Source organism: Gordonia jinhuaensis (assembly GCF_014639795.1).
Classification (GTDB): Bacteria; Actinomycetota; Actinomycetes; order Mycobacteriales; family Mycobacteriaceae; genus Gordonia_B; species Gordonia_B jinhuaensis.
Window position 1 is genome coordinate 1 of record NZ_BMGC01000017.1, and the last position, 83,720, is coordinate 83,720.

The following is an 83,720-nucleotide window of genomic DNA, read 5'->3' on the forward strand; positions in this document are numbered from 1 at the left end:
GACCGCCTCGGCAGATTGACCCCCATTGAATTCGAGACCATCATCAACCACGAGGCCCCTCAGGCCGCGTGACTAACCCTGTCACCTATCCGTGCACCAGGCCCTGGTGTCGATGTCGGGGATGCTCAATCCGACCGCGCGCTGCCCCCTGCAGTCGTTGGCGAGCATCGATCCGATCACCTACGCGATCTCACAGGCGGGTCTGGTCTGCGGGATCACCATGCAGACTTTGTTGCGGCTGGCGGCACTCGACGCCGGTGGTTACAACCTCGACGACATGTGGGGCCCGCAACCGAATCAGCAGTCTTTCGACAACGATCCGACTGTGGCGCTCCTTCAGGGCAAGCTCAAGGGGCTGCACATGTGGGTGTATTCGGGCAACGGGGTGTGGGCCAACCATCAGCCCGAGGGTCAGAACACGCTCGACTACTACAAGACCGGTCTGGACTCGACGTCGATCGAGTTGCTGGCCAAGGCGTAGTCGGCGAACTTCGCCGGCATTGCTCCACTGGGCGGTGTCAGCCTACGGACGTCGTTCCCCGGCGCAGGCACTCACGCCTGGGGCTACTGGCAGGACCAGATCTGGTACATCGCCAGCACCGGCTGGTTCCAGAACGGCTGACCGCTCGCGGCCGATCAGCTCTCGAGCGATGCGACCAGCGTGACCGGCACCCCGGTGAGTGCCTTGGACACCGGACAGGTCTCCTTGGCGGCCTGGGCTGCCTTCTGGAAGCCGGCCTCATCGAGGCCGTCCACCTCACCGACGACCGTGAGGACGATCTTGGTGAGACGGAATCCGGGGTTGTCGGGTCCGAGGGTCACGTCGGCGCTGACCTCGAGACTCTGCGGGGTTCCGCCCGCCTCGGCGATGAGTGCCGACAGCTGCATCGCGTAGCACGACGAATGTGCCGCGGCGATCAGTTCTTCCGGGCTGGTGACACCGCCGGCATCCTCTGCGGCACGTTTGGGAAACGAGACGTCGAAGGTTGCGACTTTCGAGCTGTTGAGTTCCACCTGACCCGAGCCGTCTTCGAGTCCACCGTTCCAGGCCGTCCGCGCAGTACGTGTAGGCATGTCCGATTTTACCTTTCGATTGTGCCGCAACAGTTTCCGGACACAACGTTACGTCAGGTCGCGCGGGCGGGGCCAGATCAGCGGTGCGGCACGACCAGTGGCAGGAAGACGTCGTCGACGATGCCGGTGAGTGTCTGGTCGTCGAGGTCGCCGCTGATGAGGAATTCATAGCGCAGCAGGTCGAAGGGAAGCGACCGGATACGCGCGGCGGGGAGGTCGGTGATCTCGCCTCGTTCACGCGCACGTTCGAGGAGGGTGTCGCCGAATTCGAGCCCCACGATGCCCAGTTGGCGCAGCGGGCTCGCCGACGGCGCGGCTGCGACGTCGGCGAGGACGCCGAGGGTCACCTCGCGGCCGATGGCGGTCAACGCGGTGCGCACCGCCCGCAACGCAGCGAGCATGTCCCCGCGTAGGGAACCGGTATCCGACAGTGGGACGCTGCGGGTGCCGCGATGGATCATCGCGGCGATCACCATCTCGGGTTTGGTGGGCCAACGGCGGTAGAGCACCGATTTCGACGTCTCTGCCCGGCGCGCCACCGCTTCGAATGTTGTTCCCGCGTAACCGTTTTCCTCGACCTCTTCGACGGCGGCATCAAGGATCGCTGTGGCGAGTTCACTTCCGCGTCGCCGCGTCGCCATGATTCCTCCATAAGAGACGTTGCGTATCTAGTGGTGTCAGCCTAGCATCGGCCTAGATAAGAAACGCAACGTATCTAAAAGAGGTGTGTCATGACTGTTCTGGCTGAGGCCAAGCGCGCACTGCTGGTGGTCGCGGCACTGGCCGCGACGTTGTCGGTGTTGCTCATCGCGTTCGCGCTGCCCGCGGTGAAATCGGGCCCGCATCGTCTCCCGGTGGCGCTGGTCGCGAGCGCGTCGGACGCGTCGCAGATCCGCGAGCATGTGGAGTCGGCGACACCCGGGGCCATCTCCTTTCGCACCGCTCGATCGCAGGAGCAGGCACAGACGATGATCGACCATCGCGACGTCGACGGTGCGATCGTGGTCGAACCCGCCGGTGTCACAACGCTCGTCGGATCTGCGGCCGGGGTGTCGGTGGCCACTGCCGTCGAGGGTGTGGGCTCTGCGGTGGCGGCCGGTCGGCCGCATCAGGTGCTGAATGTGCGACCGTTCCCGTCGGGTGATCCGCGCGGCGTCGGCCTGTCGGCGGGTGCCCTGCCGCTGGCTCTCGGTGGCTGGATCGGTGCCCTGGTCATCATGGCCGCGGTGCGCAGGCCGTCGCATGTGGTGGCCGCGGTGGTGGGCTTCTCGGTGGTCGGCGCGATCGCGTTGACGGTGGTGATGCGCTATGTGATCGGCACCTATGACACCGGTCTGGTGGCGGTGACATTGGCTGCGGTACTGGCTTTCGCGGCGACTGCCTTCGGGGTGATCGGGTTGCGAAGCCTGCTGGGTGTACCCGGACTCGTGATCGCGGCGCTGGCGTTGATCGTGGTCGGTAATCCGCTGTCGGGGCTGTCGAGCGCGCCGGAGCTGCTGCCGTCGCCGTGGGGGACGATCGGTCAGCTGCTTCCCCCCGGTGCGACCGGTTCATTGTTGCGCAACGTCGAATTCTTCAACGGACATGCGATCACCCAGCCCGTGGTGGTGCTGTGCGCATGGCTGCTGGTCGGACTGGCGCTCTACGCCCTTGCCCTGCGTCGCACGGTAGCCCTGCGTCGCACGGCCTCAGCGCCCGCCCCGGTCGCCGGGGGCGGTCGTCACGAGGCGCCGGAAAGTGACGGAGTGCCAGAGACGATGGGGGCGCCCGAGACGATGGAGGTGCGAGAGACGATGGGGGCGTGAGAGTCGTCAGCGTCTGACGGCGGACGGTGGGGCGCTGCGAGCGGCGGTGCGCTCGGTCAGGAGGTCGTAGATCGGGCGTGAACGCAGTGCCATGGCGACCAGAAGTGCTGTGGCGCAGCCGCCGATCATCGGCGGCAGCTGGTTGGTGGTGCCGGTGAGCTCGATCGCCAGAACCAGTCCGGTGACCGGCGCCTGGACGGTCGCGGTGAAGAATGCGCCCATCCCGATCAGGGCGAGCGCGCCGGCGTCGGGTGCCGAATGGGGTGCGAGATGGTGGGAGATCAGTCCGACGATGAGTCCGATGTCGGCACCCAGCACGAGCATCGGCGCGAACAGGCCGCCGGGGGTCAGTGCCGCATACGACGCCACCCCGAGCAGGAAACGGAAGGCGAGGATGCCCAGGACGGCGAGGATCGTCCCCTGGCCCAGCAATGCCTTCTGGGTGAGATTGTCACCGGCGCCGGCGAGCTCGGGTGCACTCCACACCGTGATGCCGACGACGATGCCGACGCATGCCGCACGCAGCTCGGCAGGCCACCGACTCGTGTCGGCGGTGTGCAGGCCGACCATGATCGCCTTGTTGTAGAGCACGCCGAGCAGCCCGGCCACGACACCCACGATCAACACCCAGCCGGCGTTGATCATATGCGGCTCGTGCAGATCCTCCATGTGAAAGTCCGTGTGGGAGTGGAAGAACGGATACGACGCAGCGAAACCGGATGCCGAGGCGATGAGTGTGGCCACGGTGGTGCGCGGGTCGAATCGTTTGACGAGTTCCTCGAGCACGAACACGCCACCGGCGATGGGTGCGTTGAACGCGGTCGCCAGACCTGCCGCCGCGCCGCCGGCGGCGAGCACCTGCATGTCGGCGCGGCTGCGGCGCGTGATGCGAGCGACGAGAACGGCGATCGAGCCACCCATCTGCACCGACGGCCCCTCGCGACCCAGGGCCAGTCCGCTGCCGATCGCCAGCAGGCCGCCGGCGTATTTGACCGGGAGGATGCGCATCCGGCTCGGTTCGGTGCGACCGGCGACGAGCGCCTCCACCCGCGGGATGCCGCTTCCCTCGGCGTGCGGCTCGATGCGCCGGACCATGGCAGCGGCGATCGCCGCGCAGCTCGCGCACACCACCACGACGATCAGCAATCCCCACCAGGTGCCGTGCGCCCATGAGGCCAGCGAATTGCGCCAGTCCGCGGCGTCGTCGAGCAGGAGTCGGAAGGTCGCCGCGACCAGACCGGTCAGGCCGCCGACGATCGCTGCGGCGAGCACGAAACCGATCAGACTCTCGGCACCCTCGCCGCTGTTGTCGACAGGATGGGAGGTGGGTTTCTGCCAGCCGGTGAACGTGCTGCGCAGCCAGGTGCGCAGCTGTTCGGAAGAAATCCCCACCGACTATCTGTATCGCGCGGGTCGGCGGGTACGCCAACCGGCCCCGAGAAACGAGGAAGCCCTGACCCGGGTTTCCCCTGGTCAGGGCTTCTGCTGTGTCTCAACCAACACATCTTGTGGACGGATCCGGGCTTCGCCCTTCTCCTCCAGTCGGGGTGGCGGGATTCGAACCCACGACCTCTTCGTCCCGAACGAAGCGCGCTACCAAGCTGCGCCACACCCCGTGATCGCTCTCGCGGAGAGCAACCTGCGATAGCTTACCCCCGCCCATGCGCCAGAAATAAATCGGCTGGTCAGGGCGGGTTCTGCGGTCAGCTGGGGGTTTCGGCGGCCAGCGGGGGAACCGAGGCGGCCTCGTCGAAATCGGCGTCGCCGTGGGACACCGGGGTAAGTGTCAGCAGGGTGGCCTCGGGTCGGCAGCAGAAGCGGTATGGCGCGAACGGGGAGGTGCCCAGTCCGGCCGACACGTGCAGCTTCATCCGCGAGCCCCAGTTGGAGACACCCTTGACCCGCGACCGGTCGATGTTGCAGTTGGTCACCAGTGCGCCGAACAGCGGCACGCACAACTGGCCGCCATGGGTGTGGCCGGCCATCACCAGGTCGTAGCCGTCGTCGGCGAAGCGATCCAGGACACGCGGCTCGGGCGAGTGGGTGAGCCCCAGACGCAGATGGGCCAGCGGGTTGGGGCGACCGGCGACGGTCTCGTAGCGATCACGCTCGATGTGCGGGTCGTCGACACCGGCCGCGGCCACGCGGACGCCGTTGACCTCGATCTCGCGGGTGGTGTGGGTGGCGTCGAGCCAGCCGCGCTCGGTGAACGCCGCACGCAGATCCTGCCAGGGCAGCGGGTCGCCGAAGATGCGCTCGTGGTCGGGATCGAAGTAGTCGAACGGGTTACGCGGACGCGGACCGAAGTAGTCGTTGCCGCCGAACACGAACAGGCCGGGACGCGACAGCAGCCCGCCGAGGGACTGCACCACCGCGGGTACGGCCGCCGGATGGGCGAGGTTGTCGCCGGTGTTGACCACGAGATCGGGTTCGAGCGCCTCGAGCTCGGAGACCCAGGCCTGCTTGAGGCGCTGGTTGGGCATCATGTGCAGGTCACTGATGTGCAGCACGCGCAACGGTGTGGCACCTGGTTCCAGGACCGACATGGTGGTGTGGCGCAACGTGAATGCGTTGCGTTCGATCATCGTCGCGTACGTGAGACCGCCGATGGCCGCGCCCACGGCACCGGCTGCCACGCGTACGGGTACCGGCACCGAATGGTGGCCGGACGACGGTTCGGTGAATTCACGGAGAGCGCGCAGAGAACGAAGCACGTCCCCAGGATACGCACGATCAGAGGACAACTCGCCGCTCACCGACCAGACGTCAGTTCCCCGGGATCACGATCGGTCCCACCCCGGGTATCTGGATCGTGGTCGGCGGTGAGGTCCCGCCACCGGGCAGCAGGTTGGGCAGCGTGGGTGGCGTGGGTGCGGTGCTACGAGGCGCGGTCGACCCGTCGCTGACGTTCAGCGTGATCGTCGCGCCGGGGATCGCCGAGGTCGACGGCGATGTCGACACCACGGTGCCCGCGGCCGCCGAACCCTGCACCGTGTTGGTCTCCACCTTGAACCCGGCAGCCCGGATCTTGGCTGTCGCGTCGTCGACGGTCATCCCGTTGACGTCGGGTACTTGCGCGTTCGCGCCGCCGTTGACGTAGCGCGGCGTCGTCGGGGGCAGTGCGGTGGGCCCGAAGGAGTTCGCCACCGGGAGTACACCGGCGTACCACGCGCGAGCAGGTTCGAGGCCGCCGTAGAGGTTGCCCTCACCGCACTGACGCAGCGGAGAGGTGCAGATACCCGACGGCGTGGTGGAGTCGCCGTAGATGTAGGAGGCGCCGGCGAGGTTGTTGGTGAAGGCCAGGAACGCCGACGAGCGGTGCGTCTCGGTGGTTCCCGTCTTCGCCGAGAGCGGCAGGTTCCATCCGACGGCTCCGGCCGAGCCGGCCGAGGTGCCGCCCGCCTGGTCGTCCTTGCTCAGTGCATTGGCCAAGGTGTCGGCCAGGGCCGGATCGATGACCTGCTCGCACTTGGGCGAGTTCACCGGCACCGTGGCACCCACCACCGGCTTGCCGTCGGGACCGTTGACGATGTTGCCGAACCGATCTCGCTTGGGCTGGGTGATGGAGATGATCGGATTGGGAGGGCACCACATGCCGTGCGAGGACAGCGTCGCGGCCACATTCGACAGCTCCAGGGCGTTGACGGCGGTCGGGCCGAGGGTGAAGGAGCCGAGGTTGTACTTCTTGAAGTAGTCGGCCAGGCTCATGTCGCCGTCACCGGCCGTGCCGGCCTTGGCGTAGGAGCGCATACCCAGGCGAACCGCCATGTCGACGGCGGCGGGCACCCCGGTCTGCTGGATGAGCTTGACGAATGCGGTGTTCGGCGAGGTGGCCAGCGCCTGCGTCACCGACATCGCCGGGGCGTAGTTGCCCGCATTCTTCACGCAGTAGTAATCGGGCGGGCAGCCATAGGCGCCGTCGGAGGAACCCATCCCCTTGACCGCGAGTGTCGGGGGAACCTGCAGGGTCGCCGAGATGCCCATGCCCTTCTCCATCGCCGCGGCGGTGGTGAAGATCTTGAAGATCGAGCCGGCGCCGTCACCGACCATCGAGAACGGTTCGGGCTGAACGGTTTCGTCGTTGCCCTGATTCAGCCCGTAATTGCGGCTGGACACCATGGCCAGCAGGTCGTGGCTGGGGTGGTCCTTGGAGTAGGGCCGCAGGATGTTGATGACATTGGCGATGCCGTCGAGATGCGGGCCGGCGACGCTCTGCGCGGCCTTCTGCACACTGTTCTGCACGCGCGGATCCAGGGTGGTGCGGATGGTGTAGCCACCGCGCGAGATCTGGTCGGAACTCAGCCCGGCGTCGGACAGGTACTGCAGTGCATAGTCGCAGAAGTAGCCCGCGCCCTTGGCGGCGATACACCCCTGCGGCAGGGTCTGCGGTTCGGGGATCACCCCGAGCGGGGCGTTCTTGGCGGCGGTGAGCTCGGCGGTGCGTGCGGGAAAGTTCTCGATCATCTTGTCGAGCACGGTGTTGCGGCGCGCGATCACGGCCTGGGAATTGGTGTAGGGGTCCAGCGCCGAACTCGACTGGACCATGCCCGCGAGCATCGCGGCCTCGCCGACGGTCAGATCCTTGGCGTGCTTGTTGAAGTAGGTGCGTGCAGCGGCCTCGACGCCGTAGGCGCCGTTGCCGAACGGCACGATGTTCAGATACCGGCTGACGATGACCTTCTTGGCCTCTTGTTTGGCCTGCGCATGGGAGAGGTTCTCGTCGCGTTGGGCCTGGTCCTCGAGGGATTTCTCCATCGTCAGCGCCATCCGCACCTCGCGGAGTTTGCGGGCGGGGGTGTCGGCGACGGCGGCCTGACGATCCGCCTCGGTCCTGGCCAGCACGAGCAGCTGATAGTTCTTGATGTACTGCTGGTCGAGGGTCGACGCGCCCTGCTGGACCTCACCTGACGACGAGTTCTTCAGAGCCGCGCGGATCGTGCCCTTCCAGTCGACGCCGTCGTGTTGCAGGAACCGTCGGTCCTCGATGGAGATGATCGCCCGGATCATGTCGGGGGCGATGTCGTCGTAGCCGACGGGGAACCGCCGCTGGTCGTAGATGTAGGCGATCGGGTCGCCGGTGGCGTCGGTCATGGTGGTGACCGCGGGGACCGTGCCGTCGAGCAACTCCGACGAGACGTTCTCGACGGTGCTCGCGGCGCGGTTGGAGACCACGCCGAAGCCACCGGCCAACGGGAACAACAGACCTGCCACCAATACACCCGCAAGCACCAAGCACACGACCAGTCCGGCCACTGCTCGGGCAGGTGAGCGGCCCCGGGATTTCGACACCCCGACAGGATACGGGTTCGGTGCGTGGGGATTACCGCCAATCCGACGCGTGGCGGCGTTCTCCGACGTCTGATTCAGCCGATTTCCGCAGGTTGTCGGGTGTGCCACCTGTCACCGCGAGTGTGGGAAGTGAGCCGCGTGGCGAGTGGTCCGACCTTGGCGAGGGCGGGGTGTCGGTTTGTGGTTTGTACGTCGGTGCCAAATTCTTCGGCTCCGGACTTGACTGTGAATGTGAGACCTACATAGATTGAAAGTCAGATTGTGACTCGCGTTACATATCTGGATTTTTGTGTCAGACAGCGCTCTGAACTGGTGTATCAGCGGAGATAGGGGTAGCGACCATGACTCTTTCGATCGCGACAGGTGCGTCGCAGCCGTTCGACAACGAAGCCCGGCTGCAGTGGGTGGCGCAGGCTCGCTGTCGCGGAACCGACCCCGACGAGTTGTTCGTCCGCGGGGCGGCGCAGCGCAAGGCCGCGACGATCTGTCGCCACTGCCCGGTTCAGCTCGAATGCGGGGCCGATGCGCTCGACAATCGTGTGGAGTTCGGCGTGTGGGGCGGGATGACCGAGCGTCAGCGCCGCGCACTCCTTCGTCAGCACCCCGAGGTGACCTCCTGGGGTGAGTTCTTCGAGTTGCAGCGTCGGCGTCAGAGCGCTGTGTAGTCAGTCGGGCCCGGTGATCGGTTGTGGTGAGCCCTGATCCTGCGGGGTTCGGTCGGTCGCGAGTCGCGCTCAGCCGCGACCGACGATCTCCTCGGCGACGGCCCGCAGCGCCGGCATGTCGGCCACCTCGAACGGCAGCGCCGGCACGCCGACCACCGGCACCCGCGGATGTGTGCGCGTGAAGCTCTGCAGCACCCGCAGTTCGCGCCGACCGGTGGTGGTGCGTTCGGCGTGGATCGCCAGAACGCCGCGGGTCAGCTCATCCTCGACCACGTCGAGAGCGGCACGCGCGACATCGTCGGACACCGTGGTGAGGTTCGGGTGGGTGCGGTTGAGGATGAGGCCGGCCAGCGGCATGTTCTCCTCGGCCAGCCGATCGACGAAGAAGGCCGCCTCGCGCATCGCATCGCGTTCGCCCGAGGCGACGACCGTGAACAGCGTGCCGGGTTGTTTGAGCAGTTCGTAGGTCCGTCGGGCGCGTTCCTCGAAGTTGCCGAACATCGAGTCCAGTGACTGCACGAACACCGACACATCGCGCAGGGTGTCACCGCCGATGATGGTCGACACCCCACGCATGGCCAGGCCCATCGCGCCGGTGAGCACGCGTCCCACGCCACGGCCACCACCCATCAGCATGCGCATGAGCCGGCCGCCCATGAACGAGCCGAGCCGGCCGGGAGCGTCGAGGAAGTCCAGTGCGTTGCGTGAGGGCGGGGTGTCGACAACCACGAGGTCCCACTCGTCACGTTCGAGTAGCTGTCCGAGCTTCTCCATCGCCATGTACTCCTGCGTTCCGGAGAAGGATGTGGCGACGGTCTGATAGAAGCTGTTGTTCATGATCGCCTCGGCGCGATCGGGGGTGGAGTACTGCGTGACCATCTCGTCGAAGGTGCGACGCATGTCGAGCATCATCGCGTGGAGGCTGCCGCTGCCCTCGATCTGTACGGGCTGCGGATCGTTGGTCAGCGAGTCCATCCCCAGCGACTGAGCCAGCCGGCGAGCGGGGTCGATGGTGAGGACCACCACCTTGCGGCCCTGTTCGGCAGCGTAGAGCGCCATCGCCGCCGCCGTGGTCGTCTTGCCGACACCACCTGCGCCACAACAGATCACCACGCGCGTCTCGGGGTCGGTGAGGATCGATCCCATCTTCAAATCGGTCGGCATCTACACACCAGCCTTTCCGAGGAGTCCGGCGAGTTCGTAGAGCGAGGCCAGGTCGACGCCCTCGTCGAAGTCGGGCAGTTCGATGGTCGCAGGGCCGTCTTCGCCTGCGCGCGTGCTGATCTCGTCGAGCGATGCGCGCGCCACCTGCTGCGCCTGCAGGCGGGTCGCATGTTCGATGGTCTCGGCCATCAGACCCTCCAGATCGCTGTCGGAGAGGTGAATCCCGGCCTCCTGCAAGCTGTTGCGGATGCGCACGGCGTCGATGTCACCCTCGGCGATGTCGTCGATGGAGTCGGCGGGCAGGTGGGTGGGTGACACCCGGTTGATGAACAGGTTGCCGATCCGCAGATCCTTGCCGCGCAGCTCGTCGACGGCCTCGATGGTCTCCTGGATCGGCATCGCCTCCAGCAGTGTCACCAGGTGCACCACCGTCTCGTCGGAGTGCAGCAGTCGCACCACCCCCTCGGACTGGTTGCGGATCGGACCGGTCTTGGTCAGATTCGCCATCGCCTTGGTGACGTCGAGGAAATTGCCGATGCGTCCGGTGGGCGGCGAGTCGACCACCACCGCGTCGTAGACACGCGCGCCGGTGGCGCGGTCGGTGCGGATGATCGTCTCCTTGATCTTTCCGGTCAGCAGCACGTCACGCAGTCCGGGGGCGACCGTGGTGACGAAGTCGATGGCGCCGATGCGTCGCATCGCCCGGCCGGCGAAGCCGAGGTTGTAGAACATGTCGAGGTATTCCAGCAGCGCATGCTCGATGTCGATGGCCAGCGCCCACACCTGGCCGCCGCCCTCGGCGGTGGCGATCTTCACCTCTTCGGGAGGAAGCGGTGGGATGTCGAAGAGCTGCGCGATGCCCTGTCGGCCCTCGCATTCGACCAGCAGCACCTTCTTGCCGTCGGCGGCGAGTTCGAGTGCCAGCGCCGCGGCGATCGTCGTCTTTCCGGTGCCGCCCTTGCCCGACACGAAGTGCAGGCGAGCCGCGGCCGACGCCGCCGACCACCGCTGGCCATCATCGGTCACCGAGTTGCTCACCGGTCAACCATATCTGTGGGCTGGTCCCGATAGGCTGACGCCATGAGCGAGACAACCGCGTGGGAGTACGCCACGGTGCCCCTGCTGACACATGCGACCAAACAGATCCTCGACACCTGGGGAGCCGACGGCTGGGAACTGGTCACGGTTCTGCCGGGCCCGACCGGTGAACAGCATGTCGCCTACCTCAAACGACCGAAGGGATGATCACGAGATGACCTGGTCAGAGCGTCTGAAGGAACTCGGAATCGAACTGCCGGCCGTGGCCGCGCCGGTGGCGTCCTATGTCCCCGCGGTGCAGACGGGCAACCTCGTCTACACCTCGGGCCAGCTGCCGTTCCATCAGGGCGGACTCGCCGTGGCCGGCAAGGTCTGTGAGGGCGCCGAGGGTGTGGTGAAGCCCGATGTGGCCACCAAGGCCGCACGTCAGTGCATCCTCAACGCGCTGGCCGCGGTGGACTCGCTGGTGGGGATCGACTCGATCAAGCGCATCGTCAAGGTGACCGGCTTCGTCGCCTCGGCTGTCGGTTTCACCGGTCAGCCGCAGGTGATCAACGGTGCCTCGGATCTGCTCGACGAGATCTTCGGTGAGGCCGGCAAGCATGCGAGGTCGGCGGTCGGTGTGGCCGAGCTGCCGCTGGGCGCCCCCGTCGAGGTGGAACTGATCGTCGAGATCTGAGTCGTCGCGTGGCGATCGCCACGTAGGGTGGCGCCATGAGTCGCGTCACGGTGATCGGTGCGGGCAACGTCGGAACGATCGCGGGGATGTCGCTGGCTGCATCCGGGCGGTTCGACGAGGTGGTTCTCGTCGACAACGCCGGCGGTCGGGCCGCCGGGATCGCCCTGGACATCACGCATTCGGGTCCGTTGCTCGGGTTCTCCACACGAGTGCGCGGTGAACGCACCGTCGCCGAGGCCGGTGCCTCGGAGTATGTGATCATCACGGCCGGTCGCGCTCGTACGCCCGGGATGGGCCGCGCCGACCTGGTGGGTGTCAACGCCGCGATCGTCGGCGATCTGGCCGCACAGGTGGCGCAGGTGTCGCCGGGCGCGGTGATCGTGGTGGTCACCAACCCGGTCGACGAGATGACCCAGCACGTCCAGGCCGTCACCGGCTTCCCCACCGAACGCGTGATCGGGATGGCCGGATTGCTCGACTCGGCGCGGTTCCGGGCGTTGACCGCCCTCGAGGCCAAGGTGACCAACGAGGAGGTGTCGGCGATCGCCCTCGGCAGCCACGGCGACGAGATGGTTCTCCCGTTGTCGCAGGCCACGATCGACGGCCGCCCGATCCTCGACGTCCTCGACGCCGACACGGTCGACGGTCTCGTCGACCGGGCGCGCAACTCCGGCGGCGAGGTGGTCGGACTGCTCGGCAACGGCAGCGCCTTCGTCGCGCCGGGCACCTCGGCGGCGCGGATGGTGCTCGACATGGCCGGCGGCTTCGGGCGCAGTGCTGTTGCGGGCGAGACGATCTCGGCAACCGTAGCGCCGAGCGGCCAGTACGGGATCGACGGCGGCTATGTGGGGTTGCCGGTGCGACTCGGTCCCACCGGGGTCGCCGAGATCGTGGAACTCGACCTCAGCGATGACGAGCTCACCCAATTGCGTTCGGCCGCAGCGGCGATCGCCGAACGTGTGTCGGCGATGTGAGCGCGCCGACCGCGTGAGTCGCCGCTGCGTGGTGCGTCGGCGTCAGCGGTTCTCCTGCTCCTGGGCCAGATAGGTCAATTGCGCCTTCACTGACATTCGCGCGGCCGGCCAGAGTTTCTTGTCGACGTCGGCATAGGCACGTTTGACCACCTTCATCGGTTTCGCCGCGGCCGCAGAGGTTTTCATCTCCGCGAGAATCTCGCGGATCTGGTCCAGACGACCTTCGCGGTGGCTCTTGTAGTACCGGGCCACCGGGGTCAGATCGTCGTGGTCGGTGCCGTGACCGGGCAGGAGTGCGGCATCGCTGCCCTCCACGATCAGCCGGTTCAGCGAGTTCATGTAATCGCGCAGTCCGCCGTCGGCTGGATCGAGCACGGTGGTGCCGGCGCCGAGGATGGTGTCACCGGTGAGCACCGCACGGTCGCCGTCGTGGTCGACCAGCAGGCTCACCGAGTCGGCGGTGTGACCGGGGGTGTGCAGCACCGTGATCCGCAGTCCGGCAGCCTCGATCACCTCGCGGTCGTCGAGCGGCGGCGCGTCGACGCAGAACTTCGACGACCACGCGCGCACAGGTGCGCCGGTGCGTTTGCGGAATCCCTTGATGCCGCCGGTGTGGTCGTGATGGCGATGGGTGATCAGCAGCAGTTCGACTCGACCGAGTGCCGCCACGCGGTCCAGATGATCCTTCTTGCCCTTGGGCCCGGGATCGACCACCACGATCTCGTCATGTCCGGGGGCGCGCAGCACCCAGGTGTTGGTGCCGTCGAGTTCCATCGTCCCGGGGTTGTCGCACAACATCACCGACGCGAACGGGGTCACCTCACGGAGCACCCCGTACGCCGGATGGGTGGGAGGTTCGGACGAGGTCGGCGAATCGGTCATGCTCACACGCTAGCGATCGAGGACCGATCCTGGTGTGAGACGGTGCGGGTGATGGCGTCGATGACGCGTTGCACGGCCAGTCCGCGACGCACGTCGAGCTCGTGGGGTCGGCCGGTGGCGACGGCGGCGAGGAATTCGTGGAGCAGCACCGAGAAGCATTCGGGGGAAGTGGTGCGTCGCTCGCTCAGCGACACCAGGCCGCCGGGACCGGCCACCTCGAACCGGGTCACGGTCGGGATCACCGGCACGCGCAGGGACAACGACATGGTCGAGGTGCGGGCGGTGTCGGGACCGGCGGCGTGACCGACCATGACGGTCCACAGGTCGGACTCGGCGTCGTGGCGCGCACCGACAATCCCGGTGATCGGGCCGAGGACCCGGTCGAGCAGATCGATGACATGGGGACCGACGTCGAACAGTGCGCCCGTCTCGGCGCGCCAGGCCGATGCGGCGTAGCGGCCACCCAGCAGCGATCCCGACAACCATGTGCCCGACCCGCTGCGGACGTCGGCGACATCGGCGGCGGCCACGAATGCGCGGGTCTCGGGCGCGAATCGGCGGGTGAAGCAGACGATCGAGGTGACCCCGGCCGCCTCGATCTTGTCGACGAGGGCCGTTGCGGCGGTCAGCGAGTCGGCGATCGGCTTGTCGAGGATCAGGTGTTTTCCGGCTGCCGCTGCTCTGCCGGCCAGCCGCGCCTGGACCGACGGGGGTACGGCGAAGGCGATCGCGTCGTTGCCGGCGAGGAGCTCGTCGAAGTCGGCCACGCGCGGGACATCGATACCCGCGGCCGAGGCGGGATCGCGCGACCAGACGCCGGTCAGTTCGACCCCTGGATGTGCGGTCATCGCCGGGATGTGGGTCTCACGCGCCCACGGCCCGGTGCCGACCAGACCGATGCGCATCGCCGGGGATGCCACGGTGTTCCGTGCGCTCGGATCAGCGAGCGCGGCGTGCCAGGCGCTCGGAGTCGGCGATGAGAACGCTCTTGCCCTCGAGTCGGATCCAGCCGCGCTGGGCGAAATCTGCCAGCGCCTTGTTCACGGTCTCGCGGGAGGCGCCGACGAGCTGGGCGATCTCCTCCTGCGTGAGGTCGTGGGTGACGCGCAGCGCACCATTCTCCTGGGTGCCGAAACGCTGGGCGAGCTGCAACAACTGCTTGGCGACACGACCGGGCACGTCGGTGAAGATCAGGTCGGCCAGGTTGTTGTTGGTGCGACGCAGGCGGCGGGCGAGCACGCGCAGCAGCTGCTCGGCGATCTCGGGTCGGTCGGCGATCCACTTGCGCAGCGCATCGCGGTCCATCGACACGGCGCGGACCTCGGTCACCGTGGTCGCCGAGGAGGTGCGCGGACCCGGGTCGAAGATCGACAGCTCGCCGAACATATCCGACGGTCCCATGATCGTCAGCAGGTTCTCGCGGCCGTCGGGTGAGTGCCGTCCGAGCTTCACCTTGCCGGACAAGATGATGTAGAGCCGATCGCCCGGTTCACCCTCGTGGAAGATCACGTGGCCACGGGGGAAGTCCACGGGCTGCAACTCCTTGGTGAGCGCCGCCACCGCGCTCGGCTCCACGCCCTGGAAAATGCCCGCGCGAGCCAATACCTCTTCCACCTGCGCCCCTTTCTAAGGGTCACGATGCCGCGCCGGGGCACTGTGCCCGGTGCGACGACACATGTCGCTTTTGGTCAACTTCGCGATCAGTCTACGGTTCGAAGTGCGCTTAATGTGATGTAGTACCGGGTTGCGCCGAGGAAACGTGTCGTGATCCGGACCCGTCGGGCGGCCGGTGTAGAGGGCTGGTCGGGGTTGTGGTGGTGAAAATACCCCCCGGACCTGCAGAAAAAGCGGAGCGCGCTCCGGTTCAGCTCGCCCGGCGTCGGGACAACTCGTCGGGCCCGGAATCGGTCGCATTTCCGGCGACGGGATCCTTGACGAGGCCGATGTTCGCCTCGGTGTCGACATTCTGAGTCTGTTCGGACCCGTGAGTCTGATCGGCCTCGTGGGGGAGTTCGACCTCGTGGTTCAGTTCGACCTCGTGGTTCAGTTCGCTGTCGAGCATCGCGGCGACGTCGCCGTGGTCGAGGCCCTGACTGTCGAGCCGGCCCTGGACGCGTTCCATCGCGAGGGCGAACAGCATCAGTACCGCCGGAAAGACGATTGCTGCGAGTCCGGTCATGGGGATGAGTAAACACAACAGAGGTCTCGGAATTGCAACGGGTGGTGACTCTCGACCTCCCGGATCGGGCACTCCGGAAGCGCTGCGTACCCTTGTTCGAGTGAGCGCGCAGCAATCCACCCGCGCCCCGGCTCGGCGAAAGACCGCAGCGCAGCGGGGTACCGAGACGCCGACCGGGCTCGTTCGCCGCGCACGTCGGATGTATCGCAAGCTGCAGGTCGCCTTCCCCCATGTCTATTGCGAACTCGACTTCACCAACCCTCTCGAGTTGTCGGTCGCCACGATCCTGTCGGCGCAGAGCACCGACAAGCGTGTGAACCTGGTCACACCGGCGTTGTTTGCGAAGTATCGGACAGCCGCCGACTACGCCGGGGCCGATCGCACCGAACTCGAGGAGATGATCCGCAGCACCGGCTTCTACCGGAACAAGGCGAACTCTCTGATCGGTCTCGGCCGCGAACTCGTCGAGCGGTTCGACGGACAGGTGCCCCACACTCTCGCCGAACTGGTGACCCTTCCCGGATTCGGTCGCAAGACCGCGAACGTGGTGCTCGGCAACGCCTTCGGCATCCCCGGCATCACGGTCGACACTCACTTCCAGCGACTCGTGCACCGGTGGCGGTGGACCGAGGAGACCGATCCGGTGAAGATCGAGAAGGCTGTCGGCGAACTCTTTCCCCGCAAGGACTGGACGGAGTTGTCCCACCGGGTGATCTTCCACGGTCGGCGCGTGTGCCACGCCCGGCGCCCCGCATGCGGGGTGTGCGTCCTCGTCGACGACTGCCCGTCGGCCGGACTCGGGCCGATGGACAAGGAAACGGCCGCAGCGCTGGTCAAGGGTCCTGAGCGCGATCACCTGCTGGAATTGGCGGGCATGTGAAGCGTCTGTTCGGGTCCCGGCTGTCCATGCCCAGCGCTTCGGCGCGATGGACGATCGCCGCGGCGGTGGTGGTGGTCGCCCTGGTCGTCGCGATCTGGCCGCGCGATTCCAACGACGGCTCATCGACCGAGAATGCGCAGTCAGCGCAGGTGAGCTCGGCAACCGACGGCGCGAACACCGCCGGGGTGGCGACCCCGACCGGCACGCCGGGTGAGCTGGCCGCGGCACGATCGGCGGCCGCGCTGGAGCCCTGCCGGGTCGGCGGGAGCCCGCAGGTGGCCAAGCTCGCGGGTATCACCGCCGAATGTCTCGGCGACGCGGCCACCGTCGCGATGGCGGGCATCACCCAGGGCCGTCCCACGGTGCTCAACTTCTGGGCCGCATGGTGTGCACCGTGTCGTGAGGAACTGCCGGTGATGCAGGATTTCGCGCGAGCGTCGGGAGACAAGGTGACGGTGATGACCGTCCACGCGCGTGACGGCGCGCAGGATCCGATCGCCGCGCTGGCACTGCTGCGTGACCTGGGCGTCCACCTGCCCGCGGTGCTCGACTCGCGCGGTCAGATCGCCGGGGCACTCGGTGTGCCGCCGGTGCTCCCGACGACCGTGCTCATACGCGCCGATGGGTCGGTGGCGAAGGTGGTCCCGACCGTGTTCACCTCGGTCGACCAGATCCGCTCGACGGTCGCCGACGCGCTCGGGGTGAGCCTGTGACAACCCGCGGCCCGCAGGGCCCGTCGGGGTCGGACTCGTCCGGAACATCGGGGGCCGACGCGCGTCCCGAACCCACGCGGGGACCGCGCCTGCTGGTCGACCCGCAGGCGGTACCCAGCTGGCTGGCGCCACTGGTCGGACACCTCGACGGCGTCACCGACGTGGTCGCCCGGCGCGGCGGGACCCCGATGCGGCTGCTCTCGGCGCTGCCGGGCCGGCGTCAGGCCGCGGTGTTGGTGCTGTTCAGCGGTGCGGCCGACCCGTCGGATCCCACCAAACCCGGACCCGATGCGCAGGTGGTGCTGACCCAGCGCGCGGCCACGCTGCGCAATCACAGCGGTCAGGTGGCCTTTCCCGGCGGGTCGCGCGACGAGGGTGAGGACTATCCGGTCGGTACCGCGCTGCGTGAGGCGGCCGAGGAGGCGGCGATCGACCCCGAGACGGTGACGCCGCTGGCGCTCACCGGATCGCTGGCCGTGCCGCCCTCGGGTTTCGACGTGGTGCCGGTCATCTCCTACTGGGACCGCCCCCACGACATCCGCGCCGTCGACGCCGGCGAGACCGAACGCGTCGCCCGGGTGCGTCTGCACGATCTGCTGGACCCGGCCAACCGGTTCCAGGTTCGACGTACCGTTCTGGGCGGGCGTGCCTATCAAGGACCGGCCTTCGGCGTCGACGGGTTGCTGGTGTGGGGTTTCACCGGCGGGCTGCTCGCCGCGATGACCGCGGTCGCCGGATGGGACATCCCCTGGGATCATGACGATGTCCGCGACCTCGCGGAGACCCTCGACGGACTGGAGTACCGATGAGCGCCTCGGCGTGGGTCGACCTGGTGGTCGTGATCCTCGCACTGCTGGCCGCGGCATCGGGTTTCCGGCAGGGGGCTCTCGCCTCCGGGCTGGCGTTCGTGGGTGTGGTGCTCGGCGCCGTCGCCGGCATCCTGCTCGCGCCGCATGTGATCTCCCACCTGGCCGACCACCGCTGGCGGCTGGTGGTGGGTATCGGGATGCTGGTCATCCTGGTGATCATCGGCGAGGTGTCGGGCATGGTGCTCGGTCGCGCGGCCCGCAGCGGACTGCATTCGCGCGGGGTGCGCGCCGCCGACTCGGTGATCGGGTCGCTGTTGCAGGGCATCGCGGTGCTCGTGGCCGCCTGGTTGCTCGCGATCCCCGTGAGCAGCTCGTCGGAACCGCAGGTGGCCACCGCTGTGCGCAATTCGCGGGTGCTGTCGGGCGTGAACGAGGTCGCCCCGCAGTGGCTGCGCAAACTCCCCAAGGACTTCTCCAACCTGCTCGACACATCCGGTCTGCCGTCGGTGATCGGGCCCTTCGGCCACACCCCGGTCGCCGAGGTGGATCCCCCCGACGAGACGACGGCCCAGCTGCCGGTGGTCATCGCGGTGCAGGCGAGCGTGGTCAAGATCGAGGGTGTGGCCCCGAGCTGCAATCAGGCGCTCGAGGGGTCGGGTTTCGTGGTCGCGCCGGGCAGGGTGATGACGAATGCGCATGTGGTCGCCGGGACGCGGTCACTGCGGGTGACAGCGGCCGGCACCCAGTACCGCGCCCACGTGGTCCTGTTCGACTCGCGCACCGACATCGCGATCCTGTCGGTTCCCCAACTCGACGAGCAGCCGCTGACGTTCGCGGCCTCGCCGGTGGAGTCGGGTCATCAGGCGATCGCACTGGGCTATCCCGAGGCCGGTCCCTACACGGCGACGCCGGTGCGGGTGCGCGACCGGGTACGACTGACCGGACCCGACATCTACGAATCCGGGCAGGTCACCCGCGAGGTGTACACCGTGCGCGGGGTGATCAGGCAGGGAAACTCGGGCGGTCCGCTGATCGACACCCAGGGTGAGGTGCTCGGCGTGGTCTTCGGCGCCGCCGAGGACACCACCAGCGAGACCGGTTTCGCGCTGACCGCCCAGACCGTGCAGGCAGATCTGGAGCTCTCGTCAAGCGACTACTCCCCGGTCGACACCGGGGCGTGCGTGCATTCCTGAACACCGGGGCTCATATCGGCCCGCAGACGATGCCAGGGGAGGGGTTCGGTTCGGTGTTGTTCAGGCCGTGAGGAATTCGGTGATCGCGGTGTTGACCGCGTCCGGCTGCTCCTCGTGCGCGTAGTGCCCCGAGTCCGCCACACCCACCAGTCGGTAGTCGGCGGCATAGTCGGCGGTCGCGTCGGGGGAGACGAGTTCGGCGGCGATGTAGGGGTCCTGGTCGCCGCGCAACGCGAGCACCGGTGTGTCGATCCTGGACTCCATCTCCTCACCGAAGCGGCCGCCGTCGGGTCGGAACTGCGAGCGGAACGCCCAGCGGCGGTACTCCAGGCTGCTGTGGGCCACGCCGGGGATCTGCACGGCTGTGCGATACAGCTCGCGGGCGGTGCGGAAGTCGTCGGTGGCCCGCCATGCGGGTCCGGAACGCTGGCTGAGCATGTCGGCGATGAACGCGCCGTCGTCGCGGGTCAGTGCGCGTTCGGCCAGACGCGGCACCTGATTGCCGAGGAACTCGCGCAGGAACGGCCTGCGGTCGCCGCGTATGCGTAACGCGTCCTCACGCAGCACGCGCGGATGCGGCGAACCGATGACCACCATCTTGTGGACCGCGCGCGGATGCAGCGCCGCACACGCCCAGGCGCCGAGGCCGCCGTCGGCGTGACCGACGAGTGTGGCCTCGGAGTGGCCGAGTGCGCGGATGAGACCGTAGACGTCGCCGGCGAGCGTCCAGCCGTCGTAGCCGCGCGGGGGTTTGTCGGTGTCGCCGTAGCCGCGCAGGTCCACCGCGACGACGCGAAACCGGTGTGGGTCGATGCCACCGAGCTGATTGCGCCACGCCCACCAGATCTGGCCGAAGCCGTGTAACAGCAGTACCAGCGGACGGGTGGCCCCGGAATACTCGACGGCCGCGCGGTCGCCGGCCTGGTGTTCGGCGGCCTGGTGTTCTGCGGCGTGGAAGCGAATTCCGTTGGCCCGCACGTCCAGATGACGCCAGGGTCCCTCGACCCGCACCACCGACGGGTCGGGAGGCGGGGAGTCGGTGGTGACGCTCACTTGGTGGCGCTGGCACCCTTCGAGCCGGAGCTCGACGCATGCTCGCCCGTGGCTGAATGATCACCCTTGCCGGGCAGGATCTGCGAGGTCTCCTTGACCGAGGCGATCGTCTTCTTCGGGCCGGTGATCTTCTTGAACAGGATCACGCCGCCGATCGCTGCCGCGATCGTGATGACCAGCAGGATCAGGAAGACGATGCCGAACGACGCCCACCGTGGCAGCCACTCGCTGAGCAGCTCACCGATGAAGTAGAAGAAGAAGAAGCTCGCATACAGCGCGATGACGCCGGCGATGATCGTCAGGATCGAGCCGATCGCGGCCTTCTTGGCCTCCTCGATCGCCTCGGCCTTGGCCAGCGCCACCTCGGCGCGTACCAGGGTCGAGACCTGGGCGCTGGCGTTCTTGACGAGGTGACCGATGCTCTGCTCGCCGTTGGATTTCACACCAGGCTCCGACAGCGGGATCGAGGAGACCGTCGACGGTGCTCCGGTGGTCGGTCGATCGTCCAGGTTCACGGTTGTCCCCTCGTAGCTCTCGAACCCGCGTGCAGGCATGTGGGTCATATGTTGCCACGCCGCGGCGGATCAGCCTGTGTGCGCCGCCGTATGGGGTGTTCCCGACTGGTGTGGATCTCAGGCGCGTGTCCAAGCGAGCGTCGCGCCAGAATCTGCCGTCGCGGTAGCCGGGCTGCTGGTACCACCGATCGGGTCGCGGTCAGATCGAGGCCCGTGGCGTCATGATCACCAGCACCGCCTGTGCTGGACCGTCCACGGCTCGGTAGCGGTGCTCGCCGTCGCTGCGCCAGGTGGTCGACTCGCCGACCGACAGGGTCTGCGGTGCGGCGAGAGGACCGACCGCGAGCTGACCCGATACGACGGTGAGGTGTTCGGTGACCGCGTCGGCGTGACCGGGGGAGGTGTGGTCGGCGTCGGCCGGGAAGTCGAGCCAGAACACCTCGACGGTCATGCTGGGCAGTTCGCGCAGCTCGAGCAGCGCCGAGGTCATCCCGCCGGCGGCGGTGCTGCGAACCCCGTTCGCGCCGCCGATCAGGGTGGTCAGCGGCACCTGTAGCGGCGCGCAGATCGCGTAGAGGGTTTCCAGGGTCGGGTTGCGCCCGCCCGCCTCGATCTCCGACAGCGAGCCCTTGCCGATGTGTGCCCGTCGTGCCAGTTCCGACAGGCTCAGCCCGCGGGCGGTGCGCAGGTCGCGGATGCGGGATCCGACATCGGCGACGGGGGGACCGGCATCTGTCTCGTCGCCGTGAAATCGGTTGCCGGTGGTCATATGCGTCATGATACGTTCTGTCCACGGAACGTTCTGTTTGCGGAACGCTTCTGATCGTAGGAGACGAGATCTCTGATCGAGCGAGACGAGGTGAGGACATGTCGGCAGCGGACAATCGGGTGACCGGACGCGGCGACTCGCGCCCGGCGGTGTCGGTCGCGATCCCGATCGTCGCGGGGATCATCTGTGCGCTCGTGGGCTACACGAGTTCGTTCGCGGTGGTCCTCGCCGGTCTACGCGGGGTGGGCGCATCCCCGGTACAGGCCGCGTCGGGTCTGCTCGCGGTCACAGTCTGTATGGCACTCGCCTCGATCGTGCTGTCCTACCGCTTCCGCATCCCGATCACCTCGGCCTGGTCGACACCCGGTGCGGCACTGCTGGCCGCGACGGGTGCGGTCGCCGGCGGCTGGCCCGCGGCGGTCGGCGCATTCCTCATCACCGGGGTGTTGTTCGTGGTCACCGGCCTGTGGTCGGGACTGTCGTCGTTGATCGGTCGCATCCCGGTGCCGGTCGCCCAGGCGATGCTCGCCGGGGTGTTGCTGCCGCTGTGCATCGCACCGGCCACTTCGCTGGCACATCATCCGGCCGCGGTCGCGCCGGTGCTGCTCACCTGGTTGGTGTTGGTGAAGGCCGCTCCGCGGTGGGCGGTGCCGGGCGCCTTTCTCGCCGCGATGATCGTCATCGCGATCACTGCGTCGACCGGCGACGTGCACCTGTCGGCGAGTGAGTTGATCCCGCGACTGGAATTCGTCGCCCCGAGCTGGGGGTGGCAGGCGCTGGTCGGTATCGCGATCCCGTTGTACGTGGTCACCATGGCCGCGCAGAACATCCCGGGCGTCGCGGTGATGAAGACCTTCGACTACGAGGTGCCGTGGCGCCCGTCGATGCTGGTCACCGGGTTGGGCACCGTGCTCGGTGCCGTCGCCGGCGGTCATGCGATCAACCTCGCCGCGATCAGCGCGGCGCTGGCCGCCGGACCCGACGCGGGACCTGATCGTTCTCGCCGCTGGATCGCCGCGGTCAGCGCCGGGGTGAGCTACCTGGTGATCGCCCCGCTCTCGGCCGCCCTGTCGGCGCTCGTGCTCGCGGCCGGGGAGGGGGTGCTCGAGGCCGTCGCCGGTGTCGCTCTGCTGGGCGCGTTCGCAGGTGCGATCTCGGGGGCTTTCGCCGATCCGCACACCCGCACCGCCGCGGGGATCACCTTCGTGATCGCCGCGTCGGGGGTGTCGCTACTCGGTATCGGGTCGGCCTTCTGGGCGCTGCTGATCGGCATCATCGCCTTCGTCATCCTGCGACCGGACAGCGATGTCGGCATACGCCTTCGACGTCTCGTCGGGCCCCTCGTGGGTCGAGGCGAGGTCGGGCGCGCCGACGTCGGAGTCGGCGGCCATCCGGTCGAGGACACGACCACGCCGGATCAACGCGGCGGCACCCAGCAGTGACATCAACACCGACGCCATGAGCACCGCCGCCGTGGCGATCTCGGTGCCGGCGTCGTCGAGTGCGAGGTCGGCGATGAGCAGGCTCACGGTGAATCCGATGCCACCGAGCAGGGACACCGCGAACAGATCCTGTTTCTGCATCCCCGACGGCGCCCGAGCGATGCCCAGCCGCACCGCGGCGACCGTCGCGATGACGATGCCCAGCGGCTTGCCGATCACCAGACCAAGGAAGGCGCCCAGTGCGATGCGTTCGGTGAATGCCGCCGTCAGGGAATGAGCGTCGAGCGAGACCCCGGCGGCGAAGACCGCGAACAACGGGACGCAGATGAGTGACGACACGGGTTGGAGTCGGGATGCCAGCCGTACCGCCGGCGCGTCACGCTCGCCTGGGTCGGCGCGGACTCGGGTGAGCAGCGCCAATGCCACGCCGGCGATCGTCGCGTGGATACCCGAGTTGAACACCGCCACCCAGGTGACGACGGCCAGCGGGACGTAGAACCACCACGCGGTGATCCGGCGGTGCTGGGCGTAGGCGTAGACGGCGCAGCAGAGGACCGCGACACCCAGCGCGGGCCAGTTGAGGCCCTCGCTGAACACCACGGCGATGATGACGATCGCGATGAGGTCGTCGACCACGGCCAGAGCGAGCAGGAACACCCTCGCCGACACCGGGACGCGCGACCCCGCCAGCGACAGGATGCCGAGTGCGAAGGCGATGTCGGTGGCCACCGGAAGTGCCCACGCGCGCTCGAATCCGGGGCTGCCCCACGAGACCGCCAGACAGATCACTGCCGGCGTGATCACGCCACCGAATGCCGCGAGCACCGGCAAGATCGCGCGTTCTCGTGACGAGAGGTCGCCGATCACCAGCTCACGTTTGAGTTCCAGCCCCGCGACGAAGAAGAAGACCGCGAGCAGGCCATCGGCGGTCCAGTGGGCGACCGACATGTTCAGTCCGAAGATGTCGGGTCCGATGTGGGCATCGCGCAGCGTCGTGAAACTCGCACTCCACGGCGAGTTGGCCCACAGTAGGGCGATCGCCGTCGCGGCAACCAGCACCACGCCACCGGTCGTCTCGGTGCGCAGGTAGCGAGTGAATGCGGATCCGGTTGTGCCCCGGCTCACAGAATCGTGCTGAACATAGACGTGGGCTCATTTCCGCCGACCAGACTTCCCGGCACACCCTCGTTCGCGTATGTATCTCGTAAAAGTCTACCCGCGGTGGTTGCCGAGTGTTGGAATGGGCGGTCGGTGGGGTGTGTGCAGTCGGGTCTGTGCAGTCGGGTCGGCCTCGTGAACTGGTTGCGTTTGTGCGCGTGCGGGTGCGGGGCCTCGTGAACTGGTTGCGTTTGTGCGTACGCATCCAGTTCTGACGTACGCACCCAGTGCAAAGGTTGCGTTCACGAGAACTGGTCGCGTTTGTGCGCGTGCGGGTGCGGGGCCTCGTGAACTGGTTGCGTTTGTGCNCGATCCCCGACCAGAACGCCGTCAGCTCGGTGCACTCGTGTGAGCCGCGCGCGCTCCTGTTCTTCACAAAGCTCACCCCCGCGACACTGGGCGTCGCGGGGGCGAGCTTCAGACGAGGACCTGTGGGGTCAGCTCCGCTGTGAGCGGATGGCCTCGAACACCGTCGGGTCGACCAGCGTCGAGGTGTCACCGAGTTCGTTGCCCTCGGCGACGTCGCGCAGCAGCCGGCGCATGATCTTGCCCGAGCGGGTCTTGGGCAGCTCCGGCACGATGTTGATCTCACGAGGCTTGGCGATCGGCGAAATATCCACCGATACATGACTTTTCATCTCAGAAATCAGTGTCTCGTGATCGGTGTCGATTCCCTCGCGCAGGATCACAAAGGCCACGATTCCTTGGCCGGTGGTTGCGTCGGTTGCCCCGATCACCGCGGCCTCGGCCACTGCATGATGTCCGACCAGTGCCGATTCCACCTCAGCGGTGGAGATGCGGTGGCCCGAGACATTCATGACGTCGTCGATACGGCCGAGCACCCAGAGAGCGCCGTCCTCGTCGTAGCGTGCGCCGTCGCCGGCGAAGTACCACCCCTGCTCGGCGAAGCGCGACCAGTAGGTGTCCTTGAAGCGCTCGTCGTCACCCCAGATGCCGCGCAACATCGACGGCCACGGCTGGTCGAGGACCAGATAACCCTGTTCGCCGGGGGCCACCTTGTTGCCGTCGTCATCGACGATGTTCGCGCTGATCCCGGGCAGCGGCGCCATGGCGGAGCCGGGTTTGGTCGCGGTGACACCCGGGAGCGGCGAGATCATCGCCGAGCCGGTCTCGGTCTGCCACCAGGTGTCGACGATGGGGCAACGATTGTGCCCGATCACATCTCGGTACCAGCGCCACGCTTCGGGATTGATCGGTTCGCCCACCGAACCCAGGAGGCGCAACGAGCTCAGGTCGTGGGAATCCGGGATCGTCCGACCCCACTTCATGAACGTACGGATCAGCGTGGGGGCAATGTAATACGTTGTGACGCCGTACTTTTCGATGACCTCGAAATGACGGTGCTCATTCGGCGAGTTCGGCGTGCCCTCGTAGATGATCTCGGTGGCGCCGTTCGATAGTGGCCCGTAAACAAGGTAGCTGTGTCCGGTGACCCAGCCGATATCAGCGCCACACCAGAACACGTCGCGCCCTTCCTTGTGATCGAACACATAGTGGAAGGTGTAACTGGTCTGGGTGAGATAGCCGCCTGAAGTGTGGACGATGCCCTTGGGCTTGCCTGTGGTGCCCGAGGTGTAGAGCAGGAAGAGCGGATGTTCGGAATCGAATGCCTCGTACTCGTGCTTCGGCGACGACTCGGCCACCGTGTCGTCCCACCACACATCGCGACCCTCGACCCAGTTCATGTCGGGGTCGTGGTTGGTGCGGCGGACCACCAGTACGTGCTCAACCGATTCGGCTGCGTCGTCGCCGGTTCCGAGGGCCTCGTCGACGGCGGCTTTGAGTGGCGCGGGCTTTTCCCGGCGAAACTGCCCGTCGGTGGTCACCACGAGTTTGGCCTGTGCGTCATCGACGCGTGAGCGCAGTGCGGTCGCAGAGAAGCCGGCGAACACCACCGAGTGGGTCAGACCGAGGCGGGCACAGGAAAGCATCGTCACGATCGCCTCGGGAACCATCGGCATGTAGATGGCTACGCGGTCGCCGGCCTCCAGGCCGATCGAGGTGAAGTAGTTGGCGGCGCGGCTGACCTCGTCGAGAAGCTGGGAGTAGGTGATGTCACGGGAGTCGCCGGGCTCACCGACCCAGTGGATCGCGACGCGATCACCCTTGCCGGCGGCGACGTGGCGGTCGACGCAGTTGGCGGCGACGTTGAGCTTTCCACCGACGAACCATTTCGCGAAGGGCGCATCCGGCCAGTCGAGTACCTGATCGAAGTCGGTGTCCCAATCGAGACGGCGCGCCTGGGTGGCCCAGAACTTCAGACGGTCGGCATCGGCGTGCTCGTAGAGCTCCGGGCCCGCATTCGCTTGCGCCACGAATTCCGGTGATGGCGGGTAGACCGCTTGGACGCTGCCGTCCTCGGGTGCGTCGGCGGGGGAGGAGGACTCTGTTGTGGACACGATCTGCAATGCCTTCCGTGGAGGAACATTCGTCTGAGACGTCCATTGTGAGGGTAGTCACGTTGGTAGTGCGTTGCAGGGGTGAGTCACGTTTCGCTGCGGGTTTGGCGAGACGGCACAAGCGCGACCAGTTCGTGCAGGCGCGACCAGTGCAATGGGTGCGTTGAGCAGAACTGGCTGCGCGGACACAAACGCAACCAGTTCATGGATCTCGGGTCTCAAACGCGACCAGTTCGTGCAGACGCGACCAGTGCAATGGGTGCGTTTAGCAGAACTGGCTGCGCGGACACAAACGCGACCAGTTCACGGATCTCGGGTCACAAACGCAACCAGTTCACGGACCCCGACTCACAAACGCAACCAGTTCCCGGGCGGCCGGGCATCGTAAACCCGCCACACCCAACTCACGCCCCGGCGGCGAGCCTCTCCTCGCGCTTGGAGCGCTGGGCTGTCGGGTCGGGGACGGGGACCGCGGCGAGCAGTCGCTTGGTGTAGTCGTCCTGCGGGTGGTTGAGCACCTGATCGGTGGTGCCCACCTCGACGAGCTTGCCGTGGTGCATCACCGCGATGCGGTCGGAGACCTGTTCGACCACGGCCAGATCGTGGCTGATGAACAGGCAGGCGAAGCCGTATTCGCGCTGCAATGAGGCGAACAGTTCCAGCACGGTCGCCTGCACCGACACGTCGAGGGCACTGGTCGGCTCGTCGGCGACCAGCAGCTTGGGCTCGAGCGCCAGTGCGCGGGCGATACCGACACGCTGGCGCTGACCGCCGGAGAGCTCATGCGGGTAGCGGTTGCGCATCGAGGTCGACAGGCTCACGGCCTCGAGTAGTTCTTCGACGCGCTTGTTCAGCGCGTCGCCGCGCATCTTGCGCTTGAGGCGCAGCGGCTCGCCGATCGACTCTCCGATCGGGAACCGAGGGTTGAGCGAGGAACCCGGATCCTGGAACACGATGGCCACATCGTCACGGATCCTGCGCAACCGGGCGTTGTCGGGTTTGATCATGCTCTCGCCGACCACCTCCATCTCGCCGCCGACCGGCGGGAGCAGCCCGACGACCGCACGACCGATGGTCGACTTACCCGACCCGGATTCGCCGACGAGTCCGAGCACCTCGGAGGCGTTGATGTGCAGCGACACCCCGTCGACCGCGCGGAAGCCCGAACTGCTTCCGCGGCCGGGATATTCGATGATGGTGTCGCGCATCTCGAGGACCCGGGTGTCGCTCTTGCCCGACTCACCCGACCGGGACGTCGCGGTGTCGGCATCGACGGTGCCGCGGTCCTCGGGGGCCACCTGCTCGGGGTTCTCGTCGGCGAACGTCTCGAGGTGCTCGCCGAGGTGAGGCACCGAGTCGAGCAGCTTCACGGTGTAGGGATCGCGCGGTGAGGCGAACACCTGTGTGGCAGGGCCCGATTCCACCACCTGGCCGTCCTTCATCACCATCACGCGGTCGGCGATGTCGGCGACCACACCCATGTCGTGGGTGATGAGCAGGATTCCGGCGTCGATGCGGTCGCGCAGATCGCGCATCAGCTCGAGGATCTCGGCCTGCACGGTCACGTCGAGGGCGGTGGTCGGTTCGTCGGCGATCAGCAGGCCGGGCTCGTTGGCCAGCGCCATGGCGATCATCGCGCGCTGACGCTGACCACCGGAGAGCTGGTGAGGATAGGAGTCCACGCGCGTCTGGGGGTCGGGGATCTCCACCATCGTCAGCAGCTCGATCGCCCGTGCCAGCGCAGCCTTCGGAGTGACGTTGCGGTGGCTGCGGATCACCTCGGAGATCTGGAAACCGATGGTGTACACCGGGTTCAGCGCCGTCATCGGCTCCTGGAAGATCATCGCCACGTCGTTGCCGCGCACACCGCGCACCACCGAGGGTTTCGCGCCGACCAGTTCGTTGCCGCGCAGCGCGATCGACCCGGTCACCCGGGCGTTCTGCGGCAGCAGACCGAGCATCGCCATCGCCGCGGTCGACTTGCCCGAGCCGGATTCGCCGACGATCGCGAGCACCTCACCCTTGCCGAGGGTGAAGTCGATGCCGCGCACCGCGCCGAACCACTCTTTACCGGTCCAGAAGTCGACCTTCAGGTCGGACACGGCCAGTGTCGGCCCGTCGAACTTCTCGTGTTCGATGGTGATGTCGTCGGAGGCGGGAGCCCCGCGCAGAAGTGTCTTGAGATCGATCATGGTTCTACTGATCCTCTGTGAATCGAGGTGCGGTGAATCGAGGAGCCGGCCTCGCCGTGCGGTGACTCGCGTCGGCAGGCCCGGTGCTTGCATGCGCGATGCCCGAGGGTGAGCATGGCCGGGTGAGTGAGATGAGCGACGCCACCGGACCCGAGACCCGCGGTGAGGTGGTGACCATCCGGCCCAAGGGGCCGGTGATCATGGCCGCGGTGATGTTCGTCATCGCCGCAGTGGCGGTGGTGTACGCCTTCGTCGTCGACGCGGGCGTCGGTGTCACGGTACTCGGGCCGATGATCCTGCTCGCCGCGCTCGCATGGCTGCTGCTCGCCAATCCCCATGTGGAGGTGAGCGATTCGTGGGTGCGCGTGGTCAATCCGCTGCGTACATACGAGGTGCCGTTGTCGGCGCTGCGTGACGTTGCCACCAAGTGGGCGCTGACGCTGGCCACCGACGACGGCACTGTGGTGGCCTGGTCGGCGACCTCGCCCTCGGGCCGCGGGGCGATGACCGGACGCGACGACAAGCAGCGTCGGACCGACCGGACATCGGTGCCGCGCTCGGCGATCCGACCCGACGGCACCATCTCGCCCAGTGACCTGTCGGGCACCGACTCCGGTGACGCCGCCACCGCGATCCGTACGCGCTGGGAATCCGCGCGCACCTCCGGCGCACTCGACGATCGATCGGGCGAGCCGGTGCGCACACACCTCAACCTCGCCTCGATCGGCGTCGTGGTCGTCGGCATCGTCATGACCGTGGTGTCTGTTCTGGTGTAGCCGGGCCGTCGCCCGGACCCTCGTCACCGCCGGCGCCGCCGGTCGGTGTACTCGTCGAGTCGGGCACACCCGTGGGCTTCTCCGGAATGTCGGACTCGGGGCGTTCCTCGGCGGAGCGACCGAGAATCCGCTTGTACCACTTGACCTTCGGGATCACGCGCTGGCGCGGATCGTAGGCGTCGCGCAGTCCGTCGCCGATGAAGTTCACCGTCAGGGCGATGATGATGATGAACAGGCCGGGCCACCAGAACAGCCAGGGGCGGGTGGAGAACGCCGCCTGGTTCTCGGTGATCAGCAGACCCAGCGAGGTGTCGGGGCTGCGCACACCGACGCCGAGGTAACTCAGCGAGGTCTCCAGCAGGATCGCGGTCGCGGTGGTCAGCGTCGCCGACACCACGATCACACCGACCGTGTTGGGCATGATGTGGCGGAAGATGATTCGCGCCGAGGATGCACCGCCCACGCGGGCGGCGTCGACGAATTCACGCTCACGCAGCAACAGGAATTCGCCGCGGACCACGCGGGCCAGCGACGTCCAGCCGACCAGTCCGATGACCAGACCGATCACCACCACACCGGATTTGCCCCACTTGGCGCCCAGGGTGGCGGCGATCGCGATCACCGGGATGGTGATGACGACGTCGGTCAGGCGCATGAGCACTGCCTCGGTCCAGCCGCGGAAATAGCCTGCGACGGCGCCGATCACGGTGCCGACCACGGTCGACACGACACCGGCGATGAAGGCCACCACGATCGACTGCTGCGCGCCGCGCATCGTCAGCGCGAAGTAGTCCACGCCGATGGAGTTCTGCCCGAACGGGTGCTCACCGAGGCTGAAGGGGAACTTCCAGGTGGGATGGCCGCCGTTGAGGATCGGTGCGGTGTCCTTGTAGTCCCACTTCCACCAGCCCGGCAGGCCGGCGAAGCCGATCGAGCTGTAGACCAGGATGATCGCCAGGATCAAGATGGCCAGGCCGATCATCGCGCCGCGGTGGCGGATGAAGCGGTTGAACACGAGCCGACCCTGCGATTGCGCCTTGGTGGTCAGCACGTCGGGTTCGGGACCGACTCCGGAGGTCTCCGGGCTCGGGACGTTCTGCGTGGTGAGTTGCTGGGTCATTGGAGACGAATCCTGGGATCGAGAGCGGTGTAGAGCAGATCGGCGACGAGGTTGAACAACACCGCCGCCGTGCCGGTGACGAGGAAGAACGCCATCACGACGTTCGGGTTCACCGCGTTGAGCCCCTGAATGAACAACGTGCCCATGCCTTTCCAGCCGAACACGTTCTCGGTGATGACGGCACCGCCGATGACCGCGGCGAAGTCGTAGGCCACGACGGTGGTCAGCGGGATGAGCGCGTTGCGGAAGGCGTGGCGCATGACGACCGTGCGCTCGGTGAGGCCCTTGGCGCGTGCGGTGCGGATGTAGTCCTGGTTCATCACCTCGAGCATCGACGCGCGGGTGTAGCGCGTGTAGCTGGCGAAGCTGATGAGGATCAAGGCGATGGTCGGCAGCAGCAGTGACGTGCTCACGTCGAGGAAGTGCTGCCAGATGTTGCCGTGGAAGTTCGGCGTCGAATCGCCCACGGTGGGGATCGGGCGACCGTACTTCTTCTCGGAGAACCGGTGGAAGTTGACCAGCACCTTGTCCAGCAGGATGAACAGCCCGGTACCGATTCCGGTGAAGATCGACGCGCGCACGGCCTGGCTGCGGTATTCGGCGCCGCCGACGAACCATCCGATCGCCCCCGACACCACGATCGCGATGATGCCCAGGATCACCAGGAAGCCGACGGCCGGGTTCTTGAGCACCGGCTGCAGTGCCACACCGCAGATCACGCCGACCAGTGCGGTGATGATCGTCGACGACAGCACCGGCCGCGCCTTCAACCCCGACACCAGCGCTGTCGAGGCCAGTGCGACCAGTAGTGAGAACACCAGGATCAATCCCGGCCCCAGTGCCGGGCGGGCGAACCACGAGACGGCCGAGAGGTACTGGGTGATCGCGATGATCACCACCAACGTCACGCCCACGACGAGCCATCGCCGTCGGCTCGTGCCGCCGATCACCGCGGCGAGCAGCAGACCGATGATGAGGCCGAGTATCACCGACACCCAGATCGGGATGCTCGGGTTCTCCAGCCAGTTGTTGAACTTGATCGCGCCGAATTCCTTGAGCAGCACCGCAACCCAGAAGATCGGCAGCGAGAACAGCAGGAAGGAGGAGAAGGTGATCGTGTAGTCGAAGGCGGAGTACTGGCGCAGCGCGGAGAGGATACCCACGACCACACCCAGGATCACCGCGAGCGCCAGCGCGAGCAGGACCAGCCGCAACGTGGTGGTGATGGCGTTGCCCAGGATGCCGGTGACCGGGGTGTTGTCGATCGACTTGCCCAGATCGCAGGAGACGCCGGGGACGAAGCACCCGGCCGCGCCGCGCAGCCAGTTGAAGTAGCGGACGATCACGTTCTGGTCGAGGTGCAGTGCCTCGGTGACCGCGCGGATCTTGCCCTCGCGGATGTTGGCTGGATACGACTCGAAGTTCTGCCGCGGGTCGCCCGACCACACCACGAGCATGTACATGAGGAAGGTCGCGCCCAGCAGGACGAAGAAGCTGGTGATCAGTCGGCGGATCACGAAGAACAGCGCCGGATTGTGCAGCGCTCTTCTCATATCGAATCGCCGTGGCCGTGGTGACGGCGTGGTGTCGGCGCTGGTGTCGTGGGTTTCGACGGACATATGAATTCTTTGCGGTATCTGCGGCGGTGGCCGTGGGAGAGGGAAGGGATGGTGCGGCCCGGCGGCGTTGACGGGCCGCACCGGACACGACCCGGCGCCGGGGCGGGAGACCAGCGTGGTCCCTCGCCGCCGACGCCGTTGGCCGGTCGTATCAGTCGGAGACTAGATGTCCGTGACGATCAGGACGTCTTGACCCAGTCCGACGCGTTGTAGGTGGCCATGGTCTGGGTGGTGTTGAGCACCACGCCGGACACCTTCGGTGAGTACGCGTTGAGCAGCGGCCACGCGAACAGCGGGATGGTGACCATGTCCTTCCACAGGATGGTCTCGATCTGCTTGATCAGGTCGGTCTGCTTGCTCTTGTCGGTGGTCTGCACCAGCTCGGTGAGGAGGCTGTCGACCTGCGGGTTGGAGTACTTGCCGTAGTTCTGGTCGCTACCGGTGGCGAACAGCGGCTGGTTCTCCGAGACGGTGCCGCTGCCGCTCCAGGCAAACTGCGCCATGTCGTAGGCACCCGAGGTGGTGACGTCGCCCCACTCCTTGGGGGTCAGCGCACGCACGTTGAACTTGAATCCGGCCTGGTTGCACGAGTCGGCGATGAGCTGCTCGGTCTGTGCGCGACGCGGGTTCGGGTTGCCCAGGTAGATGGCGTTGACCGTGAGGTCGGTGACACCCGACTTGGCGATGTCGGCCTTGGCGCCGGCGATGTCGACCTTGTCGAAGGCGCTGCCGCCCGAGGCGTCGGCGATCTCCTTGTAGTTGTCCTGGAACGGGTAGACCAGGCGGGTCTGCATCAGGCTGGCGTCGGGGTTGACCGGCTTGATCAGCTTGTCGACGATGTCCTGGCGCGGGAGGCACTTGGCGATCGCGTCACGCAGCAGCGGGTTGGAGAACTTCGACTTGAAGTTGAAGTCGAGGTGGTCGTAGGAGAAACCCGAGCCGGTGTTGCGCTTGGCGGCGTCGCCGAGCTTGTCGAGCGAGGAGATCAGGTCGACGTTCGGCTGCGGCTCGATGACATCGGCGTCACCGTTCTGCAGTGCCTGGACCTGCTGATCCTGCGGGATGAACTTGATGGTGATGCCGCCGTTCTTCGGCTTGGCACCCCACCACTTGTCGTTGGGGACCAGGGTGATCGACTGGCCGGCCTGCCAGGTGCCGATCTTGTACGGTCCGGCCGACGGGATGATGTCGGCGGCAGGCAGCTGGCCGGGGGAGAAGCCCGTCCACTTGTTGTTCCAGAAGTCGGCGATCTTGGCGATGGCAGCCTTGTCGTCGCTCTTCACGGCCTGCGCGATGTTGGTCCCGGTGGCCTTCTCGACCACATGCGCCGGCATCAGCGGCGACGACTGTGTACCCAGTGCGACGTCCCAGTCACCGAACGGCTTGTTGTAGGTGACGGTGAAGGTCTTGGAGTTCGGGTCCTCGGTGGGAGCCTGAATGTCCTGGATACCGGTGGTCGAGGCGGGCTGGAACTCGCTGTACTTGCCGTTGTGTGACAGCCAGTAGAGGTACCAGTCGTCGGCGGTGATCGGCGTGCCGTCCGACCAGACCGCCTTGTCGCTGATGGTGTACTTCACCTTCAACGGGTTGTCCGAGATCTTCTCGAACGTGCCGTAATCGGTGTCGCGCTGATGGTTGCCCTTGGCGTCGACGTAGGAGAAGTACGGCTGCACCTGGTTGAGAACCACGGCATTGGCGACAGCGTTCGCACTGGCGTTGTCGTTGTTGTACGCCGAGAACTCCTGCTCGGTGGCGTAGGTGATGGTGTTGCTGTTACCCGACGCGTTCGCCGACGCGCCCGAACCGCTGCTGCCGGAATCGTCATCCGAGCTGGTGCACGCGGTGGCGACCATGCTGGCCGAGACCAGGCTGATCACCGCAGCGGCAAGTCTTGTGGACTTCAAAGAACTCCCCCTGTGAAGTTAAACGTATGAAGCAACCGTTCATGCGTTCGATGGCTGTGAACACATCGTTCACCAGCGAACCATACGACCGACGCGCCGCCAACTCCTGCCGAAAACCGAAACACGGTGGAAACGAGAACACGACACGGTCCCCCGAACATATGAATGCTGCGGACAAATGTGCGACAGGACACAGGTCCCGGGTACGTGTGCCCCCGGGTACCGGTTCGTCCCCGGAGGATCGCGCGCCGGGGACGTCGATAAGCTCGCTCGATGTGACCACGGATCCACTTGCCCCGCTCGCGGAACTGCCTGGTGTGCGCGACGCCGCCGTTTCTGCAGGTGACGCGCTTGCCGCGGTACACAGGCACCCGGTCAATCTGCGCGGGTGGACCAATACGGCCACCGAGGCCTCGTGGCGGGCGGCGCGGCTGTCGGCGGCGATCGACGGTGCTGATGTGGAACTGCGGCGCGACGGCGATCTCGCCGACCCACTGCTTGCGGGCGCGATGCGGGTGGCACAGGCCCTCGATGGGGATGCGCTGTCGGGGTCGGTGGCGATCTGGACGCGCGCGCCTCGACAGGCGCTGGCACGGCTGCACGTGCTGGCCGCCGCCGATTACGACATCGACACCGACGACCTCGGCCGACCGCGCCCCGATCCCGGGGTGGGGGAGCGGCTCGACCTGCTCTCGCAGTTGGTGACCGGCGGTACGTCGGTGCCCGCCCCGATCCTAGCCGGCGTGGTGCACGGCGAACTGCTGGCACTGCAGGCCTTCGGCGCGACCAGTGGCGTGATCGCCCGGGCGGCATCGCGGTTGGTCGCCGCCTCGACCGGGCTCGACCCGCACAATCTCGGTGTCCCGGAGGTCGCGTGGTTCAAGGAACGTGGACGCTACCGTGAGGCGGCCGCCGGATTCGCCTCCGGAGATGCCGATGCGATTGCGGCGTGGCTGATCATGTGTGCCCGCGCCTTCGAGACCGGTGCCGCTGAGGCGAGATCGATCGCCGACGCGGCGCGGTAGGAGCAGAGGCCGCACGGACTCCGCGCCCAGCACAGACATGGGTCCCACACATACGAACGGCGAACGCCCCCGGAGGAGTGGGGTGTTCGCCGTTCGTCAGGCATGAACGCGAGTTACTCAAGCGTGCACAGGTGGGTTGTGTGGGTATGCCTCGGCGGTGGTGTGTCCTCGCCATCGGAATGGTCGCCGCCCAAGGCGACCATCGTCATCTGACGAGAGAACAGTCGCAGGCGCACAACACTTTTGCTTGGAGCAAGCTCCGCGTGGGTGCTCGTCGTTCATGCCGGGGGTCCGAACAGGGGGTCAATCCCTTCTCTTCCGGGATCTGACGTTGCCTCTCGGACGTCCGTGAATTCTTTGTACACCCAATGGGATTGGCGATTCAAGGGTTTTGCCGTCGGATTGTGGTCACGAAGCGGCGCAGCTGCGATCACGATCCGGATGCGGCGTGGACTCCGCTTCCGATGATCCTGGGTGCAGTACGAATAGTGTTGGAGGCCAGGCACTTACCGGACGCAGATCGACGGTCACCGCAGATCAACCGTCACCGCAGATCAACCGTCACCGCCGATCGATCGCACCGAGGCGATCGCACGGTATCGGCCGCGGACGGACTCGACCGACACATACGAACTATGTCTATGCGGACCCGAGTTCTATACGGACTGTGGTTCTATCCGGACCCGGGTTCTATGCGGACTGGAGTTCTATCGGGATGGTGATATACGGACTGGAGTTCTCTCGGCTCGCGTGCGAATAGTCCGGGCGACAGATCGCCGGTGCAAATAGACGCGCTGGGCAATAGGCGCGCTGGGGCAGGCGCCCGAGAATCTTTCGCCGACCCAGGGCCTAGACTCTCGTCGAGGTTCTTGTCGGCGGTGTCAGCTGTTTCATTTGGTCCCGCGAAATTGTGTTGGGGATGGTCGGGGCCGAAATGTCGGCACCCGCTCGGTCTCGGTGCTGCCCTCGCAACATCGGCCGGGGTGTGTGGGCTTGCGCACGTGGGATGAACGGATTCGAAAATTGCGTTCGGGCTTGCCGACCTAGCTCAAATCATGTGTATAGTCACAGGTACCCAGTCATCTGGCTGGGGAGATTCAGCCCGACCCCCCGGGGCTGAACTAGACGACCCTGGCCTCCTCCCCCCCCCCTGGCCAGGGTCGTTTTCTGTCCGGACCCATCCATGGTCAGATCGGTCGAATGACCGATTATCTGGTGGTGGTTCGTAAATCGCTCCTGTTGAGCCGGCGGTATGTGTCGAGAATGTTTAATTCGCGGGAATTCCGGACGATATATTCTCATCGACGCCGACGGCGAACAATTCGGAGTCGACATTGTCGTACAGGCGACCGGAATGTGCTGTCGGCTGTTCATTCGACAGGGCACGGTGAGATTCTTCCGGACCGGGTTCTTCACGGCCGGGTTTGTCCACAGATGAGGATCGATCCACAGGCGTGAGGTGAATCTGGTCGGCAGCGGTTCTCGGGTCCCGGCCTCGGGCCAGGATCGGTCCATGACCCTGCCCGACCACCATCGTCGCGCCCACCATCTTCCTGACCGGGACCATCGTCGTGACCGGGACCATCTTCGTGACCGGGACCACCGTCGAGATCACCGCGGCCCAGCCGATCCGGCGCTCGCATCGCCGCGGGGAAACCCGTCGCACCTTTCCGATCTCGGCGCAGTGGATCCCTCGGTGGCACGTTCATCGGTGACTGGGCGCACGCCGCACGGGGCTGACGCGCTCGTCATCGTCGGCGAGGAACTGCGCGAGGAGGTCGCACGATGTGTGGCCGCCGCGGGCTATCGGGGGCGTGCGGGACTCGTTGACGACCTCTGGCCGAGTCGTCAGGCGTGGCACGAGGCCGCCGTGGTGATCGTCGACCTGAGCGCTGTCTCGGCGCTGGCGCACCGGCAGATGCCGCGTCGGGATGCGGTGCTGGTGGTGGAGTCGGAGACCGATTCCACCATGCGACCCGGCGCCGCAGGGCTGTGGCCGAGTGCACTGCGGCTCGGTGCGCAGGACGGATACGTCCTCGGACGCGACGCCGCGCAGCTGGTGCGGGCTCTCACGGCATTGAGAGCGCCGCAACGACGCGGCGGAGTGACGATCGCGGTGATCGGCGGTCACGGTGGGGCGGGAGCGAGCACCCTCGCCGCCGCGACGGCGATCTGTGCGGCCGAGGGTCCGCGCCCGACGATGCTGCTCGACGTCGACCCGTACGGTCCCGGCGTGGACCTGTTGCTGGGGCTCGAGGACGATCCGGGCCTGCGGTGGGACGACCTGCGCGTCGAGGGTGGTGACGTTCACGCCGCCGCGCTGTTCGCGGCTCTGCCCTCGGGGCCGGGCGGGGTCGCGGTCCTCGCGCCCCGCCGTGGCGACCGCACGCCGGTGTCTGCGGTCGCCGCCCGCGCGGTGATGAACGCCGGCGCCGGTGACGGCGACGTGGTGGTGGTCGATCTGCCCCGTCGGATCGATGACACCGCGGCCGAATTACTCGCCGCCGTGGGCTCGGTCGTCGTGGTTACCACCGCGACGGTGGGTGGCTGTGCGGCGACGCGTCAGCTCACTCGCGAACTGACGCGCCTGAGCGGCCGGGTCGGGCTGGTGGTGCGGGGGCCCGCACCCGGCGGCCTGACCGTGCGACAGGTGCAGGAGGCACTCGGCCTGCCACTGCTGGCGGGATGCCGTGCCGAACCGCGACTCGCGGGCGCCGTCGAGGCCGGGGCGCTGAGGCTTGCGCGTCGGTCGCCGCTGCGTCGCGCGGCCGCCGCGGTGCTGGCCGGGGTGAGTGCGGAGGTGACGGCATGACCGGGATGCGAGCCGGTGACCGCGACGAGCTGTTGGCTCGGGTGCGGATGCGACTGGCCGGCGAGTCGACCACCGACGTGTCGGTGCCCAGCGCGCAGATGATGGCCGAGGCGATCCGCGAGGAGTCCGGCGGCGTGCTCGGTGACACCGACCTCCTCGAGGCGCTGCGGTTCCTGCAGACCGAGCTGATCGGCGCGGGTCGACTCGAGGGGCTGCTCGCCGAGCCCGATGTCGCCGACATCCTCGTGGTCGGGCCTGATCACGTGTGGGTCGACCGCGGGCGCGGGCTGGTCAGAACCGACCTGCGGTTCGACGACGATGCCGCCGTGCGCAGGCTGGCGGCGCGGCTGGCCCTGGCCGCCGGTCGTCGGCTCGACGATGCGCAGCCCTGGGTCGACGCGCAGCTCGACCAGATCGGGCGGCGCGGGTACCGGGTCCGGCTGCATGCGGTGATACCGCCGGTTGCGGTGGACGGCACCTGCATCTCGTTGCGTGTGCTGCGCCCGGCCCGCCACGACCTGGCCTCGCTCATCGAGTCGGGCAGCGTTCCCGGCGAGATCGCCGCCACCGTCGCCGGGGTGATCGCCGCCAGACTGGCATTCCTGGTCGCCGGAGGTACCGGGTCGGGCAAGACGACCTTTCTCTCGGCACTGCTCGGTCGGGTCGATCCCGGTGAGCGGGTGGTGTGCGTGGAGGATGCGGTCGAACTCGACCCCGACCATCCCCATGTGGTCCGACTGGTCACCCGCACACCGAATGTCGAAGGGGCCGGGGTGGTGACGCTGCGCGACCTCGTGCGGCAGGCACTTCGGATGCGTCCCGACCGGATCGTCGTGGGGGAGGTACGCGGTTCGGAGGTGGTGGATCTGCTCTCGGCGCTCAACACCGGACACGACGGAGGCGCGGGCACCGTGCATGCGAACTCGGTGACCGAGGTGCCTGCTCGCATGGAGGCGCTCGCCGCACTCGGCGGGATGGACCGTGCCGCACTGCACAGTCAACTGGCGGCCGCGGTGCAGGTGGTGTTCGGGCTGACCCGCAGCGGTGACGGCAGGCGGATGCTCACCGAGGTGGGGACGTTGTCGCGGACGCCCGGCGGGCAGGTGTCGATCACGGCCGCCTGGACCCGCGACGGTGGCTTCACCGATGCCGCGCCGGTACTCGCCGCCCTCATCGACACCCGCCTGCACAGCTCCGGGATCCTTCGGTGATCGGGGTCAGCGTCATGTGTGCGGGACTGGCGCTTCTCGTCCTGGCGGACCGACGGCCGCGGAATCGCTTGTGTCGAGCCGTCGACTCGTCGGCACAGCCGACCCGCGCGCTGACGGGGAACCAGATGCGTTGTATTGCAACGACTGTAGGTGCACTCGCAGTCGCCGTGGTGCTCGCCGCTCGCCCGCTCGTCGGCGCGGCGGTGGTGATCATCGGCGGCTATCTGCTGATCCGCCTGCGACGTGCCCGGCAGTCACGCCGGCACGCCGTCATCCGCGCGGATGTGCTCGCGGCACTGGAGGTGTTGATCGCCGAGCTGTCCGTCGGCGCGCATCCGGTGCACGCCTTCCGTCAGGCGGGCATCGAGGCCCGGCATGCCGGCGCCGACGAACAGACACTGGCCGTGCTGACCCGGATGGTGGGTAACGCCGAACTCGGTGGCGACGTGCGGGCGGGCCTGGTCGTCAAGGGTGCTACCAGACGAACAGCCTTGTCGCTGAACACCATTGGCGCAGCGAACAATGTCGGTGCGGCGAACGAATTCGGTGCGGCGAGCAGCCCGGGTGCCGAGTGGCTGGCCGTGGCAGATGCCTGTGCCATCGCCGAGCGCCACGGTCTGCCGCTGGCGGAACTGTTGACGGCCACGCGCACCGACATCGCCGCCCGAGGTCGCTTCGCCGAACGCGCCCGCGCATCACTGGCCGGAGCGCGGGCGACGTCGGTGGTACTCGCACTGTTGCCTCTGCTCGGTATCGGACTGGGGCAGGCGATCGGCGCGGCACCGCTGAGCACCTTGTTCGGTGCTGGCGTGGGGCCGGTGTTGTTACTCATCGGGGTGACCCTGACCGTGATGGGAGTCGAATGGGCAGAACGTATCTCACGTCGGGCGGTGGCCGGATGACCGCAGGTGCGGCGTTGGCGCTGTCGGCGGCTCTCGTCGCGGCGGGGCTGCTGGTCGCGCCGGGGCCGTCGGAGTATCTGCGCCGTGCCGGGTTCGAGCGCCGATCGCGACGGCGGATGTGGCGGTCCGCGGCGGTGCGCCGGCCCGCTCCAGGAGCCCGGACTCTCGACGCCGATCCGTTCGCGGTGGCCGCCGCGCTCGAGCTGTGCGCGGTGTGTGTGGCGAGTGGGATGACGATGCCCGCCGCTGCCGACGTGATGGCCGAATCGGCGCCGCCGGAGCTGGCGGCGGTCTTCGCCCGAGCGGCACATCTGCTCACGCTGGGGGCCGATCCGGCCGATGCGTGGCGTGCCGAGGCCGACTCCTCGGAACCGGTCCGCGCGCTGGTCACCACCGCTCGACGGTCCGCCCGCTCGGGCGCCTCGATCGTCGGCGGCCTGCGTGAACTCGCCGAGGCCGAACGTCGGCGAGCCGACGACGCGGCGACCGTGGCAGCCGAGCGAGCCGGTGTGAAGATCAGCGGCCCGTTGGGACTGTGCTTTCTGCCCGCCTTCGTCGTCCTGGGCATCGTGCCGGTGGTGGTCGGCCTCGCGGGCAGCGTCATGCGGTCGGGGTTGCTGTGAACGCGTCGGCACGGACCGCCCTGCGTTCGGCCGGCAGGCCGCGGCGCGGCACAGACGTCGCCGGGACCGTCCCGGCGCGAATGGGGAAACCCGGGGAGGACGACCATGAGAGCGACAACAATGGACACGGGGAAAACTGCGGACACCGGGAAAACTGCGGAGACCGAGAAAGCGCCGGCGAACGGTGCCCGTGCGGATACGGCGGGGATGACGCGGCTGCGCGAGAGATTCATTGCGCGGATGTGGTCGATGGGCGTCGAAGAAGCGGGTATGAGTACCGCCGAATACGCCATCGGCACGATTGCTGCGGCGGCATTCGGTGCCATTCTCTACACCGTCATCAGCGGCGACAATGTGGTGTCGGCGCTGACGGGGATCATCACGAAGGCCCTCGACACCGCCGTCGGCTGACGGCAGATGGACCCCGTCGGCTGACGGCAGACAAACACCGTCGGCTGACGGCAGATGGACCCCGTCGGCTGACGGCAGACAAACACCGTCGGCTGACGGCAGATGGACCCCGTCGGCTGACGGTTCCGGTCGCGTGTCGGCGTCTTCGCGACGAGGCGGGGATGGTCACCGTGGAGGCGGCCTTCGCGATCGCGGCGATCGTCACGGTCGTGGTGATCGGGGTGGGCCTGATCGTCGGGATGATCTGCCACATCCGTTGTGTCGACGCCGCACGCGAGACGGCGCGGGTGGCCGCCTACGCCGACGACGCGCGGGCGCGTGCCGCCGGCTCGGCGGTCGCCCCTGCCTCGGCGCAGGTCGAGGTGAGCCGGTCGGGTGAGCGGGTCTCGGCGCGGGTGAGGATGTCGGTGACATTCCTGCCCGGCGTCGATCTGGGTGCGGTCGCGGTCGCGGTGGCCGAATCCGACGACCCGGCCGGCTCATGAGGCGATCGGTCAGGACGCGGCCCGGCCGGGCTGCGGGCGACGAGCGTGGCATGGCAACGGTGTTGGGCGCCTTCGTGATCGCCGGGATCGTGGTGGTCCTCGGGTTGGTGGCCTACGTCGGGGTGGTGGTCTCGGTTCGCCACTCGGCCCAGTCGGGGGCCGACCTCGCCGCGCTGGCGGCGGCCGGTGCACTCGAACGCGGTGCCGACGATCCCTGCGCGCGTGCCCGGGAGGTCGCCGCCGCCAACGGTGTCCACGCCGACGGCTGCCGCGTCGATGGCCGCGACGTGGTGGTCGCGACATCGGCCACGGTGAGGTTGGGACTGTTCGGGATGCGTCAGTCGCATGCGGTGGCCAGAGCCGGTCCTGCCGACCAGATCACGCCGGTGGGGTGATCGCCGTCTCGGTGATCTCGCCGGCGCTGATCGCCCGCAGCAGCAGATCGAGCACCCTGACCGCACCGTCCTTGTCGAGGGGGGCGTTGCCGTTGCCGCACTTGGGTGACTGCACACATGACGGACACCCCGCCTCGCATCGGCAGGCCGCCACCGCCTCGCGGGTGGCGGCGATCCATGTGCCGAACGCTTCGAAGCCGCGATCGGCGAAACCCGCACCGCCGTCGAGTCCGTCGTAGACGAACACCGAGGGCAGGCCGGTGTCGGGATGGAGGTTGGTCGACAGGCCGCCGATGTCGGACCGGTCGCAGGTGGCGATCAGCGGCATCAGCCCGATCGCGGAGTGTTCGGCGGCGTGCAGTGCACCGGGGATCCGGCCCACGCTGACCCCGACAGCCTCGAGCGCTTCGGGGTCGACGGTGTACATCACGGCACGGGTCGACAGGGTCTGCTCGTGCATGTCGAGTTCCACCGAGTCGAGCACCTCGCCGCCGGGTAGCTTGCGCAGGTATCCGACCACCTGATGGGTGACGTCCACGTCGACCAATTGCACCGTCACCTGGGGGAGTGCGCCGGGTCCGTCGATCTCGTGGTTGCGTACCGCGCGTACGGCGGTCACGTCCACGTGGGTGACCTCGCGTGCGGTGGTGGTCCACTCGGGTTCCTCGGGGTGCACCAGCGCCAGGCCGTCGTCGAGGTCGAGTTCGTCGACGACGAACGACCGGCCCTGGTGGATGTGCACGGCACCGGGGTGCACCGTCGACATCGCGCGGCCGGTGTCGGTGGTGCCCAGCAGTTCTGAGGTGGTGGTGTCGACGATCATCACCTGTCCGCCGATGCCGCCGCGGATGTCGATGTCGGCGTGCGGGGTGATGCCTGCGGCCGGGTACCAGCCGGCCTTGCGCCGCCGCAGCAGTCTCTCGGCGGTGAGGCTGTCCACGATCTCGCGAGCGCCCAGAGCGTCGACCTCGGTCTCGGTGAGTGGCAGTTCGGTGGCCGCGCACAGCAGATGCGGTCCCAGCACATGCGGATTCGACGGATCGAGAATCGTTGCCTCCACCGGACGTTCGAGCAGTGCCTCCGGGTGGCGCACGAGGTAGGTGTCGAGCGGGTCGTCGCGCGCCACCAGCACCACCAGGGACTGTTCGCCGCGTCGGCCTGCCCGGCCGGACTGCTGCCAGAAGGAGGCGACGGTGCCGGGGTAGCCCGCGATGATCACCGCATCGAGTCCGCTGATGTCCACCCCGAGCTCCAGTGCGTTGGTGGTGGCGACCCCGAGCAGCGCCCCGTCGGCGATCGCGTGTTCGATGGCGTGGCGGTCGTCGGCCAGATAGCCCGCGCGGTACGCACCGACCCGCTCGGCCAGCGCCGGATCGATGTGGCCGAGTATCTGTTTCGCCGACAGTGAGGTCAGCTCCACACCCCGGCGGCTGCGCACGAAGCACAGTGTCCGGGCACCCTCGAGGACGAGGTCGGCGAGCAGCCGGGCCGCCTCTGATCCGGCGGGCCGCCGCACCGGTGCGTCGTTCTCGCCGCGCAGCTCCGGCACGAACGGCGGCTCCCACAGGGCCACGGTCTGCGCTCCGTGCGGGGAACCGTCTTCGGTTACCTCCACGCACTTTTCACCAATGAGCCGCGACAGCGCCGCACCCGGCTGCGCGACGGTGGCGCTCGCGCCGATCACGATCGGGTCGCCCCCGGCGGCCCGCGCCAGGCGCAGCAGCCGGCGGTACACCAGTGCCACGTGCGAGCCGAAAACCCCGCGATAGTGATGGCATTCGTCGATCACGATGTAGCGCAGGTTGCGCAGGAACCGGCGCCAGCGCGCGTGGCCCGACAGGATGCCCAGGTGCAGCATGTCCGGGTTGGTGAACAACCAGCGCGAGTTCTCCCGCGCCCACTGCCGGATCTGCGGGTCGGTGTCGCCGTCGTAGGCGCACGGCGCGATGTGGGTGAACTCCGCACGCCCCGCCATGAGTCCTACGATCGAACGAATCTGGTCGGACGCCAACGCCTTTGTCGGTGAGATGTACAGGGCGGTGGCACGAGAATCGGACAGAAGTCCGGTCAGGATCGGGAGCTGGTAGGCGACCGATTTCCCCGACGCAGTACCCGTGGACACCACCACGTGCCGACCCGTGAAGGCGGCATCGGCCGCCGCCGCCTGGTGAGACCACGGCTGTTCGATGCCGATGCCGGTGAACAACCGAATCACTTCGGGGGCAACCCATTCCGGCCACGATGCGAATGCGGCGACGCGCGGCTCGACGACCGCCTTGTAGGTCAGCGGGCTCTCGTTCGGGTCGGTGCCGGCGAGCGCTCGTTCGAGGATCTCGTCGCCGAATGAATGATCATTGGTCATGGCCGCGATCCCCGTGTCACGGGGTGGCACCGATGCGTCCGGGCACCGAATTCCGGTCTCGTTTCACCCAACTTGAGTCCTTGACTATCGCGCGCGGTGCGAACGTGATTGACTATGTGCGGTCGCAGCTTCGGGGAGCTGTCATCGTGAGACTTCGGGTCGAGCAGACAGCCTTCGAACGGGTTGCGAGCGTGGTACTTGAGGTTAGTGCGCGGATATCCGCGAACGTCGCCAGAAAGTATGGCGGTCGGAATCGGCCACGGCACGTGACATTCGTGTCGATCCCGGTGAATGAAGTAAAGGAACAAAGAAGAATGGCACAGGGAACTGTGAAGTGGTTCAACGCGGAAAAGGGCTTCGGCTTCATCGCGCCTGATGATGGACCGGACGACGTGTTTGTCCACTACTCCGAGATCCAGGGATCCGGTTTCCGCACTCTCGAAGAGAACCAGCGCGTTGAGTTCGAGGTCGGCCAGGGCACCAAGGGTCCGCAGGCCACCGGTGTGCGCGCACTCTGATTCGTCCTGCAACCGGTGATCGGCCGCGGGTGAACACCACCGCCCCGACCGAACCGAATCATCATCACCCCCGATTCCGCCCCCGCGGGTCGGGGGTGATGTGCGTTCGGGGATGAATAAGGTGTGCGCGTGGGTCAACTGTCCTTCTTCTCGGCCGAGGTGGCCGAACCTGGCCTGGGCGATCTCTCCGGCCTGCTCGCAACCAACGGTCAGGCCGCGTCCTCATCCGCCGGGGTGCGGATCTCGATCGTGGTCGATGCCGACTGGCGGGCCGACGCTCTGGTCGACGAGATCATACGGTGCGGGGTCGGCGCGCAGACGTCGCGGTCCGACGAGGACTCGCCCATGGCCCGCACCGACACCTCACAGGCGCTGGCCGTCGTCGCGGGGCCGTGGACCCGCGGCGCGGTGAAGGTGGTGCCGGCCGGCTGGGTTCCCAGCGCGCGGGCGTTGCGGCTGTGGGTGATCGCCTCGGGCCGTCGGGAGGGTCCTGGCTACCTTCTGGGACTCGACCCGCGCAGTCCCGACACTCATCCGGCGCTGGCGACCTCGCTCATGCGCGCCGGCGTCGCGCCGACACTTGTGGGCACGCGCGGCCGCGCGGCGCTGCGGATCAGCGGGCGTCGACGCCTCACGCGGTTGGCCGAGACGGTCGGGGCCCCGCCGGAGGCTGCGGATGCGCAAGCAGTGTGGCCCGCCGAGTGAGCCTGACCGTCGATTGACCTTGAACGCGGTGTCAGATCCGCCCCCGACTGGGCGATATGCGCGGAATGTCGGTCAGATGCAGTACATCGGCCCCACCGGTGTTCACTCTGGGGCTCAGACGTGGTTGACTATAGGAGGTCGCAGCTTCGGCACACTCCCCGATCGACATTCTATGTCGACCAGACGTGTGCCGAACGGTTTGCGAGCGTGGTACTGGAGGTCGGTCCCGCTGGAGTTCATGGAACTCCGATGGGACATCGCCAGAAAGTATGGCGATCGGAATCGGCCACCGAACGCGAGATGCGTCTCGGTCCAGTGAACGCAAGGAAAGCAGAGATATGACACAGGGAACTGTGAAGTGGTTCAACGCGGAGAAGGGCTTCGGCTTCATCGCACCTGATGAGGGCTCGGATGACGTGTTCGTCCACTACTCCGAGATCCAGGGCGGTGGCTTCCGCTCTCTCGAGGAGAACCAGCGCGTGGAGTTCGAGGTCGGCCAGGGCACCAAGGGCCCGCAGGCCACCGGCGTCCGCGCCATCTGAGACTTCGCGAGCATGGGCGCCGGCGTGAACCGCCCGCCCGTCCGTTGACGATCACCCCTGATTCCGCAGGTCGGAGTCAGGGGTGATCTGCGTTCGCGGCCCCACCTCGAGGAGGTTCGACGCGGCCGCGACGGCCGGTGACGATATCGGTGGCCGCTGTGCAGGCGCGTAGCGTGGTGTCCTCTGGCCCGGTGCCCTCCGGATGCAACAGCGTGTATTCGATGTGCTGGACTGGGCGTCGATAAGGTAGAACGGGCCTACCGCATACCCGCTGCCCGTAGGCGTGCAAAGCGTAGGCATGGAAGAAGGTGTAGGCAACTCAACGTGGCCGATACGAAGACTGCCCCGAGTGATACCGATGGTCCCGTCCGTCGGCTGGTGATCGTCGAGTCGCCGACCAAGGCGCGCAAGATCGCCGGATACCTCGGGCCGAACTATGTCGTGGAGTCCTCGCGAGGACACATCCGCGACCTGCCGCGCGGTGCTGCCGACGTGCCCGCGAAATACAAGGGGCAGCCGTGGGCCCGCCTCGGCGTCAACGTCGAGGAGAACTTCGAGCCGCTCTACGTGGTCTCCAACGACAAGAAGTCGACGGTCAGCGAGCTCAAGACGTTGCTGCGCGACGCCGACGAGCTCTACCTCGCCACAGACGGTGACCGCGAGGGTGAGGCCATCGCCTGGCATCTGCTGGAGACCCTCAAGCCGAAGATCCCGGTCAAGCGCATGGTGTTCCACGAGATCACCGAACCGGCCATCCGCGCCGCGGCGGAAAACCCCCGCGACCTCGACGACGATCTGGTCGACGCGCAGGAGACCCGCCGTATCCTCGACCGCCTCTACGGCTACGAGGTGTCACCGGTGCTGTGGAAGAAGGTCATGCCGAAGCTGTCGGCCGGCCGTGTGCAGTCGGTGGCCACCCGCATCATCGTGGACCGCGAACGTGAGCGGATGGCGTTCGTCTCTGCCGACTACTGGGATATCGATGCGTTGCTCGATGCCGGCGACGAGGCCTCCCCGCGGACCTTCCACGCACGTCTGGTCGGGGTCGACGACGACCGCGTGGCCACCGGCCGCGATTTCGACTCCACCGGCACGCTGAAGAAGTCGCAGGGCGTCACGATTCTCGACGAGTCGCGTGCCACTGCGCTGGCCGCGGGCCTGCAGGGCGCGCAGATGAGCGTCTCCTCGGTGGAGGAGAAGCCCTACACCCGCCGGCCGTACCCCCCGTTCATGACGTCGACGCTGCAGCAGGAGGCCGGTCGCAAGCTGCGATTCACCTCCGACCGCACGATGCGGATCGCGCAGCGGCTGTACGAGAACGGCTACATCACCTACATGCGTACCGACTCGACCACGCTGAGCGAGTCGGCGATCGACGCGGCCCGCGCGCAGGCACGTGACCTGTACGGGGAGAAGTTCGTGAACCCCACGCCGCGTCAGTACAACCGCAAGGTCAAGAACGCCCAGGAGGCACACGAGGCGATCCGCCCGTCCGGCGAGACCTTCCGTACGCCCGGTCAGGTGGCATCGGCGCTCGACACCGACGAGTTCCGGCTCTACGAGCTGATCTGGCAGCGCACCATCGCCTCGCAGATGGCCGATGCGCGCGGCACCACGATGAGTCTGCGGATCACCGGTACCGCGACCACCGGTGAGCGCGCCACCTTCGCCGCGTCGGGTCGCACCATCACCTTCCCGGGCTTCCTGTCGGCCTACGTCGAGACGGTTGACGATCAGGCCGGCGGTCAGGCCGACAACGAGGAGAGTCGCCTGCCCAACCTCACCCAGGGGCAGCAACTCACCGCCGAGGAACTCAATCCGGCCGGTCACTCGACCAGCCCGCCGGCACGTTTCACCGAGGCGTCGCTGGTGAAGGTGCTCGAAGAGCTCGGCATCGGCCGACCCTCGACCTATGCGTCGATCATCGGGACCATCACCGACCGCGGCTATGTGCACCGCAAGGGCAGTGCGCTCGTGCCGTCGTGGATCGCGTTCGCGGTGGTGGGACTGCTCGAAGGCTATTTCTCACGGCTGGTCGACTACGACTTCACCGCCTCACTCGAGGACGATCTCGACCAGATCGCCAACGGTCAGGCCGACCGCACGCACTGGTTGAGCCGGTTCTACTTCGGCGACGACTCCGACGCCGCCGACTCGGCCGAGGGGCTCAAGAAGCTGGTCGGGGTGAATCTCGAGGAGATCGACGCCCGCGAGGTGAACTCGATCCGGCTCTTCGACGATGAGCAGGGTCGTCCGGTGTTCGTGCGCGTGGGCCGGTTCGGTCCCTACCTCGAGCGCGTGACCGGGATCGTCGACGGCGAACCGCAGACGCAGCGCGCCAACATCCCCGACGACATGACCCCCGACGAGCTCACCCTCGACGTCGCCGAGAAACTGTTCGCCACTCCGCAGGAGGGGCGTTCGCTGGGCGTCGACCCGACCAGCGGCCACGAGATCGTGGCCAAGGAAGGGCGATTCGGCCCGTACGTCACCGAGATCCTGCCCGACGACGATGACGACAGCGGTTCCGGTGAGGGCGCCTCGGTGGGACCCACGCCCGGACCCGTCGAGCCGACCCCCGCGGCGGCCTCATCCGGTGGCTCGGGCGGCGCTGCCACGGCGGTCGCGACCCAGACGGTCACCGGCACCGAACAGGTCACGCAGACCGAGACCGCCAAGAAGGCAGCCGCGAAGAAGACCACCGCCAAGAAGGCAGCGAAGAAGGCCGGACCCAAGCCGCGCACCGGTTCGCTGTTCAAGTCGATGGACATCTCCACGGTCACTCTCGACGACGCCCTGAAGCTGCTGTCGCTGCCCCGTGTGGTCGGCGCCGACCCGGAATCCGGCGACGAGATCACCGCGCAGAACGGCCGCTACGGCCCGTATCTGAAGAAGGGCACCGACTCGCGGTCGCTGGCCACCGAGAACCAGATCTTCGACATCACGCTCGACGAGGCGCTGAAGATCTACGCCGAGCCCAAGCGCCGGGGCCGGTCGACCCCCACGCCGCCGCTGCGTGAACTCGGCAACGATGCCGCCAGCGGTAAGCCGATGGTCATCAAGGACGGTCGCTTCGGTCCCTACGTGACCGACGGTGAGACGAACGCCAGCCTGCGCAAGGGCGACGAGGTCGCCACGATCACCGACGAGCGTGCCTCGGAGTTGCTGGCCGATCGTCGCGCGCGCGGACCGGTGAAGAAGGCGACAAAGAAGGCGCCGGCCAAGAAGAGCACCGCGAAGAAGACGACGGCCAAGAAGACGACGGCCGCGAAGAAGAGCACGGCGAAGAAGAGCACGGCTACGAAGTCGGCGGCGAAGAAGACCGCCGGCGGGGGCAGCTCCGAGGGGTGACCGATGATGCGGCGGACCGACCAGCGTCCGCCGCAGGTCGGTTCAGCGCTGTTTCGGGCGCGCCAGCCGCGTCTCGATGCCGCGCCCGCGCAACTCCACACCTTCCCCGATTTCCCAGTTCTCGGCCTCGGCGTCGGAAGCGAGGAAGACCGCGCGGGCCGAACCGAGAACCCGGCTCGGCTCGTATTTGGCCAGCTCGGTCAGCCGCGCGGCCTCGTTCACCGGGTCGCCGATCACGGTGTACTCCAGCCGTTGCGTGGTGCCGATGTGTCCGGCGATCGCCTTGCCCGCCGACACGCCGATCCCCATGTCGGTGTCGCCGACGCGCGCATCGAGTTCGACGCGCAGTTCACGTGCGGCGGCCAGCGCGGCACCGGCGAAATCGTCGAGATCCAGTGGTGCGCCGAAGATCGCCAGGGCGGCATCACCCTGGAACTTGTTGACGAACCCCCCGTGGCGACCCACCACCTCGACCACCACCAGGAAGAATTCGTTGAGCAGCTCCACCACCTCGCGCGGGGGCCGGCTCACCGCGAGCCGGGTCGACCCGACGATGTCGACGAAGAGCACGCCCACATAGCGTTCCTCGCCGCCGAGTTCGGTACCCGTCTCGATCGCCCGGCGCGCCACATCCTCACCGACATAACGACCGAACAGGTTGCGCAGGGTCTGACGTTCGCGCAGCTGCTCGACCATGTCGTTGAAGCCGGCCTGCAGCAGCCCCAGATCGCTGCCGTCGTAGATGCGCACCGAGGTGTCGAGATCACCCAGCGACACCTTGTGCTGCGCACGGCGCAACTGCTTGATCGGGTCGGTGATCGCGGTGACCAGGCGCGTCACCCCGAGCGTGCCGAACACCAGCGCCGCCACCGCCATCCACAGCACCGGCCGCTCGATACCCACCGCATCGGTCCCGATGATCCCCAGCCGTTGCCCGACCACCAGCATGATGATGACGAACAGCGGTGTGACGACGCTGACCAGCCAGAACATCAGGATCCGCTGGGTGACGCTCGGTGCGATCGCGTCCTCGGGGTTGTTGGCCATCGCGGCGACGGTGATCGGACGCATCACCCGTTCGGACTGCATGTAGGCCAGGATCGCGGTGACGAGCGCACCGATGAGACTGGCCAGCGCCACCACCAGCGCCGCGCGGCCCGAGTAGACGCTCATCAGCGCCGTGAAGATCACCGCGCCACCCAGCCACAACACCAGGTTGAGGATGGTCAGCAGCATGGGCAGTCGCAGCGCACGGTGTCGAGCGATGCCGTTGTCCAGCCGGGTACGGCGGCGATGCCACACCAGTACCGGCAGGCTCAGTTTCAGGCTCACCGCGGCGCCCACGACCATCGTGACCACCAGGTAGGCGACGAACACGATCTGGAACGGCGACGAGATCTCCGAGAGTGACACCTCGGTCGGCATGCCGAATCGCAGGAACGCGAATGTGAACAATGCGCCGATGATGTTCGCGCGCAGCTGGTGCAACGCGAGCACCGGCCACGGCGTATGGCTGACCCATTTCAGTAGGTGGACGGTCTTCGCCCACCGGGTCACCTGCGCGCTCACGTGATAACGGTATCCAAACGAACTACGTGGCCTCCTCGAAGACCGCCCGATGACCGTGTCGACGTGTCGGTGCGCGCCGGTAGGGTTGGCCCGGTGAATGCACCTGGCCTCGACGACACCGCTGTCGAGGTGCCCCCGGTTTTCCGGCGACTGGTCGGGCAGCGGGCGATCCTAGACGATCTCGTCCGCGCCGCGGTGGCCAGCCGTACCCGTACGCGTGCCGCGTCGGCCATGACGCATGCATGGCTGTTCACCGGTCCGCCCGGCTCGGGGCGTTCCGTGGCCGCACGATGCTTCGCCGCCGCACTGGAATGCCAGCATCCCGAGGTGCCCGGATGTGGTCGATGCCGCGCCTGCACCACCGTCCTGTCGGGAACACACGCCGATGTGCGCCATGTGGTGCCCGACGGCCTGAGCATCCCGGTCAAGACCATCCGCGAGATCGTCGCCGCGGCCAGTCGTGCGCCCAGCACCGGCCGCTGGCAGATCGTGGTCATCGAGGATGCCGACCGGCTCACCGAGAGTGCGGCCAACGCGCTGCTGAAAGTGGTTGAGGAACCGCCGGAGTCGACGGTGTTCCTGCTGTGCGCCCCCTCGATCGACCCCGAGGACGTGTCGGTGACCATCCGGTCGCGCTGTCGGCATGTTGCTCTCACGATGCCGCGCACTGCCGACGTCGCGCGGGTGCTGATCGACCACGACGGCATCGACCCCGAGATGGCCACCTGGGCTGCGTCGGTCGCCGCCGGCCATGTGGGCCGGGCGCGGCGTCTGGCCACCGATCCCGAGGCGCGGGCCGAGCGGGTGGAAGCACTGGGGATCGCCCGGGCGGCGACCCGCGACTCCACCGCTTATGAGGCGGCCGAGCGTCTGGTCGCGCGGGCGAAGGAGAGCGCCAAGACGCTGACCGCCGACCTCGACGTCGCCGAGACCGAGGAGCTGCGGACCGCACTCGGCGCCGGTGGCACCGGCAAGGGGACTGCCGGAGCACTGCGCGGCTCGGCCGGCGTGCTCAAAGCCCTGGAGCAGAAACAGAAGTCGCGGGTCACCAGAGTCGAGCGCGACTCACTCGACCGCACCCTCGTCGACCTCGCCGGCCTGTTCCGCGACGCGCTGACCATGTCGTGGGGTGGGGGAGTGGAGTTGGTGCATCCCGACATGTCCGACCAGACCTCGGCGATGGCGCGCTACGCCCCGCCGGAATCGCTTCTGGCCTGCGTGGAGACGGTGCTGCGCTGCCGCGAGGCCCTCGACACCAACGTCAAACCCCGGTTCGCCGTCGACGCGATGATCGCCGAGATCGGGTTGGCTCTGCGCCGTTGAGCTGCGGTTTCGCCTGCCTCGCACCCGCGTTTTGGTGGCTCGCGAGGTTGTCGATAGACTGATCCGCGCTGCCCACGGGCAGCACGCCGCCTTAGCTCAGTCGGTAGAGCGATTCACTCGTAATGAATAGGTCAGGAGTTCGATTCTCCTAGGCGGCTCCATTGGAAAATGCAGGTGAGCATAGGTTTCTGAGCCTCGTTACGACGCCAGCCCCAACGGTAGCGAGGCTGCCAGCACACACTGAGCACACAAACCGCCGGAAGTTCGAAGAACGATTCTCATGCGCACTGCGGCAAACCCGTCTTTGCCCAGCGCAGCCCACAATGACAAGCAACGGCGCCCTTCAGTTGATCTTTTATAGCCAATACCAAGTGACGTTGAGTTTCATAGATGTGACTTCAACCGAAAGCCGCCTACACTTGGTTTGTGCAGTTAGAACGCTTCGCTAGCAGTCCGATTGGGAACCTGCGACCGATCTCTGGGACCGATGGACGCAACGGCAGAACCTACGAACACGCCGCCTATGTAGCACACCCACTGTCGACCGAGCCCGTTTTATCCGGACAGACCTGGCGTGCAGTCACCAGCGCCAGCAGGGCTCTCGCACAGCTAGATCAAGCTTCCCGACAGGTACCAAACCCCCGCATCCTCCGCCGTCCGACACTCAGTCGCGAGGCTCAGAGCACGTCGGCGCTGGAAGGAACGTTTGCGCCGATTGATGAAGTCTTGGCGGCGGACGAGAGCGACACCGAGGACTACAGCGCGGAGCTGGTTGAAGTGATCAACTACATCCGCGCAGCAGACGAAGCGTTCGATTTCGTTGCGGAGCGACGTGTCATCACGACATCGCTGATCGAAACAGCCCACAAACAGCTTGTCGAGGGAACGGAGTCCGAAACCCGCGATGCTGGGCGTGTGCGACGCTGCCAAGTAGCCATCGGCAGTCCCGACGGAACTATCGAATCTTCTCGCTTCGTTCCGATGCCTCCCGGACCCGATCTCGAAGCGTCGGTACGCGACCTAGTGACGTGGATGAACGACTCGACCGCCGCGCGTGACCCGTTAGTCGCCGCGGCCATGTCCCACTATCAGTTTGAAACCCTTCACCCATTCAACGACGGGAACGGCCGTATCGGCCGTCTGCTCATCGTCTTGCAACTGATGGTCGATGGTCTCCTACAGGAACCGCTCCTCAGCGTGTCGCCGTGGTTCGAAACGCGCCGGAGCCAGTATCAAGACGAACTTGCGAAAGTATCGGTCTCCGGCGAATGGGACTCCTGGGTTCAGTTCTTCAGCGCTGGCGTCGAGGCCTCCGCTATCGATACCGCCAACCGTGTCAACCTGATGCTAGACGCCCAGCGCGAGTACTCCCAGCGGCTACAAGACTCTGGCTACCGCGGCGGCCTGGCGCGCGACATAGTCGAGATACTGGTCGAGTCACCGATTGTGCGAGTACCCAATCTCGCGCGACGGTTTGGAAAGTCCCCCCAAGGGGTCGACCAAGCTGTGCAGAAACTTGTAAAGGTCGGGGTGCTCAACGGACCGTACGGAACCTATCGTAAGTTCTACGTCGCAAATGAAGTGCACCGCGCCATCACCTTACGGTCCGTCTAGTACGCCATCGTGCTGCGCGGCAAAGCCTTTCAAGTCCACTTGGCCGCCCCTAGCCCGCCGACAGGCCTCTCAAGGCCCTGAAATTCCTGTTCAGATCCGGTTTCGGTGTTTACCCAGACTCGTACGTACTTTCGAGGACAGTACGCGGCGGGCTCCTGCGCGCGCAGGCGGGGAGGGGTGACAACCCCGGAGCACACCCGGCGACTCGTGCGGTTTCAATCGCTGACCGGGCTGCGTATCGGTGAGGTTAGCCAATTGCGGCGGAAGGACATCGAGACCGTGACAGACGGCAACGGCACCCGGTACGTGATCAATATCCGACGGTCCGCTGTCGAGACCAAAGGTGGCCTTGTGATCGGCGCGACGAAGTCCGGCCGCTCTCGTCGCGTGCCGCTGACGGGTGACGCTGTGTCCGTTCTGCGCGAAGCGACCGAGACCGAACGCGGCCGACTACCCAAGTTCAAAGCGCGCAAGGGCAGCGAGGTTGATGACCTTCTGAACGTGCTCTATGGCGATGTCCTGATCTTCCGTACAGCACGCGGTAAACAGTTCCGGGGGTCCAACGTCAATCGTGCGCTGGCAACCGCGTGCGAGGCCGCGGGGGTCGACAAGGTCACCACGCACGCCATGCGGCACGCCTGGGCAGCACACGCTGTCGCCAGTGGTGTCGACTACACCCGCGTTGCGAACCTGCTCGGACATGCCGACTCGACGCTGGTCAGCCGCGTCTACGCGCACGCCGGTGGCGATGACGTACTGTTCGCGGCCGTCGCGCAGATCGAGGCCAGCACACACGGAGCACATACAACGGCTCGACCTCAGCGGTCACCGATGGACAGTCGACGACGAATCAAACGCCGTGGTCCACTGCGCCGCAATGTGTCCTAGACATTCGTGGACACACAGCGACTCTCAGCGTTTCCGCTGGTCGCATCGTCACGAAGAACTCGTATTGAATAGGTCAGGAGTTCGATTCTCCTAGGCGGCTCCACCATCGCGTGATCCCGCGGTCGCCACCACCCCTGGGATTTCTCATCCGGGGCAGACGCTGCGAACCCAGGAACCACCACCGGTCAATGGCCCGATGGGTCCGACACTGGGTGCAGTGATGCACTGTTGCCGTCCCTGCGGGATCGGTGTCATCGTGCGCGGGTCGAAGGGGAATGTGTAGCTGTAGCTGATGGTCGTCGACGGTGTCGACCGCGGGTACATGCCGAAGACCTCCGGAAGCGTGACGCCGGGACCGAACCCGAGAAAGCCGTAGCGCTTGCTGCCCGGGGTGCCCTCGTGCGCATTGTGCAGGCGCCGCAGCACCGTGTAGTAGACGGTCGGTGCCGGGGATGTCTGCTTGTAGATCGTCGCGAACTCGTACACTTGCACCCCGGCAGCGAACAATGCCTGGTAGGGAAGGTCGGCAAGCTGTTCCACGCTGCCGACCGGAGTCGTGTTGCGGGCGACAGCGGGCTGAGTCGTCGAGTGGGCGACAGGCGGTGCGGCCTGCGCGATCGGGGCAGACAAGCTCAGGCCACCGGCGACGGCCACGGTCGCGAGTGCGACGGCGGTACCTCGCCTGGGTGCAGAAGTGCGCGTCATGGGAACTCCGTTGCTGTGGAAGGTCGAACGAGCTCTGTCTCCAGTCTTTCGCCGACTCAACGGGACTCGTTAGCGGCTTCGTCGTCGTGAGACACAACCGTGACTGGCCGAAACCGCCGGTTCGTGCGCGGATTCCGATTCGCCCGTGTGCGCAACAGATCTCAGATGTCGGCGATGCTCCTTTCCGGCGAATTCGTCGACTCTGCGAACAGTCGGTGTGATCGTCGGTCACACTGGGGAACGCCACCGCCTCACCGAGGGAGCGGCGTGCGAGGGCACCGGTCGAGCGAGTCGATGGTGCCGCTGTGCTGACGGATGGAGAGTTTGTCGTGAAACTAGGTGTGCAACTGGGGTATTGGGGTGCTCAACCGCCACATGGCACTGCCGAACTCGTGGCTGCGGCGGAGTCCGCCGGATTCGACAGCCTGTTCACCGCTGAGGCCTGGGGGTCGGATGCCTATACGCCGCTGGCGTGGTGGGGAGCATCCACAACCACGATGCGCCTGGGCACTTCGGTACTGCAGATGTCGGCGCGCACGCCCACGGCCTGTGCGATGGCCGCGCTGACCCTCGACCATCTCTCCGGCGGCCGGCACATGGTCGGTCTGGGAGTGTCCGGTCCGCAGGTCGTCGAAGGCTGGTACGGCCAGCCCTTCGCGAAACCCCTTGCCCGCACGCGCGAATACATCGACATCATGCGCCAGGTGTGGGCGCGTGAGGCACCGGTGACCAATTCCGGCGAGCATTACCCGCTGCCGCTCGACGGGGAGCGTGCAACGGGTCTGGGAAAGCCGCTCAAGCCGATCACACATCCGTTACGCCGTGACATCCCCATCCTGCTGGGCGCGGAGGGACCGAAGAATGTCGCGCTCGCCGCGGAGATCGCCGACGGCTGGCTGCCGTTGTTCTTCACCCCGCGCATGGCCGACACCTACCACTCGTGGCTCGACGAGGGATTCGCCCGTCCCGGTGCTCGCCGCAGTCGTGCCGACTTCGAGATCTGCGCGACCGCACGGATCGTGATCACCGACGATCGCCCCGCCGCACTCGCCGCGCTCAAACCCAACATCGCCCTGTACATGGGCGGGATGGGCAGCGAGGACACCAACTTCCATGCCGAGGTCTACCGCCGGATGGGGTATTCCGATCTCGTCGACGAGGTCACGGCGTTGTTCCGGAGTGGTCGTAAAGACGAAGCAGCACTGGTGATTCCCGATGACGTGGTCGACGACGGAGCGATCGTCGGAAATGTCGACCACGTGCGCGAGCAGATCGCGCTCTGGGAGAAGGCGGGCGTGACCACGATGCTCGTGTCGCCGGGTTCGCCCGAGGAAGTCAGGCAGTTGGCGGCGCTGGTCGAGTGACCGGCACCCCGCGCACACCGGGCGTCAGGACCCGGTTGCCGGACTCAGCGGATGTGCCCGGCGAACGACGCGGCCCCGCGCGAGCACGTAGGCGCCGATCACCGCGACGATCGCGATCGCGCAGCAGACCACCACGACCGTGCTCGTCGACCACGCGTTGACCGCGATCGCGACGAAGGCCCACACCAGGACGATCGGGTAGGCGGGCAGCGCGCCGCCGACCAGATACGTTGCGACGATGCCGACCACCGCTGCCGCGATCAGGATGACGAGCTGCCAGCCGAGTGAATCCGGATCGGCGACCGTGCGACCCAGATCCGACGCCCAGTTCACGAACACCGCGGCGGTGGCCCACGCGGCGTAGATGCCGACGGTGATCCGCACCGTGGTGTTCAGCGAGTGCGGGGCAGTGTCATCTGCCGGCCCGGCGGCGATCCGCGCGGCATCGAGGAGAGCCACGGCCATGACCGTGAGCAGGATCGACGGGATCCAGCCGACATCCGCAGCCGACACGATGAGCCAGAGGGCCGCGGCGGCGAATGTGAGTGCGAGGTCGATGGCGAGGCGTCGGGGTGAGCGCGTCCCGGTCGCCTGATTCCTGACGAACATGACCCCGACGACGATCGACAGCACATAGATCACCGCCCAGATGCCGAAGGCGTATCCGGCCGGGCTGATGTACAGATCGACGCCGGAGTCGTTGGGTTCGCCACCGAACTGCACCAGCGGGATGAAGACCGCCGCTGCCTGGCACACCGCCAGGATCAGGGCGGTCCAGGCCAGAGCCCGCGACAGGCGCGGTTGGGTCGACATAAAAGAAAGTGTAATGACGCCACCGACGCGCGACGAGTGTCGCGCGTCGGTGCTGCTGATGATGCCTCTACCGGGTGGCAGCGGCTGTCGCCGCGGTGGCCGCAGCCGTCACGGTGAACACCGACGGCCAGGCCCCCAGCTTCTTGGCCAGCGGGTGAGAGAGGCCGAACGCTCCGACGTAGGTGGCGAGCAGCCCTGCGGTCACCGCGGGACCCTTCGCCGACCATTCCTTGGCGCAGTAGGCGCCGGCGGCAGCCAACACCACGCCGCCGAGTTCGCGGCGTTTGGTGAAGCGTGCGACTCCGTATCCGCCGATCAGGCCGGCGGCGACTGCGGGAACTGTGGGACTGAGTGCCATGACGGCAACACTAGGCCCACGCCCGAGCGCCCCTCAGCCGAGGTCCTTCTCGAGGTCCATCACGATGCGGCCCTCGATCTTGCCGTGTTCCATCTCGTCGAAGATCTCGTTGATCTCGTCGAGTCGACGCATGGTGTAGGTCGGTGAGATCTTGCCGCGCGCGAAGAAGTCGAGGGCTTCGCTCATGTCCTTGCGGGTGCCCACGATGGAGCCCCGCACGGTCAGTCCGAAGAGCACCGTGGTGAAGATGTCGAGCGGGAACTGCTCGGGCGGCAGCCCGACCAGTGACACCGTGCCGCCTCGCCGCAGCGCACCGACCGCCTGCGGGAAGGCGTGGCTGTTGACCGCGGTCACCAGTGCGCCGTGCACGCCACCGCCGGTGGCCTCCTGGATCTCGGCTGCCGCGTCGGGTGATGTCGCGGCGTTGACCATCACCTCCGCGCCGTGGTGTTTGGCCAGTGCCAGTTTCTCGTCGTCGACGTCCACGGCGGCCACGCGCCGACCCATCGCGATGGCGTACTGCACGGCGATGTGGCCGAGACCTCCGATACCCGAGATCAACACCCACTCACCGGGTTTCGTATCGGTGACCTTGAGGCCCTTGTACACGGTGACCCCGGCGCACAGGATCGGACCGGCGGCCTTGGGATCCACGCCGTCGGGGATGATCGGGCAGTACCGCGAGTCGACGAGCATGTAACGGCCGAACGACCCGTCGACCGCGTATCCGCCGTTCTTCTGCAACGGGCACAACGTCTCCCAGCCGGTCTCACACCATTCACACTCACCGCAGGCGCTCCACAGCCAGGCATTTCCGACCAGTTGTCCCTCGTGGATGCGGGTCACCTGGTCGCCGACGGCGACGACTGTGCCCACGCCCTCGTGGCCGGGGATGAACGGGGGTGAGGGTTTGACCGGCCAATCGCCGTGTGCGGCATGGAGGTCGGTGTGGCAGACACCGGTGTAGTCGACCCGAACGAGGGCTTCGAACCCTGTGGGAGTGGGTATTTCGACCTCATCGATCGTCAGCGGGTTGCCGAGTTTGTGAACCACTGCTGCCTTCATCGTCGTCATGCCGCGCCTTCCGAGCGTATGGATGAGAATGGGTGTGCTGAGCGATTTGTCCGAAACGTCCCCGGCCCGACCCCGTCGTCCTGCCGATGTGTTGTCACCGATGACATTACGCGGCTACCGCGCCGCCGAAGTCCACTTCACCACAACGTGCTTTGCGGCGAGGTCGTCATAGAAACCGAATTGCGGCGCGGTGTGCAGGAGTGGAGACTGCCACCAGAGATTCTGCCCGATAGGAGAGATATGACCGCCCTCGACGAGCTCAACCGGTATCGCAGCCGAGGTGCCGACCGGGATGTCCTCGATGCGTTGCTCGATGAGGTGAAGGTCGGTGTGCTCTCGACTGTGGTCGACGGTCTGCCCTGGTCGGTGCCGATGCTCTTCGCCCGCGTCGGTGACCGGATCCTGCTGCACGGCTCCACGGGCGCCGGCGCGCTACGCCAGGTGGCCACGGGTGCACCGGCCACATTCACGGTGTTCGCCCTCGACGGTCTGGTGGTCGCCGAGACGTTGTTCGACCACTCGGCGAACTACCGTTCGGCGGTGATCCGCGGCTGTCTGGAGATGGTCGAGGCCGACGAGGCGGATGTGCTGAGGTCGTTGTCGGACAAGCTGATCCCGGGTCGGGCGAGTGAAGTGCCGACCATCACCGGCAAGGAGACCGCCGCGACTCTGACCCTGTCGATGGCGATCGGCGACGACAACTGGCTGTGCAAGGCGCGCTCGGGTGGACCCGCCGAGGGGTCCGGCGACACCTGGACCGGGGTGATCCCGGTGTCGCTGCAGTTCGGCGATCCGGTGACCGCCACCGGCGACGAGCCACCCGCCTCGGTGCGATCGCTGCGCCGATAAGACGCCTACCGGCGGATGACTTCTTGGCTTGCCGCATAGGCGTTTTCGACGACTGATTTGTCGTTTTCCCACCAGTCGCGGTTGGTGCGGTACCAGTCGATGGTGTCGGCCAGGCCGTCGCGGAAGTGGGTGTAGTGGGGGGTCCAGCCGAGTTCGGTGCGTAGTTTCGTGGAGTCGATCGCGTAGCGCAGGTCGTGGCCGGGGCGGTCGGTGACGAAGTCGAAGGCGTCGTCGGGTTGGCCGAGTTCGGTGAGGATCATGCGGACCACGTCGAGGTTGGAGGTTTCCCCGTCGGCGCCGATCAGATAGGTCTGGCCGATGCGGCCGTGTTCTATGATCGTCCATACCGCGTCGTTGTGGTCGTCGACGTGGATCCAGTCGCGCACGTTGGCGCCGGTGCCGTACACCTTGGGTCGCAGTCCGGCCAGCACGTTGGTGATCTGGCGGGGGATGAACTTCTCGATGTGCTGGTAGGGGCCGTAGTTGTTGGAGCAGTTGGAGATCGTGGCCTCGATACCGAATGACCGTGCCCACGCCCGCACGAGCAGATCCGATCCGGCTTTGGTCGAGGAGTACGGGCTCGAGGGGTTGTAGGGGGTGGACTCGGTGAACCGGGCGGGGTCGTTGAGTTCCAGGTCGCCGTAGACCTCGTCGGTGGAGATGTGGTGCAGTCGCACGCGGTGGCGGCGTACGGCCTCGAGCAGTGTGTAGGTGCCCACCAGGTTGGTGTTCACGAATGCCGACGGGTCGCGCAGTGAGTTGTCGTTGTGGGATTCGGCGGCGAAATGCACCACCACGTCGGCGTCGGCGACCATGTCGTCGACCAGCAGTGGATCGGTGATCGATCCCTCGACCAGGTTGATCCGGTCGGCGACCGGGGCCAGGGTGGCCGGGTTGGCGGCATAGGTCATCGCGTCGAGCACGCTGATCTGCACATCCGGGCGTGTTGCCAGGGTCCGCAACACGAAATTGCTGCCGATGAAGCCCGCACCACCAGTCACCACTACACGCATGGGCATCATTATCCGGGTCGCGCTATCGTCATGCTCGTGCGAGGGATAATTCTGGCCGGTGGGACGGGGTCGAGGCTGCACCCGATCACTCTGGGCACCAGCAAACAACTGGTCCCGGTGTTCGACAAACCCATGATCTACTACCCCCTCACGACCCTCATGCTCGCCGGGATCCGCGACATCCTCATCATCACCACACCCCACGACGCGGCCGCCTTCGAACATCTCCTCGGCAACGGCGACCAATTCGGCATCAACCTCACCTACAAAGTCCAACCCTCCCCCGACGGACTCGCCCAAGCGTTCCTCCTCGGCGAAGACCACATCGGCGACGACAACGTCGCCCTCGTGCTGGGCGACAACATCTTCTACGGCACCGGCCTGGGCGACCAACTCGGCCGCTTCACCGACATCGACGGCGCCGCCGTCTTCGCCTACTGGGTCGACAACCCCGCCGCCTACGCCGTCGTCGAGTTCGACGACCACCACCAGGCCATCTCCCTGGAAGAAAAACCCGCCGACCCGAAATCCAAATTCGCCGTCCCCGGCCTCTACTTCTACGACAACAACGTCATCGACATCGCCAAAAACCTGAAACCCTCCGCACGCGGCGAACTCGAGATCACCGACGTCAACACCACCTACCTGCGCCAGCAGAAACTCTGCGTCGAAGTCCTGCCCCGCGGCACCGCCTGGCTCGACACCGGCACCTTCGACTCCCTCCTCGACGCCGGCAACTTCGTCCGCACCATCGAACAACGCCAAGGACTCAAAATCGGCGTACCCGAAGAAGTCGCCTGGCGACGCGGATACCTCTCGGACGACGAGTTGGAAAGCCGTGCAGCGAAATTCGCGAAATCGGGTTATGGAGATTATTTGTTGTCGCTGTTGCAGCGCGGAAAGTGGTCATGAGATGAAGGTGCGTCCGCTCTCGATCGAGGGTGCCTGGGAATTCACGCCGCAACAGTTCGCTGATACGCGTGGGATGTTCCTGGAGGCGTTCAAAGCCGATGTACTCGCCGAGACCATCGGTCACCGATTCGATCTCGCCCAGACCAACATGTCGGTGTCCTCGGCAGGTGTCATCCGCGGGATCCACTACGCCGACGTACCGCCCGGCCAGGCCAAATATGTCTGGTGCCCGGCGGGTGCGGTCCTCGACGTCATCGTCGACATCCGTACCGGCTCACCGACATTCGGCCAGTGGGATTCGGTTCTGCTCGACGACGTCGACCGGCGTGCGGTGTACATCAGCGAAGGTCTCGGTCATGCGTTCTGTGCGATCGACGACCAGTCGGTGGTCACCTATCTGTGCTCGACGGGCTACAACCCCGGCGCCGAACACGGGATCAACCCGATGGATCCGGCGATCGGGATCGAGTGGCCCACCCACGACCGCGACGGTGCGCCGCTGAACTACATCGTGTCGGGTAAAGACCAGGAGGCGCCGTCGCTGGCGCAGGCGCGCGAGGCGGGCGCGCTGCCGGAGTGAGCGACGGTCAGGGGCCGAGCATGAGTGGACGCGGTCGGGCTCTGATCGCGGTCTGTACACAGATGACACGTCTGCGGGTCACCGACCGCCTATAGCCGGTTCGTGATGCGTATACGTGTCACTGATGTACAACGACGGTTGTCACAGGCGGTAATTCACGAATACGGGAACGCCGGCAGCCGGGTATCCACGAGCCAGCTCTGCCAGATGTCGTTGAGCGACCCGTTGGCGTAACGCCCGGCAAGCGCGGTGAAGTCGTCGGTGCTCACGTTCTCGTAGCGGTGATCACTGGTCCACTTCTTCATCAGCTCGAAGAACTTGTCGTCGCCGATGCGATTTCGCAAGGCGTGCAAGGTGAGTGCGCCGCGCTTGTAGATCCGGTCGTCGAACATGTCGTCGGGTCCGGGATCGGTCACCTGGATGTCCTGCGGTGAGGAGGCGAGTTTGTCGTAGTACTTCTTGGCCAATGCCTCGGTCGAGTCGTCGCCGGCGGCCTGAGACCACAACCACTCGGCGTAGCAGGCGAATCCCTCATGCAACCAGATGTCGCGCCACTGACGCAGCGTCACCGAGTTGCCGAACCACTGATGGGCCAACTCATGCGCGACCAGCCGCTCCGAACGCCGGGTCCCGGTGCAGTGGTTGGCGCCGAACACCGACAGGCTCTCGGCTTCCACGGGGATCTCGAGGTCGTCATCGGTGACCACCACGGTGTACTGCGGGAACGGATACGGCCCGAACATCTCGCGGAAGGTGTCCATGATCTGCACCTGCCTGCCGAACGACGACTCGAAGTTCTTCTTCAGTCGTGCGGGCAGAACCGCGTAGATCGGGACGTCGCCCTCGGACAGGGTCTTTCGCTCGTACGGACCGATCTGCATCGTCGCCAGATAGGTCGACATCGGCTCGGTCTGCTCGTACTCCCAGGTGGTGTAGCCGGCCTTGGCGCGCTTGTTCACCAGAACCCCGTTGGATGCCGCGTAGTACTGCGACTCGGTCGATATCGAGATGTGGTACGGCGCTTTCGAACTCGGGTGATCATCACAGGGGAACCACGATGCCGCGCCGTTGGGCTGACTCGCGCAGATCGCGCCGTCGGTGAGTTCCTCCCAGCCGACCTCACCCCAGGGGCCGCGAATCGGCTTGGGGGAACCCGAATATCGCACCTGGACCTCCATCGCGGCGCCGGGGGCGATGGAGTGCGACGGCGTGATCGATAGCTTGTTGTCGTGGTGGGAGTAGCGCGAGGGCCGCTTGCCGTTGACGGTGATCTTCTCGATCTTGAACGAGGTGGAGAAGTCGAGACTGAACCGCCCGATCCCATTGAGCGTGGTCGCGGTGATGGTGGCGGTCCCGGCGAGCCGGTTGCTGGCGACCTTGTATTGCAGGTCGAGGTCGTAGCGCGACACCCGATAGCCCAGATTGCCGTTGTTGGGCAGATACGGGTCGATGCCGTCATTCGGGTGCCCCAGATGAGCGCGATCTCCGCCGGTGTCCGACGAACTGCCACTCCGAGATGAGCCTGAATGCGGCACCGATCCCTCCGATCCTGATTGATGGTCTCCCGTCATCCGGGACCGACGACAGCGTGTACGGCCGCTGCGGCCGTGACCCTGTGACTCACGACGTTACCGGGCGCCACGATGCAGAGTGCAGCCTGCGCGCTATGACCCGTTCGGCTGTTACCCAGGCCGGGCAGACGGCGTGACACAGGACACGCAGATAAACGGACCACGGTCCGGTAGCTTGGCTGCCATGACGAAAACCTCCTTCAAGGCAGCCGATCTCGGTGCGCTGGCCGGCCGGGTGATCCTCGGTGTCATCTTCGTGATGCACGGCTGGCAGAAACTGGTGACCAACGGCATGGACAAGACCGAGGCGATGTTCCGCGCCATCGGCACACCGGCACCCGCATTCAGTGCGCATCTGGCGACCTGGGCCGAACTGGTGGGCGGAGTCCTGCTGATCCTCGGGATCCTGGTCCCGCTGGTCTCGCTGATCCTGATCATCGACATGATCGGTGCGATCTACTACGTCCACGCGGGCAACGGCTTCTGGTCGGGCGAGGGCGGTTACGAGTTCCCGCTCGCCCTGATCGCCGGACTACTCGTCGTCGGTTTCGTCGGCAGCGGCCGCGCGGGTGTCGACCACTACGCCCTGCGCAGATTCAGGCGAGCCTGACCGGCCCGCCCGGCCACCTCACTCGTGCCAGGGTGCAATCGGGTTGCCTTGCCAGCGGGTGTGATCGGGGACCACGTCACCGCGCATAACCAGTGACGCCGGACCGACGATGGTCCCCTCACCCAGGCCCGCCGCGGGCAGCGCCACGCAGTGCGGTCCGAGCGTCGCCCCGGCCCCCAGCGTCACCTCGTCGAGTGCCATCACGCGGTCGTGGAACAGGTGGGTCTGCACCACGCAGCCGCGGGCGACGTTCGCACCCGGCCCGAGTGTCACGAGATCGGCCTCGGGCAGCCAGTAGGTCTCACACCAGACCCCGCGCCCGATCGTGGCGCCGAGCATCCGCAACCACACGTTGAGGATGGGGGTGCCGGTGGCGGCGTTGGCGAACCACGGTGCGGCGACGGTCTCGACGAAGGCATCCGAGAGTTCGTTGCGCCACACGAACGAACTCCACAGTGGGTGTTCGGACACCGTGATCCGACCGACCACGATCCACTTGGCCGCCGCGGCGACGCAGCAGGCCACCGCACCGGCGACGATGAGCACCACACCCGACAGCAGTGCGGCCCACCACACGCTGGTCTCCACGGTGATCCACTGCAACGTCAACAGCACCCCGAGCCCGATCGCGAAGCTCACCATCACCGGGATCAGGCGCAGCGTCTCCACGATCGCGCGCGCGATCTTCAGCTTGCGCGGCGGGTCGAAGGTGCGCGAACTGTCGGTGGTCGCGGCGGTCCGGCGCAACCGCACCGGCGGCGAACCGAGCCAGCTCGACCCCGACTTCGCCTTGCTCGGCGTGGCCGACAGCACCGCGACCAGACTGTTCTTGGGCACCCGTCGACCCGGCGCGGTCATACCGGAGTTGCCGAGGAAGGCCCGTTTGCCGATCTTCGCCTCGCCGATGTGCACCCAGCCGCCGCCGAGTTCATAGGAGGCGACCATCGTGTCGTCGGCCAGGAAGGCACCGTCGCCCACCGTGGTGAACCGCGGCAGCACCAGCGCGGTGGAGATCTCGGTGCCCTTGCCGATGTCGGCCCCGAGCACCCGGAACCACCACGGCGTCAGCAGGCTGGCGTAGAGCGGGAACAGGTAGGTGCGTGCGGCATCGAGCAGCCGCTCGGTGGCCCAGACCTGCCAGCCGACACGCGACCGTACCGCGTGATATCCGGGGCTCAGCCCCAGCGACATCGCGCGCACACCGATCGCGGTGATCACCGCGAACACCGCCAGACTGATGATCGCGGCGACCGGCACGAGGGCGAAGGCGCGCCCGGCGGCACCGGCGATCGAGTCGGTCTGACCGGCCCACCACGCGATCGGCAACAGCCCGCAGGCGATCGAGATCAACGGCACCGCTGCGATCCCGATCGACGAGAGTGCGTAGACAGCCACCCAGTACGGCCGGGCAGGCGGGCGATGCGCGGGCCACGGCGCCGATGCCTTGCCGACCTTGCGTGCGGGCGAGCCCGACCAGTGCTGTTTGGCCTTGACCTTCCCGGTCACCGCCGAACCCGCACCGACCTGCGCGCCGCGCCCGATCTTCGCCCCGGGAAGCAGCGTCGACCGTGCGCCGATCGCGGCGTCGTCGCCGACCTCGATCTCACCGATGTGCACGATGTCGCCGTCGATCCACCAGCCGGCGAGGTCCACTTCGGGTTCCACCGAACACCGGTCGCCGAGCGTGAGCATGCCGGTCACCGGCGGCAACGTGTGCAGGTCGACGCCCTTGCCCACAGCGGCCCCGAGGGCCCGGGCGTAGTAGATCATCCACGGCGCGCCCGACATGTTCGTCGCGCCGCTGGCCTCGGACAGTCGCTCGGCGACCCACAGCCGCAGATGGACCCCGCTGCCGCGCGGATAGTCGCCGGGCGTCACGCCGCGCAGCAGCAGCCGGCATCCGCCTGCTGCGATCGCCATCCGTCCCAGCGGGGTGATGAACACGATGAAGGCGACGATCACGATCCACCAGTCCACCCGGGTGACCCACGCGGCGTCGGTGGCATAGGAGAGCACATTGCATGCCAGCGCGAGCCAGGTGATCCACTGCAACCCGGTCAGCGTGGTCAGCGGGATCGACAACGCCATCTGCGCGAGGCCGGTTCTCGCCGGGGTGGGCCTGATCTCGCGGTCATCGGTGACGATGTCGGGGCTGCGCTCGTCGAGCATCTGCGCGAGCGAACCTAGCCGCGGATGGTCGTAGAGATCGGCGACCGTCACGTCGGGGAAACGTTCGCGCAGGGCCGTCACCAGCTGCGCCGCGGCCAGCGACCCGCCGCCCTCGGCGAAGAAGTCGGCCTTGGGATCGGTGATCTCGGCGCCGAGCACCGCCGTCCACCGCTGGGCCACCCACTGTTCGGTCTCGCTGAGGTGTGCCGTGGACTCACCCGCCGACACCCCGGGCAGCGGCCACGGCAACGCAGCGCGGTCGACCTTGCCGGAGGTGCGGGTGGGCAGTTCGTCGACCAGCGCCAGCCGGGGGACCATCGGGGCGGGCAGCTGCTCGACGAGCAGCGCATGCGCCGCCGACAGGTCGAAGTCGGGATCGGTGGACACCAGGTATCCGACCAGCAGCGAGTTGCCGGCGGCAGTGGTGCGCACGGCCGCCGCCGCACCGCCCACACCGGGCAGGTTCTGCACTGCGTTGTCGACCTCGCCCAGTTCGATCCGCCGTCCGCCCACCTTCACCTGGTCGTCGGCGCGGCCGCCGAACACCAGCCCTTCACGTTCCAGGCGCACGAGATCGCCGCTGCGATAGGCGCGCTCCCACCCGAGCGACTCCAGCGGCGCGTACTTCTCGGCGTCCTTGGTCGGGTCGAGGTAGCGCGCGAGTCCCACCCCGCCGATCACGAGCTCGCCGGTCTCGCCTTCGGCGACCGGTTCGCCTGCGGCGTCGACCACCGCGAGATCCCAACCGGGAAGCGGCAATCCGATACGGACAGGCGTGGACCCGTCCAGCGGCGCCAGGCAGGCGACCACGGTGGCCTCGGTGGGGCCGTAGGTGTTCCACACCTCGCGACCCTCCACGGCGAGTCGTTCACCGAGTTCGGGCGGGCAGGCCTCGCCGCCGAAGATCAGCAGCCGGACGGCCTCGAGTGCCTCGGCCGGCCACAGCGAGGCCAGCGTCGGGACGGTGGACACCACGGTGATGTCGCGGGAGACCAGCCACGGCCCCAGATCCATACCGCTGCGCACGAGTGCGCGCGGGGCCGGCACCAGGCAGGCTCCGGTGCGCCACGCCAGCCACATCTCCTCACACGAGGCGTCGAAGGCCACCGACAGGCCCGCGAGGACGCGGTCGCCCGGTCCGATCGGTTCGTCCTGCCGGAAGATCCGTGCCTCGGCGTCGACGAAGGCCGCCGCGTTGCGATGGGTCACCGCAACACCTTTCGGCGTCCCGGTGGATCCGGAGGTGAAGATGATCCACGCGTCGTCGGCCGGGGTGGGCGGCGGCGGGGCAGTGCCGGCTGCCGCCTCGTCGCTGGTCGCCGACTGCTCGCCGCCCGCCGACAGTCGCTCCTTGAGAGCCGGCGCCGAGTGCATGCCGACCGCGTCGATCACCGCGACCACCGCGGCCTCGCCGAACACCAGCTCGGCGCGTTCGTCGGGATCATCGGCGTCGACCGGTACGTAGGCCGCACCCGCGCGCATCACCGACAGGATCGCGGAATACAGCCGATGGGATCCCGAGGGCATGCGGATACCCACCCGGTCGCCGCGGCGCACCCCCTGCTCGGCGAGCCATGTGGCACCCTCCTCGACGGTGTCGAGGAGTTCGCGATAGGACAGGGTGGTCTCGCCGTCGTCGATGGCCGAGGCGTCGGGAAAGCGTTCGACCGTCTCGGTGAGGATGTCGATCAGCGTGCGAGCGGGGCTCGCCTGCGAGGACTGCAGGAACTCCGGAGGAACCGCGTGGCTCACCGATGTCCTTTCGCTCGTGCACGAAAGCGTGCTGGCATGGGCGGAACTGGTCGCACACAGTGTCTCAGGGATGGGCCGCGGAGAGCATCTGCCTGCTCCGGCATGCCGCGATTGCGGTAGGTTCGGCGCCAGAAGTACCCCCACGAAGGAGGGTGAACAACCGTGCCGGTCATCTCCCACCGACATCCGAGCCTGAGTTCCTATCCGCTGTGGATGGCCTCCCGGCTCGTGCTGAAGCCGCTGCTCACACTCTGGCCCATCAATGGCCCCGGTCTGCACGCGCTGCGCTACATCGACGCCGTCGTCGCACTCGGACCGCGCCCCGACGGGGTGGTCCTCGAGCAGATGGAACTGGCCAACAGGCCGGTTGAACTGGCGGTTCCCACCGGTCCGTCCAACCGTGACAGCGATGCCGCCGTGCTCTACATGCACGGGGGCGCCTTCGTTGCCGGCGGCCTGGCCACCCACCGCACCGTCGCCACCCATCTGTCCCGCCGCGTCGGGCTACCGGTGTACTCGCTGGCCTACCGGCAGCTGCCCGAGGCGGGTGTGGGCACCTCGGTAATCGATGCCGTCGAGGCCTACGCGGAACTGGTCAACGACCGTGGTTTCCGTCACGTCGTGGTGGCCGGTGACTCCGCCGGTGGCTTCCTCGCCGCCAAGATCGTCGAGGCCGCCGCCGAGCGGGGACTCCGCACGCCGACGGCCCTCATCGGGTACTCGCCGCTGCTCGATCTCGACCTCGCCGACAACCCCGACCGCAGCAGCCGCAGCGACGCCTACCTGCCGAAATCGAAGATGAAGGTGCTCGCACCGGAGTTCGACAGGGGGCCGTTGCCGATGTCGGGGGTGCGCCGGATCAACGACCTGCCCGCCGAGATCTTCCCGCCCACGCTGCTGTTCAGCGCCGAGAATGAGATGCTCGAACCCGACATGGTCGCGCTGGTCGAGGATCTCGACGCCGCCGGGGCCGAGGCGACGCTGCACAGTTTCAGTTGGCAGGTGCACGCCTTCCCGGCATTCGCCGGTCGCCATCCCGAATCAGGGGAGGCCATCGAGCTCACCGCGGAGTTCGTCCGCGAGTCGATCCGCGCGGCCAAGAGTGACGACTCGGATCCGGCGGTCCGTGGTCGCGCGGGCTGAGTTCGTGAGACAGTTCTGTCATGGCGTCAACCTCACAGAACAAGCCGGGTAAGAAGCAGTCGCTCGACGAGCTGGTCGGCGTGGCACACACCGTGTCCGCCGACGACGCCGAGATCGCCGCGGCCGTTCGCGCCTTCGGCGACAAACGGCTTCGTCCGCACATCGCGCAGTGGTTCGAGGACGGCGCGCTGCCCGTACGTGAGCTTGCCGCCGAACTCGGTGAACTGGGCGTCTTGGGTATGCATCTGCACGGGTACGGCTGCGCCGGCATGTCGGCGACCAGCTACGGGTTGGCCTGTCTGGAGCTCGAGGCCGTCGACAGCGGTCTGCGCAGTTTCGTCTCGGTGCAGGGATCGCTGGCGATGTTCGCCATCCACGCCTTCGGTTCCGAAGAGCACAAGACGCAGTGGCTGCCGAAGATGGCCGCCGGCGAGGCGATCGGCTGCTTCGGTCTGACCGAGCCGGACTTCGGGTCGAATCCGGCGGGGATGCGGACCTTCGCCAAACGCGACGGCGACGACTGGGTGCTCAACGGCACCAAGATGTGGATCACCAACGGCTCGGTCGCCGATGTCGCGGTGGTGTGGGCCAAGACCGACCTGGAGGAAGGCGCCCGCGGCATCCGCGGATTCGTGGTGCCCACCGACACCCCGGGGTTCAGTGCGCCCGAGATCAAACACAAGATGTCGCTGCGGGCATCGGTGACCGCCGAGCTGGTGCTCGACGGGGTCCGCCTGCCCGCCGATGCGATGCTGCCGGAGGTCGCCGGCCTGCGCGGACCGCTGAGCTGCCTCAACGAGGCGCGCTACGGCATCGTGTTCGGGGCACTCGGCGCCGCGCGTGACTGTCTGGAGACCGCGCTGGACTACACCGCCGACCGCGAGGTGTTCGACCGTTCGCTGGCCGGGTTCCAGATCACCCAGACCAAGATCGCCGACATGTCGCTGGAATGGGCCAAGGGCTATCTGCTGGCCGTTCACCTGGGCAAGCTCAAGGATTCCGCACATTCCGGCGGACCGGGGGTGCGGCCCGAACAGATCAGCCTCGGCAAGCTCAACAACGTGCGCGAGTCCATCGCAATCGCACGCACCTGCCGGACTCTGCTGGGCGCCAACGGCATCACCCTCGAATACCCGGTGATCCGCCACGCCAACAACCTCGAGTCGGTGCTCACCTACGAGGGCACCAGCGAGATGCATCAGCTGACCATCGGCAAGGCGCTGACCGGATACGACGCCTTCCGCTGAGGCTTCCGCCGAGTCTTCCGCTGGGCACAGCCGGGCACAGCCGCACGAGGTCGGCCGGTCGGCACTGTCATGGCCGCTACACTTGCGGCCGTGAGAAGCACGGTGTCGAGCATGTCGAAGGTCATGACCTGCGCGGGGGCGGTCCTGATCATCGCCTGCGTCGCGTATTTCATGGTGCGGTGGGCTGACGAGGGTCGCTGGCCGTGGATGATCTTCGGGGCGATCCTCATCGCGCTCAATGTCTTCGTACTGTTCAACGAACTCAAGCCGCGGCCCAAACCGCGCGACTGGACCGTCGAGGAAGTACGCGAGGTGATCGCGCCGATCGTCGGAGACGCCGCTCAGGTGCGCACGCTGCGCCGCGTCGACAAGGGGCTCTCGCTGCCCGCGGCACTCGAGCTGGTGCAGAAGGCGAATTCGACCAGCGCCGAGGACTGAGGCGCGCCGGTGACGTCAGGTCGGGCCAGTCACCTGCAGCTGCAGTCGGCGGTCGCGGCGACGGGCCGTTCGTCGGCGAACTGGGTGCGATAGAGCTGCGCGTAGCGGCCGTCGGCAGCCAGCAGGGTCAGATGGGAGCCGCGCTCGGCCACCCGTCCATCCTCGATCACCAGGATCTCGTCGGCGGCGCGGATGGTCGAGAGTCGATGCGCGATCACGATCGAGGTGCGACCGGCGAGTGCCTCGGCGAGTGCCTCCTGCACCGCGGCCTCGGAGGTGGAGTCCAGATGTGCGGTCGCCTCGTCGAGGATCACCACCGACGGCGAGGCCAGCAGAAGTCGCGCGATCGTCAGACGCTGGCGTTCACCTCCCGAGAGCCGGTAGCCGCGTTCGCCGACCACGGTGTCGAGTCCGTCGGGCAGCGAGCCGACCAGCTCGTCCAGGCGTGCCCTGCCCAGCGCATCCCAGATCTGGGTATCGGTGGCCTCCGGTGCGGCGAGGGTGAGATTGCCGCGGACCGTGTCGTGGAACAGATGTCCGTCCTGGGTCACCAAACCGACTGTGCGATGCAATGATTCGCCGGTGATCTGGCGAATATCGGTGTCGCCGAGCATGATCGATCCGGAATCCACATCGTAGAGCCGTGTGGCCAGTTGCGCGATGGTCGACTTGCCGGCGCCGGAGCTGCCGACCAGCGCCACCATCTTCCCGGGCTCGACGCGAAACGACACGTCGTGGATCACCTGCTCGCCGCCGCGCGTGTCGAGTGTGGCGACCTCCTCCAGCGACGCCAGCGAGACCTTGTCGGCTGACGGGTAGGCGAACGACACGTGATCGAATTCCATACCGGCCGCGCCGCTGGGCGCCGTGCGTGCATCGGGGGCGTCGTCGATGAGCGGGGTGAGGTCGAGGATCTCGAAGACACGCTCGAAACTGACCATCGCCGAGGTGATCTCGACCCGCGCATTGGCCAGCGCGGTCAGCGGCGCGTACATCCGGGTCAGCAGCAGTGCCAATGCGACGACCGCGCCCGCATTGAGATGGTGGTGCACGGCCAGGAAGCCGCCGAGCCCGTAGACCAGCGCCAGTGCGAGTGAGGACACCAGTGTCAGCGCGGTCACGAAGTAGCCCTGCGCCATGCTGCGACGCACGCCGATGTCGCGAACGTTGACCGCTCGCGCGGCGAAGTCACGCGACTCCGACTCCGGTCGCCCGAACAGTTTGATCAACGTGGCGCCCGGCGCCGAGAACCGTTCGGTCATCTGAGTGGACATCTGCGCGTTGTACTCGGCGGCCTCGCGGCTCAGCGCACCCATCCGCCGGCTCATGCGGCGGGCGGGCAGGACGAACACCGGCAGCAGGATCAGTGCCAGCAGGGTGACCTGCCAGCTGAGCCAGAACATCGCGACCAGGGTCAGTGCCAGCGTGACGATGTTGGACACCACTCCGGCCAGGGTGTCGCTGAACGCGCGCTGCGCGCCGATCACGTCGTTGTTGAGGCGGCTGACCAGTGCGCCCGTTCGGGTGCGGGTGAAGAATGCGACCGGCATGCGTTGCACATGGTCGAACACCGCGCGTCGCAGGTCGTAGATCAGGCCCTCGCCGATCGACGACGACAGCCATCGGGTGAGCATGTCCAGGCCCGCGTCGGCGACTGCGATCACCGCGATGATGACGGCGAGCGTGACCACCACGCCCGCCGCCCTGCCCTCGGTGATCGCGTTGACCACCCGCCCGGCCAGCAGCGGCGTCAGGACCGTGAGGACTGCGGCCGCGACGCTGGCCACCAGGAACACCGCGATCCGGCCCCGGTAGGGACGGGCGAAGCGGGCCATCCTGCGCAGGATCGACCCGCGTTCACCGCGCGGACCGCTCTTGGGTGCGTTCATCGAGCGGTACATCTGGCCCCACGCGACGGATTCCATGCTCATGCATACAACGCTAGGACCTCGAGTGCGGTTGAGGACAACCGTTGTCGCGTACTACCGCTCAGGGCGCAACCCTGCCCTGCTCAGCGGCGCGGGATGAGCAGTTCGGCCTTGAGCCGGTTGACGTCGGTGGTCGTCAGCCCCAGGCCGGTGTGCACATAGTTGTCGAAGCTGCCGAACCTCTGGTCGACGGCGGCGAACGACGACCGCAGCCACGACACGTCGACACCGTCGATCGACCCGTTCGCGCTGGTGTGGCGGAAGGTGTTGCTCGCCAGGTAGTCGGCTTCGACGGTGTGGCTGTCCACGCCGAGGATGGTCAGCAGCACCGCCGACATCCAGCCGGTGCGGTCCTTTCCGGCGGTGCAGTGGTAGAGCACCGTATGTCTCTGCCCGGCCTGGGCCTCGATGTGGCGGAGCGCCGCGCCGAAGGCTGCACGTGCCGAGGCGCTGGTCACGAAGCTGCGATAGGAGGCGTTCATGTCGACTGACTGCAGCAGGCTCGACAGATCGACGCCGCCACCGCCGAGCACATCCAGCGAGATGTTGCGAGCGCCGGGCACGGCGCGGTCGGGCTGCAGGCCGCGTTCGATGGCCGTGCGGAAGTCGAGGATCTCGGTGACTCCGAGCGTGTGGAGCGTGCGCGCATCGGCGGGGGTGATCGCGGAAAGCTGGTCGCTGCGGATCACCAGGTTGCGGATGCCCTGCCCGCTGGTGGTGCGGTAGTTGCCGAAGGTGCGCGTGTTGGACGTCCCGGCGAGCTCGACGGCCCGCGGGGTGGCAGTTGCTGTCGGTGCGGCCGAGGAGACCGGCGCCGACGAGACGGGAGCCGCCGACGCCTGCGCGAGCAGGGCCGGTGCCGCGGTCGCCGACACGGCCAGCGCGCATGCCAGGGACGTGGTGGCGATCAATCGACGCATGGTGTGCCTTTCGGTGGTGATGCCTTCTGCGGTGATGCCGTTCAGTGGTGATGCCGTCGACCCTGATCGGTCGGCTGACCGGGCCAGCCTAGGACCACCGATTCGGGGCGGGATCGGCGGGATGGCGGCGTTCACCTGCAGTTTTCCGGCCGTTTCCCTGCTCGCGAAGGGCGGTGGGGTGCGTTCGCGACGTATGAGCGGGGTGCGTGACTACCGTGAGGGGAAAGCGTTGTTGTCGCACCGAAGTCGAAGGAGCCCGTGGTGGCACAGGAATTGAAGCTCGGTTACAAGGCGTCCGCGGAGCAGTTCGCACCTCGTGAACTGGTCGAGATCGCGGTGGCGGCCGAGGAGCACGGCATGGATTCGGTCGCCGTGAGCGACCACTTCCAGCCGTGGCGTCACAACGGCGGACACGCGCCCTTCTCGCTCACCTGGATGGCGGCGGTCGGTGAGCGCACCCAGCGGGTGCAGATCGGCACATCGGTGCTCACCCCGACCTTCCGCTACAACCCGGCGGTGATCGCCCAGGCCTTCGCGTCGATGGCGTGTATGTATCCCGATCGGATCATGCTGGGCGTGGGCACCGGTGAGGCGCTCAACGAGTACGCCACCGGATTCCAGGGCGAGTGGCCCGATTTCAAGGAGCGGTTCGCCCGCCTTCGGGAGGCGATCGCGCTGATGCGTGAGCTGTGGACCGGCGAGGAGGTCACCTTCGACGGGCAGTGGTATCACACGCAGGGCGCCTACATGTACGACATCCCCGACAAGCCGGTGCCGGTGTACGTGGCCGCCGGTGGTCCGGTGGTCGCGCGGTACGCCGGCCGGGCGGGCGACGGTTTCATCTGCACCTCGGGCAAGGGGATGGAGCTCTACACCGACAAGCTGCTGCCCGCGGTCGCCGAGGGTGCGGCCAAGGCCGAACGCGACGTCGACGACATCGACAAGATGATCGAGATCAAGATCTCCTATGATCCCGATCCTCAACTGGCACTGGAGAACACGCGATTCTGGGCGCCGCTGTCACTGACGCCCGACCAGAAGAACAGCGTCAACTCGTCCTCGGAGATGGAGCGATTGGCCGACGAGATCCCGATCGAGCAGGTGGCCAAGCGGTGGATCGTGGCATCCGACCCCGACGACGCCGTCGAGCAGGTCAAGGCATACACCGACGCCGGACTCAATCACCTGGTGTTCCATGCGCCCGGCCACGACCAGCTGCGGTTCCTGGAGAACTACCAGAAGGATCTCGAACCACGGCTGCGCAAGCTCAGCGTCGCCAGCATCGGCTAGTTCTGGGTGACCGCCACGGCGGATACCGCCACGCGTGCACGCAGCAGCTCGAGAATCCTTGTCACCACCGGATTGTCGCGGCTGCTGCGTCGTATGCGGACGATGATGTGCCGTTCGGGGGTGGGGTCGGTCAGCTCGATGGCCACCACCGCCTCGGGGACGTTCACCAGACCCAGCCTCGGCACGATGGTCACCCCCACACCCTCGGCGACGACGGACATGCCGCTGGCGTAATCGTGTGTCTCGATGGCGAATTCGGGGGTGAAGCCCGCTGCGGTGCAGGCGTTGAGCAGACCCTGACGGCAGGGTCCGCGGGCGGCGTCGTTGTCGACCAGCACGACCTCGGCCAGCTCGGCCACGCGGATCGACTCTCGTTGGGCCAGTGGCGAATCCCTGTGCACCACGGCCACATACGGGTCCACCAGCAACGGGTGGACGTCATAGGGATCGCCGGGATGTCCGGTGGGTTGGTCCATGGCAGTGGTCACGGTGATGTCGATGTCGGGGCCCGGTTCGCCCGGCGCGAGCGGGTGGAGTTCGTCGAGGATCAGGTCGAGTGACACCTCGGGATGGGTGCGGACCACGTCGGCGATGATCGGTGGGATCCACGCACCGCCGGCCGAGGCGAAATAGCGCACGCTGCAGCGGGTTCGGCGTGCATCGCGCAGATCGGCGACCACCCGGTCGAGTTCGGCGACACGGTCGAACACCTCGTCGCCGGCCGCGGCGAGGGTGTGTGCGGCCGGCGTGGGCACCACCCCGCGACCCACCCGCTCGACCAGGACGAGTCCGGTCTCGCGTTGCAGGGCGGCGATGTGCTGGCTGATCGCTGACGGCGTGTACTGCAGCGCGGCCGCCGCGCCGTTGACCGACCCGGCGGCGATCAGCGCGCGCAGGATCCGGAGGCGATGCAGATCGACCATGCCTCGACCATACAGTCGCACTGAATGAAACCGTAGGTAGATTCGCTTGTACTTAATTGCGGAAGCATGGATTCTGAACGCATGACGAACAGACGAGTTGTGGCGGCCGCGGTGATCACCGTGCTGATGTGGGCGTCGTCGTTCGTGGTGATCCGCGGTGTCGCGGATGCCTTCTCGCCTGCGGTGATGGCCTTTCTCCGGATGGCTGTCGGGGCGATCGCACTGTCGGTGATGGCCGCGATCGTGCGGGTGCGGATACCCCGTGGTCGAGCCCTGGTGCTCGTCCTGGCCTACGGCGCGCTGTGGTTCGGCTTCTACACGATGGTGCTCAACTGGGCCGAGCGCCACCTCGACGCCGGGACCGCTGCGCTGCTGGTGAACTTCGCGCCGATCCTCGTCGCCGCGGTGGCGGGGGTCGTCTTCGCCGAGGGCTTCCCCCCGCCGCTGATCCTCGGGATGATCGTCGCGTTCACCGGGGTGGTGGTGATCGGGCTGGGCGACGGCAGCAGCAGCGGCGACCTGCTCGGGGTGGGGCTCGGACTGCTCGCCGCGGTGCTCTACGCCTCGGGTGTGCTGCTGCAGAAGGTGGCCCTGCGGACCGTCGACTCCACCGCGGCCACCTGGCTGGGGTGTCTCACCGGGCTGGTGGTCACCATCCCCTTCGCCGTGCCGTCGCTGGGCGCCGAGGTCTCGCAGGCGGGCGCCCGACAGCTCATACTGGTCGCCTTCCTGGGTCTCGGACCGACCGCGCTGGCCTTCACCACCTGGGCATATGTGCTGCGCCGCAGTACCGCCGGCGCCACCGCCGCGATGACGCTGAGCGTGCCGGCGATCGCGATCCTGCTCTCGTGGGTGACGCTGGGGGAGGTGCCCACGCCGGTGGGTCTCGTCGGTGGGGTGCTGTGCCTGCTCGGGGTGGCGATCAGCAGGATGCGCACGCTGCCCGGTGCACGACACGTCCGCAGACCCGGGAACGCCGACGTCGCCGCACGTCGCGGCTCACAGGAATCTCCCAGCACCAGCGCAGGGTCGGCGCAGTCCGGAACGTGAGAGTTGTCCTCGATCACGAATGTCAGGAGGACACATGACCGCGGTGCTCGATCGCCATCAGGGCGACCCGCCGAGTGGAAACACAGGTGACACGACGCCGCCCTCGGGTGGCCACAATGCTCGCATCGACCGACGATCCGGCGGCGCCTCGGCGCCCCGGTGGACACCGGTGGCGCTGATCGCGCTACTGGTCGCGACGGCGGCGCTCTATCTCTGGAAGCTCACCGACAGCAACTACGGCAACGAGTTCTACGCCGCTGCGGCGTGGGCCGGCTCGCAGAGCTGGCGCGCGTGGTTCTTCGGTGCACTCGACCCGGGCTCGTTCATCACCGTGGACAAACCGCCGGCCTCACTGTGGGTGACGGGGCTGTCGGTGCGGGTGTTCGGGATGAATTCCTTCGCTGTGCTGGCACCCCAGGCGATCATGGGTGTGGCCTCGGTCTGGCTGGTCTACAGCGCGATCCGGCGTGCGGTGACCGATCCGCGCCAGGGTGCGGTGGCAGGTCTGCTCGCTGGTGTGGTCCTCGCGCTCACCCCGGCCGCGGCGATGATGTTCCGGTTCAACAACCCCGACGCGCTGCTCGTGCTGCTGATGACCGTTGCGGCCTACTGCCTGGTACGCGCCATCGCGACCAATTCCGGGCGCTGGCTGGCGCTGGTGGGTGTGGCGCTGGGTTTCGCCTTCCTCACCAAGATGCTGCAGGGCTTCCTCGTACTGCCCGGGTTCGCGCTGGCCTACCTGCTGTTCGCGAATAACGGGTGGCGCCGGCGGATCCTGCAGGTGGTCGGCGCGGCGGTCGCGTTGGTGGTGTCGTCGGGCTGGTTCGTGGTGGTCACGATGATCGTCCCGGCATCGGCACGCCCCTACATCGGCGGCTCGACCGACAACTCGTTCATGAACCTGGTGTTCGGCTACAACGGGCTCGGTCGCATCAACGGTGGCGAGGGTAATGGCGGTGGCGGCGGAATGGGCGGCGCGGGCGGCAGCTTCGGCGGCTCGACCGGCCTGGACCGGCTGTTCTCCTCGGAGATGGGCAACGAGATCTCGTGGCTGCTCCCGACCGCGCTGATCGCGATCGCCTTCGGCGTCTACATCTCGATCCGGTCGATGGTGTGGAAGAACTACACCGGCGGGGTGAACCGCCTCGAGGCCGCGTCGGTGGTCGTGTGGGGGAGCTGGCTGATCGTCACCGGATTCGTGTTCAGCTATATGAGCGGGACCATCCACCCCTATTACACGGTCGCGCTGGCCCCGGCGATCGCCGCGATGGTCGGGCTCGGCGGACTGTTCGCCTGGCGGCGACGCGATCACGCTGACGGTCGCATCGGGATGTCGCTGATGATCGGCGCGGCGGTGATCTGGGCGATCGTGCTGCTCGACCGCAACGACTACGGCCCGGTGTGGGTGCGCTGGCTGATCGGCGCGCTTGGGGTCCTCAGCGTGGTCGTGATCCTCGCCGCCGGCATGCTCGGCGTGCGCAAGGCAGTGGCCGCGGCGGTCATCGTCGGGACGCTGACCGGGTTGACCGGTACCGCGATCTTCGGGGTCGCGACGGCGAATACCGCACACACCGGTTCGATCCCCACCGCCGTGCACACCTCGATGTCCGGTGGCGGCATGGGCGGGCCGGGCGGTGGCCGGCCGGCGGGCGGAACCGATGGCGCACGGACGGGTTCGGCGCCGTCAGGTACCGCGGCGAACCGTGGCGGCACCGGCGGATCCGGTATGGGCGGTTCCGGTATGGGGGCGCCCGGCATGGGCGGGCAGAGCGACTCGCAGCTGACCGCGCTGCTGCAGGGATCGTCGGCCACGTGGGCGGCGGCGGTCAACGGCTCGCAGTCGGCGGCCTCGCTGGAGATCGCCACCGGCAAGTCGATCATGGCGATCGGCGGCTGGTCGAGCGATCCGGCACCCACGCTGTCGCAGTTCATCACCTACGTGAAGGACGGCAAGATCGGCTACTACATCAGCAGCGGTTCGCGAGGCGGTCCCGGTGGCGGCACCTCCACCGCGAGTGAGATCCAGAAGTGGGTCGCCGCGCACTACACCGCGACGACGGTCGGCAACAGCACGGTCTACACGCTGACGAGCTGATCGTGTGCCGGATGACCGGCATCGGTGATCGACGGGCGGGATCGGTCCGGGAGTGCTGCTCCCCGACCGATCCCGCCTCGGCGCGCACTAGGCTTGTGCCATGGCCGAGCATGAGACGTCGAGCAGTATCTACATCGCCTCCCCGGAGGGTGACACCGGCAAGTCGACGGTGGCGCTCGGCGTCCTGCATCTGTTGACCGCGACCGGCGGGCGGGTCGGCGTCTTCCGCCCGATCTCGCGGGCGGCGGCCGGTGAACGCGACTACATCCTCGAACTGCTCATGGAACACGATTCGGTCGATCTGGACTACGACGACTGCATCGGCGTCACCTACGAGGCCGTCCACGCCGATCCGGATGCCGCGATCGCCGAGATCGTCGACCGGTTCCACTCCGTGCGGGATCGCTGCGATTCGGTACTGGTGGTGGGTTCGGATTACACCGACGTGGGCAACGCCTCGGAGCTGACGTTCAACGCGCGTATCGCCGCGAACCTCGGCACTCCGGTATTGCTGGTTCTCAAGGCCGTTGACCGCAGCCCGGCCGAGGTGCTGTCGCTGGCCGAGGTGTGTCTGGCCGAGATCGAGTCGATGCATGCGACCACCGCCGCGCTCATCGCCAACCGGTGTCCGGTCGATCGGCTGGAGGAGTACCGGGCGGCACTGTCGAGCACGGGGCTGCAGTCGTGGGCGCTGCCCGAGGAGCCGCTGCTCATCGCCCCGACCATGGGTGAGCTGATGGAGGCTGTCGACGGTGAGCTCTACAGCGGTGACCCCGAACTGCTCTCGCGTGAGGCGCTCGAGGTGATGGTCGGCGGCATGACCATCGAGCATGTGCTCGAGCGGCTGTCCGAAGGCGTTGCCGTCATCGCCCCGGCCGACCGGTCAGACCTGCTGATCGGACTCGTGATGGCCAATGGCGCACAAGGCTTTCCGAAACTCTCGGGGATCATCCTCAACGGTGGTCTAAAACCCCACCCGATGGTCGCCTCGCTCATCGAGGGATTGCAGCCGTCGTTGCCGATGATCTGTTCGGATATGGGGACGTATGAGGCCGCCCGCGCGGCCGCGCACTCCCGCGGCAAGGTCGGGGTCAACTCGGCCCGCAAGATCGACGCGGCGCTGGCGACCATGGAGGAGCATGTCGACTCCAAGACCCTGCTCGACAAGTTGCAGCTGCGCGCACCGGATGTGGTGACCCCGCAGATGTTCGAGTACCAGCTGATCGCCCGCGCACGTGCCGACCGCAAACGGATCGTGCTGCCCGAAGGTGATGACGATCGGATTCTGCGTGCCGCAGGGATGTTGTTGCGGCGCAAGGTTGCCGACCTGACGATCCTCGGCGATCCGGCCGCGGTGTCCGATCGAGCCCAGGAGTTGGGGATCTCGCTCGAGGGCGCGGAACTGATCGATCCGGCCACCTCGCCGCAGCTCGACGTGTTTGCCAAGGAGTACACCGAGCTGCGCCGGCACAAGGGTATGGATTACGAACGCGCACAGGCGATCGTGAAGGATGTCTCCTATTTCGGCACGATGATGGTGCACACCGGGATGGCCGACGGCATGGTCTCGGGTGCGGTGCACACCACTGCGCACACCATCCGCCCGGCGTTCGAGATCATCAAGACGGTGCCCGGGGTGTCGACGGTGTCGAGTGTGTTCTTCATGTGCCTGGCCGACAAGGTGCTCGCCTACGGAGACTGCGCTGTGGTTCCCGACCCGACGGTCGAACAACTCGCCGACATCGCCATCTCGTCGGCGGCCACTGCCGCACAGTTCGGCATCGACCCCAGGGTAGCGATGCTCTCCTACTCCACGGGTGTGTCGGGTTCAGGAGCTGATGTCGAGAAGGTCCGTGCGGCAACCGATCTGGTCCATGAGCGCACTCCCGATCTGCTGGTGGAGGGTCCGATCCAGTACGACGCTGCGGTCGACCCCTCGGTGGCCGCGGGGAAGATGCCCGATTCACCGGTCGCCGGCCGCGCCACGGTGCTGATCTTCCCCGACCTCAACACCGGCAACAACACCTACAAGGCGGTACAGCGCAGCGCCGGAGCCATCGCGATCGGTCCCGTCCTGCAGGGTCTGCGCAAGCCGATCAACGACCTGTCCAGGGGGGCGCTCGTGTCGGACATCGTGAACACGGTGGCCATCACAGCGATTCAGGCGCAAGGGCTGGCCGACGCCGCAGAATAACCGCCGATCCGACGACCCCAAGTGAACGGAGCAGTTCCATGAGTGCAGACATCGCCACCACCGATCCCGTCTCGTCCACCACGTTGGTGCTGGTCCTCAACGCGGGGTCGTCATCGCTGAAATATCAGCTGCTGGAACCGGAGTCGGAGAAGGTGTTCGCCGACGGTGTCGCTCAGCGCATCGGCGAGGAGTCGTCGTCGATCACCCACGAGCAGAACGGTCAGTCGATCACGCGTGATCGGAAACTCGCCGATCATCAGGAAGCGCTCGAGGAGATGCTGTCGTTGTTCGCCGACAACGGCACCGATCTGACCACGGTCGGGCTGACCGCAGTGGGGCACAGGGTGGTGCACGGCGGGCAGATGTTCTACAAGCCGACCGTGGTCGACGGGGATGTCATCAACGACATCGACAAGCTGTCCGACCTTGCGCCGCTGCATAATCCGGTCGCACTCGACGGCGTGCGAGCGATGCGCAAACTGCTCCCGGATACTCCGTCGGTCTGTGTCTTCGACACGGCGTTCTTCCACAACCTGCCGAAGGAGGTGTCGACGTACGCGATCGATCGCGAGATCGCCGAGGAGTATTCGATCCGCCGGTACGGGTTCCACGGCACCAGCCACCAGTACGTGTCGGGCAAGGTTGCCGAATTCCTTCGTCGTGACGTCGGCGATCTGAACCAGATCATCATGCACTTGGGTAACGGTGCATCGATCTCGGCGATCCGCGGTGGTTCGCCGGTGGAGACCTCGATGGGCCTCACACCGATGGAGGGCTTGGTGATGGGAACCCGTTCCGGCGATGTGGATCCCGGTGTGCTGACACACCTGGCGCGGGCAGCGAAGATGTCGTCAGACGATATCGACAAGATGCTCAACAAGCAGTCCGGGCTCAAGGGTTTGTGCGGAGAGAACGATTTCCGCGAGTTGTCGAACAAGGCTGCCGCCGGCGATGAGGATGCCAAGCTCGCCTACGACGTCTACATTCACCGGCTGCGCAAGTACATCGGTGCGTACATGTTGACTCTCGGCCGGGTCGATGTCATCACGTTCACCGCGGGTGTGGGCGAGAATGCCTCGGACGTGCGCGCTGACGCCATGGGGCATCTGGCACAGTTCGGGATCAAGATCGATCCCGACCGCAACGCGGTGCGCTCCAAGGAGCCTCGCAAGATCACCACCGACGACTCGGGCATCACCGTTCTGGTGGTGCCCACCAACGAAGAACTGTCGATCGCCCGTCAGTCTGTGGCTGCGGTCGAGGCGTAGTTCCTCGGCGTCCGGCGGCGCCCACCACACCCGTCAGTAGGGTGGTGGGTCGTCAATGGCGCGCCGGTCTTGCCCCGCCTGTTCGCCTTCGAGGGCTTTTCGGTTGCGTTCTCGTTCTTGGCGTCGGCGGGCGTGTGTGTCTGCCAGGCGTGGTCGGCGTCTGGTGGGTGATTCTGTGTTCGGTTGTGGTGGTGGGTGTTTCGGCGGTTGCGGGTCGGGCTCGGGGTCGGTGAAGGTGATGTCCCGCAGGGTCGGAAACAAATCATCGCCGGATTCGGCGTAACCGTGGATCGTTGCACCATTCTGGGTGTAGAAGACCTGTCGGGCTTTGCCGGTGGCGTCGATGTACTGGTCATCGAGGAACACGCCGTCGGTTTTCATCTGGTGATGCATCCGGCACTTCGTG

The 83,720-nt window shown here is 67.0% G+C and carries 71 protein-coding genes, 2 tRNA genes and 2 pseudogenes; 41 read left to right on the plus strand and 34 right to left on the minus strand.

Going from position 1 to position 83,720, the window contains the following annotated elements:
• Positions 1 to 91: 91 nt before the first annotated feature.
• On the plus strand, positions 92 to 481 hold the full coding sequence (locus IEW22_RS12115; protein ID WP_188586873.1) for a hypothetical protein: 390 nt from the start codon (positions 92 to 94) through the stop codon (positions 479 to 481).
• A gap of 155 nt (positions 482 to 636) precedes the next feature.
• Here IEW22_RS12115 and IEW22_RS12120 read toward each other — a convergent pair whose 3' ends face one another.
• A complete protein-coding gene (locus IEW22_RS12120; RefSeq protein WP_188586874.1) occupies positions 637 to 1,074 on the minus strand; it encodes an OsmC family protein in 438 nt (145 codons plus the stop codon).
• A gap of 77 nt (positions 1,075 to 1,151) precedes the next feature.
• Complete coding sequence (locus IEW22_RS12125) at positions 1,152 to 1,715, minus strand: TetR/AcrR family transcriptional regulator (RefSeq protein ID WP_188586875.1); 564 nt, start codon at positions 1,713 to 1,715, stop codon at positions 1,152 to 1,154.
• A 90-nt stretch (positions 1,716 to 1,805) separates the two neighbouring features.
• Here IEW22_RS12125 and IEW22_RS12130 point away from each other — a divergent pair, with 90 nt between their 5' ends.
• Positions 1,806 to 2,879, plus strand: a complete 1,074-nt coding sequence (locus IEW22_RS12130) for a hypothetical protein (RefSeq protein WP_188586876.1) — start codon at positions 1,806 to 1,808, stop codon at positions 2,877 to 2,879.
• Positions 2,880 to 2,885: 6 nt separating this feature from the next.
• Here the strand turns inward: IEW22_RS12130 and IEW22_RS12135 are convergent, their stop codons facing one another.
• From IEW22_RS12135 to IEW22_RS12150, 4 genes are all read right to left on the minus strand, one after another.
• Entirely contained in the window at positions 2,886 to 4,271 is a 1,386-nt protein-coding gene (locus IEW22_RS12135; RefSeq protein ID WP_188586877.1) for a ClC family H(+)/Cl(-) exchange transporter, read from the minus strand.
• 150 nt (positions 4,272 to 4,421) lie between these two features.
• Positions 4,422 to 4,495: transfer RNA gene (locus tag IEW22_RS12140), tRNA-Pro, on the minus strand.
• Between the two features lie 87 nt (positions 4,496 to 4,582).
• The gene (locus IEW22_RS12145) at positions 4,583 to 5,533 is read right to left on the minus strand and encodes a metallophosphoesterase (protein ID WP_229742575.1); all 951 of its coding nucleotides are present in this window, start codon (positions 5,531 to 5,533) and stop codon (positions 4,583 to 4,585) included.
• A gap of 112 nt (positions 5,534 to 5,645) precedes the next feature.
• Positions 5,646 to 8,090 carry a penicillin-binding protein gene (locus IEW22_RS12150; protein WP_229742557.1) on the minus strand — a complete coding sequence of 815 codons (2,445 nt, stop codon included), beginning with the start codon at positions 8,088 to 8,090 and terminating at the stop codon, positions 5,646 to 5,648.
• A 419-nt stretch (positions 8,091 to 8,509) separates the two neighbouring features.
• On the opposite strand from IEW22_RS12150, the gene IEW22_RS12155 reads away from it, so the two are divergent.
• Positions 8,510 to 8,833 (plus strand): WhiB family transcriptional regulator, encoded by a 324-nt coding sequence (locus IEW22_RS12155; RefSeq protein WP_229742559.1) that lies wholly within the window; start codon positions 8,510 to 8,512, stop codon positions 8,831 to 8,833.
• Between the two features lie 69 nt (positions 8,834 to 8,902).
• On the opposite strand, the gene IEW22_RS12160 is transcribed toward IEW22_RS12155, so the two are convergent.
• Positions 8,903 to 9,997 carry an ArsA family ATPase gene (locus IEW22_RS12160; RefSeq protein ID WP_188586878.1) on the minus strand — a complete coding sequence of 365 codons (1,095 nt, stop codon included), beginning with the start codon at positions 9,995 to 9,997 and terminating at the stop codon, positions 8,903 to 8,905.
• Positions 9,998 to 11,035, minus strand: a complete 1,038-nt coding sequence (locus IEW22_RS12165) for an ArsA family ATPase (RefSeq protein ID WP_188586879.1) — start codon at positions 11,033 to 11,035, stop codon at positions 9,998 to 10,000. It abuts the gene before it with no gap.
• 42 nt (positions 11,036 to 11,077) lie between these two features.
• Here IEW22_RS12165 and IEW22_RS12170 point away from each other — a divergent pair, with 42 nt between their 5' ends.
• The 3 genes from IEW22_RS12170 to IEW22_RS12180 are packed head-to-tail and all read left to right on the plus strand — an operon-like array spanning position 11,078 to position 12,688.
• Positions 11,078 to 11,242, plus strand: a complete 165-nt coding sequence (locus IEW22_RS12170) for a DUF4177 domain-containing protein (RefSeq protein WP_188586880.1) — start codon at positions 11,078 to 11,080, stop codon at positions 11,240 to 11,242.
• Between the two features lie 7 nt (positions 11,243 to 11,249).
• Positions 11,250 to 11,714 (plus strand): RidA family protein, encoded by a 465-nt coding sequence (locus IEW22_RS12175; RefSeq protein ID WP_188586881.1) that lies wholly within the window; start codon positions 11,250 to 11,252, stop codon positions 11,712 to 11,714.
• A gap of 35 nt (positions 11,715 to 11,749) precedes the next feature.
• Positions 11,750 to 12,688 carry a malate dehydrogenase gene (locus IEW22_RS12180; protein WP_188586882.1) on the plus strand — a complete coding sequence of 313 codons (939 nt, stop codon included), beginning with the start codon at positions 11,750 to 11,752 and terminating at the stop codon, positions 12,686 to 12,688.
• Between the two features lie 42 nt (positions 12,689 to 12,730).
• On the opposite strand, the gene IEW22_RS12185 is transcribed toward IEW22_RS12180, so the two are convergent.
• From IEW22_RS12185 to IEW22_RS12200, 4 genes are all read right to left on the minus strand, one after another.
• Positions 12,731 to 13,570, minus strand: a complete 840-nt coding sequence (locus IEW22_RS12185; RefSeq protein ID WP_188586883.1) for an MBL fold metallo-hydrolase — start codon at positions 13,568 to 13,570, stop codon at positions 12,731 to 12,733.
• Between the two features lie 2 nt (positions 13,571 to 13,572).
• A complete protein-coding gene (locus IEW22_RS12190) occupies positions 13,573 to 14,490 on the minus strand; it encodes a Gfo/Idh/MocA family protein (RefSeq protein ID WP_229742561.1) in 918 nt (305 codons plus the stop codon).
• A gap of 19 nt (positions 14,491 to 14,509) precedes the next feature.
• Entirely contained in the window at positions 14,510 to 15,184 is a 675-nt protein-coding gene (gene glxR / locus IEW22_RS12195) for a CRP-like cAMP-activated global transcriptional regulator GlxR (protein WP_188586884.1), read from the minus strand.
• A gap of 250 nt (positions 15,185 to 15,434) precedes the next feature.
• Positions 15,435 to 15,749 carry a hypothetical protein gene (locus tag IEW22_RS12200; protein ID WP_188586944.1) on the minus strand — a complete coding sequence of 105 codons (315 nt, stop codon included), beginning with the start codon at positions 15,747 to 15,749 and terminating at the stop codon, positions 15,435 to 15,437.
• Positions 15,750 to 15,849: 100 nt separating this feature from the next.
• On the opposite strand from IEW22_RS12200, the gene nth reads away from it, so the two are divergent.
• From nth to IEW22_RS12220, 4 genes are read left to right on the plus strand one after another with little or no spacing between them, the layout of a single operon-like run.
• A complete protein-coding gene (gene nth, locus IEW22_RS12205) occupies positions 15,850 to 16,629 on the plus strand; it encodes an endonuclease III (protein ID WP_373284180.1) in 780 nt (259 codons plus the stop codon).
• Between the two features lie 26 nt (positions 16,630 to 16,655).
• On the plus strand, positions 16,656 to 17,342 hold the full coding sequence (locus IEW22_RS12210) for a TlpA disulfide reductase family protein (protein WP_188586886.1): 687 nt from the start codon (positions 16,656 to 16,658) through the stop codon (positions 17,340 to 17,342).
• The gene (locus tag IEW22_RS12215) at positions 17,339 to 18,151 is read left to right on the plus strand and encodes an NUDIX hydrolase (RefSeq protein ID WP_229742563.1); all 813 of its coding nucleotides are present in this window, start codon (positions 17,339 to 17,341) and stop codon (positions 18,149 to 18,151) included. The genes IEW22_RS12210 and IEW22_RS12215 overlap by 4 nt, the downstream gene beginning before the upstream one ends.
• Positions 18,148 to 19,344, plus strand: coding sequence for a MarP family serine protease (locus IEW22_RS12220; RefSeq protein ID WP_188586887.1), 1,197 nt, complete (start codon positions 18,148 to 18,150; stop codon positions 19,342 to 19,344). Before IEW22_RS12215 ends, IEW22_RS12220 begins: the two co-directional genes overlap by 4 nt.
• 60 nt (positions 19,345 to 19,404) lie before the next feature.
• Here the strand turns inward: IEW22_RS12220 and IEW22_RS12225 are convergent, their stop codons facing one another.
• From IEW22_RS12225 to IEW22_RS12235, 3 genes are all read right to left on the minus strand, one after another.
• Complete coding sequence (locus IEW22_RS12225) at positions 19,405 to 20,397, minus strand: alpha/beta fold hydrolase (protein ID WP_188586888.1); 993 nt, start codon at positions 20,395 to 20,397, stop codon at positions 19,405 to 19,407.
• Positions 20,394 to 20,912, minus strand: coding sequence for a phage holin family protein (locus tag IEW22_RS12230; RefSeq protein ID WP_229742565.1), 519 nt, complete (start codon positions 20,910 to 20,912; stop codon positions 20,394 to 20,396). The genes IEW22_RS12225 and IEW22_RS12230 overlap by 4 nt, the downstream gene beginning before the upstream one ends.
• Positions 20,913 to 21,111: 199 nt before the next feature.
• The gene (locus IEW22_RS12235) at positions 21,112 to 21,681 is read right to left on the minus strand and encodes a helix-turn-helix domain-containing protein (protein WP_188586890.1); all 570 of its coding nucleotides are present in this window, start codon (positions 21,679 to 21,681) and stop codon (positions 21,112 to 21,114) included.
• 98 nt (positions 21,682 to 21,779) lie between these two features.
• Here IEW22_RS12235 and IEW22_RS12240 point away from each other — a divergent pair, with 98 nt between their 5' ends.
• A complete protein-coding gene (locus IEW22_RS12240; RefSeq protein WP_188586891.1) occupies positions 21,780 to 23,123 on the plus strand; it encodes a benzoate/H(+) symporter BenE family transporter in 1,344 nt (447 codons plus the stop codon).
• Here the strand turns inward: IEW22_RS12240 and nhaA are convergent.
• From nhaA to IEW22_RS12250, 3 genes and pseudogenes are all read right to left on the minus strand, one after another.
• Positions 23,052 to 24,248 (minus strand): annotated as a pseudogene (nhaA, locus tag IEW22_RS20120) (Na+/H+ antiporter NhaA); the annotation flags it as partial. The gene IEW22_RS12240 and the pseudogene nhaA sit on opposite strands and share 72 nt — an antisense overlap.
• Positions 24,249 to 24,718: 470 nt before the next feature.
• Positions 24,719 to 26,701, minus strand: a complete 1,983-nt coding sequence (gene acs / locus IEW22_RS12245) for an acetate--CoA ligase (protein ID WP_188586892.1) — start codon at positions 26,699 to 26,701, stop codon at positions 24,719 to 24,721.
• Between the two features lie 404 nt (positions 26,702 to 27,105).
• Positions 27,106 to 28,893: an ABC transporter ATP-binding protein gene (locus IEW22_RS12250; RefSeq protein WP_188586893.1), complete on the minus strand. Its 1,788-nt coding sequence runs from the start codon at positions 28,891 to 28,893 to the stop codon at positions 27,106 to 27,108.
• A gap of 122 nt (positions 28,894 to 29,015) precedes the next feature.
• On the opposite strand from IEW22_RS12250, the gene IEW22_RS12255 reads away from it, so the two are divergent.
• The gene (locus IEW22_RS12255; protein WP_188586894.1) at positions 29,016 to 29,669 is read left to right on the plus strand and encodes a PH domain-containing protein; all 654 of its coding nucleotides are present in this window, start codon (positions 29,016 to 29,018) and stop codon (positions 29,667 to 29,669) included.
• On the opposite strand, the gene IEW22_RS12260 is transcribed toward IEW22_RS12255, so the two are convergent.
• The 3 genes from IEW22_RS12260 to IEW22_RS12270 form a co-directional block, all read right to left on the minus strand.
• Positions 29,641 to 30,789 (minus strand): ABC transporter permease, encoded by a 1,149-nt coding sequence (locus IEW22_RS12260; protein ID WP_188586895.1) that lies wholly within the window; start codon positions 30,787 to 30,789, stop codon positions 29,641 to 29,643. The two genes, IEW22_RS12255 and IEW22_RS12260, sit on opposite strands and share 29 nt — an antisense overlap.
• The gene (locus tag IEW22_RS12265) at positions 30,786 to 32,408 is read right to left on the minus strand and encodes an ABC transporter permease (RefSeq protein ID WP_229742567.1); all 1,623 of its coding nucleotides are present in this window, start codon (positions 32,406 to 32,408) and stop codon (positions 30,786 to 30,788) included. The genes IEW22_RS12260 and IEW22_RS12265 overlap by 4 nt, the downstream gene beginning before the upstream one ends.
• A gap of 179 nt (positions 32,409 to 32,587) precedes the next feature.
• Complete coding sequence (locus tag IEW22_RS12270; protein ID WP_188586896.1) at positions 32,588 to 34,312, minus strand: ABC transporter family substrate-binding protein; 1,725 nt, start codon at positions 34,310 to 34,312, stop codon at positions 32,588 to 32,590.
• A gap of 275 nt (positions 34,313 to 34,587) precedes the next feature.
• Between IEW22_RS12270 and IEW22_RS12275 the strand changes: the two genes are divergently transcribed.
• The 8 genes from IEW22_RS12275 (at position 34,588) to IEW22_RS12310 (ending at position 42,176) form a co-directional block, all read left to right on the plus strand.
• Positions 34,588 to 35,337, plus strand: a complete 750-nt coding sequence (locus tag IEW22_RS12275) for an oxidoreductase (protein ID WP_188586897.1) — start codon at positions 34,588 to 34,590, stop codon at positions 35,335 to 35,337.
• 1,696 nt (positions 35,338 to 37,033) lie between these two features.
• Positions 37,034 to 38,149: a septum site-determining protein Ssd gene (ssd, locus tag IEW22_RS12280; RefSeq protein ID WP_188586898.1), complete on the plus strand. Its 1,116-nt coding sequence runs from the start codon at positions 37,034 to 37,036 to the stop codon at positions 38,147 to 38,149.
• Positions 38,146 to 39,360, plus strand: coding sequence for a TadA family conjugal transfer-associated ATPase (locus tag IEW22_RS12285; protein ID WP_188586899.1), 1,215 nt, complete (start codon positions 38,146 to 38,148; stop codon positions 39,358 to 39,360). Before ssd ends, IEW22_RS12285 begins: the two co-directional genes overlap by 4 nt.
• Positions 39,361 to 39,485: 125 nt before the next feature.
• On the plus strand, positions 39,486 to 40,262 hold the full coding sequence (locus tag IEW22_RS12290; RefSeq protein WP_188586900.1) for a type II secretion system F family protein: 777 nt from the start codon (positions 39,486 to 39,488) through the stop codon (positions 40,260 to 40,262).
• On the plus strand, positions 40,259 to 40,885 hold the full coding sequence (locus IEW22_RS12295) for a type II secretion system F family protein (RefSeq protein WP_188586901.1): 627 nt from the start codon (positions 40,259 to 40,261) through the stop codon (positions 40,883 to 40,885). The genes IEW22_RS12290 and IEW22_RS12295 overlap by 4 nt, the downstream gene beginning before the upstream one ends.
• Positions 40,886 to 41,092: 207 nt before the next feature.
• Positions 41,093 to 41,296 (plus strand): DUF4244 domain-containing protein, encoded by a 204-nt coding sequence (locus tag IEW22_RS12300; protein WP_188586941.1) that lies wholly within the window; start codon positions 41,093 to 41,095, stop codon positions 41,294 to 41,296.
• A 161-nt stretch (positions 41,297 to 41,457) separates the two neighbouring features.
• A complete protein-coding gene (locus IEW22_RS12305; RefSeq protein WP_188586902.1) occupies positions 41,458 to 41,781 on the plus strand; it encodes a TadE family type IV pilus minor pilin in 324 nt (107 codons plus the stop codon).
• Positions 41,782 to 41,831: 50 nt separating this feature from the next.
• Positions 41,832 to 42,176, plus strand: coding sequence for an Rv3654c family TadE-like protein (locus IEW22_RS12310; RefSeq protein ID WP_229742569.1), 345 nt, complete (start codon positions 41,832 to 41,834; stop codon positions 42,174 to 42,176).
• Here the strand turns inward: IEW22_RS12310 and IEW22_RS12315 are convergent.
• The gene (locus IEW22_RS12315; protein WP_188586904.1) at positions 42,160 to 44,538 is read right to left on the minus strand and encodes a DEAD/DEAH box helicase; all 2,379 of its coding nucleotides are present in this window, start codon (positions 44,536 to 44,538) and stop codon (positions 42,160 to 42,162) included. The two genes, IEW22_RS12310 and IEW22_RS12315, sit on opposite strands and share 17 nt — an antisense overlap.
• Positions 44,539 to 44,852: 314 nt before the next feature.
• Between IEW22_RS12315 and IEW22_RS12320 the strand changes: the two genes are divergently transcribed.
• From IEW22_RS12320 to topA, 4 genes are all read left to right on the plus strand, one after another.
• On the plus strand, positions 44,853 to 45,056 hold the full coding sequence (locus tag IEW22_RS12320; protein ID WP_188586942.1) for a cold-shock protein: 204 nt from the start codon (positions 44,853 to 44,855) through the stop codon (positions 45,054 to 45,056).
• Between the two features lie 129 nt (positions 45,057 to 45,185).
• Positions 45,186 to 45,761: a hypothetical protein gene (locus tag IEW22_RS12325; protein WP_188586905.1), complete on the plus strand. Its 576-nt coding sequence runs from the start codon at positions 45,186 to 45,188 to the stop codon at positions 45,759 to 45,761.
• 338 nt (positions 45,762 to 46,099) lie between these two features.
• The gene (locus IEW22_RS12330) at positions 46,100 to 46,303 is read left to right on the plus strand and encodes a cold-shock protein (protein ID WP_188586906.1); all 204 of its coding nucleotides are present in this window, start codon (positions 46,100 to 46,102) and stop codon (positions 46,301 to 46,303) included.
• Between the two features lie 324 nt (positions 46,304 to 46,627).
• The gene (gene topA, locus IEW22_RS12335; protein ID WP_188586907.1) at positions 46,628 to 49,654 is read left to right on the plus strand and encodes a type I DNA topoisomerase; all 3,027 of its coding nucleotides are present in this window, start codon (positions 46,628 to 46,630) and stop codon (positions 49,652 to 49,654) included.
• Positions 49,655 to 49,696: 42 nt separating this feature from the next.
• Here the strand turns inward: topA and IEW22_RS12340 are convergent, their stop codons facing one another.
• Positions 49,697 to 51,223, minus strand: a complete 1,527-nt coding sequence (locus IEW22_RS12340) for an adenylate/guanylate cyclase domain-containing protein (protein WP_188586908.1) — start codon at positions 51,221 to 51,223, stop codon at positions 49,697 to 49,699.
• Between the two features lie 129 nt (positions 51,224 to 51,352).
• Here IEW22_RS12340 and IEW22_RS12345 point away from each other — a divergent pair, with 129 nt between their 5' ends.
• From IEW22_RS12345 to IEW22_RS12360, 4 genes are all read left to right on the plus strand, one after another.
• Entirely contained in the window at positions 51,353 to 52,546 is a 1,194-nt protein-coding gene (locus tag IEW22_RS12345) for a DNA polymerase III subunit delta' (protein ID WP_188586943.1), read from the plus strand.
• An 85-nt stretch (positions 52,547 to 52,631) separates the two neighbouring features.
• Positions 52,632 to 52,707 (plus strand) — tRNA-Thr (locus tag IEW22_RS12350).
• 265 nt (positions 52,708 to 52,972) lie between these two features.
• Positions 52,973 to 54,160 carry a Fic family protein gene (locus IEW22_RS12355; RefSeq protein ID WP_188586909.1) on the plus strand — a complete coding sequence of 396 codons (1,188 nt, stop codon included), beginning with the start codon at positions 52,973 to 52,975 and terminating at the stop codon, positions 54,158 to 54,160.
• Positions 54,161 to 54,337: 177 nt separating this feature from the next.
• Complete coding sequence (locus tag IEW22_RS12360; protein ID WP_188586910.1) at positions 54,338 to 55,048, plus strand: site-specific integrase; 711 nt, start codon at positions 54,338 to 54,340, stop codon at positions 55,046 to 55,048.
• A 144-nt stretch (positions 55,049 to 55,192) separates the two neighbouring features.
• Here the strand turns inward: IEW22_RS12360 and IEW22_RS12365 are convergent, their stop codons facing one another.
• Positions 55,193 to 55,753 (minus strand): hypothetical protein, encoded by a 561-nt coding sequence (locus IEW22_RS12365; protein WP_188586911.1) that lies wholly within the window; start codon positions 55,751 to 55,753, stop codon positions 55,193 to 55,195.
• A 329-nt stretch (positions 55,754 to 56,082) separates the two neighbouring features.
• On the opposite strand from IEW22_RS12365, the gene IEW22_RS12370 reads away from it, so the two are divergent.
• Positions 56,083 to 57,117: an LLM class F420-dependent oxidoreductase gene (locus IEW22_RS12370; RefSeq protein ID WP_188586912.1), complete on the plus strand. Its 1,035-nt coding sequence runs from the start codon at positions 56,083 to 56,085 to the stop codon at positions 57,115 to 57,117.
• Between the two features lie 24 nt (positions 57,118 to 57,141).
• Here the strand turns inward: IEW22_RS12370 and IEW22_RS12375 are convergent, their stop codons facing one another.
• The 3 genes from IEW22_RS12375 to adhP all read right to left on the minus strand — a co-directional run bounded on the left by IEW22_RS12375 (position 57,142) and on the right by adhP (position 59,362).
• The gene (locus IEW22_RS12375) at positions 57,142 to 57,930 is read right to left on the minus strand and encodes an MFS transporter (protein ID WP_188586913.1); all 789 of its coding nucleotides are present in this window, start codon (positions 57,928 to 57,930) and stop codon (positions 57,142 to 57,144) included.
• A 67-nt stretch (positions 57,931 to 57,997) separates the two neighbouring features.
• Positions 57,998 to 58,288 carry a hypothetical protein gene (locus IEW22_RS12380; RefSeq protein WP_188586914.1) on the minus strand — a complete coding sequence of 97 codons (291 nt, stop codon included), beginning with the start codon at positions 58,286 to 58,288 and terminating at the stop codon, positions 57,998 to 58,000.
• Between the two features lie 33 nt (positions 58,289 to 58,321).
• On the minus strand, positions 58,322 to 59,362 hold the full coding sequence (gene adhP / locus IEW22_RS12385) for an alcohol dehydrogenase AdhP (protein WP_188586915.1): 1,041 nt from the start codon (positions 59,360 to 59,362) through the stop codon (positions 58,322 to 58,324).
• 240 nt (positions 59,363 to 59,602) lie between these two features.
• On the opposite strand from adhP, the gene IEW22_RS12390 reads away from it, so the two are divergent.
• Positions 59,603 to 60,211, plus strand: a complete 609-nt coding sequence (locus IEW22_RS12390; RefSeq protein WP_188586916.1) for a pyridoxamine 5'-phosphate oxidase family protein — start codon at positions 59,603 to 59,605, stop codon at positions 60,209 to 60,211.
• Positions 60,212 to 60,216: 5 nt separating this feature from the next.
• On the opposite strand, the gene rfbB is transcribed toward IEW22_RS12390, so the two are convergent.
• The gene (gene rfbB / locus IEW22_RS12395; RefSeq protein ID WP_188586917.1) at positions 60,217 to 61,224 is read right to left on the minus strand and encodes a dTDP-glucose 4,6-dehydratase; all 1,008 of its coding nucleotides are present in this window, start codon (positions 61,222 to 61,224) and stop codon (positions 60,217 to 60,219) included.
• A gap of 36 nt (positions 61,225 to 61,260) precedes the next feature.
• Here rfbB and rfbA point away from each other — a divergent pair, with 36 nt between their 5' ends.
• Positions 61,261 to 62,136 carry a glucose-1-phosphate thymidylyltransferase RfbA gene (gene rfbA, locus IEW22_RS12400; RefSeq protein WP_188586918.1) on the plus strand — a complete coding sequence of 292 codons (876 nt, stop codon included), beginning with the start codon at positions 61,261 to 61,263 and terminating at the stop codon, positions 62,134 to 62,136.
• A gap of 1 nt (position 62,137) precedes the next feature.
• Positions 62,138 to 62,716: a dTDP-4-dehydrorhamnose 3,5-epimerase family protein gene (locus tag IEW22_RS12405; protein ID WP_188586919.1), complete on the plus strand. Its 579-nt coding sequence runs from the start codon at positions 62,138 to 62,140 to the stop codon at positions 62,714 to 62,716.
• Between the two features lie 155 nt (positions 62,717 to 62,871).
• Here the strand turns inward: IEW22_RS12405 and IEW22_RS12410 are convergent, their stop codons facing one another.
• Positions 62,872 to 64,188 carry a M1 family metallopeptidase gene (locus IEW22_RS12410; RefSeq protein ID WP_229742585.1) on the minus strand — a complete coding sequence of 439 codons (1,317 nt, stop codon included), beginning with the start codon at positions 64,186 to 64,188 and terminating at the stop codon, positions 62,872 to 62,874.
• Between the two features lie 283 nt (positions 64,189 to 64,471).
• Here IEW22_RS12410 and IEW22_RS12415 point away from each other — a divergent pair, with 283 nt between their 5' ends.
• On the plus strand, positions 64,472 to 64,897 hold the full coding sequence (locus tag IEW22_RS12415; protein ID WP_188586921.1) for a DoxX family protein: 426 nt from the start codon (positions 64,472 to 64,474) through the stop codon (positions 64,895 to 64,897).
• Positions 64,898 to 64,915: 18 nt separating this feature from the next.
• On the opposite strand, the gene IEW22_RS12420 is transcribed toward IEW22_RS12415, so the two are convergent.
• On the minus strand, positions 64,916 to 68,818 hold the full coding sequence (locus tag IEW22_RS12420; protein ID WP_229742571.1) for a Pls/PosA family non-ribosomal peptide synthetase: 3,903 nt from the start codon (positions 68,816 to 68,818) through the stop codon (positions 64,916 to 64,918).
• A gap of 162 nt (positions 68,819 to 68,980) precedes the next feature.
• Between IEW22_RS12420 and IEW22_RS12425 the strand changes: the two genes are divergently transcribed.
• From IEW22_RS12425 to IEW22_RS12435, 3 genes are all read left to right on the plus strand, one after another.
• On the plus strand, positions 68,981 to 69,961 hold the full coding sequence (locus IEW22_RS12425) for an alpha/beta hydrolase (protein ID WP_188586923.1): 981 nt from the start codon (positions 68,981 to 68,983) through the stop codon (positions 69,959 to 69,961).
• A gap of 20 nt (positions 69,962 to 69,981) precedes the next feature.
• Positions 69,982 to 71,208 carry an acyl-CoA dehydrogenase family protein gene (locus IEW22_RS12430; protein WP_188586924.1) on the plus strand — a complete coding sequence of 409 codons (1,227 nt, stop codon included), beginning with the start codon at positions 69,982 to 69,984 and terminating at the stop codon, positions 71,206 to 71,208.
• Between the two features lie 90 nt (positions 71,209 to 71,298).
• Complete coding sequence (locus tag IEW22_RS12435) at positions 71,299 to 71,646, plus strand: hypothetical protein (RefSeq protein WP_188586925.1); 348 nt, start codon at positions 71,299 to 71,301, stop codon at positions 71,644 to 71,646.
• A gap of 29 nt (positions 71,647 to 71,675) precedes the next feature.
• On the opposite strand, the gene IEW22_RS12440 is transcribed toward IEW22_RS12435, so the two are convergent.
• Both IEW22_RS12440 and IEW22_RS12445 read right to left on the minus strand, forming a co-directional pair.
• Positions 71,676 to 73,577: an ABC transporter ATP-binding protein gene (locus IEW22_RS12440; RefSeq protein ID WP_188586926.1), complete on the minus strand. Its 1,902-nt coding sequence runs from the start codon at positions 73,575 to 73,577 to the stop codon at positions 71,676 to 71,678.
• 80 nt (positions 73,578 to 73,657) lie between these two features.
• On the minus strand, positions 73,658 to 74,494 hold the full coding sequence (locus IEW22_RS12445) for a tyrosine-protein phosphatase (RefSeq protein ID WP_188586927.1): 837 nt from the start codon (positions 74,492 to 74,494) through the stop codon (positions 73,658 to 73,660).
• 261 nt (positions 74,495 to 74,755) lie between these two features.
• Between IEW22_RS12445 and fgd the strand changes: the two genes are divergently transcribed.
• On the plus strand, positions 74,756 to 75,784 hold the full coding sequence (gene fgd / locus IEW22_RS12450; RefSeq protein WP_188586928.1) for a glucose-6-phosphate dehydrogenase (coenzyme-F420): 1,029 nt from the start codon (positions 74,756 to 74,758) through the stop codon (positions 75,782 to 75,784).
• Here fgd and IEW22_RS12455 read toward each other — a convergent pair.
• Positions 75,781 to 76,707: a LysR family transcriptional regulator gene (locus IEW22_RS12455; protein ID WP_188586929.1), complete on the minus strand. Its 927-nt coding sequence runs from the start codon at positions 76,705 to 76,707 to the stop codon at positions 75,781 to 75,783. The two genes, fgd and IEW22_RS12455, sit on opposite strands and share 4 nt — an antisense overlap.
• Before the next feature lie 81 nt (positions 76,708 to 76,788).
• On the opposite strand from IEW22_RS12455, the gene IEW22_RS12460 reads away from it, so the two are divergent.
• From IEW22_RS12460 to IEW22_RS12475, 4 genes are all read left to right on the plus strand, one after another.
• Positions 76,789 to 77,757 carry a DMT family transporter gene (locus IEW22_RS12460; protein ID WP_229742573.1) on the plus strand — a complete coding sequence of 323 codons (969 nt, stop codon included), beginning with the start codon at positions 76,789 to 76,791 and terminating at the stop codon, positions 77,755 to 77,757.
• Between the two features lie 34 nt (positions 77,758 to 77,791).
• Positions 77,792 to 79,852 (plus strand): ArnT family glycosyltransferase, encoded by a 2,061-nt coding sequence (locus IEW22_RS12465; RefSeq protein ID WP_188586931.1) that lies wholly within the window; start codon positions 77,792 to 77,794, stop codon positions 79,850 to 79,852.
• A gap of 100 nt (positions 79,853 to 79,952) precedes the next feature.
• Complete coding sequence (gene pta, locus IEW22_RS12470; RefSeq protein ID WP_188586932.1) at positions 79,953 to 82,046, plus strand: phosphate acetyltransferase; 2,094 nt, start codon at positions 79,953 to 79,955, stop codon at positions 82,044 to 82,046.
• 38 nt (positions 82,047 to 82,084) lie between these two features.
• A complete protein-coding gene (locus IEW22_RS12475) occupies positions 82,085 to 83,314 on the plus strand; it encodes an acetate kinase (RefSeq protein WP_188586933.1) in 1,230 nt (409 codons plus the stop codon).
• Between the two features lie 33 nt (positions 83,315 to 83,347).
• On the opposite strand, the pseudogene IEW22_RS12480 reads toward IEW22_RS12475, so the two are convergent.
• Positions 83,348 to 83,720, minus strand: a pseudogene (locus IEW22_RS12480) (hypothetical protein); the annotation flags it as partial.

Coding starts and splice junctions, on each gene's coding strand:
- IEW22_RS12365 (WP_188586911.1), bottom strand. CDS start 55,753: ATGACGCGCACTTCTGCACCCAGGCGAGGTACCGCCGTCGCACTCGCG.
- IEW22_RS12175 (WP_188586881.1), top strand. CDS start 11,250: ATGACCTGGTCAGAGCGTCTGAAGGAACTCGGAATCGAACTGCCGGCC.
- IEW22_RS12200 (WP_188586944.1), bottom strand. CDS start 15,749: ATGACCGGACTCGCAGCAATCGTCTTTCCGGCGGTACTGATGCTGTTC.
- adhP (WP_188586915.1), bottom strand. CDS start 59,362: ATGACGACGATGAAGGCAGCAGTGGTTCACAAACTCGGCAACCCGCTG.
- IEW22_RS12120 (WP_188586874.1), bottom strand. CDS start 1,074: ATGCCTACACGTACTGCGCGGACGGCCTGGAACGGTGGACTCGAAGAC.
- IEW22_RS12220 (WP_188586887.1), top strand. CDS start 18,148: ATGAGCGCCTCGGCGTGGGTCGACCTGGTGGTCGTGATCCTCGCACTG.
- IEW22_RS12455 (WP_188586929.1), bottom strand. CDS start 76,707: ATGGTCGATCTGCATCGCCTCCGGATCCTGCGCGCGCTGATCGCCGCC.
- IEW22_RS12375 (WP_188586913.1), bottom strand. CDS start 57,930: ATGTCGACCCAACCGCGCCTGTCGCGGGCTCTGGCCTGGACCGCCCTG.
- IEW22_RS12250 (WP_188586893.1), bottom strand. CDS start 28,893: ATGATCGATCTCAAGACACTTCTGCGCGGGGCTCCCGCCTCCGACGAC.
- IEW22_RS12170 (WP_188586880.1), top strand. CDS start 11,078: ATGAGCGAGACAACCGCGTGGGAGTACGCCACGGTGCCCCTGCTGACA.
- IEW22_RS12390 (WP_188586916.1), top strand. CDS start 59,603: ATGACCGCCCTCGACGAGCTCAACCGGTATCGCAGCCGAGGTGCCGAC.
- IEW22_RS12265 (WP_229742567.1), bottom strand. CDS start 32,408: ATGTCCGTCGAAACCCACGACACCAGCGCCGACACCACGCCGTCACCA.
- IEW22_RS12445 (WP_188586927.1), bottom strand. CDS start 74,494: ATGCGTCGATTGATCGCCACCACGTCCCTGGCATGCGCGCTGGCCGTG.
- IEW22_RS12305 (WP_188586902.1), top strand. CDS start 41,458: ATGGTCACCGTGGAGGCGGCCTTCGCGATCGCGGCGATCGTCACGGTC.
- IEW22_RS12210 (WP_188586886.1), top strand. CDS start 16,656: ATGCCCAGCGCTTCGGCGCGATGGACGATCGCCGCGGCGGTGGTGGTG.
- IEW22_RS12475 (WP_188586933.1), top strand. CDS start 82,085: ATGAGTGCAGACATCGCCACCACCGATCCCGTCTCGTCCACCACGTTG.
- IEW22_RS12460 (WP_229742573.1), top strand. CDS start 76,789: ATGACGAACAGACGAGTTGTGGCGGCCGCGGTGATCACCGTGCTGATG.
- IEW22_RS12125 (WP_188586875.1), bottom strand. CDS start 1,715: ATGGCGACGCGGCGACGCGGAAGTGAACTCGCCACAGCGATCCTTGAT.
- IEW22_RS12240 (WP_188586891.1), top strand. CDS start 21,780: ATGTCGGCAGCGGACAATCGGGTGACCGGACGCGGCGACTCGCGCCCG.
- IEW22_RS12235 (WP_188586890.1), bottom strand. CDS start 21,681: ATGACCACCGGCAACCGATTTCACGGCGACGAGACAGATGCCGGTCCC.
- IEW22_RS12180 (WP_188586882.1), top strand. CDS start 11,750: ATGAGTCGCGTCACGGTGATCGGTGCGGGCAACGTCGGAACGATCGCG.
- IEW22_RS12290 (WP_188586900.1), top strand. CDS start 39,486: ATGCGTTGTATTGCAACGACTGTAGGTGCACTCGCAGTCGCCGTGGTG.
- IEW22_RS12310 (WP_229742569.1), top strand. CDS start 41,832: ATGGCAACGGTGTTGGGCGCCTTCGTGATCGCCGGGATCGTGGTGGTC.
- IEW22_RS12160 (WP_188586878.1), bottom strand. CDS start 9,997: ATGCCGACCGATTTGAAGATGGGATCGATCCTCACCGACCCCGAGACG.
- IEW22_RS12300 (WP_188586941.1), top strand. CDS start 41,093: ATGACGCGGCTGCGCGAGAGATTCATTGCGCGGATGTGGTCGATGGGC.
- IEW22_RS12465 (WP_188586931.1), top strand. CDS start 77,792: ATGACCGCGGTGCTCGATCGCCATCAGGGCGACCCGCCGAGTGGAAAC.
- IEW22_RS12440 (WP_188586926.1), bottom strand. CDS start 73,577: ATGAGCATGGAATCCGTCGCGTGGGGCCAGATGTACCGCTCGATGAAC.
- IEW22_RS12415 (WP_188586921.1), top strand. CDS start 64,472: ATGACGAAAACCTCCTTCAAGGCAGCCGATCTCGGTGCGCTGGCCGGC.
- IEW22_RS12185 (WP_188586883.1), bottom strand. CDS start 13,570: ATGACCGATTCGCCGACCTCGTCCGAACCTCCCACCCATCCGGCGTAC.
- IEW22_RS12320 (WP_188586942.1), top strand. CDS start 44,853: ATGGCACAGGGAACTGTGAAGTGGTTCAACGCGGAAAAGGGCTTCGGC.
- IEW22_RS12130 (WP_188586876.1), top strand. CDS start 1,806: ATGACTGTTCTGGCTGAGGCCAAGCGCGCACTGCTGGTGGTCGCGGCA.
- rfbB (WP_188586917.1), bottom strand. CDS start 61,224: ATGCGTGTAGTGGTGACTGGTGGTGCGGGCTTCATCGGCAGCAATTTC.
- IEW22_RS12315 (WP_188586904.1), bottom strand. CDS start 44,538: ATGACCAATGATCATTCATTCGGCGACGAGATCCTCGAACGAGCGCTC.
- IEW22_RS12430 (WP_188586924.1), top strand. CDS start 69,982: ATGGCGTCAACCTCACAGAACAAGCCGGGTAAGAAGCAGTCGCTCGAC.
- IEW22_RS12155 (WP_229742559.1), top strand. CDS start 8,510: ATGACTCTTTCGATCGCGACAGGTGCGTCGCAGCCGTTCGACAACGAA.
- IEW22_RS12405 (WP_188586919.1), top strand. CDS start 62,138: ATGAAGGTGCGTCCGCTCTCGATCGAGGGTGCCTGGGAATTCACGCCG.
- pta (WP_188586932.1), top strand. CDS start 79,953: ATGGCCGAGCATGAGACGTCGAGCAGTATCTACATCGCCTCCCCGGAG.
- IEW22_RS12380 (WP_188586914.1), bottom strand. CDS start 58,288: ATGGCACTCAGTCCCACAGTTCCCGCAGTCGCCGCCGGCCTGATCGGC.
- IEW22_RS12285 (WP_188586899.1), top strand. CDS start 38,146: ATGACCGGGATGCGAGCCGGTGACCGCGACGAGCTGTTGGCTCGGGTG.
- IEW22_RS12330 (WP_188586906.1), top strand. CDS start 46,100: ATGACACAGGGAACTGTGAAGTGGTTCAACGCGGAGAAGGGCTTCGGC.
- IEW22_RS12260 (WP_188586895.1), bottom strand. CDS start 30,789: ATGACCCAGCAACTCACCACGCAGAACGTCCCGAGCCCGGAGACCTCC.
- IEW22_RS12295 (WP_188586901.1), top strand. CDS start 40,259: ATGACCGCAGGTGCGGCGTTGGCGCTGTCGGCGGCTCTCGTCGCGGCG.